Raw genomic sequence first — 115343 nt, 5'->3', positions numbered from 1 at the left:
CAGCCGTGCGACACGATGGTGCCGCCGTGCTTGCGGGCCGCGGCCACCAGGTGCTTGACGATCAGCGGCCGGGACAGCGCGGAGACCAGCGGGTAGCGGTCCATGTAGAGCGCGTTCGCGCGGATGGCCGGCAGGCAGTACTCGGCGGCGAACTCGTCGCGCGCGTCGACCACCTCGGACTCGACCGCGCCGCAGTCCAGGGCGCGCTGCCGGATGGCGTCGAGGTCCTCGCCGCCCTGCCCGACGTCGACCGCGACCGCGATCACCTCGGCGCCGGTCTGCTCGGCCAGGTACGGAATGGCGACGGAGGTGTCGAGACCTCCGGAGTAGGCAAGAACGACCCGCTCGGTCATGGTGTGGTGCTCCCTTCAACGTTCTCTTCGCGGCGGGCCCAGCCGGCGAGCTTGTCGCCGAGCGCGGCCCCGCCGACGGCCTCGCGGGCCACGACGAGGATGGTGTCGTCGCCGGCGATCGTGCCGACGACCTCGGGCAGGCCCGCTCGGTCCAACGCGCTGGCCAGGTAGTGGGCTGCGCCCGGCGGCGTGCGCAGCACGGCGATGTTGCCGCTGGAGTCGACCCCGTTGAGCAGCTCGCGCAGCAGCCGGACCAGCCGGGCCGGCGCCGCCTCGGCGTCGCGCAGCGGCCGGTGGCCGTCCTCGGGGATCAGGTAGACGGCCCGACCGTCGCCCCCGCGCACGGTCACCGCGCCCAGCTCCTTGAGGTCGCGGGACAGCGTGGCCTGGGTGACCTGGATGCCGTCGCCGGCGAGCAGGTCGGCCAGCTCGGTCTGCGAGTGGATCGCCTTGTCGCGGATCAGCTCGACGATGCGGGCGTGGCGGGCGGCGCGGGTCAGCGGGGCGCTCATGGGTTCTCCCTGGTCGCGGCGGCGCCCGGCGCCGCCGCGTCCGGGGCGGCGGGTGCGGCCCCGAGGAGGAACGTCAGCAGCGCCTTCTGGGCGTGCAGCCGATTCTCCGCCTGGTCGAACACGACGCTCTGCGGCCCGTCGAGCACCTCGTCGGTGATCTCCTCGCCCCGGTGCGCGGGCAGGCAGTGCAGCACGACGGCGTGGGGCGCGGCGTGGCCGAGCAGCGCGGCGTTGACCTGGTACGGCAGGAACGGGGTGACCCGGTCCTGCCCGTCCGCCTCCTGGCCCATCGAGGTCCAGGTGTCGGTGGCGACCACGTCGGCCCCGGCCACCGCCGCGACGGGGTCGGTCAACGCCTGCACCGAGCCGCCGGTACCGGCGGCGATCTTCTCGGCCTGGGCGAGCACCTCCGGGTCGGGGCCGAAGTTGGCCGGCCCGGCGACCCGCACGTGCATGCCGGCGGTCGCCCCGGCGAGCAGGTACGAATGGGACAGGTTGTTGGCGGCGTCGCCGACGTAGGCCAGCGTCCGGCCGGCCGTGCCGCCGCAGTGCTCACGGATCGTGAGCAGATCGGCCAGGAGCTGGCAGGGGTGGAACCCGTCGGTGAGCGCGTTGACCACCGGCACGGTCGCGGCGTCGGCGACCTCGGCGATCCGGTCGTCGCCGTGCGTACGCAGCACGATCGCCGCGACGTAGCGGGAGAGCACCCGCCCGGCGTCGCCGAGGGTCTCGCCCCGCCCGAAGTGGGTGACCTGGGTGTCCACCACCAGGGGGTGCCCGCCGAGTTCGGCGATGCCGACGTCGAACGAGAACCGGGTGCGCAGGCTCTGCTTGTCGAACAGCACCGCCACGGACCGGGGGCCGGCCAGCGGCCGGTGGCCGAAGCGGTCGGCCTTCATCCGCGCCGCGAGGTCGAGTACGGCCGACTGCTCGGCGGGGGTCAGGTCGTCGTCCCGCAGGAAGTGCCGGATCATGCGTTCGTCTCCGTCGTGGTCACGGTGGTCGCGGCGGCCGGGCTCTCACCGGCGGCGGCCGGGGTGGTGCCGGCGGCGGCCGGGAGGGCGGCGTCGAGGGCGGCCGGGAGAGCGGCCAGGAAGGCGTCCACCTGGGCGGCGGTGAGGATCAGCGGCGGGGCCAGCCGGACCACGCCCGGCTGCACCGGGTTGACCAGGAAGCCGGTCTCCCGCAGCGCCTCGGCGAGCACCTTCGCCACGGGCGCGGCGAGCGCCACGCCCAGCAGCAGGCCCGCCCCGCGTACGTCGTCGACCAGCGGGTGGCCGAGCGCCTCGATGCCCCGGCGCAGCCGCTCGCCGACCCGCTTGACGTGGTCGAGCAGCCCCTCGTGGGCGATGGTGCTCACCACCGCCAGCGCGGCGGCGCAGCTGATCGGGTTGCCGCCGAAGGTGGTGCCGTGCATGCCGGGGCCGAACAGCTCGGCGGCCCGCCCGAAGGCCAGCACGGCACCGAGCGGCAGCCCGCCGCCCAGCCCCTTGGCCAGGGTCACCACGTCGGGCTCGACCCCCTCGGCCTGGTGGGCGAACCAGTGCCCGGTGCGGCCGATGCCGGTCTGCACCTCGTCGAGCACCAGCAGCGCGCCGTGCCGGGCGGTGATCCGCCGCGCGGCGGCCAGGTAGCCCGCCGGCGGGACCACGACGCCGTTCTCACCCTGGATCGGCTCCAGGATCACCATGGCGGTGGCGTCGGTGACGGCCGCCTCCAGCGCGGCGACGTCGCCGTAGTCGACGTGGGTGACCTCGCCGGGCAGCGGGCGGAACGGGTCGGCCTTGGCCGGCTGACCGGTCAGCGCGAGCGCGCCCATGGTCCGCCCGTGGAAGCCGCCCCGGGTGGCGACCACGTGGGTGCGGCCGATGAGCCGGGACAGCTTGAACGCCGCCTCGTTGGCCTCCGCGCCGGAGTTGGCGAAGAGGACCCGGCCGGGCCGGCCGGCCAGGGCCAGCAGCAGCTCGGCCAGCGCCACGGGGGGCTCGGCGACGAAGAGGTTGGAGACATGCCCGAGGGTGGCGATCTGCTTCGACACGGCGGCCACCACGGCCGGGTGGGCGTGGCCGAGGGCGTTGACCGCGATTCCGCCGAGCAGGTCGACGTACTCCCGGCCGGTCTCGTCGACCACGACGGCGCCGGAGCCGGAGACGAGGGCCAGCGGCGGCGTGCCGTAGTTGTCCATCAAGGACTGCGACCAGCGTTCGACGAGCGTGCTCATGACGGAATCACCATGGTTCCGAACCCTTCCGAGGTGAAGACCTCCAACAGCGTGGAGTGGGCGACTCGGCCGTCGACGACGTGCGCGGCGGGCACCCCCTGCCGCACGGCCCGCAGGCAGGCCTCCATCTTGGGCACCATGCCGCTGGACAGCGACGGCAGCAGCTTCGCCAGGTCGTCGGCGGTGATCTCGCTGACCAGGCTGTCGGTGTCCGGCCAGTCGGCGTAGAGGCCGGGCACGTCGGTGAGGACGACCAGCTTGCGGGCGTCGAGGGCGACGGCGAGCGCGGCGGCGGCGGTGTCGGCGTTCAGGTTGTGCAGCACGCCGTCGGCGTCCGGCGCGACCGTGGAGATCACCGGGATCCGCCCGGCCGCGATCAGGTCGGTGACCGCCGAGACGTCGACCGACTCGACGTCGCCGACCTGCCCGACGTCGACCGGCTCCCCGTCCACGTACGCGGGCCGCCGCACGGCGGTGAACAGGCCCGCGTCCTCGCCGGAGAGGCCGACCGCGAACGGGCCGTGCGCGTTGATCAGCCCGACCAACTCACGGCCCACCTGACCGACGAGCACCATCCGGACCACGTCCATCGCCTCCGGGGTGGTGACCCGCAGGCCGCCCCGGAACTCGCTGGCGATGCCGAGCCGGCCGAGCATGGCGGAGATCTGCGGTCCGCCGCCGTGCACCACGACCGGCTTCAGACCGGCGTACCGCAGGAAGACCATGTCGGCGGCGAAGGCCCGCTGCAGTTCGGGGTCGACCATGGCGTTGCCGCCGTACTTGATCACGACGGTCGCGCCGGAGAAGCGGGCCAGCCAGGGCAGGGCCTCGATCAGCGTGGCGGCCTTGGCCTGGGCGCGGGTGAGGTCGGTGGTGAGGCTCATGTGGAGTAGGCCGAGTTCTCGTGAACGTACGCGTGGGAGAGGTCGTTGGTCCAGATCGTGGCCTCGGCGTCGCCGGCGTGCAGGTCGATCCGGATGGTGACGTCCCGCCCGGTCAGGTCGACCTTCGACCGGTCCTCGGCGGCGGCGCCGGAGCGGCACACCCAGACGCCGTTGACCGCGACGTCGACGGCGTCGGGCTCGAAGGCGGCGGCGGTGGTGCCGACGGCGGCGAGGATCCGGCCCCAGTTCGGGTCGTTGCCGAACAGCGCGGTCTTGACCAGGTTGTTGCGGGCCACCGCCCGCCCCACCTCGACCGCGTCGTCCTCGCTCGCCGCGCCGACCACGTCGACGGCGATCTGCTTGGTGGCGCCCTCGGCGTCGGCGACGAGCTGCTGGGCCAGGTCGTGGGCGGCGGCGGTGACCGCGGCGGTCAGCTCGGCCGGCGTCGGCGTGATGCCGCTCGCGCCGCTGGCCAGCAGCAGCACCGTGTCGTTGGTCGACATGCAGCCGTCGGAGTCGATCCGGTCGAAGGTGACCCGGCACGCCTCACGCAGCGCGGCGTCGAGGGCATCCGGCCCGGCCACCGCGTCGGTGGTCAGCACGCAGAGCATGGTGGCCATCGCCGGCGCGAGCATCCCGGCGCCCTTGGCCATGCCGCCGACGGTCCAGCCGCTGCCCCGCGCGACCGTGGTCTTGGGGCGGGTGTCCGTGGTCATGATGGCCTCGGCGGCCGCCGCGCCGCCGTCGCGGGACAGGCCGCGGATCGCGGCGCGTACGCCGGGGAGCAGCTTCTGCATCGGCAGCCGCTCGCCGATCAGGCCGGTCGAGCAGACCGCCACGTCGCCGGCCCCGAGCATCAGCCGGGGGCTGGCCGAGGTGAGCGCGGCGGCGGCGTGCTCGGCGGTGGCGTGGGTGTCCTGGAAGCCGGCCGGGCCGGTGCACGCGTTGGCCCCGCCCGAGTTGAGCACCACGGCGCGGACGACGCCGCCACGGACCACCTGCTGGGTCCAGAGCACCGGCGCGGCCTTGACCCGGTTGGCGGTGAACACGGCGGCGACCCCGGCGTCCGGGCCGTCGTTGACGACCAGCGCGACGTCGCTCGCACCGCTGGCCTTGAGCCCGGCGGCCACCCCGGCCGCCCGGAACCCCCGGGGGGTCGTGACACTCACAGCACTGCTCCTTCGGTCGGGACGGCTCCCCGCGCGGTCACGGCGCGACGCCCCAGACGGACAGGCCCGTCGTCTCCGGCAGGCCGAACATGAGGTTGGCGTTCTGCACGGCCTGGCCGGCGGCGCCCTTGCCGAGGTTGTCCAGCGCGCTGAGCACGATGAGCCGGCGGGTGTCGACGTCGACGGTGGCCTGCAGGTGGCAGGAGTTGGAGCCGAGGGTGGCGGCGGTGTGCGGCCAGGCCCCCTCGGGCAGCACGTGCACGAAGGGCGCGTCCGCGTACGCCTCGGCGAGCACCGCCCGCGGGTCCACGCCCCGGGCCGGCACGGCGGTCACGGTGGCCAGGATGCCCCGGGGCATCGGCGCGAGCACCGGGGTGAACGACAGGCCGGTCGCCCCGGTGGCCTGCTTGATCTCCGGGACGTGCTGGTGGGTGCCGACACGGTAGGGCGACAGGTCCCCCATCACCTCGCTGCCGAGCAGGTGCGGCTTGGCCGCCTTGCCGGCGCCGGAGGTGCCGGAGGCCGCGACGACCACCACGTCGGCCGGGTCGGCGGCGCCGGCGGCGATCAGCGGGGCGAGCGCGAGGGTGATCGTGGCGGCGTAGCAGCCGGTGTTGGCCACCCGGGTGGCGCCGGCGATCAGCTCCCGCTGGCCGGGCAGCTCGGGCAGGCCGTAGGTCCACTGCCCCGCGTGGGGGCCGCCGTAGTAGGTGGCCCAGGCGTACGGGTCGGCCAGGCGGTGGTCGGCGCCGAGGTCGACGACGCGGACCTCGGGCGGGAGCTGCGCCGCCAGGGCGGCCGACTGGCCGTGCGGCAGCGCCAGGAAGACCAGGTCCGCGTCGGCCAGCGCCGCCGCGTCCGTCTCGCCGAGGACCATGTCCAGCCCGGCGAGCTGCGGGTGTACGACGTCGAGCCGGTGCCCGGCCTGGCTGTGCGCGGTGGCGGCGACCAGGTCGAACTCCGGATGCCCGGCGACCAGACGGATCAGCTCGCCCCCGGCGTAGCCGCTCGCCCCGGCAACCGCGACTCGGATTCCCATACCCACCTCCGCATGACTATGCAGCGAAGGCTAGCAGCGATGATCGGCTGCTGCAAGTTCATGCAGCGGTATGCATAGAATCAGATAGTCAGAGGCGGCCCTCCTCGACGGCCCGGGTCACCCACGGAATGACCTCGTCGAGCATCTCGTCCAGCGAGGTGGTCGCCGTGAAGCCCAGGACCTCCCGAGACTTGGTCACATCCGGCACCCGCTTCTGCACGTCGTACCGGAAGGGCTCGTCGGAGACGTACCGGAACGGCACGTCCGGGCCCTTGATCTTGCGCCAGATCAGCTCGGCCAGTTCCAGCACCGTGGTGGACTCGGCCGTGGAGAGGTTGAAGTCCTCGTTGTGCGCCGCCGGGTGCTCGATCGCCGTGGCGATGCCCCGGGCCAGGTCGCCGCCGTACGTGTAGTGGCGGACCTGGTTGCCCGCACCGAGGATGTGCAGCGGATCCTGCCCCTTGACGATCTTCTGCACCACGTCGGGCACGACGTGCGACATGGCCAGCTTGACGTTGCCGGAGAGCACCTCGGCCTGACCCAGCGCGCGGCCCTCGCCCACGCCGACACAGTTGAACGGCCGCACGATCGTGTACGGCACCTGGTACTGCTCCCAGGCCGCGCGGGCGTAGTACTCCACCGCCAGCTTCTGGAACCCGTACGACGACAGCGGCGGCGGGATGCGGCGCTCGTCGCCCTCCCGGCTGGGCCAGTGCCCGGTCGACTCGAAGACCATCGACGAGGAGAGGTAGGTGACCTTCGCCAGCCGGCCGTCCCGGCGGGCGCGGATCGCCGCGTCGCAGGTGGCCGCCATGATCCGCTCGTTCGTGGCGAGCAGGTCGTAGGCGTACGCGTGGAAGTAGGAGATGCCGCCGATCATCGCCGCCCCGGCGACCAGGTGGTCGCAGCCGTCGAGCAGCTCGGTGAGCAGGTCCACGTCCCGGGCGTCGCCCTCGACGAACCGGAACCGGGGATGTTCGTCGTAGCTGTGGGTGACCGGGCCGTACTTGGAGAAGTTGTCGACACCGACCACCTCGTGACCCCGGTCCAGCAGCTCCGAGACGAGGTAGCCGCCGATGAAACCGGCCGAACCAGTTACCAGGACCTTCGCCACGTGCGCTCCTATGCGGTCTTCTCGAACTCGGTGCTGTCCTGCGGGTCGCGCCGGGCGGGCACGGCCCCGGTCGGGGCGGCGCGCAGGGCCAGCTTCTCCCGGCTCAGCCGTCGACCGTAGGCGAAGAAGTACCAGCGCAGATAGCCGGGCAGGAAGCGACCCAGGTCGAAGTGGGACTCCCCCAGCGGACGGTCCAACCAGATGGTGGGGATCTCGGCCACCGGCAACCGCAGCCGGGTCGCCTTCGCGGTCAGCTCCAGCCCGATCTCGAACCCGGTCCGCGACTCGATCCCGACCTCCCGGATGAACGCGGTGTCGTACGCCTTGAAACTGTTGGTGGCGTCGCGGGTGCCGACCCGGGCGAAGGTGTAGAGGCTGCGCCCCGCCCAGCGCGACATCATCCGCTTCAGCCGGGGCCCGCCGACCTGCTGGCCGCCGGGCATGTAGCGCGACGCGGCGGCGACCACCACACCCCGGTCGACCAGCCGGGCCAACTCGTCGATCTGGCGGGGGTCGTCACAGCCGTCGGCCATGGTGACCACCACGACCGGGGCGCGCGCCGCGTCGATGCCGAACCGGATCGCGTTGGCCGGACCGCGGCCGTAGGTGTTGAGGACCGCCCGCACCCGCGGGTCCGTGCGGGCGACCTCCTCGACGTACGGCACGGTGGTGTCCTCGGGCGTGTCGTGCACGACGAGCACCTCGGCGGGGAGCAGCAACTCCCGCAGCATCCGCTCCAGGCAGCGCAGGATCGCCTCGCCCTCGTCGTAGACCGGGACGATCACCGACACCCGGGGCTTCACACCCGCACCCCCTGCCCGGTCAGGCCCCACATGTCGATCACCGGCTTGTCGGTCTCCAGGCGGGCGTACTGCTCGTGCGGGGCGGCGATGACCAGCAGGTCGGCCCGGCGCAGCACGTCGGCCAGGTCGACGAACCGCTCGTCGGCCACGTGGGGATCCGTGCAGAGCGTCTCGCGGGTCTTCAGCGTCAGGATCTTGCGCAGCTTGTACGCCAGGCTCTCCCGGGGGTCGTCACTGCCGCCCTTGAAGGCCATGCCGAGGATGCCCACGGTCAGCTCCGACAGGTCGAAGCGTTCCTCCAGGCGAGACACCAGGTAGAGCGGCAACCCTTCGTTGATCAGCATCGCGGAGTGACCGAGCACGAAGTTGTTCCGGTTGAAGGCGGCCAACTGCATGGTGTCCTTGAACAGGCACGGCCCGGCGGCGAACCCGGGCATGGGCAGATCCGCCGCACGGGGATAGTCGTACGCCACGGCGTGCCGGATCCGGGCGAAGTCGAGCCCGAAGTCGTTGGCCATCATCCAGAACTGGTTGGCGGTGGCGAACTTGATGTAGCGCCACGTGTTGGTGAACAGCTTCGCCAGCTCGGCCTCCTCCGGTTCGAGCGGCACGATCTGCTCGGTGAGGTGCCGGAACAGCTTCTCGGCGCGCGCCAGCGCCCCCGGCGTACGGGCGGCGACGATCTGCGGCAGCGCGAACAGCTCCGTCATCGCCCGCCCCTCGGCGATCCGCTCCGGGCAGAAGGCCACGTCGGCGCGGATGCCCTTGCCGGCGAGCAGCTTCTCGGTCAGCGCGGTGACCCCGGGGTAGACGGTGCTGCGCAGCACGACGAGCTGCCCGTCGCGCAGGTGGTCGGCACAACGCTCCAGGGCCCGGGGCACCGCGCCCAGATCCGGGTTGAGATGCTCGTCGACGGGGGTGCCGACCACCACGACCAGGTGCTCGGAGGCGCCGACGCTCACCGGATCGGTGGTGGCGCGCAGCCGGCCGGCCGCGACCGCCTCCGCGAGCGCCTCGGCGGCGCCGGGTTCGGCGAAGGGCAGGGTGGCCGCGTTGACCGTGGCGACCGCGTCGGCGTTGATGTCGTACAGCACCACGGACAGGCCGCGCGCGGCGAAGGCGATGCCCAACGGCAGCCCCACCCGGCCGCAGCCGCCCACGATGCACACGTCGACGGTGGCGACCGGCGAATCCTCGGCCATGACTGGACTCCCGTGGGGGTGGCGGGGGTGTGACTCCGGCAACATCCGGAATCCAAGCAGGCTAACCGCTCGGATGTGACCCGCGGGTAGCCAAAGATGCCGAGGGTGCTGACCTTTCAGCCGATGCGCCATGCTCCGTGCCCACGGGGCCAATCGGAGCGATGAACGCCGATGGCCCTGCCCGGCGTACCGGACAGGGCCATCGGCGTCGAGAAGTCAGGCGCCGCGCAGGGTGGCGCCGAAGCGTTCCGCCGCCCGGGCGACCGCCGCGTCCCGCGCGGCCACCGCCTCCTCCACGGTCAGCGTCCGGTCCGGGGCTCGGAAGGTGAGCTTGTATGCCAGCGACCTGCGGCCCGCCCCGAGCTGCTCGGAGGCGTACACGTCGAACAGGCGCACCCCCTCCAGCAACTCGCCGGCGCCCTCGACCAGGGCGCGCTGCACCTGCGCCGCCGGGATCGACTCGTCGACCACCAGCGCCACGTCGATCAGCGCCGGCGGGAAGCCCGAGACGACCGGCCCGGACGCCACCGGGGCCGCCGGCAGCGCGTCCAGGTCCAGTTCCAGGGCGCTGGTCCGCCGGGGCAGCTCCAAGGCCGCCACGACCGCCGGGTGCAGCTCGCCGGCGTGCCCGACCACCCTGCCGTCGACCAGCAGCTCCGCGCAGCGGCCGGGGTGCCACGGCGCGTACTCGGCGGCCCGGACCTCGATCCGGTCCCCGGGGATGTCGGCGGCGGCGAGCACGTCCCGGCCGGCCTCCACGGCGTCCGCCCAGCCGGCCGCCCGGCCCTGGCCCCACCAGCCGGCCGGCTCGATGTCGCCGGTCAGCACGACGGCGACGTGCCGGGGCTGGTCGGGCACCACGGCGTCGGCGGCGGCGAACTCCTCGTCGCTGGGTCGCCGGTCCACGCCCATCGCCGGCGGGCGGCCGGCACCGGGACGCGGGTGGAAGACCGTGCCGATCTCGTACACGGCGAGGTCGCGCTGGCCCCGGCCGAGGTTGCGCTTCACGATGCCGAGCAGCGGCCCGAGCAGCGTGGTGCGCAACAGCGGCTCCTCCTCCGACAGCGGGTTGGCCAGCCGCACCGCCTGCCGGCGCGGGTCGTCCTCGGGCAGGCCGAGCTGGTCGGCCAGCTCCGGGGCGACGAACGGGTGGGCGAGCACCTCCACGTACCCGCGCTCGGCGAGCGACCGGGCCACGGCCCGGCGGCGGCGCTGCTGCCAGGTCAGGCCGCGGCCGGGCGGCGCCGTCGGCAGCACCGACGGCACCCGGTCGTACCCGTCGAGGCGGACCACCTCCTCGACCAGGTCCGCCGGATCGGTGAGGTCGGGCCGCCAGGTCGGCGGGGTGACGGTGAGCGCCGCCCCGTCGCCGGCGGCGACACCGACCTCGCCCGGGTCCTCGCCGAGCCGGTCGGCGCCCTGGGCGACCGTGCAGCCGACCTGCTCCAGCAGGGCGACCACCCGCGCCGGCGGGTAGGTCACGCCGATCCGCCGGGTCGGCAGGTCGACCGGCAGGACCACCGGGGTACGCGGCCGGACGTGGTCGACGTCGAGGATCTCGTCCCCGGCCGTGCCGCCGGCGTGCTCGGTGAGCAGCCGGACCGCCCGCGCGATGGCGACCAGCGGCAGGGCCGGGTCGACGCCCCGCTCCCACCGCTTCGCCGCCTCGCTGAACAGTCTGTGCCGGCGGGCGGTGCGCCCCACCATCACCGGGTCCCAGTGGGCGGCCTCGAAGAGCACGTTGGTGGTCCCCGCGACGACCTCGCTGGTCTCGCCGCCCATCACGGCGGCGAGCGAGATCGGGCCGGTGTCGTCGCAGATCACCATGTCCTCGGGCGCGAGCGCGCGGGTCACCCCGTCCAGCGTGGTCAGCTTCTCCCCCGCCTCGGCGCGGCGGACCACCAGCGGCCCGGCGATCCGGTCGGCGTCGAAGGCGTGCATCGGCTGGCCCAGCTCCAGCATCACGTAGTTGGTGATGTCGACCGGCAGCGAGATGCTGCGGATGCCGGCGACGGTGAGGCGCCGCTGCATCCAGCCGGGGGTTGCCGCCGTCGGGTCGACGCCGCGCACGAGGCGGGCGGCGAACCGGTCGCAGCCGACCGTGTCCCGCACCTCGACCGGGTAGGCCGGGGCCTCCGTGCCGCCGGGCGCGGGCGCCAGGCCCGGGTCGCGGAACGGCACGCCGAGGGCGTGCGACAGCTCGCGGGCGAGGCCGCGCAGGCTCATCGCGTACCCCCGGTCGGGGGTGATCTCCAGCTCGACCACGACGTCGTCGAGCCCGACGACCGGCCGCGCGTCGTCGCCCGGCTTGGCCGGGGTGTCCTCGGGCAGCACGATGATGCCCGAGTGGTCGTCGCCGAGGCCCAGCTCCTTGGCGGAGCAGATCATGCCGTTGGAGTTGCGCCCGTAGGTCTTGCGCGCGCCGATGGCGAAGCCGCCGGGCAGGACTCCGCCGGGCAGGATCACCACGACCCGGTCGCCCGGGGCGAAGTTGCGCGCCCCGCAGACGATCTCCTGCGGCTCGCCGGTGCCGTTGGCGTCGCCGACGTCGACCCGGCAGAACCGGATCGGCTTCTTGAAGCCGGTCAGCTCCTCGATCTCCCGGACCTCACCGACCACCAGCTGACCGGTGACGGTCTCCCGCAGGTCCACGACGGACTCGACCTCGATGCCGAGGCCGACCAGGGCCTGCTCCAGGTCGCGGGCGGGCAGGTCGGCGGGGAGGTCGACGTACTCCCGCAGCCAACTGACAGAAACTCGCATGACTCAGACCACCGTCTCCGTAACTCGTACCCGCATCGCCTACGCCCCGGCCCCGAACGCGCGGGTGAACCGCACGTCGCCCTCGGCCATGTCCCGCATGTCGCTGACCCCGTGCCGGAACATCACGGTCCGGTCGATGCCCATGCCGAACGCGAATCCCGAGTAGACCTCGGGGTCGATGCCGCAGGCGCGCAGCACCCGCGGGTTGACCATGCCGCAGCCGCCCCACTCGACCCAGCGCGGGCCGTCGCGGTGCTCCGGGAACCAGACGTCGAACTCCGCCGACGGCTCGGTGAACGGGAAGTAGTGCGGCCGGAAGCGGGTCTTCGCGCCCTCCCCGAACATCGCCCGGGCGAAGTGGTCCAGGGTGCCGCGCAGGTGCGCCATGGTGATGCCCTTGTCCACCACCAGGCCCTCCACCTGGTGGAAGACCGGCGCGTGGGTGGCGTCCAGCTCGTCGGTGCGGTAGACCCGCCCGGGCACGATCACGTAGATCGGCGGCTTACGGGTCAGCATGGTGCGCGCCTGCACCGGCGAGGTGTGGGTACGCAGGACGAGGCCGGAGCCCGTCGGGTCGCCGGCCGTCCCGGCGGAGCCGTCGGTGGGTGCGATGTGGAAGGTGTCCATCAGGCCGCGGGCCGGGTGGTCGGCCGGGATGTTGAGCGCGTCGAAGTTGGTCCACTCCAGCTCGACCTCGGGCCCCTCGGCCACCTCGTAGCCCATCCCGACGAACAGGTCGCTGATCTGCTCCATCAGGGTGCTGATCGGGTGCCGGGCGCCCCGGGGCCGCCGGTCGTGGGGCAGCGTCACGTCGACGCGCTCCTCCACCAGCACCCGTTCCGCCTGCTCCCGCTCCAGGACCTCCTGGCGGGCGGCGTAGGCGGCCTCGACGGCGCGGCGGGCCTCGTTGACCCGCTTGCCCGCGTCGGACTTCGCGGCCGGCGGCAGCGCGCCGATCTCCCGGCGGGCGAGCGAGACCGGGGACCGGTCGCCGAGGTGCGCCGGGCGCAGCGCGGTCAGCGCGTCCGGGTCACCGGCCTCGGCGAACGCCTTCTCGGCGGCGGCGACGGCCTCGGCCAGGGCGGCCGGGTCGAGCAGGGCGACCTGCTTCGGGTCGTACGGATCGTTGCGGTAGCTCATGGCGTACGGGCACTCCCTCACGGCGGCGCCAGCCCTCACGGGGCGGCGAAGCGAGTCTACGGACGCGCGGCTGTGCCGCAGCCCGCCGGTGGGAGTTGCGCGGAAAGCAGGTCAGGCCCGCCGCCCGCCGACACCGGCGGGCTGGCTAAACGAACGCCGTGGCGCGTTCATGGGCGGATGCTCTCCTCTGCTGGATGCCGCGCGGGACCGGTGCCCGGTCACCGCTGCGCTCTCGCTGAAGCGTACAGGCACACGGCGGCGGCCGCAGCCAGGTTGAGGCTCTCGGCGCGCCCGTGCAGCGGCACCCGGACGCGGGCGTCGGCGACGGCGGTCAGCTCCTCCGGCAGGCCGTGCGCCTCCGAGCCGAACAGCCAGGCGGTGGGGGCGGCGAGCCGGCCGGCGTCGGCCAGGTCGTCGAGGTCGTCCTCGCCGTACCCGGTGGTGGCGAGCACGGTGAGGCCGGCGGCGCGCAGCGCGGCGACCACGTCCAGCGGGTCGGGCGCGCGCACCACGTCGACGTGGAAGAGGCTGCCGGCCGAGGCCCGGACGCACTTGCCGTTGTACGGGTCGACGGCGTCGCCGGCGAAGACGACCGCGCCGGCCCCGGCGGCGTCGGCGGTGCGCAGCACGGTGCCGGCGTTGCCCGGGTCGCGGATCTCGGCGAGCACCGCGACGAGTCGGGGCCCGCCGGCCAGGGCCCGCTCCAGGGGCACGTCGAGGTGCCGGCAGACGGCGACCAGGCCCTGCGGGGCGACGGTCTCGGCGAGGGCGGCCAGGGCCTCGTCGGTCACCTCGGAGACCGGCACGTCGGCGCGGGCGGCGTCGGCGGCGAGGTCGGCGTGCCGGTCCAGGGCGGCGGGCGTACCGAAGAGTTCGGTGACCACCCCGGGGCGGGCGAGGGCCTCGCGGACCGCCTGCGGCCCCTCGGCCAGGAACCGGCCGGCGGCCTCGCGGTCCCGGCGGCGCTGCAACCGGCGGGCGGCGACCACCCGGGGCGTACGCGGGGTGAAGGGGCCGGAGACGGCGTCGAGGCGTCTCCCGCGCGGTGGTGACTGCATGGGAGACGCCTCGATCTGCTGGTGCGGGTGGATCAGGCGGCCTGGGCCGCCGCGCCGCCGGTGCCCTCGGCCGTGACCGCGGCCCGGGCCAGCTCGACGATCGCCGCGAACGCGGCGGCGTCGTTGACGGCCAGGTCGGCCAGGATCTTGCGGTCGACCTCGATGCCGGCCAGGCGCAGGCCCTGGATCAGGCGGTTGTAGGTCATCCCGTTGGCGCGGGCGCCCGCGTTGATCCGCTGGATCCACAGCTGCCGGAAGTCGCCCTTGCGGTCGCGACGGTCCCGGTAGGCGTACTGCATCGAGTGCAGCACCTGCTCCTTGGCCTTGCGGTAGAGGCGGGAGCGCTGACCGCGGTAGCCGCTCGCGGTCTCCAGCAGGGTACGGCGCTTCTTCTGGGCGTTCACAGCCCGCTTGACGCGTGCCATCTCAACTCCTTCTTACGTCAGGTGGCGCGCGTCAGCGGCCGAGCAGCTTCTTGATGCGCTTGACATCGGCCTTGGCCAGCACGACGGTGCCGGTCAGGCGACGGGTCTGGGTGGAGGGCTTCTTCTCCAGGTTGTGCCGGAGGCCGGCCTGCTGGGCAACGATCTTGCCCTTGCCGGTCACCTTGACCCGCTTGCCCATCCCCGTGTGGCTCTTCATCTTCGGCATGTGGAACGTCTCTCCCCTGTTACTCGCCGGTCGTCCCGGCGGGCCCGGCCGCCTCGGCCGTCGGCGCCTCGGCGGCGCCGGATTCCCGCTCGCCCCGCGGCAGCGCACCGCCGCGGGCCGCCGTGGCGGCGGCCTTCGTGGCGCGGTGCGGCGCGAGCACCATGATCATGTTTCGGCCGTCCTGCTTCGGCGCGGCCTCGACGTACCCCAGCTCCGAGATCTCCGACTCGAGCCGGCGCAGGAGCCGGTAACCCAGCTCCGGGCGGCTCTGCTCGCGACCGCGGAACATGATCGTCACCTTGACCTTGTCGCCGGCCTTGAGGAACCGCACCACGTGACCCTTCTTGGTCTCGTAGTCGTGCGGGTCGATCTTCGGCCGGAGCTTCATCTCCTTGATGACGGTCTGCTGCTGGTTACGCCGCGCTTCGCGCGCCTTCAGTGCGCTCTCGTACTTGAACTTGCCGAAGTCCATGAGCTTGCACACCGGAGGGCGCGCCATCGGCGCAACCTCGACCAGGTCCAGGTCTACGTCCGCGGCCAGCTGAAGGGCGCGCTCCAGCGGGACGATGCCCACCTGCTCACCCTCGGGGCCGACCAGTCGGACCTCACGTGCCCGGATCTGCTCGTTCACGCGTGGTTCGACGCTGATGGGGCCTCCTCGAGTCAAAGTCTCCTGCGTGGCCGACCCCGCGGCTCCCGGGTGGGAGCCGACCCGGAAAGCAGAAGGCCCCGGCGCATGCCAGGGCCCGCTCGACCGGTCGGCACGATCACATGGTCGCGCATCCGGCGCCGGGATGTGCCCGGAACCGGTGACCGGACCCGGCCACCGTGGCGGCGACTCGGGTGGGAGCAGGCGCTCCTCTTTCATGGCTGTCCGGTCGCGGGCGACCTGATCGCACGCGGAGACAGCCTGGTCGACTCGATAACACTACACCGTCGCCGGACCGCCCCCCAAACCGGGCACCCCGGGCGGCCGGCTCGGCCCGGCGGTCCCGCCCGTGCCGGCTCAGCGGCCGGTGGCGCCCTCGGCGAGGCGGGCCTGGTGCGCCCGGTGCAGCCGGCGCAGCGCGCGGACCCCCTCGACGGCCAGCTCCTTGTCGGCGGCCTGCAACGCGACCATCGGCAGCAGGTCGTCGTCGTGCAGCTCCAGGCTCGCCCAGGGCGCGCCCCGGTCGAAGCGGACCCCGCGGACGACCTCCCACGGCAGCTCGTACGAGCCGACGACGTTACGGACGCGCACGCCCCGCCCGTCCGCCTCCACCCGGGGCCGGGTGAAGAGCAGGAAGCCGAGGGCGCCGAACACGCCGAGGCCGACCATCGCGATCTGGTCGCCCCGCTGGAAGCTGCCGTAGCCGCTGCCGGTCTCGCCGGTCAGCGAGGTGGCCACCAGGCTGAACACCACGAGGAGCACGGCCGCCGAGGTCCAGCAGACCACCCGGATGCGCCGCGGGCGGAGGCGGATCGTCTCGGTCTCACTCACCCCACCAGTCTGCCACCCGCTCCGGGCCGCTCGTCCGCCGCCACACGGGCGGACGGCACGGCGGCGGGGGCGACCCGCCTCCTGGTGCCCCAACCCGCCACCAGCGCGGCCAGCAGGGTCAGCAGCGCGCCGGCGAGCACCGGCAGCCGGACGCCCGGCCCGCCCGGCACCAGCGCGTCCAGCAGCAGTGCGCCGCCCAGTTGCCCGGCGACCAGCGCCAGGCCGGTACGCAGCACCCCGATCGCGGGCACCCCGACCACCAGGCTCGCCACGATGACCACGCCGAGCAGGCCGCCGGTGTAGAGGTACCAGGCGTCCGGCCAGGTCGGGGCCGGGCCGCCCAGGGCGCCGGCCAGCGCCGCGACGAGCAGCACCACCGGCGTGGCGGTGGCGAAGTTGACCGCGACCCCGGCGGCGGCCGAGCCGGCGGCGGAGACCCGCGCGTTCAACGCCGACTGGAGCGCGACGGCCACCCCGCCGGCCACGGCCAGCAGCACCAGCCCGAGGGCGAGGTCGCCGACGGGCTGGCCGAGCTGGGCCAGCGCCACGGCGGCCACGCCGAGCAGCGCGCCGGCCACCCGCGCCGGGGTGAGCGCCAGCCGCCCGACCGGCGCCAGCCCCGCCCGGTCCGCGGCCAGCCCGCCGAGGCTGCCGCCGGCCACCTGGGCGATGGTGAAGACCGCCACCCCGAGCACCGGGACGACGTACGCGGCGAGCAGCACGATGGCCGCCCCGCCGAGCCCGCCCAGGTACGCCCACCAGGGCAGCCGGGCCCGGCGCAGCGCGACCAGGCCGGTCCGCGCCGAGGGCAGGGCCAGCACTCCGACCGCGATCAGCAGCGTCCCGCCGAGGTTGTTGACCACCGCGCCCAGGGTGGCGTTGCCGGCCCGCTCGCCCAGCTCGGCGTTGACCACGCCCTGCGCCGCCGAGGCGACCCCGGCGAGGGTGACCACCACCACGGCCACCCACGGCGGCAGGACGCGCGGCACCGGCCGGGCCGGGCTGCCCGGCGCCGCGGGCGGGCCGCTCACAGCCGGCAGGCGTGGATGTCGGTGACGAGGATCGCGCGGGCCCCGAGTTCGTAGAGCTCGTCCATGATCCGGTGCACGTCGTCGCGGAGCACCATCGCCTGCACGGCCACCCAGCCCTCGCGGTGCAGCGGGGAGACGGTCGGCGACTCGATGCCGGGGGTCAGCGAGCTGGCCCGGTCCAGCAGGCCGGCCGGCACGTCGTACGCGAGCATCACGTAGCGGCGGGCCACCAGGACGCCGTGCAGGCGGCGCAGCAACTGCTCCGACTGCGGGTGCGCCGGAGCGCCGACGCGGCGGACGAGCACCGCCGAGGAGCGCAGCAGCGGCTCGCCGAAGACCACCAGGCCGGCCTGGCGCAGCGTGGTGCCGGTCTCCACCACGTCGGCGACCACGTCGGCGACGCCGAGCCGGATGGCGTTCTCCACGGCCCCGTCCAGGCGGATCACGTCGGCCTTCACGCCCAGCTCGGCGAGGTGCCGCTCGACCAGCCCCGGGTACGCGGTGGCGATGCGGTGCCCGCCGAGTTCCCGTACGTCGTCGACGTCCTCGGGCCGGGCGGCGAAGCGGAAGGTGGCCCGGCCGAAGTCGAGGTCCACCACCTCCTCGGCCGGCGCGCCGGAGTCGATCAGCAGGTCGCGGCCGGTGATCCCGACGTCGAGGTCGCCGGAGCCCACGTAGGTGGCGATGTCCTTGGGCCGTAGGTAGAAGAACTCGATGTCGTTGGGCTCGTCCCGGCAGACGAGGTCCTTGGGGTCGGTGCGCTGGCGGTAGCCCGCCTCGCGCAGCATCTGGGCGGCCTTCTCGGCCAGGGCGCCCTTGTTGGGTACGGCGACACGCAGCATGACGGAGTGCTCCTTCGATCGGGTCTGATCAACGACGGGGCGCACTCACAGATGTCGGTAGACGTCCTTCAGGTCGAGACCGCTGGCGAGCATCAACACCTGGACCTGGTAGAGCAGCTGGGAGATCTCCTCGGCGGTCCGCTCCGGCCCCTCGTGCTCGGCGGCCATCCACGACTCGGCCGCCTCCTCGACGACCTTCTTGCCGATGAAGTGCACGCCCTTCTCGAGCGCGGCGACCGTGCCCGAGCCAGGGGTGCCGGCGGCGGCCTTGGCCTGCAGCTCGGCGAACAACTCCTCGAACGTCTTCACGCCGCGATTCTTCCAGCCACCTGCCGAGGTCGCGTGCTCCGGGTCAAGCGTCCCGCTGATCGGACCCTTGAATCCAACGCACGTCATCGCCCTTTCGCGTCGGAGCGGTCACCGGCAGGAGCGCCCTCGGCGTGGGTGGGCTGGCCCTGCCACCACGCGCCCGGCAAGCCCCGGTCAGACCGCGTCGAAATAACTCTTTCGAAAGGTTCGCTTCGACGTTAGCCTTCGATGCATGACCGAACAGCACGCCCGCGAGATCACCGACGTCGAGACCCTGCGCGCCTTCGCCCATCCGTTGCGGCTGCGCATCCTGGAGGCGGTGGGCCTGCACGGGCCGCTGACCGCCACCCAGGTCGCCGAACATGTCGGGGAGAGCCCGGCGAACTGCTCGTGGCACCTGCGCCAGCTGGCCCGCTACGGCTTCGTCGCCGAGGCCGGCGGCGGCAGCGGGCGACAGCGGCCGTGGCGAATCGTCACCGACGGGCACCGCTGGGGCAACGGCGACGAGAGTCCCGAGGTGGCCAGGGCCGGCGACGCGGCCGCCCGCGTGCTGCTCGACCTGGAATACCAGGCGCTGTGGGACTGGATGAACGTCCGCCGGCAGGAGCCGCCCGCCTGGCGGGACGCCGGCTTCTTCAACCAGTCGATCGGCTGGTGCACCCCGGACGAGCTGAGCGGGCTGCAGGACGAAATCCGCCGGCTCTTCGCCCGCTACCTGGACCGGATCAACGACCCGGCTGCCCGGCCGGCCGGCTCCCGGCCGGTGCGGTTGATGGCCTGGGGCGTGCCCGCGGTGGCCGGTCAGGTCGGCCGGGCGGACGCCGACGAGGACGGCACGTCGTGAGGCAACTGTTGCGCCGGCCGGACTTCCGGCTGCTCTTCGTCGCGCTGACGGTCGCCATGCTGGCCGAGTCGGTCCTCATCCTGGCCCTGGCGATCTGGGTCAAGGACCTGACCGGATCGGACGGCCTGGCCGGCGCCACCTTCGTCGCGATGACCGCGCCGATGGTGCTCGCGCCACTGGTCGGCTGGGTGGTGGACCGGATCCCCCGCCGGTCGATGTTCGTCGTCGTCAACGTGCTCACCGCGGTCCTGCTGGCTCCGCTGCTCATCGTGCGGAGCGAGGGCCAACTCTGGATCGTGTACGCGGTCGGAGCGGGCTACGGGCTCTCCTACATCGCGCTCGGCGCGACGGTGACCGCGCTCGTGCAGGAGATCGTGCCGGCCGACCACCTGCCGGACGCCAACGGAGCGTTGCAGATCGTCAAGCAGGGTTTGCGGCTGGCAGGTCCACTGCTCGGCGCCGGCCTGTACGTCGTCCTCGGCGGGCCGGCGCTGACCGCCGCCTGCGCGCTCGGCTTCCTGGTCGCCGCAGTCGCCGGTCTGCTGCTGCGCCGCACGACGCGCCCGCTGGCGCCCCCCGGCAGACCGTCCGGCAGCGGCGGGCTCGGTGCCGGAATCCGGCACCTCGCGGGCGAGGCCGCGCTGCGGCGCGCCCTGGTCGCCGCGGTCGTCGCCACGGTCGCGCTCGGTCTCGGCGAGACACTGTGGTTCGCGTACGTCGACAAGGGGCTGGGACGGGAGACGGCGTTCCTGGGCGTGCTCGTCTCGCTGCAGGGCATCGGCGGTCTGCTGGGCGGGGCCGTCGCCGCGACGCTGGTCCGCCGCCTGGGGGAACTCACCACCGTGGCGCTCGGCGCGGCGGCCTTCGCCGCCGGCAGCCTGCTCCTGGTCCGGCCGGCCCTGGGGCTGGCGGTCGGCGCGAGCCTGCTGATCGGTGCGGGGCTTCCGGTCACCATGGTGGGCACCACCACGCTGGTGCAGCGACGCACCCCGGCCCACCTGGTCGGCCGGGTCTCGGCGGCGCTGGACGCGCTCGTCAGCGGCCCCCAGTCGGTGGCCATCGGCGCGGGCGCGGTGCTGGTCGGGCTCGTCGACTATCGGCTGCTGTTCGGGGTGATCGGCGCGCTGCTGGCAGCCGTCGCCGGGTACCTCGCCGTCGGCAGACGGCTCACCCCGACGTCCCCGCCCCCGGCCGCCCTGCTCCTGGCGCAGCCACCGCTGCACGCGTCCGTGACAGGTGGCCCCGTCCCGACGCGATCCGGGGCCGGCCCGGCCGCGGCGGACGCCGCCGGGCTGCCGGCACCGCCGCGATCGTGACCGGCGGAACCGGTCAGCCGCCGAAGCCGACCCGGTGGCCGCTGGCGGCGAGGCCGCGGATGGCGAGGGCGGCGTCGAGCGCGGCGACGGTGGCCGCCCAGCCCTTGTCCTCCGCCGAGCCGGGCAGCCCGGCCCGGTCCCGGGCCTGCTCGATCGTGTCCACGGTCAGGACGCCGTGCGCCACCGGCTTGCCCTCGTCCAGCGCGACCCGGGTCAGCCCGTCGGTCACCGAGCGGCAGACGTAGTCGAAGTGGGCGGTGGCGCCCCGGACCACCACGCCGAGCGCGACCACCACGTCGCAGCGGCGCGCGAGCGCCTGGGCCACCACGGGCAGCTCGACCGAGCCGGCCACCCGGGCGGTGACCGCGCGGGCCCCGCACGCCTGGGCGGCGGCGACCGCCCGGTCGAGCATGTGGTCGGTCAGCTCGCCGTGCCACCGCGCGGCCACCACGCCGACGGTCATCCCGGCGGCGTCCACCGCCGTCACGCCCGGCTCCCCGAAACCCGCCATGTCTACGCTCCGATCTCGTCGCCGGGGACCGGCCGGCCCATCGGGGCCTCGGTGACCTCGTCCAGCTCGTCCAGCAGGTGCCCCATCCGGTCCCGCTTGGTGCGCAGGTAGCGCACGTTCTCCGGGTGCGGCCGCACCGGCAGCCCCTCGCGGCCGGTGACGGTCAGCCCGTAGCCCTCCAGGCCGGCCCGCTTGGCCGGGTTGTTGGTGAGCAGCCGCATCGAGCGCACCCCGATGTCGTAGAGGACCTGCGCGCCGGTGCCGTAGTCCCGGGCGTCGGCCGGCAGGCCCAGGTCGAGGTTGGCGTCCACGGTGTCCCGGCCCTGGTCCTGGAGCTGGTACGCCTGGAGCTTGTGCAGCAGGCCGATGCCGCGCCCCTCGTGGCCGCGCACGTAGAGCACCACGCCGCGCCCCTCCTCGGCGACCCGGTCCAGGGCCGCGTCGAGCTGGGGGCCGCAGTCGCAGCGCACCGAGCCGAAGACGTCGCCGGTGAGGCACTCGGAGTGCACCCGCACCAGCACGTCCCGCCCGTCGCCGATCTCGCCCATGACCAGGGCGACGTGCTCGGCCGAGTCGTGCTCGCTGCGGTAGCCCAGCGCCCGGAACACCCCGTGCCGGGTCGGCATGCGGGCCTCGGCGACCAGCTCGACCTGCTTCTCGGTGCGCCGCCGGTACGCGACCAGGTCGGCGATGGTGACCAGGGTCAGCGCGTGCTCCGCGCAGAACTTCTCCAGGTCCGGCACCCGCATCATGGTGCCGTCGTCGTTGACCAGCTCGCAGAGCACGCCGGCGGGGCGCAGCCCGGCCAGCCGGGTCAGGTCGACGGCGGCCTCCGTGTGCCCGGGCCGGCGCAGCACGCCGCCCTCCCGGGCGCGCAGCGGCACCACGTGCCCCGGGCGGGCCAGGTCGGTCGGGCCGGTGCCGGGGTCGGCGAGCAGCCGGATGGTGTGTGACCGGTCGGCGGCGGAGATGCCGGTGCTGACCCCCTCCCGGGCGTCCACGGTCACCGTGTAGGCGGTGCCCCGCCGGTCCTGGTTGGTGTGGTGCATCGGCGGAAGGTCCAGCCGGTCGCACTCGCTCTCGGTCAGCGGCACGCAGATGTAGCCGGACGTCCACCGCACCATGAACGCGACCAGCTCCGGCGTCGCCAGCTCGGCGGCGAAAATCAGGTCGCCCTCGTTCTCCCGGTCGGCGTCGTCGACCACGACGACGGGCCGGCCGGCGGCGATGTCCGCCACCGCCTGCTCGATGCTCCCAAAGGTGGTCATGCCGACGCTCCGCTTCGCTCCGCGCCGTCATGACGCACCGCACTGAGCCTGATGATTCGCTCGCTTCGCTCGCTCATGCCGGCACTCCGCTCCGCTCCGTGCCGTCATGAGGCACCACCGCACTGAGCCTGATGATTCGCTCGCTTCGCTCGCTCATGCCACGGCCTCCGAGTAGGTCGGCGGGATCGGGGCGGGCGCCGGGCGGGCGACCCGCGAGGTGCGCCACCAGGCGAAGACGCCCCAGGCGCAGAAAACGCCGTAGACGAGGTACATGGCCGCCGAGGGGTAGAAGCCGCCGCGCAGCAGCAGCGGCACGCCGACGGCGTCGACGGCGATCCAGATCAGCCAGAAGTCCACCCAGCCGCGGGCCATGCCGTAGGTGGCCAGCAGGCTGCCGGTGAGGATCCAGGCGTCCGGCAGCGGCCCCCAGGAACCCAGCGCGGCGAGCACCGGGTAGAACGCGGCGGTGCCGAGGACGGCGGCGGCCAGCAGGCCCAGCCGCTCCCGGCCGGTGGCCCAGCGGGGCGCCACGGCGGCACGGTCGCCGTCGCCGCCGTGGCGGCGGTTGCGCGACCAGCGCCACCAGCCGTAGAGGCTGACCGCGAAGAAGAACACCTGCCGGCCGGCCTGCCCGTACAGGTCGTGCGCCTGCGGGGTGGCGAAGACGCCGCCCAGGAAGACGGTGAACAGCAGCGCGTTGCCGATCATGCCGACGGGCCAGGCCCAGACCAGCCGGCGCAGGCCGAGCAGGGCCGAGGCCAGCCCGAAGCCGTTGCCGACGACCTCCCGGACCAGCACCGGCGAGCCGGCGACGGCCACCTGCGCGTCGAGCAGCCACCCGAGCGGGCCCATCAGGCCACCCCGCCCGACGCGGCGGCGCCCGGCAGGCCGGCGACCGGGGCGTCCGTGCCCGGGAACCCGCCGGGCGGGCCGGCCTCGGGGCGGCCGGGCTCGGCCAACCGGGCGCCGAGCAGCCGCTCGACGTACTTGGCGAGGACGTCCACCTCGAGGTTGACCGGGTCGCCGACGCGCCGGGCACCGAGGGTGGTCAGCTTCAGCGTGGTCGGGATCAGCCCGACGGCGAACCAGTCCGCGCCGACGTCGGCCACGGTCAGCGAGACGCCGTCGACGGTGATGGAGCCCTTCTCCACCACGTACCGGGCCAGGGCGGCGGGCAGGCGGAACCGGACGGTCTCCCACTGCGCGGCCGGCTCCCGGGCGAGCACCTCGCCGACGCCGTCGACGTGGCCCTGCACCAGGTGCCCGCCGAGGCGGCTGCCGAGCGCGGCGGCCCGCTCCAGGTTGACCGGGTCGCCGGCCCGCAGCGCACCCAGCGCGGAGCGGCGCAGCGTCTCCCCCATCACGTCCGCCGTGAAGACCCCGTCGGCGACGTCCACCACCGTCAGGCAGACGCCGTTGACCGCGATCGAGTCGCCGTGCCGGGCGTCGGAGGTGACCAGTGGGCCGCGGATCGCGACCAGCGCCGAGTCACCCGCCGTCCCGGTGACCCGGACGACCTCACCCAACTCCTCGACGATGCCGGTGAACATGTCAGCCCTCCCTCTTCCGGGGCAGCGCGGTGATCCGCAGGTCCGGTCCGATCTGCGTAACGTCGACGTACTCCAGGTCGATGGCCTCGGCGATGGTGGTCACACCGGCGTCGACCAGGGCGCTCGGGCCGGCGCCGAGCAGCCGGGGCGCGACGTAGCCGACGATCTTGTCGACCAGGCCGGCGGCGAGGAAGGCGCCGGCCAGCGTCGGGCCGCCCTCCAGCAGCGCCGCGCGCACCCCGCGTCCGTGCAGCGCGGCGAGCAGCGCCGCCAGGTCGACCCGGCCGTCGGGCCCGACGCCGACCTCCGTGGCGGTGGCGACCCACGTGCGGGCCGCGCCGTCGCGGACCCGGGCGTCGGCCGGCGTACGCCCCGCCGAGTCCACCACCACCCGCAGCGGCTGGCGGATGCTGAGGGTGCCGTCGCGCAGGTTGCGGGCGGTGAGCCGGGGATCGTCGGTGAGCACCGTGCCCACCCCGGCGATCACCGCGTCGACGGTGCCGCGCAACGCGTGCACGTCCATCCGGGCCGCCTCGGAGGTGATCCACATGCTGGTGCCGTCGGCGGCCGCCGACCGGCCGTCCAGCGTGGCGGCGAACTTCCAGATCACGTACGGCCAGCCCCGGCGCATCGAGGTGAGCCAGGCGATGTTGCCGGCCTCGGCCTCGTGGCCGCGTACCCCCAGGTCCACCTGGACCCCGGCGGCGCGCAGCGTGGCGGCCCCGCCGGAGGCGACCGGGTTGGGGTCGGGCACGGCGATGACCACCCGGGCGACGCCGGCCTGGACCAGCGCGGTGCTGCAGGGGCCGGTGCGGCCGGTGTGGTCGCAGGGTTCGAGGGTGACCACGGCGGTGCCGCCGCGAGCCCGCTCCCCCGCCTGGGCGAGCGCGACGATCTCGGCGTGCGGCCCGCCGGCGTAGGCGTGGAACCCCTCGCCGACGACCTGGCCGTCGGCGTCGAGCAGCACGCAGCCGACCACGGGGTTGGGGCTGGTCGTGCCGAGACCGCGCGCGGCGAGTTCGACCGCGCGACGCATCGCCTCGTCGACTGAGACGCCCCCCATGCCCTGCCCTCTCACTCGCCGGTCGGCGCGCGGGCGGTCACGGGAGGCAACGGCACGGGCCGCGGGCGTGCGGCGGCGGAGGTCCGGGTACGGCGGAGCCGACCCGGGGGGCGCGCACGACACGCTGAGGTCAGCGGCCGGGCAGGGCCCGTCCGTCCCGCGCGCTGTCTCCCATCCGGACTGTCTGGGCACGGTCTCCCGCCCCCAACCGTCGGCCCCGGATTCTCACCAGGTCCACCGGGCGGCACGAGGCCGACCGGGTCGCGGGCTTACCACGGTCACGCCGTGGATCACCGCCGGTTCGGAATTACACCGAGTCCCGCCAGCGCGTGGTGGGTACACCGGCAGTCTTACACGCCGGACGGGGGGTGGCGCCACCGAGGCGAGCTACTTCACAGCGGGAATGCGGGGTCACGTCACCCCGCGCCGCCGGTCCACCGCCACGTACGAGCCGGGTTGGCTCTTGGCCACCGTCTTCATCTCGGAGGCGACCGCGATCGCCTCCAGGGGGTTGGTGAAGCGCTTGTTGGCGTCGGAGATGGAGACGCCGATGGAGAGGGTGACCAGGGCGGCGCGCCGGATGTTGCCCCGCCGGTCCTTCAGCTCCACGTAGCCGCGGGCGGCGTCGGCGGGGTCGTAGAGCGAGTCGGCGGCCTTCTCGAAGTCGGCGGAGACCCGCGAGGTGAGCGGGCGCACCTGCTCCGGCGTGCAGACGATGACGAAGTCGTCGCCGCCGACGTGGCCGAGGAAGGCCGGCGGCAGCCCGACCGAGACGACCGCCCGGTGCAGGCTGCGGGCCAGGGCCGAGATGAAGTCGTCGCCGCGCACGAAGCCGTACCGGTCGTTGACGCTCTTGAACCGGTCGATGTCGATGTAGCCGACGGCGTAGTCGACGCCGCTGCGGACCCGGTCGGAGATCTCCCGGCGGATCCGGCTGTTGCCGGGCAGCCCGGTCAGCGGGGAGACCTCCCGGAACTCCTTGTTGCGCCGCAGGGTCGAGCTGACCCGGGCCACCAGTTCCGCCGTGTCGAAGGGCTTGACCAGGTAGTCGTCGGCGCCGGCGCTGAGCCCGTGCACCTTGTCCACGGTCATGCCCTTGGCCGTCAGCATGATCACCGGCAGGGCCGAGGTCATCGGGTCGGCCCGCAGCCGCCGGGTCAGCTCCAGCCCGTCGATGCGCGGCATCATCAGGTCGACCACGGCCAGGTCGGGGCGCTGGCGCTCGATCACCTCGAGCGCCTCCTGCCCGTCGCCGGCGTGGATCACGTCGAAGCCGTGCAGCCGCAGGTTGAACTCGACGAAGCGCGCGATGTCCTCGTCGTCGTCCACGACGAGGATGACGTCCCGGCGGTCGCCGGCGGGTTCCACGTCAGGCCCCGGCGGCGGCGCGTTCCGCGAGTGCCCGCAACTTCCGGACGGCCTCGGCGGGGTCGTCCGCGCCGTAGACGGCGGTGCCGGCGACGAAGGCGTCCGCCCCGGCCTCGGCCGCCTGTGCGATGGTGTCGGCCGCGATCCCACCGTCGACCTCGATACGCAGTTCGAGGTGGCCGCTGTCGACGTGCCGGCGGGCGGCGCGCACCTTGTCGAGCAGTTGCGGGATGAAGCGCTGCCCGCCGAACCCGGCCTTGATCGTCATGATCAGCAGCGTGTCGAAGCTCGGCAGCAGCTCCAGGTACGGCTCGATCGGCGTGTCCCGGTCGATCGCCAGCCCGGCCTTGGCGCCGGCCGAGCGGAGGTCCTTGGCCAGCGCCACCGGGTCGTCGCACGCCTCGGCGTGGAACGTGACGTTGTACGCCCCGGCGTCGGCGTAGCCGGGGGCCCACCGGCGCGGGTCCTCGATCATCAGGTGCACGTCGAAGGGAAGCTCGGTGGCGGCCCGCAGGCTCTGCACCACGGGCAGCCCGATGGTCAGGTTGGGCACGAAGTGGTTGTCCATGACATCCACGTGCAACCAGTCCGCGGCGTTCTCGACGGCGCGGACCTCTTCGGCGAGGCGGGCGAAATCGGCGGCGAGGATGCTGGGCGCGACGATCGGCGGCGGTACGGTCACGGGGCCAGTGTACGAACGCGGTGACCGGGCGCCCGCAGCGCGCCACCCACCGGGACACCCGGTGACCCGGCGGTGACCAGTGGTGCGGAATCGGCCGTCCCGGCATGGCGGAACCGGACGACGGGTCGGTCGTGGCCGGCCGAAGGACGGGAACGTGGCACGACTCCACGAGGGACGTTGACGTGCGCCGCCCGGTGTTTCCTGTGGAGCGACGACCGGAAGCCGGCCCGCTCCCCGCGGGGGCGCCGACATTCGGGGACTCCCCGCGATCCGGGCGCGGTGCCGTATGCTCCCGCACCGTGACGTGTCCGGCCGTCTCGCGCCGACCGGACCACGATCGGCGGGAGGTCGGTGCGATGCGACGGTGGTGGACGGCGGCCGCGGCCGGCGCGGTGGCGGCCCTGGCGCTCGCGGGCTGCGGCGCCCCGGCGGGCACCGACCGGAACCTGACCGACGACTGGCCGGCGCCCGCCGCGCCGCAGACGTTCGTCCCCGCCACCGGTGTCTGCCACGGCAACATCCAGGACGTCGGCTACCTCACCGCCTACAACCCGGTCGACTGCACCGTGTCGCACCGCGCGGAGACCGTGCACGTCGGCACGTTCACCGGGTCGGCGGCCGAGCGCACCACGCCCCCGCCCGCCGGCTCGGCCGGCATGCGCGCCGCCCGGGCCGAGTGCGACACGAAGGTCAAGGAGGTGCTCGGCGCGGACTGGCGCTCCGGCCGGCTCGGGCTGAGCGTGGTGCTGCCGTCGCCGCGGGCGTGGGGCGGCGGCGCCCGCTGGTTCCGCTGCGACCTGAGCGAGCAGGCCAGCCTCGACGAGCCGAGCGCCAAGTTCCGGACGGGAAGCCTGAAGGGGGCCCTGGCCGGCGCCGCCCCGCTCGCCCACCGCTGCTTCAACCCCAAGCTCAGCGACGATGAGGTGCAGGAGATGGTGGCGGTGGCCTGCACCAGCAAGCACCGCGCCGAGTTCGTCGGCGTCTGGCAGGCCCCGGACACCGGCTACGACGCCTTCATCCGGGACAGCCAGAAGGTGCACCGGGCGTGCCGGGCGCTGATCGCGACGTACGTCAAGGTGCCGAACAACGGCGACCTGCAGTACCGGGCGGGCTCGATCTTCTACCACCCCTTCGAGCGGGAGTGGCGCAACGGCAACCGGGGCGTCCAGTGCTTCCTCTGGGTCAGCGACCGCAACCTGACCCGCTCGATGAAGGGCGCCGGCACGAAGGGCCTGCCGGTCACCTGAGCGCCGGCCGCCCGGCCTGACCCACCGTCAGGCTCGGGCCGGGGGACCCGGCGCCCACCGGGATGGCCGATGGGCGCCGGTCGGGCGATCAGGTGCGGCGCAGCACCGCGAGGAACATCGCGTCGGTGCCGTGCCGGTGCGGCCAGAGCTGCACCGTCGGCCCGTCACCGAGACCGGGCATCCCCGCCGGCAGCAGCGGCCGGGCGTCGACGAAGTCGACCGGCACCCCGGATCGACGGGACGCCTCGGTCACCGTCACGTGCGTCTCCACGGTGTGCGGGGAACACGTCACGTAGGCGACCAGGCCGCCCGGGCGGACGGCCCGCAGCGCCGCGGCGAGCAGCTCCCGCTGCAACCGGGTCAACGGCGGCAGGTCCGACGGCTCGCGCCGCCAGCGGGACTCCGGCCGGCGGCGCAGCGACCCCAGCCCGGTGCAGGGGGCGTCGACCAGCACCCGGTCGAAGTGCGCCTCCGGCAGCTTCGGGTCGGCGCCGACCGTGCGGCCGTCCGTGTTCAGCACCTCCACCGGCAGGCCCCGGGTGGCCTGGGCCACCAGCCGGGCCCGGTGCTCGGCGACCTCGACGGCGGTCAGCCGTGCGTCCCGCTGCGCGGCGAGGGCGCCGAGCAGGCCGGACTTTCCGCCCGGGCCGGCGCACAGGTCGAGCCAGTGCCCGTCCGGGCCGTCCAGCGGAGCCACCGCCAGGGCGTTGGCCACCAACTGGGAGCCCTCGTCCTGCACGTGGGCCCGCCCGTCGGCAAGCGCCGGCAGGTCGCCGGGCGCCCCGCCCGAGAGATAGACGGCGTACGGGGAGAACGCCCCCGGGGCCCCGCCGACCTCGTCGGCCAGCGCGACCGGGTCGGCCAGCCCGGGCCGGGCGCACAGGTGCACCGGCGGGCGCTCGTTGTCCTCGATCAGCAGCCGGGCGGTCTCGCCGAGGTCGCCGCCGAGCGCCTCGGCGAAGGCCCGCACGATCCACTGCGGATGGCTGTACGCCAGCGCGAGGTGCCCGATCGGGTCGGTCTCCATCGGCGGGCCGAGCTTGGCCACCCAGGCGTCGGCGTCCCGGCCGGCGACCTCGCGCAGCACCGCGTTGGCGAAGCCCGTCGCGCCGGGGCCGACCGCGCGGACCAGGTCGACGGTCGAGGAGACCGCGGCGTGCGCCGGCACCCGGGTGTGCAGGAGCTGGTACGCCCCGAGCCGCAGCGCGTCGCGTACCGGCGGGTCGATGCGCTGCACGTCCCGCCCGGCCGCGTCGGTGAGGATCGCGTCGAGGGTGCCGAGGTGGCGCAGCGTGCCGTAGGTCAGCTCGGTGGCGAAGGCCGCGTCCCGGCCGGTCAGCCCGGTGTCGCGCAGCAGCGACGGGAGCACCAGGTTGGCGTACGCGTCGTCCCGGTGCACCGCCGCGACGGCCTCGTACGCGACCTGCCGCGGCAGGTCCACCGTCGGGCGGGCCGGTCGGCGACCGCCGTCGCGCCGGTCGCCCCACCGGCCGCCCCCCGCCGGCCGGTCGCCGCGCCGACCGCCCGCCGGGCGCTCGCCGCGCCCGGGGCCGCCGCGCCGCTCACCCTGTCGCTCTGCGGGGAAGCGGTCGCCGGAGGGCCGCTCGGGGCCCGTCACGCGAGCGCCTCCCCCGCGGCCACCCGGGCGCCGCGCGCCCAGTCGGTCGCCGCCATCGCCCGCTTGCCCGCGGCCCGCACCTCGCCGAGGCGCACCGGGACGGTGGCCGTGCCGGCCAGCACCCGGGACTTCTCCACCAGCAGCTCGCCGGGCTTCAGTTCGGGGCCGTCGGCCACCGGAGCGACCGGACCGAGCTTGACCCGCTCGCCCCGGAACGTCGTCCACGGCCCCGGCGCCGGCGTGCAGGCCCGGATCCGCCGGTCCACCGCGAACGCCGGGTCGGACCAGCGCACCCGGGCGTCCTCCACGGTCAGCTTCGGCGCCAGCGACACCCCGTCGGCGGGCTGCGCCTCGGCGCGGGCGGTGCCGTCGGCGATCGCGTCGAGGACGGCCACCAACAGGCCCGCGCCGGAGTGGGCGAGCCGATCCAGCAGGTCGCCCGAGGTGTCGGCCGGACGGATCTCGTCGGTGAGCGTGCCGTAGACGGGACCGGTGTCGAGGCCCTCCTCCAACTGGAAGACGCTGGCCCCGGTCAGCTCGTCGCCGTGCAGCACGGCGTGCTGGACGGGCGCGGCCCCGCGCCACGCGGGCAGCAGGGAGAAGTGCAGGTTGATCCACCCGTGCCGGGGGATCTCCAGGGCGGCCGGCGGCACCAGCGCGCCGTAGGCCACCACGGGGACGCAGTCGGGGGCCAGCTCGCGCAGCCGGTCCAGGAACTCCGGCTCGCGCGGGCGGGCCGGGGTGAGCACCTCGATCCCGTGCTCGTCGGCCCACGCCCCGACGGGGGACCGGGACAGCCCGCGCCCCCGCCCGGCGGGCGCGTCGGGACGGGTGACCACGGCGACCAGCTCGTGGCGGGAGGCCGCCACGGCGGCCAGGGCGGGTACGGCGACGGCCGGAGTGCCGGCGAAGATCACGCGCACGGGCGGCTCACCGACCCAGGCCGAAGGGGCTGCTGGAGGCGTGCGGGTTGAGCTTCACCGTCGGCGGGGCGGCCGGGTCGTACCACTCCGCCTGGCGGATCGCCTTCATCGCCTCCTTGCGGCCGGCCGGGTCCAGCCGGTCCACGAAGAGCACCCCGTCGAGGTGGTCCGTCTCGTGCTGCACGCAGCGCGCCATCAGGCCGGTGCCGACGATCTGCAGCGGGTCGCCGTAGCCGTTGAAGCCCTTGGCGATCACGTTCTGCCGGCGCTTGGTGTCGAAGTAGAGGCCCGGGATGGACAGGCAGCCCTCCGGGCCGTCCTGTTCCTCCTCGTCGGGGAACTCCAGCACCGGGTTGACCAGGTGGCCCAGCACGTCGTCGACGTCGAAGGTGAACACCCGCAGACCCACGCCGAGCTGCGGCGCGGCCAGGCCGGCGCCGTTCTGCTCGCGCATCGTGTCGGTCAGGTCCGCGATGAGCTTGCGCAGCTCGACGTCGAAGTCGACCACCGGATCGGCCGGCGTGCGCAACACCGGATCCCCGAACAGACGGATGGGCTGGACGGTCACTCGGCGTGGCTCCTTCGGCTGGACGACGTGGTGCCGTACCAGTCTACGGAGTGCCGGGAGTCGTCCCGGCCGGCGTACCGCGATGCGCCGCCGCCGGTGCCGTGTCGATGGTCCCCCGCGGGCACGGGGCCGGCCCGCGGCGCGCGGATCAGTGGGCGGTTCCGCCGGTGCCGGACGGCCCGCCGGCCGCGCGGATCAGGCGCCGGCGCCCGGCTCCCCGGCCAGCACCGTGCCCCCGCCGAGCAGGGCGTGCTCGGGCAGCGGCAGCTCGATCTTGTGGGCGGCCTCCCAGTCGTGGATCAGGGCGGGCCGGGTCTGGGCGGCGAAGTAGTCCACCGCGCTCATTCCGCCGACCACCGGCTCGTCGACCTCCGCGACGAGGTGGGCCGGCACCAGGCGGAAGCCGTTCTGCAGGGCGGCGCTGAGCCGGCGGTGCCCGTCGACGACGAAGAAGTGCTCCCCCGTGTAGCCGATCCGCAGCGGCTCCAGCGCCTCGTCGCCGGCCGCGGCCACGTCGCCGACGAACTCGGAGTCCCACAGGTCGCGCAGGGTGGCGATGTCCTCGGTCGGGTAGATCCGGGCCGGGTCGAGCAGCAGCAGCGGCGGGGCGTCGCGCAGCACGTCCGCGCACAGCCGGCCCTCGTACGCGTCGATGATGTGCTCGATGACCTCGTCCGCCGAGGCGCGGGTGGTGTCGCAGATCAGGTCGTAGTTGCGCAGCCGGGCCTTGTCCACCCCGTAGCGGACGATGAACCGGCCCCGCTCGCTCTCGCTGCGCTCCCGCAGCTTCGCCTTGGCCTCCTCCAGCGACGTGTAGCTCTCGGCCGGCCCGGAGGGACGGGCGAGCACCCGGCGGGCCGCCTCGCCCTGCTCGGTGATCATGTGCACCTTGAGCGCGTCGGTGAAGAAGTGCCAGGCCAGCCGGGAGTCCATGACCAGCCGCTCGCCCGAGGCGGCGATGTCCCGCTGGAGCTGGTCGACGTAGCCGTCGACGGCCTGGTCCAGCTCGGCGTGCAGGTTGAGCTGCAGCGCGGTCATCTGCCGCTCCTGCGCCATCTGCCGGTAGAGGTCACCGACGCTGACCCGGCGCAGGCCGAGCCGCTTGGCGATCTCCACCGAGACGGTGCTCTTGCCGCTGCCGAGGTCACCATTGAAGACGATCGACTGACGAACGGTCACGACTGGTCCACCCCTGCTCACCGGCTGATTGACATCATCGACATCGCGCCGAACCGACGCGCTTCCGCCATCGTCGCGCGATCCTGCGACAACTCCAGCTCGGCGCGTCTGGCGCCGCGCCGCGACCTGGAGCCGTCGTACGCCCGGGCATGACGGGCGATGCTATCACCCGCTCGCGGGCCGCCCGCCGTACACGGCGTGCGACGGCGGGGCAGGTCGGGCGCCGGGGACCTCGGGACCGTGCGGCGGATCACGGGCGGCGCGGGTGCCGCCCCGGTCAGAAGAGGCTGAGCGGGTCCACCTGGAGGCGGACCGGGTCGAGCGCCTTGCGCGCCGTGCGTACCCCGGCCGCCGAGTGCAGCGCACCGGCCAGCGCGGCCGCCCGGGCCCGGGGCACCCGGACCAGCATCCGCTCCCGCTCCCCGTCGGCCGGCACCGGTCCGAGCACCTCGGCCTCGGCCGGGAGCCGGGCCTCGGCCAGCAGGTCGGCCACCGCCGCCGGCGGGCCGGTCACGCTGGCCATCCGCACCGCCGGCGGGAAGCCCAGCTCCCGCCGCTCGGCCAGCTCCCGGGCGGCGAACCAGGCGGCGTCCCAGCGCAGCAGCGCCTGCACCGGGGCGAGGGCGCCGTCGGCGACCACCACCACCCGACCGCCGCCGGCGGCGGGGCGGGCCAGGGCGGCGGCGGCCAGCCAGCGACGCAGCGCCTCCTCCCCCGCCCGCAGGTCGGCCCGGGTGAGCAGGGCCCAGGAGTCCAGGAGCAGCACCGCGCCGAAGCCGCCCTCGGCGACCGGCTCGGCGCCGGGGGTGGCGATGACCAGGCCGGCGCCGCCGGGCACGGTGGCGAGCACCTCGTCGCGGCCGGAGGTGCGCACCGGCACGCCGGGGAAGGCCCGCCCCAGCTCCTCGGCGGTGCGTCGGGCGCCGGTGACGGAGGCGCGCAGCCGCCGCCCGCCGCATTCCGGGCAGGCGTACGCGGCGGCGACCCGCCCGCACCAGCGGCAGGCCGGGCTGCCCTCGGCCGAGGGCAGCGCGAGCGGCCCGGCGCAGTGCGGGCACCGGGCCGGGGTCCGGCACTCGGCGCAGGCCACCGAGGGCAGGTAGCCGCGGCGGGGCACCTGGACCAGCACCGGCAGGTCGGCCCGGATCGCCTCGCGGGCGGTGGTCCAGGCCAGGCTGGGCAGCCGGGCGGTGGCCGCCCCGGGGTCCCGGGCCAGTTGCGGGTCGTCGCCGGTGGGCGCGATCGCCGGCATCCGGGCCCGCAGGGTGGCCCGGTCGGCCACCACCTCGCGGGCCCACCCGGTCTCCACCAGCAGCTGCGCCTCGGCGGTGCGGGCGAACCCGCCGACCAGGGCGGCGGCGTCGCCGAGCTGGGCGCGGGTGAGCAGCACCTCCCGGGCGTGCGGGTACGGGGCCCGGGGCTCGGCGTGCAGGTCGTCGCCGTCGTCCCAGATGGCCACCAGGCCGAGGCGGGCGACCGGGGCGAACATCGCGGCCCGGGTGCCGATCACCACGGGCACGTCGCCGCGCCGGGCGGCGAGGAACGCCCGGTAGCGCCGGGCGGGGCCGAGGGCGGCGGAGAGGCAGACGTGCCGCCCCGGGCCGAGGGCGGCGTGCAGGGCGGTGTCGAGGCGATCCAGGTCGCGGTTGTCGGCGACCACCACCACCGCGCCCTGGCCGCCAGCGACGGTCGCGGCGACGGCCTCGGCGTACCGGGCGGGCCAGTCCTCCCCCGGCAGCGCCGACCAGACCGCCCGGGGTGCCCGCCCGTCGGCCAGCGCCCGGAGCAGGGCCGGCCCGGCCGGGTAGTCCCGCCAGGCGTCCGGACCGGGCCACACCACCGACCCGGCGCCCGCCGGGCCGTCCACCGGCCCGACGACCTCGGACCCGACGACCTCGGACCCGACGACCTCGGACCCGACGACCTCGGGCCCGGCGGGACCTTCGTCCGGCGCGCCGGGTGCTCCCCCGGACACCGTGACGCCGTCCCCCGGCGCCGCGGCGTCCCCGGCCGGCACGGCCGCGTCCCCGGCCGACGCGGTCTCGGCGCGGGCGCGGACGTCCTTCTCCACCCGGGCGTGCCGGGGCGGTACGGCGAGGCGGAGCACGTCGGCGAGGTTGCCGGCGTAGCGGTCGGCGACCGCCCGGGCCAGCCGGGCGACCTCCGGGGCGAGCACCGGCTCGGGCGAGACGACCTTCTCCAGGTACGCCAGCCGGCCGGTGTGCCCCGAGTCGTCGGCCCGCTCCAGCAGCCAGCCGTCGACGAGCTGCCCCGCGAAGCGGACCTTCACCCGCGTGCCGGGGACGGCGTCGGCGTCCAGCTCGGCGGGGACGAGGTAGTCGAACGGGCGGTCCAGGTGGGCCAGGGGCATGTCGACGCAGACGCGAGCGACCGGCGACCCCGCAGCGGGTCGCCGGTCGCTGCGCCTGGTGCCGGTCAGGCTCCCGCGGCCGACTTGAGGTCGGCGGCCCGGTCGGTGCTCTCCCAGGTCAGGTCCGGCAGCTCACGGCCGAAGTGGCCGTACGCGGCGGTCTGCTGGTAGATCGGGCGGAGCAGGTTGAGGTCGCGGATGATGGCGGCCGGCCGCAGGTCGAAGACCTCGGTGACGGCCTGCTCGATCGAGGCGACCGGCACGGTCTCGGTGCCGAACGTCTCGACGAAGAGGCTGACCGGGTGGGCCTTGCCGATCGCGTAGGCGACCTGCACCTCGCACCGCTCGGCCAGGCCGGCGGCGACCACGTTCTTGGCCACCCAGCGGGTCGCGTACGCCGCCGAGCGGTCGACCTTCGACGGATCCTTGCCGGAGAACGCGCCGCCGCCGTGCCGGGCGTAGCCGCCGTAGGTGTCAACGATGATCTTGCGCCCGGTCAGGCCGGCGTCGCCCATCGGCCCGCCGATCTCGAACCGGCCGGTCGGGTTGACCAGCAGCCGGTAGCCCTCGGTGTCCAGGCCGAGGCTCTCCAGCTCCGGCGCGATGACGTGCTCGCGCACGTCGGGGGTCAGCAGCGAGTCCAGCGAGATGTCCGCGGCGTGCTGGCTGGAGACGACCACCGTGTTGAGCCGGACGGGGCGCAGCCCCTCGTACTCGATGGTGACCTGGGTCTTGCCGTCCGGCCGCAGGTAGGGGATGGTGCCGTCCTTGCGCACCTGCGACAGCCGGCGGGCCAGCCGGTGCGCCAGCGCGATCGGCAGGGGCATCAGCTCGGGCGTCTCCGAGCAGGCGAACCCGAACATCATGCCCTGGTCGCCGGCGCCCTGGGCGTCCAGCGCGCTCTCCGAGGCCCCGGTACGCAGCTCGAAGGCGTTGTCGACACCCTGGGCGATGTCCTCCGACTGCGCGCCGATGGAGACGCTGACGCCGCAGGAGGCGCCGTCGAAGCCCTTCTTCGACGAGTCGTAGCCGATGTCGAGGATGGTCCGACGGACAATGGTCGGGATGTCGGCGTACGCCTTGGTGGTCACCTCGCCGGCGATGTGCACCTGGCCGGTGGTGATCATGGTCTCGACCGCGACCCGGCTGCGCGGGTCCTCGGCGAGCAGGGCGTCGAGAATGCCGTCGCTGATCTGGTCGGCGATCTTGTCCGGGTGGCCTTCCGTGACCGATTCGGAAGTGAAGAGGCGGCGTGTCACGGCACTCCTAGCTTGTGGATAAGTCGTTCCGCGGAAGTCTAGTCATCCGCCCGCGCGCCGGGGGCCTTCGGTCATGCTCGGTTCCAGCCGTCAGGAACGGTCGGGCAACCGGGCCGCCACGAGGTCCCAGACGGCGTCGGCGAGGTCTTCCTTGGACTGTTCGGGCAGCCGACTGACCGACCCGTCCGCGCCGATGACGGTCGCCGCGTTGGTGTCGGCGCCGAAGACCTTGTCGGTGCCGACCTCGTTGATGACGATGAGGTCCGCCCGCTTGCGGGCGAGCTTGGCCCGGCCGTTGGCCTCGGCGTCGCCGGTCTCCGCGGCGAACACCACCAGCATCTGCTCCGGGCGACGGCGCTGGCCCAGCTCGGCGGCGATGTCCGGGTTGGTGACGAGTGCGATGGTGGGCGCGTCGCCGTCGTCCGACTTCTTGATTTTGCCAGGCGCGTAGGTCGCCGGGCGGAAATCGGCGGGAGCCGCCGCCATCACCACCACGTCGGCCTCGGCGGCCGCCGCGAGCGTGGCCTCCCGCAGCTCGGCGGTGGTGCCGACCCGGACCAGGTCGACGCCCGCCGGGTCGGGCAGCGAGACGTTGGCCGAGACCAGCGTGACCCGGGCGCCGCGGGCGACGGCGCAGCGGGCGAAGGCGTAGCCCTGCTTGCCGGAGGAGCGGTTGCCCAGGAAGCGGACCGGGTCGAGGGGCTCGCGGGTGCCGCCGGCGGTCACCACCACGTGCCGCCCGGCCAGGTCGGCGGGAGCGGCGACGCCCCGGGCCAGGGCCCGGCGGGCGACGGCGAAGATCTCCGCCGGGTCGGGCAGCCGGCCCTTGCCGGTGTCGGCCCCGGTGAGCCGGCCGACGGCGGGCTCGACCACCCGGACGCCCCGGGAGCGCAGCGTCGCGACGTTGGCGACGGTGGCGGGGTGCTCCCACATCTCGGTGTGCATGGCCGGGGCCAACACGACCGGGCAGCGTGCGGTGAGCAGCGTGTTGGTCAGCAGGTCGTCGGCGAGGCCGTGGGCGGCCTTGGCGAGCAGGTCGGCGGTGGCCGGCGCGACCACGACGAGGTCGGCCTGCTGGCCGAGCCGGACGTGCGGCACCTCGTGCACGTCGGACCAGACGTCGTCGGCGACCGGCTGGCCGGAGAGCGCCGCCCAGGTCGGCGCCCCGACGAAGCGGAGCGCCGACGCGGTCGGCACGACCCGGACCCGGTGGCCCGACTCGGTGAAGAGCCGCAGCAGCTCGCACGCCTTGTAGGCGGCGATGCCGCCGCCGACCCCGAGGACGATCCGGGGGGACATGGGCGCGGGGCGGGTTACGGCTGGTCGGTCGGCTCGGCGGTGAGCAGGCCGGCGTTGATCTCGCGCATGGCGATGGAGAGCGGCTTCTCCTGCGGGGTGGTCTCGACCAGCGGGCCGACGTACTCCAGCAGGCCCTCACCGAGCTGGCTGTAGTAGGCGTTGACCTGGCGCGCGCGCTTGGCGGCGAAGATGACCAGCGCGTACTTCGACGTCGTCTTCTCGAGGAGCTCGTCGATCGGCGGGTTGGTGATGCCTTCGGGGTTTGCGATGGATCCCACGAATTAACCTCTGCGTCTATCGCACCGCGGCAGCGGTGCTGGCGGTCAACCGCGCAGATGCGGTCGCGCCGGAGCCAGGAAAGAAGAACCGGACAAGCCTACCAGCTCCTCGACGACCCGATCGGTGAGGTCGTGCGCGACGGTGTGGTCGAACGCCGCCAGGGTGTCCGCCGGGGGGACGATGCCGGGCGGGTGCAGCAGCACCAGCCGGGCGTCGGGCAGCGCCGCCCGGACCAGCAGCGCGCCGGCGAGGTCGAGGCCGAGCAGCACCGGCTGCCCGGCGGCCAGCCGGGTCCGCACCGGTCCGCCCGGCGTGCCGCGCCGGTGCGGCCCGGCCCGGCTCCACTCCAGCAGCTCCCCCGCCGCGACCATGCGGTCGAACTGCGCGGGGAGCAGGAAGAGGCGGTCCACCCCGTCCAGCTCGCCCTCCCGACGGGGGCGCGTGGTGGCCGGCACGGGGATCCACACGGACGGAGAACGCGCCCGGACGCACTCGACGACACTCTCCGTGCCCGAACCCGAAGGTCCGGCCAGGACAGTGAGCCGAGTCGCCGGGCGCGCCTCGTCATCCGTGCTCACGGCTTGTTTCTACACGCTGCCAGCCTCAGTTGGCGGCGAACTCCCCAAGCAGTGCCTTGCGCTGCTGCTCGCCGAGGCCACGCAGGCGACGGCTGTCGGCGATCTTGAGCTTCTCCATGATCTGGGTGGCCCGGATCTTGCCGATGCCCGGCATCGCCTGCAGCACGGCGGAGACCTTGAGCTTGCCGACGACGTCGTCGGACTCGGCGCGCTCGAGGACGGCTCCGAGGGTGGTCTTGCCCTGCTTGAGCTGCTCCTTCAGCTCAGCACGGGCCTTGCGGATCTCCGCGGCCTTCTCCAGCGCGGCAGCGCGCTGTTCGGGGGTCAGTGACGGGAGCGGCACCAGTTCTCCTCAGGTCCCTATCGCGGCGGGCGGGACGCCACGCCGCATCTGTGAAACGTGGTGTCGCTGTGAACCAAGGGGTCCGTGGTTCCCAGCGCCGGGAAAACTAGCGGCCAACGACGGTTTCGGCAACGTGGACGCGCGATGATCACCACAAAGTGACCGAGCCGTCAGTCAGTCAGCCGCCGGTCAGGGCGGCCCGGCAGTCGGCCAGGGCCCGCTCCGCGGCGGCCCGCAGCGCGGCCGCGTCCGGGCCCGCGTTCAGCACCTCGCGGGAGTACGAGGGCAGTACGGCGGGCAGGCTGGAGCCGAAGACGACGCGCAGATCCGCCGCGGTGGCGCCCTGCGCCCCGAGGCCCGGGGCGAGCAGCGGGCCGTTGACCCGGGACAGGTCGTGGCCGGTGTCGCCGATGGTCGCGCCGACCACCAGGCCGAAGCTGCCGAGCGGTTCGGCACCCGCGTTGAGCTGGGAAATCTCGTCGATGACGGTCTGCGCCACGGTCCGTCCGTCGGCGGTGTGGGCGCGCTGCACGGCGGCGCCCTCGGGGTTGCTGGTGAGCGCCAGCACGAAGACCCCGCCGCCGTGCTCGGCGGCCAGCTCGAACATCGGGGCGAGCGAGCCGACGCCGAGGTACGGACTGGCCGTCACCGCGTCGACATGGACCGGACTGGATGGATCAAGGTACGCCGAGGCGTACGCGGCGACGGTCGAGCCGATGTCACCGCGCTTGACGTCCAGCAGAACGAGCGAGCCGGCTTCGCGTAACTGTCGGATAGTTGACTCTAGAATCGCCACTCCGCGCGAGCCGAACCGCTCAAAAAAGGCCGACTGGGGCTTGACCACCGCGACCCGGTCACCGAGGGCTTCCGCGACCGTCCGGGCGAACCGGTCAAGCCCCCGGACGTCGTCGTCGAGCCCCCAGCGGGCCAGCAGCCCCGGGTGCGGGTCGATGCCGACGCAGAGCGGCCCACGCTCGGTGACGGCCCGGTGCAGGCGGGCGCCGAAGCTCTCCATCCGGTTCTCTCCCTCTCCTCGCCCGGGCGTTCCGCCGCCCGGGGCACGCTCGTCGGCGGGCGGCGCGCGCCCGCGTACTCCCGCCGGACCGTGACCGGCGGCTCAGCCCGCCCGCACGGCGGCGGCGACCCCGGCGGCGATCCGGGCCAGGTCGGCGTCGTCCGTGACGTACGGCGGCATGGTGTAGACCAGGTCGCGGAACGGCCGCAGCCAGACGCCCTCGGCGACCGCGGCGGCGGTGGCGGCGGGCAGGTCCACCTCGTGGTCGAGCTGCACCACGCCGATCGCGCCGAGCACCCGCACGTCGCGCACCCCCGGCGCGCCCCGCAGCGGCTCCAGGCCGGCCCGCAGGCCCGCCTGCACCCTCGACACCTGCCCGGCCCAGTCCCCGGCCCGCAGCAGGCCCAGGGAGGCGTTGGCGACCGCGCAGGCCAGCGGGTTGCCCATGAACGTCGGGCCGTGCGCCAGCACGCCGTCGGCGGAGATGCCCCGGGCGACCTCCGCCGTGCAGAGCGCGGCGGCCAGCGTCAGGTAGCCGCCGGTGAGCGCCTTGCCCACGCACATCACGTCGGGCACCACCCCGGCGTGCTCGGCGGCGAACATGGCACCCGTCCGGCCGAATCCGGTGGCGATCTCGTCGAAGACCAGCAGCACCCCGTGGGCCCGGGTGACCTCGCGCAGCACCCGCAGGTAGTGCGGGTGGTGGAAGCGCATCCCCCCGGCGCCCTGGACGACCGGCTCCACGATGACCGCCGCCAGCTCGTGGGCGTGCCGCTCGACCGCCTCGACCAGGGCCGCCTCGTAGGCGGCGTCGGGCGGGGTGTCGAAGCCGCCGGGCGGGACGGGGGCGAAGACCTGCCGGGGCAGCACGTCGCCCCAGAGGTGGTGCATGCCGCCCTCGGGGTCGCAGACGCTCATCGGGTGGAACGTGTCGCCGTGGTAGCCGCCCCGCCAGGTGCCCAGCCGGCGGCGTTCCGGCCGGCCGGTGGCACGCTGGTACTGCAGGCACATCTTGACGGCGACCTCGACGCTGACCGAGCCGGAGTCGGCCAGGAAGACGTGCTCCAGCCCGTCCGGGGCCAGCTCCACCAGGGTGCCCGCCAGGCGGACCGCCGGCTCGTGGGTAAGCCCGCCGAACATCACGTGGCTCATCCGGCCGAGCTGGTCGGTGACCGCCGCGTCGAGCACCGGGTGCCGGTAGCCGTGGATCGCCGCCCACCACGACGACATCCCGTCGACCAGCTCCCGGCCGTCGGCCAGCCGCAGCCGTACGCCCTGCGCGCCCTCCACCACGTAGGGCGGGTTGGCCGGCGGCAGGGCCGCGTACGGGTGCCAGACGTGCCGACGGTCGGCGGCCAGGATCTCCTCGGGTGTCACGCGCGCTCCTTCGTCATCGCCCCCGCGATCTTGCACTTGTGGCCTCCTTCTTGTCCGGCATGAGGCATTGGCCGGGGCGGACAGTGCAAGATCGCGGGAACGGCGGTCACCGGGCCGGGGGCGGGGCGGCGGCCGCGGCGCGGGCGACGGCCCGGGGCAGGGCCGGGCCCCGGTAGATGAAGCCCGTGTAGAGCTGGACCAGGGCGGCGCCCGCGTCGAACATCCGGGCGGCGTCGTCGGGGTCGAGGATGCCGCCGACGCCCACGACCGGCAGCCGCCCGCCGGTCTCCCGGTGCACGAACGAGACCACCTCGCGGGCCCGGTCGGCCAGCGGCCGGCCGGACAGGCCGCCCGCCTGGGCGCCGCGCTCCCGGTCGGCCGGGGCGAGACCGTCGCGCGCCAGCGTGGTGTTGGTGGCGATCACCCCCGCCGCACCCCGGGCCAGGCAGACCTCCAGCAGTTCGGCGATCGCCGGCTCGGTGAGGTCGGGGGCGATCTTCACCAGCACCGGCTTCTCCCCCACCAGCGCGTCGAGCAGGGCGTCCAGGTGCGAGCGGTCCTGCAGGGCGCGCAGCCCCGGCGTGTTCGGCGAGGAGACGTTGACCGCGAAGTAGTCGCCGTGCCCACGCAGCGCCCGGTAGGAGGCGAGGTAGTCCGCCACCGCCTCGTCCAACGGGGTCACCTTGGACTTGCCGAGCGAGATGCCCAGCGGCACCCCGAGCGGGCGCGGCAGCGCCGCCAGCCGGGCCGCGAGGGCCTCGGCGCCGGCGTTGTTGAAGCCCATCCGGTTGACCACGGCCTCGCTGTCGGGCAGCCGGAACAGCCGGGGCCGGGGGTTGCCCGGCTGCGGGCGCGCGGTGACCGTGCCGACCTCGACGAAGCCGAAACCCAGCGCCGGCCAGGCCGGCAGCGCCGCGCCGTCCTTGTCCATCCCGGCGGCGAGCCCCACCGGGTTGGGGAACTCGACGCCGAACACCGTGCGCGGCGCCCGGACGGCGTACCGGGCGCGCAGGGCGGCCAGCGCCGCCGGCCGGCGGGACAGTCCCGCCAGCCGGTGCAGCGTCCACTCGTGCGCGGCCTCCGCGTCGCCCGCCCCGATCCGGAACAGGCCGGGGCGGACCACCCTCTCGAAGATCACCGCGCGCTCCCCCAGGTCCGCCGCGGGCCGGCCGTCCGATCGGCGGTACGCGTGCCCGCCGCCGTCCGCACGACCGGCCCGGGACCGGCGGTCACTCGGCGGCCCGCAGGGCGGCGTGCAGCTCCTGGAGGGGGCGGACCTGCATGTCGCCGCGGATGCGCGCCTCGATGCCCATCACCGCCGCCGCCGCGCCCGGCACCGTGGTGATGCACGGGATGTCCGCCGTGACGGCGGCGCTGCGGATCTCGTAGCCGTCCGAGCGGGCGCTCGCGCCCGAGCCCTGCGGGGTGTTGATGACCAGGGCGACGTCGCCGCCGAGAATCAGCGACACCGCGTCCTCGCCCGCGCCGGACTCGTAGTGCTTGCGGATCTGCTCGCAGGCGATGCCGTGCCGGCGCAGCACCTCGGCGGTGCCGGTGGTGGCGACGATCTCGAACCCGAGGTCGGCCAGGCGCTTCACCGGGAAGATCATGCCGCGCTTGTCCCGGTTGGCGACCGAGACGAAGATCTTCCCGGCGGTCGGCAGCGAGCCGTACGCGGCCGACTGCGACTTGGCGAAGGCGACCCCGAAGGCCGTGTCGATGCCCATCACCTCGCCGGTCGACTTCATCTCCGGCCCGAGCAGCGAGTCCATGCCCTTGCCCGTCGGGGTGCGGAACCGCTTGAACGGCAGCACCGCCTCCTTGACCGCGATCGGGGCGCCGGCCGGCAGCGAGCCGCCGTCCCCGGTGGCCGGGAGCAGCCCCTCGGCGCGCAGCTCGGCGATGGTGGCGCCGAGCGCGATCCGGGCCGCCGCCTTCGCCAGCGGCACCGCCGTGGCCTTGGAGACGAACGGGACCGTCCGGGACGCGCGGGGGTTCGCCTCCAGCACGTAGAGCACGTCGTCCTTCAGCGCGTACTGCACGTTGAGCAGGCCCCGCACGCCGATGCCCCGGGCGATCGCCTCGGTGTAGCGGCGGACCTGCGCCACGTGCGAGCCGGCCAGGGTGATCGGCGGCAGCGAGCAGGACGAGTCGCCGGAGTGGATGCCGGCCTCCTCGATGTGCTCCATGACGCCGCCGAGGTAGACCTCGCCGTCGGCGTCGCAGAGCGCGTCCACGTCGATCTCGATGGCGTCGTCGAGGAACCGGTCCACCAGCACCGGGTGGTCCGGGGAGATGTCGGTGGCCCGCCCGATGTAGTCGCGCAGCGTCGCGTCGTCGTAGACGATCTCCATGCCGCGCCCGCCCAGCACGTACGACGGCCGGACCAGCACCGGGTAGCCGATCTCGTCGGCGATCGCCTTCGCCTCGTCGTACGAGGTGGCGGTGCCGTGTGCCGGGGCGCGCAGCCCGGCCCGGGCCAGCACCGCCCCGAACGCGCCCCGCTCCTCGGCCAGGTGGATCGACTCCGGGGAGGTGCCGACGACGGGCACGCCCGCGTCCTTGAGCCGCTGCGCCAGGCCCAGCGGGGTCTGCCCGCCGAGCTGCACGATCACCCCGACCACGCCCGGCCCGCCGGCCGCCCTGCCGGAGGAGTCCTCCGCGTGCCAGACCTCCAGCACGTCCTCGAAGGTGAGCGGCTCGAAGTAGAGCCGGTCGGCCGTGTCGTAGTCGGTGGAGACCGTCTCCGGGTTGCAGTTGACCATCACGGTCTCGAAACCGGCGCCTGCGGCGCCGGAAGCGGACGCAGCGGCTGTGCCGATCGGCGCGCTTCGCAGCGCCTGCACCGCGTGCACGCAGGAGTAGTCGAACTCGATGCCCTGCCCGATCCGGTTCGGCCCGGAGCCGAGAATCAGCACCTTCGGCCGGTCCGACCCGACGACCTCCGTCTCGGAGTCGTAGGAGGAGTAGTGGTAGGGCGTGGTCGCCTCGAACTCGGCGGCGCAGGTGTCCACGGTCTTGTAGACCGGGCGGACGTCCAGGCGGTGCCGCAGCGTGCGTACGCCGTCCTCGGCGGCCAGCTCCGGACGCAGCGCGGCCAGCTGCCGGTCGGACAGGCCGGCCCGCTTGGCCCGGCGCAGCAGGTCGCCGTCGAGCACCGGGGCGTCCACGATCTCCGCGCGCAGCTCGACCAGGGCGGCGATCTGGTCCAGGAACCACGGGTCGATCCCGCCGGACGCGGCGGTCACCTCGGCGATCGAGGCGCCCAGCCGCAGCGCCCGCTCCACGGTGTAGAGCCGGCCGTCGTGCGGCATCCGCAGCGCGGCGAGGGTGTTCTCCTTCGTCGCGCCGGCCGGGTCGGGCAGCGTCCAGAAGCCGCCCGCCTTGGTCTCCAGCGAGCGCATCGCCTTGTTCAGCGCCTCGCTGAAGTTGCGGCCCAGGCTCATCGCCTCGCCGACGGACTTCATCGTGGTGGTCAGCTCCGGGTCCGCGCCGGGGAACTTCTCGAACGCGAACCGGGGGATCTTCACCACCACGTAGTCCAGCGTCGGCTCGAACGCCGCCGGGGTCTTCAGCGTGATGTCGTTGGGGATCTCGTCCAGGGTGTAGCCGATGGCCAGCTTCGCGGCGATCTTCGCGATCGGGAAGCCGGTGGCCTTGGAGGCCAGCGCCGACGACCGGGACACCCGGGGGTTCATCTCGATCACGACGATCCGGCCGTCGGCCGGGTTCACCGCGAACTGGATGTTGCAGCCGCCGGTGTCCACGCCGACCTCGCGCAGCACCGCGATGCCCAGGTCGCGCAGCCGCTGGTACTCCCGGTCGGTCAGCGTCATGGCCGGGGCCACGGTGACGCTGTCGCCGGTGTGCACCCCCATCGGGTCCACGTTCTCGATCGAGCAGACGACCACCACGTTGTCGTGCCGGTCGCGCATGAGTTCGAGCTCGTACTCCTTCCAGCCGAGCACGCTCTCCTCGATCAGCACCTCGTGCACCGGGCTGGCGGCCAGCCCGTCGCCGGCGATGCGGGCCAGCTCCTCCGGGGTGTGCGCCATGCCGGAGCCGAGGCCGCCCATCGTGAACGACGGCCGGATCACCACCGGCAGGCCCAGCTCGGCGACGGTGGCCTCGACCTCCTCCATCGAGTGGCAGACCCGGGACCGGGGCACCAGGCCGGACGGGTCGTCCAGGCCCAGCCGTACGCCGGCCTTGGCGACGATGTCCTTGAACAGCTGCCGGTCCTCGCCCCGGTTGATCGCCTCGATGTTGGCACCGATCAGCTCGACGCCGTACTTCTCCAGCACGCCCGCCTCGTGCAGGGCGACCGCGGTGTTCAGCGCGGTCTGCCCGCCCAGGGTGGGCAGGATCGCGTCCGGGCGCTCCTTGGCGATGACCAGCTCGACGAACTCCGGGGTGATCGGCTCGACGTAGGTGGCGTCGGCGAACTCCGGGTCCGTCATGATCGTCGCCGGGTTCGAGTTGACCAGGCTGACCCGGATCCCCTCGCTGCGCAGCACCCGGCAGGCCTGGGTGCCGGAGTAGTCGAACTCGCAGGCCTGCCCGATCACGATCGGCCCGGAGCCGATCACCAGGATGTGCTTGAGATCGGTCCGCTTAGGCATGTGTACGCCCCTCGTTCTGGGTCCGGCCCTCGATCAGCTCGGCGAAGCGGTCGAAGAGGTAGTCCGCGTCGTGCGGACCGGCTGCCGCTTCCGGGTGGTACTGGACGGTGAAGGCGGGCACGTCCTTGGCCCGCAGCCCCTCGACCACGTTGTCATTGAGGCAGACGTGACTGACCTGGACGCCACCGAACTCGGTCTCGATCACCTGATCGGGTACGACCGCGCCCTGCCGCGCGCCCGGGACCTCGACCGCGAAGCCGTGGTTGTGGCTGGTCACCTCGACCTTGCCGGTGACCCGGTCGAGCACCGGCTGGTTGATGCCGCGGTGGCCGTAGCCCAGCTTGTACGTGCCGAAGCCGAGCGCCCGGCCGAGGATCTGGCTGCCGAAGCAGATGCCGAACAGCGGCACCTTCCGGCGCAGCACCTCGCGGGCCAGCGCCACCGGCGCGTCCGCGGTGGCCGGGTCGCCGGGGCCGGGCGAGAAGAAGACCGCGTCCGCGCCGGTGGCGAGCAGGTCGTCGATGGTGGACGTGGCGGGCAGCACGTGGGTGGTGACCCCACGCGCGGCCAACCGGCGCGGCACGTTGCGCTTGATGCCCAGGTCCAGCGCGGCCACCGTGAAGCGGTGCTCGCCCTCGGCCGCCACCACGTACGGCTTCGCGGTGGTCACCTCGGCCGAGAGGTCCGCGCCGACCATCTCCGGGGCCTGCCGCACGCGGGCCAGCAGGGCCCGCGGGTCGGCCTCGACGCTGGAGATGCCGACCCGCATCGCGCCACGCTCGCGCAGGTGCCGGGTCAGCGCCCGGGTGTCGACGCCGCTGATGCCGACCACGCCCTCGGCGGCCAGCCGGTCCTCCAGCCCGCCGGTGGCCCGCCAGTTCGAGCCGATCCGGGCCGGGTCGCGGACCACGTAGCCGGCGACCCAGATCCGGCCGGACTCGTCGTCCTCGCCGTTGACGCCGGTGTTGCCGATGTGCGGGGCGGTCTGCACGACCACCTGCCGGTGGTAGGAGGGGTCGGTCAGGGTCTCCTGGTAGCCGGTCATGCCGGTGTTGAAGACGGCCTCGCCGAAGGTCTCCCCGGCGCTGCCGTACGCCTCGCCGTGGAACGTGCGCCCGTCCTCCAGGACGAGGATCGCGGAACGTCTGCGGTTGCTCATGCTGCGTCTCCTTCGATCCGGACTGCGGGGCTCCGCTCCGCTGCACTCCTCGCTCGGATCACTTGACAGCCTTTCCGTCCAGGACCGTCGGCTCGCCACGCAGGAAGGTCGCCACGATGCGACCTGGCAGCGTCATGCGGGCATACGGGGTGTTGCGACTGCGACTGGCCAGTTCCGCCGGCTCGATGGTGCGGCGGGCGGCCGGGTCGACCAGGGTCAGGTTGGCGGGCACGCCGGGCGCCGGGTCGAGGCCGTGCCCCTCCAGGCCGGCGATCCGGGCCGGGGTGCGCGACATCCGCTCGGCGATCAGGTCCCACTCGGGGCCGAGCACGTCGAGGGCGATGGAGAGCGCCGTCTCCAGGCCGAGCATGCCCGGCCGGGCGTACGCCCACTCGCACTCCTTGTCCTCCACGGCGTGCGGGGCGTGGTCGGTGGCGACGATGTCGATCACGCCCTCGACCAGGGCGGCCCGCAGCGCGGCGATGTCGGTCGCGGTGCGCAGCGGCGGGTTGACCTTGTAGACCGGGTCGTAGGTCTCCGCCCGCTCGTCGGTGAGCAGCAGGTGGTGCGGGGTCACCTCGGCGGTGACCCGGACACCCCGGGCCTTGGCCTGGCGCAGCACCTCGACGCTGCCGGCGGTGGAGACGTGGCAGACGTGCAGCCGGCTGCCGACGTGCTCGGCGAGCAGCACATCCCGCGCGATGATCGCCTCCTCGGCGACCGCCGGCCAGCCGGTCAGGCCGAGCCGGGTCGACACCTCGCCCTCGTGCATCTGCGCGCCCTCGGTGAGCCGGGGCTCCTCGGCGTGCTGGGCGATGATCCCGTCGAACGCCTTCACGTACTCCAGGGCGCGGCGCATCAGCTTCGGGTCCGCGACGCAGTGCCCGTCGTCGGAGAAGATCCGCACCCGGGCCGCCGAGTCGGCCATCGCGCCCAGCTCGGCGAGCTGCTCGCCGGCCAGGCCGACGGTGACCGCGCCGATCGGCTGCACGTCGACCAGCCCGGCCTCCCGGCCGAGCCGCCAGACCTGCTCGACCACGCCGGCGGTGTCGGCGACCGGCGAGGTGTTCGCCATCGCGCAGACGGCGGTGTATCCGCCGAGCGCCGCCGCCCGGGACCCGGACTCGACGGTCTCGGCGTCCTCCCGGCCCGGCTCGCGCAGGTGGGTGTGCAGGTCGACCAGGCCGGGCAGGGCGACCAGCCCGGTGCCGTCGACGACGGTGGCGTCCGGCGCGTCCAGCCCGGCGCCGACGGCCGCGACGACGCCGTCGCGGATCAGCAGGTCGGTCGGCGCGGCGCCGACGACGCTCACGTTCTTGATCAGGTACGAGCTCACCGGTTGTTCCCCCCGAGCAGCAGGTAGAGGACGGCCATCCGGACGGAGACCCCGTTGGTGACCTGTTCGACGATGGTGGAGCGGGGCGAGTCGGCGACCTCGGGCGTGATCTCCATGCCCCGGTTCATCGGGCCGGGGTGCATGACGATCGCGTGCTCGGGCAGCCGCCGCATCCGCGGGCCGTCCAGACCGTAGCGGCGGGCGTACTCGCGGGCGGACGGGAAGTAGGAGTCGTTCATCCGCTCCCGCTGCACCCGCAGCATCATCACCACGTCCGACTGCGGCAGCACCGCGTCGAGGTCGTAGGAGACGTCGGTGCCGGGCGCGAGCGCCTGCGCGACGTCGATCGGGATGAGGGTGGGCGGACCGACCAGGGTCACCTTGGCGCCGAGGGTGGACAGCAGCAGCACGTTGGAGCGGGCCACCCGGCTGTGCAGCACGTCCCCGACCACCGCGACCGACAGGCCGGCCAGCCGGCCCAGCCGGGAGCGCATCGTGTACGCGTCGAGCAGCGCCTGGGTGGGGTGCTCGTGGGTGCCGTCGCCGGCGTTGACCACCGAGCCGTCGACCCAGTCGGCGAGCCGGTGCGGTGCGCCGGAGGCGGGGTGCCGGACGACCACCGCGTCGGCGCCCATCGCCTGGAGGGTCAGCGCGGTGTCCTTGAGGCTCTCGCCCTTCGCCACGCTGGAGCCCTTGGCCGAGAAGTTGATCACGTCGGCGCTGAGCCGCTTCGCCGCCGCCTCGAACGAGATCCGGGTCCGGGTCGAGTCCTCGTAGAAGAGGTTCACCACGGTGCGCCCCCGCAGCGCGGGCAGCTTCTTGACCTCCCGGCCGGCGACGGTGGCCATCTCGGCGGCGGTGTCCAGGATCTGGGTGGCCGTGGCGGCGTCGAGGTCGGCGCCGGAGAGCAGGTGCCTGATCATGCGGGCGTCCCCCCGTACAGCTTGACCTCGTCGGTGCCGTCGGTCTCCGCGAGGGTGACCTTCACGCTCTCCGTCAGGGAGGTCGGGATGTTCTTGCCCACGTAGTCGGCGCGGATCGGCAGCTCGCGGTGCCCCCGGTCGACCAGGACGGCGAGTTGGACGGACGCCGGTCGCCCCACGTCGTTGAGCGCGTCGAGGGCGGCCCGCACCGTCCGGCCGGAGAAGAGCACGTCGTCGACGAGGATGACCCGCTTGCCGTCGATGCCGCCGGGCGGCACCTGGGTCGGCCCGACCGCGCGGGTGGCGTGCCGGCGCAGGTCGTCGCGGTAGAGCGTGATGTCGAGCACGCCGACCGGGACGGTCACGTCCTCGAAGGTGCTGATCCGGGCGGCGAGCCGCTTCGCGAGCGGGGCGCCCCGGGTGGGGATGCCGAGCAGGACGGTGTTCGCGGCGCCCTGGGTCTTCTCCAGGATCTGGTGGGCGATGCGGTCGACCACGCGCTGGACGTCGGCGCTGGCGAGGATCACCTTCACCGAGGGTTGTCGCGGCGGCGACGACTGGGCAGCCGATGGGTAGGCCACGGCGGACCTCCTTCCCCGCCTCACGGGACGGGTCGTTAAAGGACGTCGGATTCCGGCGCCGGACCGCGAGCGGCCCGTACCGGGGCTTCACGCCACGTTACCAGTGGTCACCGCGCCAACCGCCGCCGGCCACTGACCCCCCAATCAGCCGACGAAACGGGACAACTCTCCCGACGGTCCCCAACGGTACGGTCACGACCACTTGACCACGTGTCGCAATCCCCGTACCGTCACGCTCCGTAGCGATCGCTGGGGAAACCCGAGCAGCACTGGGAGTGTCCGAATGCCCTCTGAATACGCCAAGTCTCTGGGCGCCCGCCTGCGCTCCATCCGCCAGCAGCAGGGCCTGTCCCTGCAGGGCGTGGAGGAGAAGTCGAACGGGCGGTGGAAGGCGGTGGTGGTCGGCTCGTACGAGCGCGGCGACCGCGCCGTCACGGTGTCGCGCCTGGCCGAGCTGGCCGACTTCTACCGCGTTCCCGTCTCGGAGCTGCTGCCCGACGGCAGCGGGGTGCGCCACGAGCCCACCAGCAAGATCGTCCTGGACCTGGAGCGGCTGTACGACGAGGCGTCCGAGGAGCTGGCCTACGTCGCCCGCTACGCCCGCGCCATCCAGCAGCAGCGCGGTGACTACAACGGCCGGGTGCTCTCGATCCGCGCCGACGACCTGCGCGCGCTCGCGATCGTCTACGACGCCTCGCCGTCCGGCCTGATCGAGCGGCTCACCGAGCACGGTGTGCTGGTCGCCGACCCGCGGGCGTTCTTCGCCTCCTGAGCCCGACCGCGAGAAGGGCCCGTGCCGTCCGGCACGGGCCCTTTCCGTCGTACGTGTCACCCGGCGGCCGGCGGCGGGGACGCCGCGGATGCCGGGAATGCTGCGGGCCGGCTCAGCGGGTGGCGTACTCGGCGATGCGGCCGAGGATCCCGTTGAGGAAGCGCGGGGAGTCGTCGGTCGACATCTGCCGGGCCAGCTCGACGGCCTCGCTGATCGCCACCGCGTCGTCGATCTCGTCAACGTAGAGCAGCTCGTAGACCGCGATGCGGGCCAGGTTGCGGTCGACCACGGGCATCCGGTCGAGCGTCCAGCCCTCGGCGTAGCTGGCGATCACCTCGTCGATCCGGTCGAGGTGCGCGGCCACCCCCTCGACCAGGCTCACCGCGTATCCCAGGTGCTCCGGCCGGGGCTTCTCGATCCGCTCGATGTAGCCGGCGAGCACCTCGACCGGCGGGCGGTCCCGCAGGTCGGCTTCGAAGAGCACGTCCAGCGCCCGCTTGCGCGCCTTGCGGCGCGCAGGCATCTGCTGCTTGGGACCCTCGGCCATCAGGCGCGGCCGAGGTAACGGCCGTCGCGGGTGTCGACCTTGATCTTCTCGCCGGTGGTGATGAAGAGCGGGACCTGCACGGTCGCGCCCGTCTCGACGGTGGCCGGCTTGTTGCCGCCGGTCGACCGGTCGCCCTGCAGACCCGGCTCGGTGTAGGTGACCTCCAGCACGACGCTGGTCGGCAGCTCGATGTAGAGCGGGACGCCCTCGTGGGTGGCGACGGTCGCCTCGGCCTCGGGCAGCAGGTAGTTCGCCGCCTCGCCGACCGTGCCGCCGGGGACGGTGATCTGGTCGAACGTCTCCAGGTCCATGAAGACGTAGTCCTCGCCGTCGGCGTAGAGGTACTGCATCGTGCGCTTGTCCACGGTCGCGGTCTCGACCTTGGTGCCCGCGTTGAAGGTCTTGTCGACCACCTTGCCGGACAGCACGTTCTTCAGCGTGGTACGCACGAACGCACCACCCTTACCGGGCTTGACGTGCTGGAACTCGACGACGGCCCAGAGCTCTCCGTCGAGGTTGAGTACCAGGCCGTTCTTCAGGTCGTTGGTGGTGGCCATTTCCTGCCTTGATCATCAATTGGCGGACAGACCTGGCAAGTCTACTAGTTGCGCCGCGCGCCGCTGCCCGCCGTCCACCGCCGCCCGCCCCCGCCGTATGTCCGTCGCCCGCCCGTTGTCGTCCGCCGTTGTCGTCCGTCCGTCGCGTCCGCCTGCCGGCGCCCGCCCCGAGCCGCCGGCCGCCTCCCCCACCCGCTCCGTCACTCTCCGCACATGGAGATCGCCCGCCGCGCCCACACCTTGCGCGCCCTTTGCTCTGCACCCACGGACGCACCACTCACCCTGTGTGACATTTGTCGCGCAGCGGCCCTCCGCAGCCGACCGAAGACTCCCAGCTCAGACCGCCGGTGCGTATTCGGGTGCAGAGCAAAGCGTCCGTGAGGCGTTCCACACACGCGAAGAAACTGGCGACGGAGAGTGACTGGCGTCGAGCGTCACTCAGCGCGACGACTGACCGGAATCCCGCCCAGGCGGCCGGTTGGCCAGGTGGTGCAGGGCCAGGCGGTAGCCGTCGACGCCGAGCCCGCAGATCACCCCGGTCGCGACCGCGGAGACCACGGAGTGGTGCCGGAACTCCTCCCGGGCGTGGATGTTGGAGATGTGCACCTCGACCAGCGGCCCCCGCAGCATGGCGCAGGCGTCGCGGACGGCGTACGAGTAGTGCGACCAGGCCGCCGGGTTGAGCACCACCGCCGCCCCCTCGTCGGCGGCGGCGTGCAGCCAGCCCAGCAGCTCGTGCTCGGCGTCGGTCTGCCGGACAACCACGTCCAGGCCGAGTTCGCGCCCGGTCGCCTCGCAGAGCGCCACGAGATCCGCGTAGCTCGTGGCGCCGTAGACGTCCGGCTGGCGGGTGCCGAGCCGGCCGAGGTTGGGGCCGTTGAGCACGTAGACCCTCATGCCGCGACCTCGCGGTAGGCCGCCTCGAGCAGGTCGTCCGCCGGGCCCTCGAGGATGGCGGGGCGGGCCAGCCCGTCCAGCACCACGAAGCGCAGCTGGCTGCCCCGGGCCTTCTTGTCCACCCGCATCGTGGCCAGCAGCCGGGGCCAGGCGTCGGCCCGGTAGCTGGTGGGCAGGCCCAACGCCGCCATCGCCGAGCGGTGCCGCTCGGCCGTGGCGGCGTCCAGCCGGCCGGCGAGCCGCGCCAGCTCACCGGCGTAGACCATGCCGACGGCCACCGCGTGCCCGTGCCGCCAGCGGTAGCCCTCCTCCTTCTCGATGGCGTGGGCGAGGGTGTGGCCGTAGTTGAGCACCTCGCGCACGCCCGACTCGCGCAGGTCGCCGGAGACCACGTCGGCCTTGACCCGGATCGCCCGTTCGATCAGCTCCCGGGTCACCGGGCCGGTCGGGTCGGTGGCCGCCGCCGGGTCCCGTTCCACCAGGTCGAGGATCACCGGGTCGGCGATGAACCCGCACTTGACCACCTCGGCGAGGCCGGCGGCGAGGTCGGCCGGGGGCAGGCTGTCGAGGGTGGCCAGGTCGGCGAGGACCCCGACCGGCGGGTGGAACGCGCCCACCAGGTTCTTCCCGGCCGAGGTGTTGATCCCGGTCTTGCCGCCCACCGCGGCGTCGACCATGCCCAGCAGCGAGGTCGCCACCGGCACCCAGCGCACGCCGCGCAGCCAGGACGCCGCCACGAAGCCGGCCAGGTCGGTGACGGCGCCGCCGCCCACCCCGACCACCGCGTCGGTGCGGGTGAACCCGGCCTCGCCCAGCTTGTCCCAGCAGGCCGCGGCGACGTGGATGTGCTTGCCCGCCTCGGCGTCCGGCACCTCGATCGGCAGCGGCGCGACGCCGGCCGCGCGCAGCCGGTCGCCGATCGCGTCGGCCAGCTCCTTGAGCGGGGGCGCGTGCAGCACCGCCACCCGGGTCGCGCCCGGCAGCAGGCCGGGCAGCGCGTCGAGCAGGTCGCGTCCCACCAGCACGTCGTACGGGCGCTCGCCGCCGACCGGGATCCGGGTCATTTCGTCCATCGCCGGCAGCCTAGTCCAGCCGTCCGGTCCCGGGCCGGGACTGTCCACGTGGTGGCCACCCGGCCCGCCGTGACCGTCGGCGCCGGGCGACCGTCCCGCCGGCGGCCGGGTCAGCCCGGCGTCCGTCCGGCCCAACCGGCGAGCCGGCGGGCGTGCTCGGTCACCGCGGTACGCAGGGCGTCCGGGCTCAACACGGTGAACGGCCAGCCCAACCCGGAGAGCAGCTGGGCCATCCCGTCGAGGTTCTCCGCGCGGGCGCGCAACAGCACCCCGTCGGCGCTTTCCGTCAGCTCGGCCACGCTCGGCGGGACCCGGCGTCGGGCGGTCGCCAGGTCGGTCTCCAGCAGCACCTCGACGTCGTGGGCGTAGGGCACGCCGGCCAGCGAGCGGGCCACCTGGGCCACCGGGTCGAAGCCGTCGGGCACGACGAAGGTCTCGGCCCCCGTCTCCACCTCGCCGATGCGGTCCAGGCGGAACGTGCGCACCTCCCCGCGCAGGTGGTCGTGCCCCGTCACGTACCACCGGCCGGCGTGGAAGACCAGCCCGTACGGGTCGAGCTGCCGTCGGGAGGGCACGCCGGACCAGGAGCGGTAGTCCAGCCGCACCCGGCGCCGGTGCCGCGCGGCCGCGCCGAGGGCCAGCAACGTCCCGGTCGCCGGACGGGCCTGCGCCACGGAGGGCCGCAGCGTGAAGCCGAGGTGCTCCTGCACGGCGGCGAGCCGGTCGCCCAGCGCGGACGGGAGCACCCGGCGGATCTTGGCCAGCGCGGTGGCGGTCGCCGGTTCCTCGGTGCCCAGCCCGAGCCGCTCGGCCGCGACCAGCCCGAGCAGCACGGCCACCGCCTCGTCGTCGGTGAGCATCAGCGGCGGCAGCTTGTAGCCGGGGCGCAGCCGGTAGCCGCCGTGGCGGCCCCGCTCGGCGGCCACCGGGATGCCCAGGTCGGCCAGCGTCGCGGCGTAGCGCCGCACGGTGCGCTCGTCCACCGCCAGCCGGCGGGCCAGCTCGGCCCCGGTGAGCCGGTGGTGGCTCTGGAGCAGCTCGAGCATGCCGAGCACCCGGGCGGCGGGATGTGACACGGACCACTCCTGTAAATAGGGCGGAAAGCGTCCGGATTCGATCGTACGGTACTCCGGAGCAACGACAGAGGGAGAGCGCAGATGGCGACGTTCGTGCTGGTTCCGGGCTTCTGGCTGGGTGGTTGGGCGTGGCGGGAGGTGACCGCGGCGCTGCGCGAGCAGGGCCACGAGGTGTACCCGGTGACGCTGACGGGGGTGGCCGAGCGCGCCCACCTGGCCGGCCCCGAGGTGGGCCTGGAGACGCACACCACCGACATCGTCCGGCTGATCGAGGTGGAGGACCTGCACGACGTGGTGCTGGTGGGGCACTCCGGCGGCGGGCTGCCGGTGACCCAGGCGGCGGACCGCGTCCCGGACCGGATCGCCCGGGTGGTCTACGTGGAGAGCGGGCCGATGCCGGACGGCATGTCGCAGTTCGACACCAACCCGCCGGAGGAGCAGGAGCGGCTGCGCGCCCGGATCGGCGACGGCCACCTGCTGCCCCCGCCCGCCTGGGACCCGGCCGAGGACCCGGAGAACCTGGCCGGCCTGGACGCCGCCGCGCTCGCGCTGCTGCGCCGGCGTGCCACCGCCCATCCGCTGCGCGCCGCCACCGACCCGGTGCGCCGCACCGGCGGGCGCGCGGTGCCGACCGCGCTGGTCGCCAGCACCTTCCCGCTGGAGGTGGTGGAGGGCATGATCGCGCAGGGGCACCCGTTCTTCGCGGGGCTGGCCGGCGGCCAGCTGCACGCGCTGCCCACCGGCCACTGGCCGATGCTCAGCGAGCCGAAGGGCCTGGCCGACGTGCTCGACCGGATCGCCGGGAGCTGACGACAGCCTGAGCGGCCACACCGTGAGCCCGTGCGGCGGCAGTTTCCGCATGCCGGATCCGGTCGCGGCGCACGCCGCACGTGCGCCGCGACCGGGTGGCCGCTCAGTGCTTCAGCAGCGCCGCGACCTCGGCGGCGATCTCCTCCGGGGTCCGCCCGTCGGTGACCACGGTCGCGGTGGCCACCTCGGCGTAGAGCGGGCGGCGCTGGTCCAGCAGGTGCTTCAGCGTCGCCCGCGGGTTGATCGCCAGCAGCGGGCGGCCCGCCCCCAGCCCGACCCGCCTGACGGCGTCGGGCAGCTCCACGGACAGGTGCACCACGGGGTGCCCGACCAGGGCGGCGCGGTTCTCCTCGGCGAGGACCGCGCCGCCGCCGAGGGCCAGCACCCCCTCGCAGGAGGCCAGCGCCGCCGCCACCGCCGCCCGTTCGAGGGCACGGAAGTGGGCCTCGCCCTCGTCGATGAAGATCTCCGGGATCGGCTTGCCGGCGAGCCGCTCGATGTCCACGTCGGTGTCGCGGAACTCGACCCCGAGCAGCTCCGCGAGCGCCTGCCCGACGGTGCTCTTACCGGAGCCCGGCGCCCCGACCAGCACGCAGACCGGCGCCATCAGCGGCACCGCCCCGCCGGCCCGCCCGCGTTCACCGGATCACCATCGCGTCGAGGTAGCCGGCCAGGTTGCGGCGGATCTCGGCGACGGAGTCGCCGCCGAACTTCTCGGTGGCCGCCTCGGCCAGCACCAGCGCCACCATCGCCTCGGCGACGACCGCGGCGGCGGGCACCGCGCAGACGTCCGAGCGCTGGTTGATGGCGGTGGCCGGCTCGCCGGTGGTGACGTCGACCGTCGCCAGGGCCCGGTTCAGCGACGAGATCGGCTTCATCGCGGCCTTCACCCGCAGCGGCTCGCCGGTGGTGATGCCGCCCTCCAGCCCGCCGGCCCGGTCGGTGACCCGACGTACGCCGGTGGCGGTGGGCACGATCTCGTCGTGCGCCTCGGAGCCGCGGGAGCGCGCCTGCTGCCAGCCGTCCCCGATCTCGACGCCCTTGATCGCCTGGATGGACATCAGCGCGGTGGCGAGCCGGGCGTCGAGCTTGCGGTCCCACTGCACGTGGCTGCCCAGGCCCGGCGGCACCCCGTACGCCAGCACCTCGACCACGCCGCCCAGGGTGTCGGCGGCCTTCTTCGCGGCGTCGACCTCGGCGACCATCCGGGCGCTGGCCTCGGGGTCGAGGCAGCGCAGCGGGTCGGCGTCGATGCGGGCGGCGTCCTCGGGCGTCGGGCGCAGCCCGGGCTTGGCGGCGACCGGGCCCAGCTCGACCACGTGGGAGACGATCTCGATGCCGAGCGCCTGCCGGACCAGCGCCTTGGCGACGGTGCCGACGGCGACCCGGGCGGCCGTCTCCCGGGCGCTGGCCCGCTCCAGGATCGGCCGGGCGTCGGTGTGGCCGTACTTCTGCATGCCGGCCAGGTCGGCGTGGCCCGGCCGGGGGCGGGTGAGCGGCGCGTTGCGGGCCTGGCTGGCCAGTTCCGCCGGGTCGACCGGGTCGGCGGCCATCACGGTGCGCCACTTGGGCCACTCGGAGTTGCCGACCCGGATCGCGACCGGGCTGCCGAGGGTCACCCCGTGCCGGAGCCCGCCGATGATCTCGACCTCGTCCTGCTCGAACGACATCCGGGCGCCGCGGCCGTAGCCGAGCCGGCGCCGGGCCAGCTCGCCGGCGATGTCTTCGGTGGTCACCTCGACGCCGGCGGGCACGCCCTCCAGCAACGCGACGAGGGCGGGACCGTGCGATTCCCCTGCAGTCAACCAGCGCAACACAGCGGTCAGTCTGTCACGCCCGGTGGCCGCCGGCGTGCGGTGCCCGCCGCGTCCCGCCCTGCGGACGCCGCCGTCCGCCGAGCGGCCGGCGCGCCGGACCCGGCGTCCCGGTTCCGGCGCCGCCCGGCTCTCGCCAGCCGCCGCGCCGGCTCAGATGCCCCGGCCGCGCCGGTGCAGGGTGCGCAGCACCGCGTCGGCGCGGACCACCCGCCCGGCCACCGCGAGGGCGAGGTACGCCCGCGGCTCGCGCGGGTTGCGCCGGATGGTGTGCCGGGCCCACCGCATCGCGCCCCGCCGGTCGCCGGAGGCGGCCCGGGCGAAGGCGATCTGCCCGGTGACCCGCGCCTCGCCGGCCGGCTGGGTGCCGAACTCGGGGTAGCGCTCCAGCAGCCACTGCAACGCCTCGGAGATGGTGTCCCAGCGCTGCGCGAAGTAGGACCGCTTGTGCCAGCGCACCAGCACGTACGGCGTGCGGAGGTTGACCAGCGGCGCGCTGCGGGCGGCCCGGAGCAGGAACTCGTAGTCCTCCGCGTAGCTGCCCGGGATCTCCTCGTCGACCAGCCCGAACCCGTCCCGCAGCGCGGCGGCGCGGATCAGGAAGGTGGACGGGTGCAGCTCGGTCATCCGGTCGCGGAGCAGGTCGGCCAGGGTGACCGAATCCTTCGGCAGCGCCCGGTCGACGGTGTGCCCGTCGTAGCTGACCCGGATGCCGCAGCTGACGAACTCCGCGTGGGGGGCCGCGGCGAGGGCCGCGACCTGGGCCCGCAGCTTGCCGGGCAGCCACTCGTCGTCGTCGTCGCAGAACGCGACCAGTTCCCCGGTGGCCGCCAGGATGCCCGAGTTGCGGGCGCCGGCCAGGCCGGGGGTGCGCTCGTTGCGGATCACCCGCACCACGCGGTCCGGGCGGGACAGCTCGGCCAGCGAGCCGTCCGGCTCGGACCGGTCGTACACGACGACCACCTCGACCGGGCCGGGGTGGTCCTGGTCGAGGACGGCCCGCACCGCGGCCCGGAGCAGCTCCGGCCGGTCCCGGGTCGGCACCACCACGCTGACGCTCGGGTGTCCGGTCATCGCCGCTCCCCGTTCCGCTCCGGCCGCGCCCACGGCCGCCACCTCGCCCGCCGCCGTCGCCCGGTCGACGCGGCCACCAGTTCCTCCACGATCCGCCCCACCTGCTCCACCGCGGCACGGCGCGCCTCGGACGCGGCGGGGTCGGCCGCGACGGCGTACCGGGACGGGTCCGCCAGCCCCGCGGTGAGCGCCGCGAACAGCGCCTCCCGGGTCTCGGCCAGCGCCACCATGCCGGCCGCGCCCAGGCGGCGGGCGAAGAGCTGCTGGTGGTCGTCGACGTGCTCGCCCCGCGTCGGGTCCCGTGGCACCACGATCGGCAGGTGACCGTGCCGGCGGGCCTCCAGGATGGTGGCCGGCCCGCCGTGGCAGACCACCAGGTCGGCCTCGGCCATGGCGGTCTGGAGCTCGTCGTGGCCGAGGAACGGCACCGCCCCGGGGACGTCGGGCACCCGCGTGTGTCCGTGCTGGACGGTCAGGCCGACCTCCTCGGCGACGCCGGGATGCCACTCCTCCAGCCAGCCGGCCAGCCGGTCGAACGGGTGCTTGTCGGTGCCCACGGCGACCAGCAGCCGGGCGCGGGCGACCTCGTCGGGGTCGCGGGGTCGGGGCACCCGGCCCGCCGGCGACGGCCGGGGACGGCCGGGGGCGACCCGGTGCGCGGGGGCGGTTCCGGTGCTCTCGGTGGTCACAGCAGGGTCCCCACGACGATGGCCTCCGGGTACTGGCGGCGCTGCTCGTCCCACTGCACGAGCATCGCGGACAGGAAGGGGCGGCAGAGCCGGGCGGTCAGGGTCGGGGTGTCGATCCGGTCGTACACCTCGATGTAGACGGTCGGGATGCGGCGCAGCCGGGCCAGCACCACGAACGGCACGGCGACCCCGGCGCCCGTGGTCACCACGGCGGCGACCCGGCGCGACCGCAGCACCCGCCAGGCCAGGACGGCGTTGCGCAGCAGGTTCGGCACGTTGCGGGTGGTCGGGTGGTGCGCCGGGACCAGGTCCTCGCCGGCGAGCAGCGAGACCGCCTCGGGCGTGTCGAAGGTGACCCAGCAGCGGCGCCAGTGCGCGTACCACGGCCGCAGGGCGAGCAGTTGGGCCAGGTGTCCGCCGCTGGAGCCCACCAGGAGCAGGACTCCTGGCTCGCCGGCGTCCTCGATTGTCGTTTCCACGCGACTCCCCACAACGTTCGCTTGGAGTTTCGGTCGGCGCCACGCGCCAGCAGATCACAGCTCTTCCGCCGGTGAAATAGGACGACCGGGCGACAATCGATCTCCACGGCCGGCGGATCGGGTGCGCCGCGCCGACCGTCAGCCATCGACTGTCGTCACGACCTGGAGTTTCACCGTCACCGTCCGCATCGGACGGTTGTCCCCGACCCGCGTCGGATTGGGCGGATCAGCCGCTATGTCGTTTCTCGACGACGTCCAGCAGGGCGGGATGCAGCGCGGCGTTCCAGCCCGCGCCGGCGTCGGCGAGCCGCCACGTGCGCAGCCACATCTCCAGCAGGTAGCCGTCGGCCACGAGCCGGCGCGCCGCCGGCCCGAGCCCCAGCCCGCCGCCGTGGTGGTCGAGCTGCGCGTCGACGGCCCGCGCCGCCGTCGCCGCCGGCTCGCCCCGCAGCACCAGGGCGCGCTGGAACGCGTCGTGGGCCAGGTCGAAGCCCAGCGGCACGTCCGGCCCGCTGTGCTCCCAGTCCCAGGCGACCAGCCGGCCGGCGTGCACGCCCAGGTTCCAGGGCACCCAGTCGCCGTGCCAGTGCCCGAACTCGACGGCCGTGTCCCCGTGCCGGCGGGCCAGCGCGGCCACGGCGGCGACCGCCCGGGCCCCGGCGGGCGTGCCGGCGGCGGCCCGCCGCGCCTCGGCGGCGAGCCGGGCCAGGAAGGCCGACCCGGCCAGCGGACGCGGCGGCGCCGGCGGGCGGCCCCGGCGGGCCACCGCGAGCAGCGCCGCCAGCCGCGGCGGGTCGCCGGCCGGCACCCCCCGCACCCGCGGCGGCAGCGGCTCGACCAGCGCGATGACCTGCCCGGCCGCGGTCACCTCGGCCAGCAGCCGGGGCGCCGCCGGGTGGTCGGGCGTGCCGGCCACCGCGGGCAGCTCACGCAGGGCCGCCGCCTCGGCCGTAACCAACGCCCGGGTGGCGTCGTTCCAGCCGATCTTCGCGTAGCCGAGGGGCCCGCCGGCCGCGTCGAACAGTTGCAGGGTGGGCTTGTGGTTCGGGTCCGGCGGGCGGACCCCACAGGCCGCGTACACCGACCGGCCGCCGAGCGCGCCGGCCAGCCGCCGCGCCAGCAGCACCTCGTCGGCGGCGAGCCCGTCGGGCAGCGACACGGTGAGCCGCGGGAACAGGGTCAGGTCGACCGCGCCGACCCGGGCGAGCCCACCGAGCGCGGCCCGCACCGCCCGCACCTTCGGCGGACGCAACGCGTTGTACGCGAGCAGCGAGGCGGCCGTGGCCCGGGGCGCACCGAGCGGCAGCAGGAACCGGGCCCGGGCGACCGACGGGACGACCGCGTACCGGGCGACGGCGCGGTGCCCGGGCGGCGGGGGGTCGCCCACGGTCAGGGTGAGCCGCTCGTCGCCGAACACCGCCCGGGTGACCCAGCCCAGCCCGTCCGTCCGGGACCGGGGATCGGCCGGCGCGGCGACCCGCGCCGTCACGCGGCCCGGTCCGGCCAGTCGAGGTCCAGCCCCAGCCGCTGCCGCAACGCGTCGTTGTACGGGCGGTAGTACTCGGTCAGCTCGGCGCGCACCACCGGCTCCAGCGGGGCCGAGCGGCGGTCGTTGTAGACCTTGAAGTCGGGCAGGTCGTGCGGGGGCAGGCCGAGGAAGTCCAGCGTCCGGCGGTAGGTGGACCGGGCGTCGCGGTAGAGGTCCTCGCTGGGCAGGAAGAGGATCTGCTCCCGGTCGAACCGCTCCAGCCACGGCTCCAGGTGCTCCAGGTACCGGCCCCGGGCGCGGTAGGTGTACCAGTCGTACGGCTCGCTGAAGTACTCCGGCTCCGCGATCAGCCGCTCCCGCTCCCCCGCCGTGCGCTCCTCCTCGGCGGCGAGCGCGGCGGCGAAGTCGAGCGGCTCGATGCCGTGCGTCCGCCGCTCCTTCCAGTGCGAGTACGCCCGCTCCACCGGGTCCCGCAGCAGCACGATCAGCCGCACCGACGGCATCAGCGCGGCGACCCGCCGCGCGGCGAGGGGGTGGAACATGTACAGCGGCGCGGCCTCGCCGACCCGGACCGGCCCGCCGTGTCGCCGCTCCAGCGCCTCCCGCTGCCGCTGGGTCGGGAAGTGCGACCGGTACCAGGCCTCGCCGCGCCGCCAGTGCTCCTCGAAGTAGTGCGCGGACTTCGTGTTCCAGGCCGGGAAGAGCCGGGGCACCAGCGGGTGCTGGATGAGGTAGTTCCACAGCGACGTCGTGCCGCCCCGCTTGGTGCCGATGATGAGGAAGTCCGGCAGCGGCCGCCGGTCGCTGGTGCGCACCCCGTAGTCGACGAGGGACTCCTTCACCCGGTTCGTCACCTGGGTCGGGACGAGCTGCTTCACCCGGTCACGGATGGACGGCACGACGGCCTCACCTGCCCTTCGACTCCTGCGGGGCGGGCCGGTCGGCGGCCGGGGCCGCCTCCCGCCGCCCACGGATCTGCACCATGGTCACCCGGATGCCGCGTCGCACCCGGGGCAACGTCAACAAGCCGACGCAGCCGGCGGCGAGCACGCCCACCGCCACCGCCAGCCCGCCGATCCCCCGCCCGCCGGCCAGCACCCCGACCGTCGCCGCGAACCCGACCCCGGCGACGGTGGCCGCCCCGGCCCGCAGCATCTTCGCGTCGACCAGCGGCTGGCCGACCACGACCCGGGCGCAGCACGCCGCGGTGAGGTTCTCGGTGGCGATGCCGAGCGCCCAGGCCAGGGCCGCGCCGGTCGCGCCGTGCGCCGGGATCAACCACAGGCCGAGGGAGACGGTGACCAGCAGCCCGGCCAGCGTGGCGGCCAGGTGCAGGCCGCTGCGGCCACCCATGAGCAGCAGGCTCTGCACGTTGCCGACCCCGGTGTTGACCAGCATCGCGAGGGCGAGCACGGTCATCGCGGGGGCGCCGGCGGTGAACTCCGGCCCGAAGAGCTGGAGGAACGCCAGGCCGAAGACGGCGAGCAGCAGGTAGACCGGCCAGGACAGCAGCAGCCCCCAGGTGGTCAACTGCCGGTGCACGGCGGCCGCAGCGCCCCGCTCCCCCCGGCCGAGCAGCCGGGACAACTGCGGCGCCACCGCCACCCGCAGCCCCTGCATGGCCAGTTGGCCGGCGAGGATGTAGCGGCCGACCGCGCCGAACACGCCGGCCTCGGCCTGCCCGGCGAGCAGCGAGGTGAGCAGCACGCCGACCCACACCGCGCCCGTGTCGATCGCCGCCGACGCGGCCCGCGGCAACGCGAACCGCCAGAACGTCGACCAGTCCCCTCGCTGCGGGCGCAGCGCCGCCCCCCGCCCGAGCCCGAGCGGACCGGCGACCAGCGCCAGCGTGACCAGGGTGGCGGCCGCCGCCGGCACCAGCCAGCCGCCCAGGCCGGCCAGCAGCCCACCGGAGGCCAGGACCGCCACGCCGACCAGCACCGGCCGCGCTACCGGCAGCAGGACGGACTGCACCGCCACGTACGCCCGGATCGGCCGTGCGCAGCGGAGGACGGCCAACAGCAGCGTCATCGCCACCACCACCGGAACCGCGGCGAAGCTGACCGTGAGCAGGGCCCTGCCGTCCGCCTCCGGCCCGTCGAGCAACCGGGGCGCGAGCGCGCCCGCGGCCAGCGTCCCGGCGGCGGCGACGCCGAGCGCGACGGTCAGCGGCGGAAGCAGGGCCACCGCAAGGATCCGAGCGGCGTTGCCGCCGGTCCCGAACCGCCGCCGGGGCAGCGCCCAGACGAGCCCTGTCTCCGCTCCGAGCACGCACACGGCGGCGGCGACGGTCACGACACCGATCGCCGCGAAGAACGCACCGGATCCCTCGGTGCCATAACCCCGGGTGATGACGACCGCCAGCAGGAACCCGAAGAGACCGTTGATCGCCGCACCGACGAGACCCGTGACCCCGCTGCGGGCGCCCCGTCGGACCTCCGCCGCGTTGTCGACCGGGGGCCCGTCGACGTCCCGGGCCGGTACGCCCCCCTCGGCAGTCGGTGGTGCATCCTCGCCGTGCGGGCGGACCGTGGCGGTCATGCCGGTACCGCTTCCGGTCTGCGGGGGGTGCGGGGCGGGTGGGCCGGGCGGGCACCCACCTCCCGCTCGGTGAGCGCCATCGCGAAGGCGCCCGCGAAGAAGGCGATCGTGATGGTGGGATCGGTCATGCCGTAGAACGGGAGCTGAGCCAGGCACACCACCGGGACCACCGCGAGCCACTGCCCGGGCGCCGAGCGGGCACGGGCGCAGATCATCGCGACGATCACGAACCAGGCCAGGAAGCAGAGCAGCGCCGGCACGCCGTGGCTGAACAGCACGGTCCAGAACTGTCCCTGGGTGCCGACCGGCACCTCGGCCGAGACCGTGTCCACGCTGGCCGGCGCACCGTACCCGAGCCAGGGCGAATCCTCGATGCGGCGCAACACCTCGGCGTAGAGGGAGAGCCGGTCGCTGTTCGTGTCGCTGGCCGCGACCCGGTTGCCGATCAGCTCGGCGACGGGGATGAACACCGTGGCGAGTCCGCCGATGACCAGGACCCCGACGACGGAGGCGCCCACCCGGAGGTTGCCGCGTAACGCGGCCCGGACGCCGAGCACCGCCAGGCCCACGCCGATGCTCGCGAACATCACCCGGTTCAGGGTCAGGAAGGCCGGCGCCAGGGAGAGCGGCAGCGACGCGAGCAGTACCCAGCGGAGGATCCCGCGACGACGCAGCATGGTGTACGCGACGACGCAGGGCAGCGTCATCGCGTACGCGCCGCCGTAGTTGTTGGTGTACGGAAACGGCGCCGCCGGCCGGTAGATCGGGTTGAGCGCCCGTTCGCTGTACTCGGTGGCGGTGACGTGCACCAGGTCCTGGATGTACGGGTGACCGGCCAGGCCACCGGGGAGCAGCATCTCCGTCGGGGTGGTCAGCGCGAACCGCGGCGCCACCACCCCCAGCCAGCCCAGCGCCACCAGACCGAGCCAGAACATGCAGAGCGGGACGAGCGCGGCCGCCTGGTCCCCCCGTTCCCGCGCGTAGACGTAGACGTACACGCCGACCACGAGCGCGGTGACGTAGAATCCCAGCCGCAGGCCGAACGGCAGCAGCGAGACCCGCGACGGTAGTTGTGTGGCGCTGAGCAGCACCAGAGCGAGGAACAGCAGCCAGATGCCGGTGGCGGGCGGCAGCGGCACCCGCCCCCGGACGACGAGCAACGCGAACAGCACCACACCGAGCACCGGCCACACCAGGTAGAACGCGCCGGTCAACCACCACAGCGGCACCAGGCCGAACATCGTCAGCAGCGGCCAGAGGGGCAGCCGTGTTGGCGGTGGAGGCGGCGGGGGCGGTGGGGCGATCTCCGACGGTTCACCCCCGTCCGGCTCGCTGCTGGCCGGGGCACGGGTGACGGGCACCGTCAACCCCGCCCGCTGCGGGTCAACACGAAACCCAACGGGGTGACGCCGGCGGCGCGCAACCGCTCCACCAGCCGGCGCAGGTCGCCCTGCCGGGTCCCGTCCTGCTCGACGACCACCACCGCGGTGCCCTGGCGAGCCGCCGCGACACCCCGCTCGTCGGCCTCGGCGGGCGGAGCGTTGAACAGCACCGTGCCCGTGGCGGCACGCTGCCGCCAGGTGCCGAAGCGGATGCCGCCGGCTCCCACGGGCACCTCGTCGGCGAACTTCTTGACCTTGCTCGTCCCACTGGCCGGCACGCCGGACGCGACCCGGGGCAGGGTCATGGTGGCGTCCGGGTCCACCGGGGGGCGGGGGGTGCCGGTCGGGTACGGGGACGGCCGGCGGACCGCGATCTGCTCGGTGATGTCGTCGATGCTGGCCGTTCCGCCCGGGCGGGGCTTGGGGACGGTCGGGCCGGCCCCGTTGGCCGCGGCCGGCAGCCGCCCGAGGGCGGCCACCACCTCGGCGCGCAGACGCTCCAGCCGGCCGCTGTCGTCGGCGACGTAGACGTCCCGGCCGGCCGCCGCGAGCGCGACCGCCAGGCCAGCGGCGATGGGGCTCTGGTCCTCCCGGGTGGACAGCAACGCCACCCGGGCCGGCTCGCGAACCCGCTCGCCGATCGCCAGCGCCACGTACCGGATGTCGGCGTCCATGGCCTGCCCACGCCCCCGGAACCGCCGACCCCGCACCGTGCCGAGCAGGGGTAGACCGGTGACGTCCCGGCCGTCGTCGACGGACCGGACCCGCCGGTCCACGGACTCCCAGGCGTACGCCAGGACCACCCCGAGCAGCGCGCCCCCCAGGAGCCCGACCAGCACGTAGAGCAGTGCGTTCCCGTCGGAGGAGACCAGGACACGCTCGGCGCTCTGGGTGATCCAGCCCGGATTGACGTCGACCGCCGCGATCTCGGTCCGGGCGGAGTTCAACTGTGTGAGCTGGTTGTTGATCCCGGCTAGCTCGGCGACCGCGGCCTCCACCGCACCGTCCCGCGCATTGGTGATCCGTCGCTGCAACGCCGTTCGCTGCTCGGCAACCTCGGCGATGCTCTCGTCGTACCGCCGGAGCATCTCGGCGCGCTGCTTCTCGTACATCGCCCGGCGCACGTCGAGATAGCTCTGCGCGGCGAGGTTGACCTTGCGCACCGCCTCCTCGGCAGACCGCGCGGTGTAGGAGAAGCGGAGGATCTGCCCGCCGGTCGGCACCTCCACCTCGAGGGCGTCCCGCACGTCGCGCTGATCCTCGCCGCCCGATTCCGCGAGCCGTTGCACCACGTCGGTTCCGGTGGCGATGCCGCTCTCGACGTTCATGTTCACGGCGCGGTCGGCGGCGGCGCCGCTCGGAGTGAACGCGTCGGTGACGACCGGGCGCACCGCCACGACCGCGCTCGCGGTGACCGCACTCGGGACGATGAAGACGTACCCGAGGGCAGCGACCAGGCCGACCGCGGCGACCGCCCCCACCAGCCGGATCCGGTGCAGGGGGACGCGGAGCAGGTCGGTCAGGGTCACTGTCCGGGCCGAGGTGCCCCCACCGCCGGACGTGTCGACGGACCAGGAACCGGGAGGTGCGTCAGCCATCAAATTTCACCGTCTGTATATGAACTGCCCGGACGGAACGACGCGCGCGGCGGGAGCCGCAGGTCGGTTCCTTGCGACGCGTCGGGCCGGCGACGTGGATCCGCCGCCGGCCCGACGTGAACAACCTACCGATTGTCACTGACGAATGAGTGAACCGTCACTGCACGGAGAAGAAGACCCGCGGGGTGGACCAGGTCAGGCCGACGCTCGGCGGCGCGATCACCGTGCTCGCCGCGCCGTCGACGGCCGGCGTCGCGGTCGGGTCGAACGGGACGCTCCGCAGCGTGCCGTCGCTGCCCCCGTACACGATCCGGCCGCCGACCCAGGCCATGCCCCGCACCGACGACCAGGTCACGCCGGTCGTGGGGAGAACGAACTCGGTGGCGCCGAGGTAGTTGCCGTCGATTTCCCAGTACCGGTAGTACAGGGCGTTGGCGCCGGTCCGGGTGTAGTAGAGCCGCCCGTTCAGGAAGAACGCCCCGGTCATGTTCGCCGCCGCGAACCAGTCGTTGTAACCCGACGACTCCCAGGGCACGCCGATGCTGACGCCGTTGAACATGGAGACGTCGATCCGGCTGCCGGTGGGGGTGCCGGCCACCGTGTGCGCCCAGTAGATGCGGTCGCTCACCCGCCAGGTCGCCCCGGCGTTGGTGTAGTTCGGGTGGCTGACCGTGGTGGGGCTGCCGAGGCTCGTGCCGTTGAACGGCACCTTGGCCAGCTGGCCCTCGCCGGTGCCCAGGTAGAGGTTGCCGGTCGTCGCCGTGGGCGGGTTCTTCGGGACGACGGTGCGGCCGCCGGCGAGGGGGAACATTCCCAGGCGTCCGTGGTACTCGCCGCCCATGCCGTCCGAGTTGTGCCCGAAGTAGAGCCCGTCACTGCCCCGCCACAGCACCGGCACCTGGGAGCCCCAGTTGCTCGTGCCCGGAGGCATGGACGCGCTGCCGCGACGACCGGGGTTCCACATCACCGGCATGCCGGTCGCCGGGGTGACGGCGGCGATGCCCAGCCGGTCGATCGCCCCGTCGCCCGGGGCGTCGTGGGCGTTCGGGTTGTTCAGCCAGCGGAAGTGCCCAGCCGTGTAGATGACGTTGTCGGCGACCTCGACCGAGTTGATCGTGTCGTTGCCGGTGTAGTTGACCCAGGTGCCGAGCTGCCCGCTGCCCCGCGCCGCGGTCTCGAACCGGATCAGCACGTCGCAGTACGCCTCCGGCCAGCCCGCGCCGCCATTCGTGCCGACGACGAACCAGCTGCCGTCGGCACTGAAGCTCACGTCCTGCACGTAGTGGACGAAGGTGGCCGGCGCCGCGCACGGCGGGGCGAACTTGTCGGTGCTCCAGTCCAGCAGCGTCGGCGTCCCGGTCAGGTCGATCAGCGCCATCTGGTCGCGCCGTTCTCCGTTGACCAGGGTGAAGTTCCCACCGGCCACCATGGTCGTCCCGTCCGGGGTGACGTCGATCGTCCAGCCGTACGAGCCGGTGCCGTGCCGCCCGACCGTGGCGTTGACGTTGAAGGTCGGGTCGACCGCGCCGGTGGTGGCGTTCAGCCGCGCGAGCCCGGAGTGCGCCGTGCCGTTGACCCAGTTGAAGGCGCCGGCGAGGTACAGGTGGTTGCCGAGCAGCACCATGTCACGGACCATGCCACCGTCGGAGCGGCCCACCCAGCTACCGATGATCGCCCCGGTGGTGGGGTGCAGCGCCACGAGGTTCATCCGGGACACGCCGTTGACGTTCTTGAAGTAGCCGCCGACGATCAGCATGCCGTTCGGACCCGCGATCAGCGAGTTGACCGCGCCGTCGAGATCCGGCAGGAACGTCGTCGAGATGGTTCCGGTGGCCCGGTCGTACGCGAACAGGTAGCTCTGCGTGATCCACGGCGCGCTGGCGCTCTGCCGGATCTGGGTGAAGCTGCCCCCGACATACACCGTCGAACCGACCTCCGCGAAGGCGCGGACCTCGCCGTCCCGGGCGTGCGGGGTGTGGTCGGCGGGGTTGGCCGACACGAGGGTCTGCGTCTCGGGTGCCGGGACCAGGCCGGCGGACGACGCCGACGGGGCAGCCAACACGGCGGCGACAGTCACCAGACTGAGCACGGCCGCGCGGATGCGGAATCCGGCGAGTCGCCGAGATAGCGAGACTACGGGCACGCTGCGCCTCCAAGGTGGATGAGAACCCGCGTAGCGTGCCTCGCCGACCGTGGTGGGCGATATCCGCTGATCGGGCGGTCACTGACGTTACGCGACGAGCGCGAGCACGCCGGGTCGGATATCCGACTCCACAGTGGTCACGCCGCCGCCGGCACGTCGTCAGCTACCAGGCAACGGTTGGCGCAGATAGGCGTCGCGGCCGGCCCGGGTGAACCCGGCCAGCGCGGACGCGTCGTGGTTCATCGTCATGTCACAGGTGCTCGTCCGGGTGGTCATGCCGGCGGAGTTGAAGTAGACCGCCGCCTTTATCTTCGGGTGCGCCTTGAGCGCGGCGGGGAACGCCTCGAACCAGCGCCGCTTGGCGTCCGGGTCCGCCGGGTTCACGTTGGTCCCGAACTCCGCGAGCATCCGCGGCTTGCCCGCGCCGATGCCGTTCCGGTCCAGCCAGCGGTAGAAGCTGCCGATGGTGGTCGCCGGGCTCTTCCAGACCGTGCTGCGGTTGCAGACGTGGAAGTTGTACGGGTCCCAGGCGATCCAGTCCACGTAGCGGTCCCCCGGGTACAGGCCGGGGTACCGGCTGTGGTGGCCCGACCAACCCATCATCGTCCACACCCAGACCGCGTTGTCTGCGCCGGCCGCGGCGAACCGGTCGTGGACATGCCGCCACGCGCGGACGAAGTCGGCGTCGCTGCCCTTGGCCGGCTCGTCCTCCGGCTCGTGGTCGAAGCCCATGAACACGGGTGAGCCGACGGCCCGGATCCGGCCGGCGACCGCGTCGATCGTCGCATCGTGCCGGCCACTGTGCACGTCCTCCCAGGTGAGCACGGTGCCAGAGGAAAAGATCCGGGACTCCCAGGCGAAGAACATCAGCCGGCCCTCACGCATCTGCTGCTGCTCGTACGCGTCGGGAAACGCCCCGTTGCTGCCGCTGTTCGAGAAGTCGTGGTAGCGGTGAACGATGTCGAACCTGCGCCCGACCTGAGCCTCGATGTCGATGACGGCCCGCCCGTGGTCCCAGGTGGACGGATTGGTCGGCGAGTACATCCCCCACCAGGCGCCGCAGGACGGCACCAGCTTCGACGAGACCTGCCCGCAGCCGGCGGGACGTGGCGGCGTCGGGGTCGACGAAGGACGGCTCGGGCCGGCCCTCCGCGACGGTCCAGTCGCGGGCGCCGTGGTCGGGACCGTCGTGCGGCTGGGCGGGGGCGCGGCGCCGGGTTCGGCGCCGCTGCCCCCGTCCTGCCGGCCGGTCGGCGCCGTCGTGTCCGCGGTCGCCAGGGCCGAGACGTCGTCGGCGACCGACCGCGGCACCATGGTGGCGGCCAGCCCACCCATGACCGCCGTGGCGACGACGGAGAGCAGCAGCGCCCTGCCACGCCAGCCTTCGCGTGGTGTGCGGCGATGCGCTCCGTGCCTGCTCAATCCACGTCCCAGGGTCAGCCACCCGCCTCCGACGCGCCGTTGGTTCAGCGGGTGGCCACGACGCCGGCCGGCACCTCGGTCGTGGCACGGGCGGGCGGACGCACCCGGCCGTCGGCCACGAGCACCGCCAGCGTCATCACGCCGAGCAGCAGGGTGCCGAAGATCCATCCGCCGATCACGTCGGTGAACCAGTGCCGCTCGGCGTAGATGCGGGTGTATCCCTCCACGGAGGCCAGCGCCGCGAGCACGGTCACGATGGCGATCCGGCCCCGCCGAGGGATGTTCCACGTCAGCACCGCCAGCACAGCGACGGTGCCGAAGGTCAGCAGCACGCGGGCACATCCGCCGGACGGGTAGGTGCCGAGATCGGTGGGCGGGTGTCCCCGGTCCACGGTCAACGCCAGGATCTGCTGGGTGTACTGCTCGACGACGAACTGCAACGGCATCGCGACCAACGGGATCCACCAGCGGCGGCGTCGCCAGGCGATGGCGAAGGCGATCGCCGCGACCACGGTGACCCACTTGAGCGGGTAGCGGTCTCCCATGCCGGTGACGAACCCGTTGATGTCGGCCCACAGGTCGACGCGACGGGCATGCACGTAGTCGAAGACCGGATGATCGACGGACGGCTCCAGGCGGGACAGCGCCTCGCCGAGCGGCCAGCAGATGGTCACGACCGCCGCGCATCCGGCGAGCAGGACCGCTAGGGCGGCCGCGGGCCGGCCGAGCGCCTCGGTGAGCCCGACGATCGCGGCGCGCATCCGATCCGCCACCCGGCTCTCCCGCGCGGCCGGCACCCACCGGGCGGCCACCACGGGGATCAGGACGGCCGGCACCAGCACCGACAACGCTCCCAACGCGTAGATCAGGACCACGACCGGTCACCGCCGCCCGGTCGACCGGCGACCGCCCCACCCACGGCATGCGACCGCATGCTGCCCACCAACGTCATCGGTCCTCCTGTTTCCGGGCCGTCGGGCGAGTCCGGTCCAGAGCTCCGTGCCCTACCGCAGCATCGTGAGCAGCGTCAGCCGCATCGGCATGAGTGCATGCCGATGCGGCTGTACGTTAGTGGAATCCCGCGACGCCGTGGTAGCCGCTATCCGACACCGGCGTACAGGTGGCGACGTTCAGCGGCAGTGCGCGGCCAGCGCGGCGGCCATCGCGGCGCGGGGCGCGGCGACGCCCGTGAAGTGCTCGAACTGGCCCACCGCCTGGGCCAGGAGCAGGTCGAGCCCGGAGACGATCCGGCAGCCGGCGGCCTCGGCGGACGCGGCCAGCGGCGTGGGCCACGGGTCGTAGAGGGCGTCGAAGAGCACCGTCTCCGGCCGCCAGGCGACGGTCTCCGCGAGCGGGTCGGCGACGCCCTTCGGCACGGTGGAGACCACCACGTCGGCGCGGCACCGGTCGGCGGCGTCGGCCCAGGGCGCGCCGGTCAGCTCCACGCCGACCGCGCGCGCCACCGGGCGCAACTCCTCGACCGCCTCCGGGCGGCGGGCCACCACGGTCACCGCGCGGGCGCCGAGCCGGCCCGCCGCGGCCACCGCCGCGCGGGCGGTGCCGCCCGCGCCCAGCACCGTCACCGTCGCGCCGGGGCGCACCCCGGCATCGGTGAGCACCTCGACCATGCCGACGACGTCTGTGTTGTCGGCGTACCAGGAGCCGCCCGGGCGGCGTACCAGCGTGTTGGCGGCGCCGACGGCGGCGGCGACCGGCGACACCTCGTCGGCCACCGCGAGCGCCGCCTCCTTGCCCGGCATCGTCACCGACAGCCCGGCCCACTCCGGGCCCAGGCCGGCGACCACGTCCGGCAACTCCGCCGCCGCGCACTCGATCCGGGTGTACGACCACCCCGTCAGCCCCGCCGCCGCGTAGCCGGCGTTGTGGATCACCGGGGAGAGGGAGTGCGCGATGGGCTTGCCGAGCACCCCCGCCCGCCGTGCGTCCGCCATCAGATGACCCCGGCCTCCTTGGCCTTGGCCTCGTTCTTCAACTGCTCCTCGTAGGTCTCGGCGAACTCGGAGTGCCCCTCCTTGTCGATCGCCACGAAGAAGAGCCACTTGCCGTCGGGCGGGTCCATCGCGCCTTCCATGGCCAGCTTGCCGGGGTTGTTGATCGGCGTCGGTACCAGGCCCTCCAACTTGCGGTTGTACGGGTTCTTCGGGTTGTCCAGGTCGGCGGCGGTCATCTGGGCGGAGGTCTTGGTCTGCTGGCCGGTCAACTGCAGGTAGTAGTTGACCGTGACGTCCATCTCCAGGCAGTTGCACGGGAACTCGCCGTACACCCGGTTGTAGGCCACCCGGGCGACCTTGCCCAGGTCGTCCTTGTGGCCGGCCTCGGCCTGCGCCAGGGACGCGACGATCAGCGCCTCGTACGGGGCGATCTTGCGTTCCTTCTGCACCCGGTCGGCGAACTGCATCTGCTCAGTCACGGTGAGGAAGTTCTCGACCATCAGCTTGAGGATGGTCTCCGCGGTCGCCTTCGGCGGGATCTCGTAGGTGTCCGGGTAGAGGAAGCCCTCGATCGACGGCTTGACCTTCTTGCCGTCGGTGCGGTTGAACCACCAGTCCGGCACGCCGAGCGCGAGCGGGTCCTTCGCCGCCGCCTCGAAGTCCTTCACCGGGATCTTGGTCTCCTTGGAGAGCAAGAGGTAGACGTCCTTCGCCGTCCGACCCTCCGGGATGGTGACCCCGTTGACGATCTTGTTCTTGAGGTCGAGCATCGCGGCGACCGCGCTCTCGCCGCTCATCTGCTTGCGCAGCTTGTAGGTGCCCGGCTGGATGTTCTTGCTGCGCGAGTTCGCCTCGGCGGCCTCGATGAACGCCTTGGCGCTCTTCACCACGTCGGCGGCGACCAGCGCGTCGGCCATGTCGGCGATCAGCGCGCCCTGCTTGATTTCGACGGTCACCTCGCCGGTGCCCGTGCCGTCGTAGTCGGGCGTGACGAAGTAGCTCTGGATCCGGTCGAAGCCGTAGAAGGCGCCGCCCCCGATCGAGCCCAGCAGAACCAGGGCGAGCAGGAGGGCCAGGACGGTCTTGCCCCGCCCGCCGCCGCCGGAGCGCCCGTCGCGCTTACGCATGGCGCTGCGCCGGTGCTTGCCCTTCTCCCCCCGGTCCTGCTCGTCGAACCCGAGGTCCAGATCGTCCATCATCGCGTCCGCCTCCGCTGCGCGTCCAGCCAGCTCTGCAGAATCTCCACCGCGGCAGCCTGGTCGACCACCGCCCGTTGCCGTTTCCCCCGGACACCACGCTCGGCAAGCCTACGAGACGCCACGACCGTGGACATCCTCTCGTCGGTGAGCGCTACCGGAACGGGCGCTATTACATCGGCCAGTCGGTCAGCGTACGCCTTCGCGTGGACGGCCGCCGGACCGTGCTTACCGGCGAGATTGACCGGAAGGCCGACGACGACCTCGACCGCCTCATGCTCGGCCACCAGCGCGGCGAGTTCGGCGATGTCGCTCGGCACCGCGTCCGGGCCCGCCGTGAGGTCGCGGGCGAGGGTGACCAGCGGGGTGGCCAGCACCCCGTGCGGGTCGGAGCGCGACACCCCCACCCGGACCTGCCCGACGTCCACCCCGAGCCGAACGCCGTGGGACAACTCGATCACGGTTGGTGACTCCCCCCGAAACGGCGAACCAGGGCGGACCATGCCGGTCCGCCCTGGTCGCTGCGGTCTCGCATCACGCCTCGGCGATCGCCTTCTCGACCGTGAGCAGCAGGTTCGGCGCTTCCGTCGCCGGCAGGCCGCCACCCTGGGCCAGGTCGGGGCTGCCGCCCCCGCGCCCGGAGAAGGCCGCCTTGACCAGATCGGAGGCGGACAGGCCCCGGCTGCGGGCGGCCGCGTTCACCGCGACCACCAGGGACGCCTTGCCGTTCGCCCGGGCCGCCACCGCGACGACCGCCGGCCGCGCCGGGTCGATCTTGCCCCGGATCTCCTGGGCGAGCGTCCGCACGTCGTTGCCGGCCGCGCCCTCCGGCGCCTCGGTGCCCACGTACGCGACCCCGCGCACGTCCTTCGCCTGCGCGGCCAGCGCCGCCGCGCCGCCGAGCACGAGCTGGGCGCGCAGCTTCTCCAGCTCCTTCTCGGCGTCGCGTAGCTGCGTCACGGTCTGCTCGACCCGGTCGGCGACCTGGTCGTTGGGCACCCGGTACAGCTCGGCGAGGCGGGACACGAGGAGGTGCTCGCGGGCCAGGAAGTGGAAGGCGTCCATGCCGACCAGCGCCTCGACCCGGCGCACCCCGGAGCCGATCGACGACTCGGAGAGGATCTTGACCAGGCCGAGCTGGCCGGAGCGGGCGACGTGGGTGCCGCCGCACAGCTCCCGGGCGTAGTCGCCGACCTCGACGACCCGCACCTCCTCGCCGTACTTCTCGCCGAACAGCGCCATCGCACCGATCCGCCGCGCCTCCTCGAGGGAGGTGATGAAGGCGTGCACCTCCAGGTCGGCGAGGAGCACCTCGTTGACCTGCTGCTCGACGTCGCGCAGCACGCTCGGCGCCACCCCGGTGGGGGTGTTGAAGTCGAAGCGCAGCCGCCCGGGGGCGTTCAGCGAACCGGCCTGGGTCGCGGACTCGCCCAGGAAGTTGCGCATGGTCTGGTGCACCAGGTGGGTCGCGGTGTGCGACCGGGAGATGGCCCGCCGGCGGGTGGTGTCGATCTCCGCGTAGCCGGTCTCCCCCGCCCGCACCTCGCCCCGGACCACCCGGGCGCGGTGCACGATCAGGCCGGGCACCGGCTGCTGCACGTCGAGCACCTCGACCTGGCCGCCGCCCACCGTGATCATGCCCAGGTCGGGCTGCTGCCCGCCGCCCTCGGCGTAGAACGGGGTGGCATCGAGCACCAGCTCGACCGTGTCGCCCTCGACCGCCGCCTGGCGGGGGCCGTCGACGCCGAGCACCGCCCGCACCGTCGACTCCCGGGCCACCTCGCTGTAGCCGGTGAAGGTCACCGGACCGCCCGAGTCGAGCACCGACCGGTACGCCGACAGGTCGGTGTGCCCGGTCTTGCGCGCCTGGGCGTCGGCCTTGGCCCGGGCCCGCTGGTCGGCCATCAGCCGACGGAAGCCCTCGGCGTCGACCTGGAGGCCCTGCTCGGCCGCGATCTCCAGGGTCAGGTCGATCGGGAAGCCGTACGTGTCGTGCAGCTGGAACGCCTTCTCACCGGAGAGCGCCTGCTTGCCGGCGGTCCGGGTCTCGGCGATCGCCGTGTCCAGGATCGTCGTGCCGGCACGCAGGGTGGACAGGAACGCGTCCTCCTCCGCGTACGCGTAGTCGGCGATCCGGTCGAAGTCGGTGGCCAGCTCCGGATACGACGGGGACATGCAGTCCCGGGCCACCGGCAGCAGCTCGGGCAGCGCCCGCTCCTGCCAGCCGAGCAGCCGCACGGCCCGGATCGCCCGCCGCATGATGCGCCGCAGCACGTAGCCGCGCCCCTCGTTGCTCGGGGTGACCCCGTCGCCGATCAGCATCAGCGCGGTGCGCACATGGTCGGCGATCACCCGCAGCCGGACGTCGTCCGGGTGCGACTCGCTGGCGACATGGCCGGAGTGGGCGCCGTAGCGCTTGCCGGTCAGCTCGGCGGCCTTGGCGAGGATCGGCCGGACCTCGTCGATCTCGTAGAGGTTGTCGACGCCCTGGAGGATGGACGCCATCCGCTCCAGGCCCATGCCCGTGTCGATGTTCTTCGCCGGCAGGTCGCCGAGGATCGGGTAGTCCTCCTTGCCGGTGCCCGGGCCCCGCTCGTACTGCATGAAGACAAGGTTCCAGAACTCCATGTAGCGGTCCTCGTCGACCGCCGGGCCGCCCTCGCGGCCGTACTCCGGGCCGCGGTCGTAGAACAGCTCCGAGCACGGGCCGCACGGGCCGGGGATGCCCATCGACCAGAAGTTGTCCGCCTTGCCCCGGCGCACGATCCGCTCGGCGGGCACGCCCACCGAGCGCCAGATGTCGTACGCCTCGTCGTCGTCCAGGTAGACCGTCGGCCAGATCCGCTCCGGGTCGAGGCCGAACCCGCCCTGCTCCTGCGACTTGGTGACCAGGTCCCAGGCGAGCGGGATCGCCCCGTCCTTGAAGTAGTCACCGAAGGAGAAGTTGCCGTTCATCTGGAAGAACGTGCCGTGCCGGCTGGTCTTGCCGACCTCGTCGATGTCCGGCGTGCGGATGCACTTCTGCACGCTGACGGCCCGCCGGTACGGCGGCGTCTGCTGCCCCAGGAAGTAGGGGACGAACTGCACCATGCCGGCGTTGACGAACAGCAGGTTCGGGTCGCTGATGGCGGGCAGCGGAGCGGACGGCACCACGGCATGGCCGTTCGCCTCGAAGTGGGCGAGGTACCGCCGCTTGATCTCCGCCGTCTTCATCGCTGGTGTTCCTCCGGAAAGATTTCTCGATCGCCGACGCGCGGGTCCTCCCGCAACTCGGCGAACTGGTCGTCGAACGCCTCGCCCTGGGCGAACGCCTCGTGGATCTCCTGCTCGCGCTCGGCCATCCCGATCCGGACGTCCTCCACGAAGCTACGCAGCGACTCCGCCAGCCCGCCAGCGGATTCGGTCAACGTGCTGGCGATGCCGGCCGGGGTGTACGCCTGCGCGGTGCGGGTCGCCTTGCGGACCACGACCACGCCGACGGCCAACCCGATGCCGAGCCAGAACAAGCGCCTCATTCCCCAGCCCTCCCTGGTCGTGCCGTCAGCGGTCGCCGCGCTTGGCGGCCCGCCGCTGCTGCTTGATGGTGTCGCGTACCTCGCGCTCGGTCTCGGCGTGCCGGCGGGCGGCGGCGGCCTTGCGCACGCCGTAGCCGAAGGCGGCCACCTTGACCAACGGGTTGGCGGCGGCGGCGGAGACGACGGTGGCCAGGTTCGCGACGTTCGCGGTGACGTTCTGCGCGTGGCTGGTCATGGTGTCGACCTTGGCGAGCTGCAGGTTCACCCCGTCCAGGGAGGTCTGCACCTGCTCCAGGGCCGTGTTCACGTTCTTCACCGTGGTGTTGACGTCGCCCAGCAGCGGCGAGGTCCGGTCGTTGAGGTCGTTGATCATCCGGGTGGTGGCGTCCACGGTGTGCCGCAGCCGCAGGATGGGCAGCGTCAGGATCAACACCAGCATCGCGAACGCGATCGCTGCGATCAGCGCCGCGACCTCTCCAAAGTCCACGCCTGTCCTCCTCAAGCAGGGTCCCGGGGACCGGACGTCCCCGGAACGCGCGACCGTTGTGCCCACACCGCCGCCCGGCGACCCGCAGGGGCCAGCGGGGGCTGGCGGATCCGCCAGCCCCAGACCCTACCGTCCGTGATGGAAACCGGCTCAGGACGGTGAGGGTGTCGGTTCGCCGAGCGGATCCTCGCTGACCGTCGGGAAGGGATCCTCTCCCGTGAGCGACGGGTCGATGCTCGGCTGCGGCCGGGTCCGCTCGTCGTCGATCGCGTTGCGGACCTTCACCGACACCAACGATCCGGCGCACTGCTGCGCAGCGGTCGACGGGGCGGGCGACGGCTCCAGGGCCGGTTCCCCGTCCACCGATGGTGGCGCGCAGGTCGGCTCGCGCACCCAGAGGTCGAGGGTCAGCTCGTCCCGGCGCCAGCAGGTGTAGCTCCCCTTCGGCTGCTGCTCGGGGCAGCGGGTCACCTGCCACGGCCGCCAGCCGTCCTCGGTCAGCGCCCGCTCGTAGACCTGCGCGGTCTCCTCCGGGGCCCGTTCCGAGGTGATGGTGCGTTCGCGCAGCCGGCAGTCGAGCAGGCACCACCGGCTGCCGCTGACGTCGTCGACCGTCTTCGCCGCCGCCCAACCCGGCACGTCCAGCTCGTCGAGGGTGTCGAAGACCGGGTCGCGGCTGAGCGTACGGATGCCGAAGAAGAGCGGGATCGCGCCGAGGAGCACCACGCTGACCAGGGCCAGGACGCCCATCCGCAGCCGCCGCCGCTCACGCATCTGCCGCCGCAGCTCGGAGCGCGCGCCGCGCAGCCCGCCGGGGGCGGGGGCGTCGTCGGGCGACTCCGGTTCCGCGGCCTGCCGCAGCGCCGGCCCGTCCGCCGGACCCGGCCGGACGGCGGAAGGATCAGCGGGCGGTACGGCCACGGCGGCCCGGGCCACCGGCGACCCGCCGGCGGATCCCGGCGGCGGCACCGGCGGGACGCCCGACGGCTCCGGTCGCCCGGGGTCGCGGTGCGGCGGCAGGGCGCGCCCGGCGGCGCGGTCCTCCGGTGCGGGCCGGGGCGCCGGGGCGGCGGCGCGGGCCACGCCGGTCGGCCCGGTCGGTCCGGGGCGGGAACCCGCGCCGGAGGTCGGCTCGGGCCGGTCCCGCCCCTCGGCGGGCGGCCGGGCGGGACCGGACGGAGTGCCGGGCCGGGCTGGGCCGGGCGGGGCCACGTCGGGCCCCGGCGCATCCGCGCCCGGGCGGCTCGGGCCGGTTGGAGTGTGGCCCGGCCGAGGCGGACCGGCCGGCCCGCCAGGCCCGGCGGCGCCCGGTCCGGCGGTGCCGGGCGGAGTCGTGGCGGGCGGCGTTCCGCCGGCGTGGGCGGCCCCGGCCGGCATCCCGCCCGCGTGGGCGGCCCCGGGCGGCATCCCGCCGGCGTTGGGGGCCCCGGGCTGCGGCACGGCGGCCCGGCCCGGCACGGCGTCGGGTCGCGCGGCGCCCCGGGCCGGTCCGCCCTGGGTCACGTCGGGACGGGCCCGACCACCCGGGCGCGCCTCGCCCGCGAGCGGACCGGTCGGTGCCGGTCGTGCGGCGCCCCGCGCCGGCGGCGGACCGGAGGGTGCGCCGTCGGCCGGCCGGGGCGGTTCGGCACCGGGCCGAGCCCGGCCCGTCGCCTGTCCGGTGTCGTCGCCCGGGACCGGGGGCTGCGCGCCGGGCCGGGCCCGGCCCGCGGGGGCGCGACCGGTCCCGGCACCGCGCTGCTCCGAATCGGGTGCCGCCGGGCCGCCCGGGACGGGTGGCGCCGCCGGTCGCTCGACGGTCGGCAGGGCGGGGTCGGTGTGGTGGGCGCGGCCGGCCTGCCGGAGCCAGTCGGCCGGGCGCTCCGGCCGGTCGCCACGGGGCTCCCCGGGGGCGGACCGCCGCCTGCCCGGTTCCCCCTCGTCGGGTGCCCTGCGGCGCCCCGGCACGGTGTTGTCCGCCTCGTCCGGGCTCGCCCGGCGCCCCCGGGCACGCCCGGCCGTGGCGTCCGCGCGACCGGTGGGCGTGGCTGCGGGACCATCGTCCGCACGACCGGTGGGCGGCACCGCGGGACCGCCGTCCGCACGACCGGTGGGCGTGGCTGTGAGACCGCCGTCCGCACGACCGGTGGACGGCACCGCGGGACCGCCGTCCGCACGGCGGACGGGCGCGGAGGCGGGAGCCCCGTGCGCGGGCACCGACGCGACGCCGGGCGGCGCGGGGGGCGCGCCGGGCACCGGCGGGGCGTTGCCGGAGCGGGGCACCACCGGCTCGTCCGGCTCGGGGGCGCGGCGTCGACCGGCCGTGCCGGGACGGCGGCGGTCGGTCGCGTCCACGCCCGGCGCGGCGCCGGGGCCGGCAGTCGGCGGGGCGGCCAGCGGCGCGTGCCCGGCCGCCTCGGTCGGCGCGGGACCGCCGGCGTCGGCCGGGCCGCGCCGTAGCCGACCGGCACGGGGGTCACGCTGGTCGGCCGGAGCCTCACGCAGCTCACCGGTCGGCGGGCCGAGGGGCGGCTGAGTGGCACCGGGTGGCGGGACGGCGACCCGGGCGGCGCCGACGGGACCTCCCGGGCGACCGGAGGCGCCCGGCGCCGGCGCGGCACCCGGCGCGGGAACCCGGCCGGAACGCCTACCCGGTGCCGGCGGCTCCACCGGCGCGACGGCAGGCGGAGCGCCCGCGCCCTCCGGCGGCCCCGCGGGCCCGGATCGCGGGGCCCCGGTCGGCCCCGGGTGCGGACGGACCGGCGGACCGGCCGGCGGGCGCGCCGACGGGCCGGCGGGCGCATCGGCCGGCGGGCCGAGGGGCGCACCAGCCGGCGGGCCGACGGCCGGACGCGGGCCGGGAGGCACGTCGGCCGGCGCGCCTACGGCCGGGCGCGGGCCGCCCGGCGCACCGCCCTGACGGCCCGTGGCCGGGCCGCCCTGCGGGCCGGTCGGGGGGCCCGAGACGGGTCGGGGGCGTCGGTCCGGCCCGTCCGGCCCGGGCTGCGGCGGGCCGGCCGCCGGGGCGCGGCGCGCGGAATCCGGAGCGGGGGCGGGACCGGAGGCGGGGGCCGCCGGGCCTACCAGCCGGGGCTCCGGCGTGCCGGGCCAGGGACCGTCCGCCGGCCGGGGGCGCGGGGACTCCGCACCGGCGCGACGCACCGGAGGCGCGGCGGCCGGGCCGCGGTGGGGCGGCCCGGAGGGGTCGGGAGACGTCGGGGCGCCCGGGGACGGGGTCGGCTCCGCCCCGCCCGGCCCCAGCTCGGTGCGCTGCTGCTTGGCCGAGCGCAGGTCGTCGATCCAGCCGAACTCCTCGCCGCTGACGGGCTCCTCGGGCTCGGCCTCGGCCTTGCCCCGCCCCCAGCGGCGACCCTTGGCGCGGGAGTCGCGCCGCTCGTCCGGGCCGCCCTCCGGTCGCTCCGAACCACGCGATCTCACTGCTGACCCTCTCCGGCGGCGTCACTGCCGCCCTCTCGCGCCGCGCCGGCGCCGCCCGTGTCCGCCGGGCGGCGACCGTTGCCCGCCGATCCGCTCGCCACCCCCGCCGGCACCTCCGGGGGCGTGACCGCGGCCGGCAGCCCCCGCACGATGCGGCGCAGCAGCGGCAGCCGGGTGGCCACGGCCCGCTCCGCGCCGTGCTGGCTAGGCCGGTAGTAGTCGGCACCGACGAGGTCGTCGGGGGCGTACTGCTGGGTGACCACGCCGCGCTGGTCGTCGTGCGGGTAACGGTAGCCGGTGCCGTGGCCCAGCCCCTTGGCGCCGGCGTAGTGCGCGTCGCGCAGCCCGCGGGGCACCGGCCCGCCGCGGCCGGCCCGCACGTCGGCGATCGCCGCGCCGATCGCGGCGGTGGCCGAGTTCGACTTCGGGGCGGTGGCCAGGTGGATCACCGCCTGGGCGAGGTTGAGCTGCGCCTCGGGCAGCCCGACGTACTCCACGGCGTGGGCGGTGGCGGTGGCGACGGTCAGCGCGGTCGGGTCGGCCATGCCGACGTCCTCACTGGCGAAGATGACCAGGCGGCGGGCGATGAACCGGGCGTCCTCGCCGGCGACCAGCATCCGGGCCAGCCAGTGCAGCGCCGCGTCGACGTCCGAGCCACGCATGCTCTTGATGAAGGCGCTGGTCACGTCGTAGTGGGCGTCGCCGGCGCGGTCGTAGCGCACCGCCGCCACGTCGACCGCCTGCTCGGCGGTGGCCAGGTCGATCCGCCCGGTGCCGAGCGCCGTGGCGGAGGCCGCGGCGGCCTCCAGCGCCGTGAGCGCCTTGCGCACGTCGCCGGCCGCGAGGCGGACGAGGTGGTCCTCGGCCTCGGTCTCCAGGGTCAGCGCGCCGCCGAGCCCGCGCTCGTCGGCGACCGCCCGGCGCAGCAGGCCGCGCACCGCCGTGTCGTCAAGCGGCTGGAGGGTGAGCAGAACGCACCGCGACAGCAGGGGTGAGATCACCGAGAAGTACGGGTTCTCGGTGGTCGCCGCGAGCAGGGTGACGGTGCGGTCCTCGACGGCGGCGAGCAGCGAATCCTGCTGGGTCTTGCTGAACCGGTGCACCTCGTCGATGAAGAGCACGGTCTGCGGGCCGCCGGAGCGGCGCTGCCGGCGGGCGGTCTCGATGACCGCGCGCACGTCCTTCACCCCGGCGGTGAGCGCCGACATGGCGACGAAGCGGCGGTCGGTGGCCCGGGCCACCAGGTGCGCGATGGTCGTCTTGCCGCTGCCCGGCGGCCCCCACAGGATGACCGACATCGGCGCGCTGGCGGAGACCAGCTGGCGCAGCGGGGCGCCCGGCGCGAGCAGGTGGTCCTGCCCGACGAGCTCGTCGATGCTGCGCGGGCGCATCCGGACCGGCAGGGGCGAATCCTCCCCCACCGCCGTGAAGCCGTCCACACCGACGGAACCCGGGGGCGCGGGGGGCGCTCCGGCGGGCTCACCGAGGGAGAAGAGAGCGTCGGACTCCATCACGAGAACAGTACCGGTCCCGCCTGACGACGCCGGAAGCGCGCCGTCGGGCGGGACCGCCGATGATCCTTTACGGTCAGCCCCGGCCCGGTCGCCGGCCCCGGTACCAGCGGCCGCCGCCCCCGCCGTGCGGGCCGCGGCCGACCCCGGCGAGGTAGAGGGAGAGCAGCAGCAGGCCCAGCATCAGCAGGGTGGACGGGTTCAGCAGGTCCGGCGCACCGAGGTTGGTGTCGAAGAGGTCGAGCAGTAGGGCGAAGCCGAAAACGATCGCCGCGAGAATGGCGAGCATGTCGTTCCTCCGGTGGGGGTTCCCAGTAGGTCGGCGCGGGATGTACCCAATCGGTCCGATCGCCAATCTCCACCGTGGACCGGCCCGGCTCCGGGTGCCGTCCGGGGTCCGCCGGCGGGAGCCGGGCGCGGGTTCTAGGCTGGCGACATGATCATCGCCGACCAGGTCCTGGAGGGGCGCGCCGCCATCCTGGCGGCCGCCGACCACCACCCGTACGCCCGGCACTCGCTCTGGCTCGGCGAGCGGCCGCGCGGCTGGCGGCGCGACGACGCGGTGGGTTGGCTGCTCCCGGCGGAGCACGGCCCGGCCGGCGGCGCGATCGGCGCGCCCGGGCCGGCGGTCGACGTCTTCGCCGACCTCGTCGCGCGGGGCGTGCTCCGGCCCGGCCAGTGGCTGCACCTGCCGCGGCTCGACGCGGCGGCGCTGGCCGGCCGGCTGGCGGTGGCCCGGCACGACGAGTGGGACTTCCTCTGGACCACCGCCGCGCCGCCGCGCCAACCCGGGGAGGAGCGGGTGGTCCGCCTCACCGAGGCCGACCACCCGGCGCTGACGGCGCTGGTCGACGAGGCGTTCCCGACCACCACCTCTCGCCCGGGCGACCCCCGGGTCGTCGACTGGTACGGCATCCGCGACGGCGACCGGATCGTCGCCTGCGGGGCGGACCGCAGCCGGGGCGACATCGGCTTCCTCGCCGGCCTGACCGTCGCCCCCGACCGGCGCGGCCGGGGGCTGGGCGCGGCGCTGACCGCCGGGATGACCCGGACGCTGTTCGCCCGCCACGACACCGTGGCACTCGGCGTCTACACCGTCAACGTCGGCGCGATCCGGCTCTACCGGCGGCTCGGCTTCACCGAAACCCTGGCCCGCAGCTCGGTGCACCTGGCCTGAGCGCGCCGGCGGGCCCCTCCCCCGGGGGCCCGCCGACACCCGACGCTCAGCCGCCCTGCGCCGGGGCGGACGCGGCGTCCACCTCCGACCGCCCACTCACCGGCTCGACGGACCCGGCCCCCGCCGCGGGTCCGGCACCCGGAGCCGGGAGCGGGCCGGAGGCGGCGACGGCCTCCGGAGCCGGGAGCGGGCCGGAGTCGGGAGCGGCCTCCGATGCGGACACGAGGCCGGGGCCGTCCGGGGTGCGGCGGCCGGCGCGCCAGGCGGGCAGGTAGAGCGGGGCGGCGACGGCCAGCACCACGGCGCCGACGAGCATGGCGGTGCTGATGCTGGTCGCCTCGGCCAGCGTCATGAGCACCACCCCGCCGAGCGCCCCCGCCGGCTGGGCCATCATCGAGTTCAGCGAGAGCACGCTGGTCCGGTACGGGCCGTCGACCTGCCGGTGCAGCAGCCCCATGTGCAGGGGGTTCGACGCGCCGTGCACGGTGTAGCAGGCGAGATAGGCCACCAGCACCCCGACCGGGCCGGCGAACAGCCCCATGCCGACCACGGTGAGGCCCTGCAGGATCCGCAGCAGCGCGGCCCCGGGCGCTGCCCCGGGCCAGCGCAGCAGCAGCGGGGTGAGCGCGGCGCCGGCCGCCGAGGCGAGCCAGGCGGCCGAGCTGGCCGGCCCCAGCAGCGCGGCGGCCCGGTCGGCGTCGCCGACCACCTCGGTGAGGCGCAGGGGCAGCAGGGACTCAAAGGTGATCATGCCGAAGCCCCAGAACAGCTCGACGGCGACCAGGGCGAGCAGCACCCGGGAGCGGCGCAGCAGCCCGACCGCCCGCCCGACCATTCGCGGCGCCTCGACGACCGACGCCCGCAGCGCCCCGGCGCCCTTCGCGGGGCGGGCCTCCACCAGCAGCGCCAGCAGGGCGACCAGGGCCGCCGCCTGGAGCACGAACGCGACCAGCACCGGCACGGTGAGCGCGCTGACCGGCCCGATCGGGCCGAGCGCGACCAGACCGCCCCCGATCAGTGCCCCGGCGCTGATCGAGACGCCGATGACGGTGCCGGCATAGCCGAGGCCCGGCTCGTAGTCGGCCTTCGGGTCGGCGGCCAGGGTGGCGTCGACGTACCAGGACTCCAGCGGGCCGCTGTCCAGCGCCCGGAACACGCCCTGCAACGCCCAGATCAGGAAGAACAGCGCGAACGAGTCGGCGACGGCGAACAGCGCGAGCGAGACGAGGTTGACCAGCCAGGCCACGACCAGGACCGGGCGGCGCCCGATGGCGTCGGCGAAGCCACCGGTGGGCAGCTCCAGCACGAGGACGACCAGGCCCTGGGCAGTGGCGACGAGGCCGATCTGGGACAGCGACAGGCCGCGCTCCTGCATCAGCAGGATCATCACGGGAACCATCAGGCCCATGGGCAGCCAGCGCAGCCCGTGCAGCACCAGGAAGCGCCGCCGGACCTGGCGTACGGACAGGGCGCTCACCGCTTTCCCTCCGCCCTGGGGAACGCGGCCAGGAAGACGTGCACGGAGCGGGCGTCACCCTCGTCGGGGACCGTCTCCTCGTGGTAGCGCACCAGCACCTGCCACAGCTCGTCGCTGAGCGCCTGCAGGCGGTCCGGCCCGATCGTCAGCACCATGTCGCTCATCCCGGCGGCGTCCCGCCATTGCGGGGACTGGCGCGGCGCGTCGGCCATCCATCGCTCGGCCATCTCGGCCATCAGCCGCACCTGGTCGCCCTGAATCCACTGCACCGCCGCCCGGGCGTCAGGATCGTCGTCGTAGTCGGTCGGTTCGAAGTTGCTGATGTCGTCCACAGCGCGCCACCACCGCTGGCGGCCGGTGCCCCGGTCGGGGTCCTCGGCGACCAGCCCCACCTCTGCGAGCTGGCGCAGGTGGTAGCTGGTCGCCCCGGTGTTGGTGTCCAACTTGTCGGCCAGCGTGGTGGCGGTCGCCGGGCCGTCCACGCGCAGCGTACCGAGCAGCCGCATCCGCAGCGGATGAGCGAGCACGCGGACCTGCCGGTGGTCGAGTCGGACGGTGCTCAGCGCGTCCGGGGATCCGTTCTCCATGAGCTGCACGGTACTTGTGCACACTTTCTATGCACAAGAGTTATGCATAGAAAGTGTGCGTCAGGCCGGAGGCGTGTGGACGCGGGGGCGTCAGGGAGCGAGCAGCTCGCGGATGCCGCGCAGCCGGGTCGGCAGCAGAGCCGTGGCCCGGGACGAGTCCAGGCGCACCTCGGCGGGGCGGACAAGGCCCGAGGAGGCGCTGGTGGCGGTCTTCAGCCCGGCTGGGTCGAGGCCGAACCGCGCGGCCACCAGCAGTCCCATCTCGGCCCGGCTGACCGCGTCCGGGCCGGCCACGTTGAGCGGGCCCGCGTACCGGCTGTCGACGAGGTCGAGCACGGCGGCGGCCAGGTCGGTGACGTCGACCGGGCAGCGGATCTCGTCGGTGAACAGGGCGGCCCGCCCGGCGAGGGCGTCGAGGCAGAGCCGGATCTGCTTGCTCCGCTCGTCCCCCACGATCAGCGAGGTGCGCACCAGCGCGGCGCCCGGGTCGATCGCCCGCACGGCGGTCTCGGCCGCCGCCTTCGCCGCCCCGTACGGGAAGACCGGGCTGGGCGGCTCGTCGTCGGCGTACGGCTCCGGACGGCCGGCGTGCAGCGCGTCGCTGGACAGGTGCACCAGCCGCGCCCCCGTCTCGGCGGCCGCGTACGCGACGTGCGCCGCCCCGTCGGCGGTCACCGTCCACTCGGCGTACCGGTAGGGGGTGCTGACCACGGCGTCGGGACGCACCCGGGCGACCAGGTCGCGCACGGCGGCCCGGTCCGTCACGTCCAGGCGGTGCGCCTCGACGCCGGGCACGTCGACGCCGCCCGAGTGGTACGTCCCGACCACCCGCTCCCCCGCCGCGACCGCCTGCCGGCAGACCTCACCGCCGAGGTACCCACTGGCACCCACCACGAGCAGCGTCACGCCGCACCCCCTTCAGCCGGTGATCAGGAGGTCCGCGTCGGGGCCGACGACGCGAACCTCCTGATCGACGAGAACCGCGGTCAGGTCGGGTCGGCGACCGGGGCGGCCGGGCCGGCCGTGCCGGTGTGCGGCGCCGCGGCGGCCTTCGGCTTGGCGTCGATGCCCGCCTCGGTGCGCTGCTGCGCGGTGATCGGCGTCGGCGCGCCGGTCAGCGGGTCGAAGCCACCCCGGGTCTTCGGGAAGGCGATGACCTCACGGATCGAGTCCGCGCCGGCGAGCAGCATGCAGACCCGGTCCCAGCCGAAGGCGATGCCGCCGTGGGGCGGGGCGCCGTACTTGAACGCCTCCAGCAGGAAGCCGAACTTGTCCTGCGCCTCCTCGGGGGTGATGCCGAGCAGGTCGAAGACGCGCTGCTGCACGTCGCCCCGGTGGATACGGATCGAGCCGCCGCCGATCTCGTTGCCGTTGCAGACGATGTCGTACGCGTAGGCCAGCGCCCGGTCCGGCGCCTCCTCGAACCGGTCGACCCACTCCGCGTTCGGCGAGGTGAACGGGTGGTGCACGGCCGTCCAGCCGCCCTCGTCCGTGCGCTCGAACATCGGCGCGTCGACCACCCAGCAGAACGCCCAGGCGCTCTCGTCGACCAGCCCGGCCCGCTTGGCGATCTCGATCCGGGCCGCGCCGAGCAGCTCCTGCGCCTCGCGGGTGTTGGCGCTGGCGGCGAAGAACACCGCGTCGCCCGGCTTGGCGCCGACCGCGTCGGCCAGCCCGCCCAGGTGCTCGGCGGAGAGGTTCTTCGCCACCGGCCCACGCGCCTCGCCGGTCTCCGCGTCGAGCACCACGTACGCCAGGCCGCGCGCGCCGCGCGCCTTGGCCCAGTCCTGCCAGCCGTCCAGCTCCTTGCGGCTCTGGCTCGCCCCGCCCGGCATGACGACCGCGCCCACGTAGCCGCCGGCGTCGATCGCCCCGGCGAAGACCCGGAACTCGGTGCCGCGCAGGTAGTCGGTCAGCTCGGTCAGCTCGACGCCGTAGCGCAGGTCCGGCTTGTCGGAGCCGTACCGGGCCATCGCGTCGTGCCAGGTGATGCGCGGGATCGGCCGGGAGATCTCGTGGCCGGCCAGGTCCTTCCAGAGCGCCGAGACGATCGCCTCGCCGAGGTCGATCACGTCGTCCTCGGTGACGAACGACATCTCGATGTCGAGCTGGGTGAACTCCGGCTGCCGGTCGGCGCGGAAGTCCTCGTCCCGGTAGCAGCGGGCGATCTGGTAGTACCGCTCCATGCCGCCGACCATCAGCAGCTGCTTGAACAGCTGCGGCGACTGCGGCAGCGCGTACCAGCTGCCCGGCTGCAGGCGCACCGGCACCAGGAAGTCGCGGGCACCCTCCGGGGTGGACCGGGTCAGCGTCGGGGTCTCGATCTCCAGGAAGTCCCGCTCGTGCAGCACCGCGCGGGCGAGCTGGTTGGCCCGCGAGCGCAGCCGCATCGCCTTCGCCGGGCCGCTGCGGCGCAGGTCGAGGTAGCGGTAGCGCAGCCGGATGTCGTCGCCGGCCTCGACCTGGTCGTCCACCGGCAGCGGCAGCGGCGCCGCCTCGGAGAGCACCTCCAGCTCGGCGGCGGTCACCTCGATCTCGCCGGTCGGCAGCTCCGGGTTCTCGTTGCCCTCGGGGCGGCGGGTCACCTCGCCGGTGACCCGGACGCAGAACTCGTTGCGCAGCGCGTGCGCGTCCTCCTCGCGGAACACCACCTGGACCACGCCGGAGCCGTCGCGCAGGTCCACGAAGATCACGCCGCCGTGGTCGCGCCGGCGGGCGACCCAGCCGGCGAGCGTCACCGTGGTGCCGGCGTCCGTCGCGCGCAGGCTGCCGGCGTCATGGGTACGGATCACGACTCGCGTCTCCTCATCTGCGGTACACCGTTACCCCTGGCATTCTGTCAGCCTCCCCCGGAGCCCCGTTGCGGGGTGAGGAAGGCGGGGACGGCCACCGCCGACGCGGCCGCGCTCCTGCCCTACAGCGGGATGTCCCAGGCGCGGACGGACACCACCACCGTGCCGTCGTCGTTGACGTCGGTGACGTGCAGCAGCGCCATCTTCCAGGTGTCGCCGCGTTCCTGCGCGTCGGGCAGCGAGGTCCTGACACAGATCGCCACGCCCTTGCGCGCGGGCACGTTGATGTCCGGGCCGATGGCCCCCGTCAGGATCCGGTCGTTGCAGTCGGCGGCGCCGAGCGACGCGCTGTCGACCTGGGTGCCGTCCGTACTCCTGGTGAGGTTGAAGTACGACGAGTTGCCCCCGCAGCGGGCGGTGAACCGGATCTCCTCGCCGTCGCTGACCCGCACCTCGGGCTTGTCGAGGTCGATGTCCACCGAACTGTCGCAGGCGGCCCGCAGGGTGAGGCGCTGGTCGACGTACTTGTCGGTGTAGCGGGTCTGCTGGTTGAGCGAGGGTTGGGGGGTCCCGGGCGTCTGCCCGGGCGTCTGCTCGGCCCCGCTGGGTTCCGGGGCCGGCGTGGTCGGCGCGTCCGTCGGCTCGCCCGGGCCCGGCGTCGGGGCGAGGGGCCGCCCCGCGCCGGCCGCCCGGGCGATGTCCCGGGCGTCGTTGGCCTGGTCGAGCGCCCGTAGCGACAGCGCCGTGGCCAGCAGCCCCAGGACGAGGGCCAGCCCGGCCGCGCCGACCGCGACCAGGGGCCATCGGCTGCCGCCGCCCGACCTCGGCGCTCCCGGGACGCCCGGGCCGGAGGACGGCGGCACCGGGGTGCCCTGCTGGTCCGAGGTCATGTCGTGGCTCCTCACGTCGGACGGCCATCGGCCGGGCACGGGGCGCATTTATCGCAGAAAGTTGTCAAGATCGCTGTCGGTAACCTGTCACCCGACGGGATCGTCTCGTCCCGTGCGAGCCGGGATAATGAACCACCCCCGTCGATCTTGTGCAGGTGAGACCTCCATGACCGAGCCGGTGACCGGCACGGACTCCGCCCGCCGCCGACGGGGGTTGACCCCCGGCGAGAAGACCGGGGCCGCAATCGGTCTGGCCAGCCTGCTCGTCGCCGTGCTCGCCTGGCAGTGGCCCCGGCAGAGCCAGGAACCGGCGGCCATCCCACCCACCCCGGTCCGGGCCACGACCAGCGCCGCCGCCGCGCCACCCGTCGCCACCACCGCCGCGGCCCCCACCGGCGCCGCCGGCCGGACGTACCTCGACACGCTGACGCCCGAGACCGGCGGGCCGTACCTGCAACCGTTGCCGCGCGCGCTGACCGGTCGCGCCGACCTGCCGCATCCGGTCGCGCTCTCCTGCCCGACCAACGACGGCGAGGACCTGAGCCGGTCGGTCAGCTACCCGCTCAAGCGTCGCTACCTGGACTTCTCTGCCAGTTTCCGGGCCTGGTACCCGCCGGGCGGGGACCCGGAGTCGGCCGTGCGGATCAGCGCCGTGGTGACCGTCCGGGAGCCCGACGACACCCTGACCCGGCAGCCCCGGCCGGGCCGGACGACGACGATGTCCCGACCGCCGGAGCCGCTGTCCTTCTCCGTGGAGGGGGCCGACCTGCTGACGCTGACCGTGGAGTGCGACTTCGGCGGGGGCGTCGCCGTCCTCGCCGACGCCGGCCTCACCCGCTGACGCGCGGCGGGCGACTGGTCCCGCGACCGGTCAGTCCCGCGGGTCGGCGGGAAGCAGGTGGTTCACCGCGATCTCCCCGACCGTCAGCGCCCGCGCGCGGTCCTCCGCCCCTCGGTCGGTGCCGGTGAGCCGGCCGCCGTGCTGGCGCAGGTGCTCTTCCCAGGACGGCACCTGGTAGACCTCGACGAAGCCGTGCTCCCGCTCCCCGGTGCGGAACAGCCCCCAGCGCATCGCCCCGGTACGCCGCCGCGACCGCCCCACCAGCCGCATCGCCTCGACGAACTCCGCCTGCCGCTCCGGCGGCACGGTGTAGGAGACGGTCACCAGCACCGGCCCGGTACGCGGATCGGCGGGCAGCGTCAGGTGCGGCTCCGGCCACCACACCGCCGGCTCGCGGTCTAGTCCCCGGGTCTCGCGCAGCGGCCAGAGCGGCACGGTCGCCGCGCCGGCCGCCATCGTCCCGGCGGCCACGGCGAGCGCGACCACGAGGCCGGTCACCTCGCCGAGCGCGCCCCAGGCGACCGCCCCGAGCGCCTGCCCGCCAGCGAAGACCATCTGGTAGACCGACAGTCCGCGGGCGCGTACCCAGCCGGGCAGGAAGAGCTGCATCGCGGCGTTGACGCTGGACAGCACGGTCATCCAGGCCATCCCGGCCGGCACCAGGGCCAGGGTGACCGGCACCGGCCCCGGCGCCAGCGCGAGCACCACCAGGACGGCGGCGTAGACCAACCCGGCCAGCAGCAGCAACCGGCTGGTGGTGAGCGCCTGCCGGATCCGGGGCAGCACGACGGCACCGGCCACCGCGCCGACGCCGAGGGCGGCCAGCAGCACGCCGTACCCGCCCGCGCCGAGGTGCAGGCGGCGGCTGGCGACCAGGGGCAGCAGCGCCCACAGGGCACTGCCGGGCACCACGAACAGCGCCGCCCGCAGCAGGATCCGGCGGACCACCGGCGAGTGCCGCACGTACCGGCCGCCGGCCCGCAGCGCCGCCGTGAACCGCTCCGGCATGTCGTCACCCTCGGGCCGTGCCGGCCGCCAGCGCAGCAGGGCCAACGCGAAGACGGCGAACGACACGGCGTTCACGGCGAAGACGGTGGCGACCCCGGCCCGGGCCACCAGCACGCCGGCCACCGCCGGCCCGACCGAGCGCGCCAGGTTCACGCTGATCGACCCGAGCGCCGAGGCCGAGACGAGCTGCGACCGGGGCACCAGTTCGGGGATGACCGCCTGCCAGGCCGGCAGGGTCAGCGCCTGGCCGACACCGAGCGCGAAGGTCAGGGTGAGCAGCAGCGCCGGGGGCATCCGGTCGGCGGCGGTGAGGCCCGTCAGCAGGAGGCCGACGGCCGCCAGGAAGCACTGCACCCCGATCAGCAGGCGGCGGCGGTCGAGAGTGTCGGCCAGCGCGCCGGCGGGCAGGGCGAGCAGTAGCACGGGCAGCATGCTGGCGGTCTGCACGAGCGACACCAGCGTCGCGGCGTTGGCCTCGTCGACCAGCAACCACTGGGCGCCGACGGTCTGCATCCAGGTGCCCACGTTGCTGGCCAGCACCGCCAGCCAGAGGCTGCGGAACGCGGCGAGTCGCAGCGGGGCCCAGGCGGAGGAGGCCACGTCGGCGGGCGAGGTCGCGGGGGCGTTCACCGACCGGAACGTACCCCGGCCGGCCCGGTCCGGTCCGGCGAACCAGGCCGGGGCACCCGGGCGGGCCGCCGGATCACCCGGCGGCCCGCTGGCGTGCGATCGTCAGTAGACGCTGACGCCGTAGCGGCTCAGCGCCTCGGTGACCGGCTGGAAGTAGGTGGTGCCGCCCCAGCTGCAGTTGCCGCTGCCGCCGGAGGTCAGGCCCAGGGCGGTGGAGCCGCTGAACAGCGAGCCGCCGCTGTCGCCCGGCTCGGCGCAGACGTTGGTGCGGATCAGGCCGGAGACCGAGCCCTCGGCGTAGTTCACCGTGGCGTTGAGGGCGGTCACCGAGCCGCCACGCAGGCCGGTGGTGCTGCCGGAGCGCTGCACGGACTGGCCGACGTACGCGTTGCCGGCGCCGGTGATGTCGCGGTAGCTGCCGTTGTAGAGGTAGACGTTGCCGGGCTGGGCGGCCGTGCTGCTGTAGCGCACGATGCCGTAGTCGTTGCCCGGGAAGCTGGTGCCGGCGCGGGCGCCCAGGTAGGCGGTCTGCGACGAGTTCGAGTACCAGCTCGACGAGATGTTGGTGCAGTGCCCGGCGGTCAGGAAGTAGTAGGTGCTGCCGCTGCGGACGTTGAAGCCCAGCGAGCAGCGACCGCCGCCGCCGGCGTAGATGGCCTGGCCGCCGGAGATGCGGGTGCTGAGCACGCCGGCCTCGGCCTCGATCCGGATCGCGCCGTCCATCCGCGCGGCGGCGGCCTTGACGCGCTCCAGCTTGGCGCCGGTCACGGTGCTGTCGACGGAGACGACGACCTGGTTGGTGGCCGGGTCGGTCCACCAGGCGGTGCCGGGGATCTTCGCGGAGCGGTCCAGCTCGGCGGCGGCCCGGGCCAGCTCGGCGGCGCCGCGCTTGACGATCTTCGGGGTCGCGCCGGCGGCGGCGACCTGACGGGCGGCGAGCGCGTCGGTCACGGTGACGATCATCTTGCCGCTGGCGTCGGCGTACGTGCCGGCGGACCGGTCGCCGAGGCGCTCGGCCAGGCCGGCGGCGGCGTCCGGAGAGGCGGACGCGGGCGCGGCCTGGGCGGGCGCGCCGATCAGCGAGCCGGCGACCAGGGCTCCGGCCGCGGCGAGGGTGGCGGCACGACGGAGCGAGGACCTCGTGGGTCGCATGCAACAACCTCCAGGGAGGGGACGACTGGCCCCCCGTCGGGGCGAGGGGCCGGGACCATGCCGGTCGATCTGGGGAAATCGGCCGAACTCACTGAAGTATTCACATACTTAAGATCGTACGCAAGACCCAGCTTTGTCCTTTTCGCCCCGGCTGCGACTGTCATCGGTTCGAAACATTGTAGACACTGACGTGTGTCTATACGCTCTGTTCACCGCTTCACCACTCTCGGCACTCGCGACCCCCGGAGGCCACCGTGAATCCCATCCGACGGTTGCTCGTCCCCCTCGCCGCAGTCACCGCCCTCGTCCTGTCGGCCGCCGGCCCGGCCGCCGCCGACCCCGGCCCGCCCCCGACCTCGATGGCCAGCCTCGGCGACTCGATCACCCGCGGCTTCAACGCGTGCGGCTGGTACGTCGACTGCACCTCGCGGTCGTTCAGCACCGGCGACAGCTCGACCGTGAACAGCCACTACCTGCGCATCCTCGCTGCCGGCGGCGCCATCGCCGGCCGCAACCACAACGACGCGCGCAGCGGCGCGAAGTCCGCCGACATGTACGGCCAGGCCGGCACCGCCGTCAGCCAGGGCGTCGGCTACGTCACCATGCTGATCGGCGCCAACGACGCCTGCACCAGCACGGAGGCGGGGATGACGCCCGTGGCCACCTACCGGGCCAACATCGACGCCGCGCTCAACCGCCTCAGGTCCGGGCTGCCCAACGCCCGGGTGCAGGTGATCAGCGTGCCGGACATCCACCGGCTCTGGTTCGTCGGCAAGGACAGCGGCAGCGCCCGCAGCGCCTGGTCCCTGTTCGGCATCTGCCAGTCGATGCTCGCCAACCCGACCTCCACCGCCCAGGCGGACGTCGACCGGCGCAACCGGGTACGCCAGCGGGTGGTCGACTACAACACCCAACTGGCCCAGGCCTGCGCGGCGTACGGCCCGAACTGCGACTTCGACGACAACGCCGTGTTCGGCTACCCGTTCACCCTCAGCCAGCTCTCCAGCTGGGACTACTTCCACCCGAACACCAGCGGGCAGCAGGTCCTGGCGAGCGTCTCGTACGCCGCCGGATTCGGCTGGTAACGCGCCGGACCTGACGCGCGGGCGGCGACCCCACCGTCCGCGCGTCGCCGCGCGCTCACCCGACGCGGCGGCGCGCCCCGGGGCCCGGGCGCGGCACCACGTCGCGGGGCCGGGCCACCTCGTGGCCGCGCTCGCAGCGCAGCTCGACGCGCACCTCGCCGCCGCAGTCGCGGTGCGCGACGGTCAACGGCGAGCCGTCCGGGTCGGCCAGGTAGCGGTCGCCCCAGCCGAGGACGGCGACCAGCACCGGCCAGAGGTCCAGCCCCATGTCGGTCAGCCGGTACTCGTGGCGCACCCGGCTGCCCGGCTCCCGGTAGGGCTCGCGCCGCAGCACGCCTCGCTCCACCAGCATCGCCAGCCGATTGGTGAGCACCTGCCGGGGGATGCCGGTGCGGACGCGCATGTCGTCGAAGCGGCGGACGCCGTTGAAGACCTCGCGCAGCACGACCAGCGTCCACCGCTCGCCGAGGACCTCCATCGCCCGCGCGATCGTGCAGTTCTCGATCGACCAGTCCAGTGCCGCGGGCCTCATGCGCTCCAGGCTAGGTCTCATTGACAGACTCAGCAACGCGCTGCCAGGCTGAGTCCATGACACAGACGCAGGACCCGGCGCGCAGCCGCACCTTCTCGTGGTCCGACCCAGGCATCAACGCCGCGCACCTCGGCCGGCGCGGCGGCCTGGAGCTGCTCCGCGCGATGATCGCCGGGGAACTCGCGGCGCCGCCGATCATGCACCTGGTCGACATGTCCCGGATGGAGGCCGACGAGGGCCGGGTGGCCGTCGAGCTGGTCCCCCAGGAGTTCCACTACAACCCGCTCGGCACCGTGCACGGCGGGGTCATCTCCACCCTGCTGGACACGGCGGCGGCCTGCGCGGTGCACACCACGCTGCCGGCCGGGGTCGGCTACACCTCACTGGACCTGAACGTGAAGTTCCTCCGCCCGGTCACCGTCGCGAGCGGCATCCTGCGCTGCGAGGGCACCGTCCTGCAGCGCGGCCGCCGCACGGCGCTGGCCGAGGCGAGGCTGCTGGACGCCGAGTCCCGCCTCGTCGCCCACGCCACCTCCACCTGCCTCCTCTTCCCCCTCGACCAGCCCGCCTGACCCACCCCGCCCCGCCGATCTTGCGCTTTCGGCCCTCGATGGGGCCCAATCGCGTCTTTCGCCCGGACACAAAGTGCAAGATCGGCGGGAGCAGGCGCGCGGGGGCGCGGGAGAGACGCTCCGGGCGTGGTCGTCGTCGAGAGAGCCAGCGACGGCCACGCCCGGAGCCCCGACGGCCGGGGCGGTCAGCAGCTCAGCGGGCGGCGAGGCGGGCCGCGCGGGCCGCGCGCTTCTCCTCGAAGCGGGACGCGGCGCGCTCCAGGTCGTCGAGGTGGGCGGCGATCTGGTCGCGGGCGGCCTCGCCGTCGGCGTCCAGGCCGGTCACGTTGAAGACGTCCCACTGGCGCAGCACCGGGACGACCACCTCGTCGCGGTGCTGCCGCAGGTCGTAGATGCCGGCGAGGGCGATCGTCACGGACTTGCGGGCGAAGCCCTCGATGCCGTTGCCCGGCATCTGGAAGTCGGCCAGGACGTCGGCGACCGCCCGCATCGCCTGGCCGGGCGCCAGCTCGAAGGCCGCGCCGAGGAGGTTGCGGTAGAAGACCATGTGCAGGTTCTCGTCGGCCGCCACCCGCGCGAGCAGCGCCTCGCAGGTCGGGTCGCCGGTGGCCTTGCCGGTGTTGCGGTGCGAGATCCGCGTCGCCAACTCCTGGAACGAGACGTACGCCAGCGAGTGCAGCATCTCCTCGTCGTGGGCGTTGCTGTACCCGGTGGACATGTGCACCATCCGGGCCCGCTCCAGGGCCACCGGGTCGACCGCCCGGGTGACGGTCAGGTAGTCGCGGATGGCGGTGCCGTGCCGGGCCTCCTCGGCGGTCCACCGGTGCACCCAGGTGCCCCAGGCGCCGTCCCGGCCGAACAGGGTGGCGATCTGGTGGTGGTACGAGGGCAGGTTGTCCTCGGTCAGCAGGTTGACGATCAGCGCGGTGCGGGCCACGTCGGGGATGGTGGAGTCGGTCTCCGCCCACGCCTCGCCGCCGAGCGGCCCGTCGAAGGTGCGCCCCTCGCTCCACGGGACGTACTCGTGCGGGAACCATTCCTTCGCCATGGACAGGTGCCGGTCGAGGTTCTTCTCGACGACGTGCTCCAGTTCGAGGAGCAGGGCGGTCTGGCTGAGCACGGTCACGACGATCTCCCTACGGTGGCGTAACTTACGCCACCGTAGGTCCGATCGGCCGTACGCGCCAGTAACGTCTCAGCTGACCAGCGGCTTGAGGTCCGCCCGGGGCGGCGTCCACTCCCCCGCCGCCGCGGCGACCTGCTCGCCGGAGCGGATGTCCTTCACCTCGTCGACGGCCCCGTCCACCCCCGGGAACCAGACGTACGGGATGCCCCGCCGCTCGGCGTAGCGGATCTGCTTGCCGAACTTCGCCGCGCTCGGCGACACCTCGGTCGGCACGCCCCGCCGACGCAGCGCCTCGGCCACCCGGTTGCTCACCGGCCGCTGCTCCTCGCTGGTCACCGTGACCAGGACGCAGGTCGGCACGTCCCGCGACACCGACAGCGCGCCGGCGCCGAAGAGCAGCCCGAGCAGCCGGGTCACCCCGATCGAGATGCCCACCCCGGGGAAGCGGACGTTTCCGGAGGTGGCGAGGTTGTCGTACCGGCCGCCGGAGCAGACCGAGCCGAACCGCTCGTAGCCGACCATCTGCGTCTCGTAGACGGTGCCGGTGTAGTAGTCCAGGCCGCGGGCGATGCGCAGGTCGGCCACGCACAGCCCCGGGGAGTGCTCGGCCGCGGTCTCCACCACCCGGACCAGCTCCTCGATCCCCTCGTCGAGCAGCGGGTCGGTGACGCCGAGGGCACGGACGGCGTCGGCGAAGGAGGCGTCCGGGGCGGAGATCTCGGCCAGCGCCAGGACGGCCTTGGCCTGCGCCTCGCTCGCCCCGGCGGTCTCGGCCAGCAACTCGGCCACCTTCACCGGGCCGATCTTGTCGAGCTTGTCCACCGCGCGCAGCGCCGCCTCCGGGTCGGTCAGGCCGACCCCCCGGTAGAAGCCCTCGCAGATCTTGCGGTTGTTGACCTGGATCCGCACCGGCGGAATCGGCAGCGAGCGCAGCGCGTCGCCGACCACCAGCGGCATCTCCGCCTCGAAGTGCGGGGCCAGGGTGTCCCGGTCGACGATGTCGATGTCGGCCTGGAGGAACTCGCGGTAGCGCCCCTCCTGCGGCCGCTCACCGCGCCACACCTTCTGGATCTGGTAGCGGCGGAACGGGAACTGCAGCTTGCCGGCGTTCTCCAGCACGTAGCGGGCGAACGGCACGGTCAGGTCGAAGTGCAGGCCGAGCGCGTCGTCCCCGGCCGGGCCGTCGGCGTCGGCCTGCAACCGCCGGATCAGGTAGACCTCCTTCGAGGTCTCCCCCTTGCGCAGCAGCTGGTCCAGCGGCTCCACCGCGCGGGTCTCCAGCGGCGCGAAGCCGTACAGCTCGAAGGTGGCGCGGATCCGGTCGAGCACGAACTGCTCGATCATCCGCTGGGCGGGCGTCCACTCCGGGAAGCCGGAGATGGGCGTGGGCTTGCTCATGATGCTCCGTTCGCAGACCCGCGCGGTCCGCGCGGGCGAAGGCTGGTGCGGCCGTCGGCGGCCGCGGGGGCGAAGGCTCGGTGCGGCCGTCGTTGGCCGCGCGGGCGAAGGCTCGGGGCGGCCGGCTACAGGCCGCGGGCGGGGGCGGCCGCTCGCGCGCCGTCGCCACCCGCCACCTCGATGAGGTACGGGTTGGTCGCGCGCTCGCGGCCGATGGTGGTCGCGGGGCCGTGGCCGGGCAGCACGACGGTGTCGTCCGCCAGCGGGAGGATCTTGTCCCGCAGGCTGCTGATCATCGTCGGCATGCTGCCGCCCGGCAGGTCGGTGCGGCCGATGGAGCCGGCGAACAGGACGTCGCCGGAGAGGCAGAGCTGCTCCGCCTCCCAGGGCGAGCCCGCGGCCGGCAGCCGGAAGAGCACCGACCCGCCGGTATGGCCCGGGGCGTGGTCGACGGTGATCTCCAGCCCGGCGAGGGCGAGCGTGGCGCCGTCGGTCAGCTCCGCGACGTCCTCCGGCTCCGTGTACGGCAGCCGCCCGCCGAAGAGCGAGGTGAGGTCCGCCGACAGCCCCTTGGCCGGGTCGGCGAGCATCTCCCGGTCGCCCGGGTGCACGTACGCGGTGATCCCGCGGGCGCCGCAGACCGGCGCGACCGAGAACGTGTGGTCGAGGTGGCCGTGGGTGAGCAGCACCGCGGCCGGGTGCAGCCGGTGCTCGGCCAGCAGCGCGTCGAGCCGGTCGAGCACCCCGATGCCGGGGTCGACCACCACGCACTGCTCCCCCGGCGCGGCGGCGACCACGTAGCAGTTGGTGCCGAAGGCGTCCGCGGGAAAGCCGGCCACGAGCACGTCCGCTCCCCTTCCGTCGAGCTGTCGGGTCCTGCCAGCAGCCTAACCGGCGACGCGACCGGGTTCGGCGCATCCGCCCCGGAGGCCCCGTTCGCCACAGTGACGCGTCCCGATAGAGGCAGCCCTGGACCTCGTACACCACTTTCCCAGCCGGTAGCCGTACACTCTGGCGGGCGTGTGGCGTGGCGCACCTGCCGCCGGACGGGCGCAGGACGCCCGACCACCGGTGACGACCAGGGTAGAGGAAGGGGAGCACGGGTGGCTTCCAGCAGGGACCGGCAGCGCAAACTGGCGCGCGCCAAGCTCGACCGGCAGCTCGCCCGCCGGGCCGCCGCCGCCAAGCGTCGCCGGCAGATCCAGGCCGGCGTCGGCGTCACCGTCGTCCTCGCGCTGATCGTGGTCGGCTCGGCCTGGGGGCTGGGCGCCTTCGACGACGACCCGAAGGAGAACACGGCCGCCGAGGACGTCTGTCTCTGGACCCCGCAGGACGCCACGGCGAACACCAACCTCAAGGACGTCGGCACCCCGGCGACCCAGGGGCTGCCCACCTCCGGCGTACGCCCGATGACGGTCACCACCAACCAGGGCGCCCCGGTCACCGTCGAGCTGGACCTCGCCGCCGCCCCGTGCGCCGCGGCGAGCATCGCCCACCTGGCCAGCCGGTCGTTCTACGACAACACCAAGTGCCACGAGATCACCGCCGAGGGCGCGGTGCGCTGCGGCGACCCGAGCGGCACCGGGCTGGGCGGCCCGACGTACTCGTTCTACGACGAGAACGTCCCCACCCCCGCGCCGTCGCCGTCGGCGAGCCCCGCGCCCGGCCAGCCCGCGACGTACCCGAAGGGCACGGTCGCGATGATCGCCAACCCGCCGGGCGCCAACGCGAGCCAGTTCCTGATCTTCTTCAAGGACTTCACCACGGCCGACCCGAAGTACCCGGTCATCGGCCGGGTCACCGGCGGGATCGACGTGGTGGAGAAGATCGGTGCCAAGCCGACCGTGGACAATGGGACGGGGGCCAAGGTCAAGCCCAAGGACGACGACGTGGTCGTCCAGAGCCTGACCGTCGGTGAGCCCGTGGCGCAGGTGACGTCGGCCCCGTCGGCGACGCCGTCCGCGTCCGGCGCCCCGGCGGCCAGCCCCAGCGCCGGCTGACCCGGCCGCCCCACCAACCTCAGCGGCACCGACCGCGCCCGAGACAGCCCAGGAGGATCCAGGCGTGACGTCCACCAGAGAGCGGCAGCGCGCGGCGGCCCGCGCCCGGCTCGAGAAGGAGATGGCCGAGCGCGCGGCCAGAGCCCGCAAGCGCCGGCAGACCCAGGCGATCGTGGGAGCCGCGTCGGTCCTGGTGCTCGTCATCGCCGGCACCGTGTGGCTCGCCACCACGCTGGGCGGCGACGACGACAAGACCGACACCGCCGGGCCGGCGGCCGACCACGTGCAGTGCGCGTGGACCGAGATGCCCGCCGACCAGCGGACCCCGCAGATCAAGGACGTCGGGCTGCCGCCCACGCAGCAGTCGAACACTGGCACCCAGACGATGACGATCGACACCAACCTCGGCCCGATCACCGCCAAGGTCGACCGGGCGGCGGTGCCCTGCACCGCGGGTAGCTTCACCCACCTGGCGGAGAAGAACTTCTTCGACAACAGCAAGTGCCACCGGCTGGTGACCGAGGGCATCCAGGTGCTCCAGTGCGGCGACCCGAGCGCGACCGGCAAGGGCTGGCGGGAGACCGACGGCACCGGCGGCCCGAGCTACCGGCTCGCCGAGGAGAACCTGCCCACCGACAAGCGCCCGCCGTACCCGGAGGGCGTGATCGCGATGGCCAACTCCGGCCAGCCGGGCAGCACGGGCAGCCAGTTCTTCATCGTCTACGGCGACTCGCCGCTGGACCCGAACTACACCGTCCTGGGCACCATCACCGGCGGCATGGACATCGTCAAGCAGGTCGCGGCGGCGGGCGACGACAAGGCGTTCGCGCAGCAGGCCGGCGGTGGTCACCCGAAGAAGGAGATCACCATCAAGAAGCTCACCATGAGCTGACCAGCCACCCGACGTACGACGAAGCGCCCGCCGGCATCGCCGGCGGGCGCTTCGCTTTCCGGTCAGGCGCCGGAGGTGACGCGGTAGGCGTCGAAGACGCCGTCGACCTTGCGGACCGCGGCCAGCAGGTGGCCCAGGTGCTTCGGGTCGGCCATCTCGAAGCTGAACCGGCTCACCGCCACCCGGTCGCGGGTGGTGGTGACCGTCGCGGAGAGGATGTTGACCCGCTCGTCGGAGAGCACCCGGGTGACGTCGGCGAGCAGCTTGTGCCGGTCCAGCGCCTCGACCTGGATGGCGACCAGGAACGTCGACGCGGACGTGAGCTTCCAGCTCACCTCGACCACGCGCTCGTTCTGCGCCCGCAGGTCCTCGGCGTTGGCGCAGTCGTCCCGGTGCACGCTCACCCCGCCGGAGCGGGTCACGAAGCCGAAGACCGAGTCCGGCGGGACGGGGGTGCAGCAGCGCGCGAGCTTGATCCACACGTCGCTGACCCCGCGGACGACGACGCCCGGGTCCGCGCTGCTCTGCCGGCTGCGCGGCGGCCGGGTGGCGACGGCGGTCTCGGCGATGTCCTCCGCCGCGCCCTCCTCGCCGCCGTACGCGGCCATCAGCTTCTGCACCACCGACTGGGCGGAGACCTGGCTGTCGCCGACGGCGGCGTAGAGCGAGGCGACGTCGGCCAGGTGCAGGTCCCGCGCGATCGCCATCAGCGCGTCGGAGGTGAGCATCCGCTGCAGGGGCATGCCCTGCTTGCGCATCGCCTTGACGATCGCGTCCTTGCCGGCCTCGATCGCCTCCTCGCGGCGCTCCTTGTTGAAGTACTGGCGGATCTTGGTGCGGGCGCGGGGGCTCTTGACGAAGCCCAGCCAGTCCTGCGTCGGGCCGGCCGTGTCGGACTTCGACGTGAAGATCTCGATCACGTCGCCGTTGGACAGCGTCGATTCCAGCGGCACCAGCTTGCCGTTGACCCGCGCCCCGATGCACTTGTGCCCGACCTCGGTGTGCACCGCGTACGCGAAGTCCACCGGCGTCGACCCGGTCGGCAGCGGGATGACGTCACCCTTCGGGGTGAAGACGTACACCTCCTGGCTGGACAGGTCGAAGCGCAGCGCGTCGAGGAACTCGCTCGGGTCGGCCGCCTCCCGCTGCCAGTCCAGCAGCTGGCGCAGCCAGGTCATCTCGTCGATGTGCGCCGGCGGGCCGACGATCTGGGTGCCCTTGTGCTCCTTGTACTTCCAGTGCGCGGCGATGCCGAACTCGGCGGTGCGGTGCATCGCGTACGTGCGGATCTGCATCTCGACCGGCTTGCCGGTGGGCCCGATGACCGTCGTGTGCAACGACTGGTACATGTTGAACTTGGGCATCGCGATGTAGTCCTTGAACCGGCCCGGGACCGGCTGCCAGTTGGCGTGGATCACGCCCAGCGCCGCGTAGCAGTCCCGCACCGTGTCGACCAGGATCCGCACCCCGACCAGGTCGTAGATGTCGTTGAAGTCGCGACCCCGCACGATCATCTTCTGGTAGATCGAGTAGAGGTGCTTCGGCCGCCCGGTGGTCTCCGCCTTGATCTTCGCGGCCTTGAGGTCGGTCTGCACCTTCTGGGTGACCTGGCGCAGCAGCGCCTCCCGCTGCGGCTGGTGCTCCCCGATCAGCCGGTTGATCTCCTCGTAGCGCTTCGGGAACAGCGTCCCGAAGGCGAGGTCCTCCAGCTCCCACTTGATGGTGTTCATACCCAGCCGGTGGGCCAGCGGGGCGAGGATCTCCAGGGTCTCCTTCGCCTTCTGCTCCTGCTTCGGGCGAGGCAGGAAGGTGAGGGTACGCATGTTGTGCAGCCGGTCGGCCAGCTTGATCACCAGCACCCGCGGGTCCTTGGCCATCGCGACGACCATCTTGCGGATCGTCTCGGCCTTGGCCGCGTCACCCAGCTTGACCTTGTCGAGCTTGGTGACCCCGTCGACGAGCAGCGCGACCTCGCCGCCGAAGTCGGCGCGCATCTGGTCGAGGGTGTATTCCGTGTCCTCGATGGTGTCGTGCAGCAGCGCGGCCACCAGGGTGGTGGTGTCCATCCCGAGGTTGGCCAGGATGGTGGCCACCGCGAGCGGGTGCGTGATGTAGGGGTCGCCGGACTTGCGGTACTGCCCGGAGTGCCAGCGGGCCGCGGTGTCGAACGCGCGCTGGAGCAGCCGGGCGTCGGCCTTGGGGTGGGCGTCCCGGTGGGTCGAGATCAGCGGTTCGAGCACCTCGCTGACCTGCGAGGACTGCCACGGCGCGTTGAACCGCGCCAGCCTGGCCCGGACGCGGCGGCCGGTGGGCGCGCTGGACAGCGCGAAGCCGGCGCTGGGCAACGGATCGCCGGCGGCGTCGGCGGGGAACGGGAGCACGACCCCTTCGGTCGCCGCGCCCGCGCCACCGGTCGGGCCGGCCGTCACGCCGGACCGCGCGGTGTCGGCCGGACCGGTCACGCCGGAGCCGTTGCCGGAGCCCGCGCCACGCGCCGCCGCGTCACCGTTCCGTGCGGTCACCGAGCCGTCCGCGTCGCCTGTCGGGTGCACCGTGCCCTCCACCGGAGGGGCGACATCGTGGGACACCGGCCTCCTCACCGCTCGCCGGGAATACACCGACCGTGCGCCGGTCGGCCTGGTCTCGCGCCGTCCGGACGTCCCGCCCGGTCAGCAAAGGGCAATGCTACCCGCACGCACGGTGCCCCGCCGCTCCGCCGGACGGACCGCGCCGGGTCCACCCGACGGGCGGGGCGCTCAAACGGTCAGCAGGGCATGCACCGGGCGCGGGGAGAGCCGCTCCCGCGCGCCGAGGAAGCCGAGTTCCAGCAGCACGGTGAAGCCGGCCACGGTGCCCCCGGCCCGCTCCACCAGGTCCAGCGTCGCCTCGGCCGTGCCGCCGGTGGCGAGCACGTCGTCGACCACCAGCACCCGGTGCCCGGCGGTGAACGCGTCCTGGTGCACCTCCAGGGTGGCCTGGCCGTACTCCAGGTCGTAGGAGGCCGAGTACGCCGGGCGGGGCAGCTTCCCGGCCTTGCGCACCGGCACCACGCCGACCCCGGTCGCGTACGCGACGGCCGCCGCGACCACGAACCCGCGCGCCTCCATGCCGACGACGGCGTCGAACGAGTCCCGCCCGTGGTACGCGACGATCGCGTCGACCACCTGGCGGAACGCCTCACCGTCGGCGAACAGCGGCATCAGGTCCTTGAACATGACACCGGGCTTGGGGAAGTCGGGCACGTCGAGCACCCGGCTGGCCACCAGCTTCGCGGCCTCCGGGCCGCTGTCTCCCCGTACCACGGTGCTGTGGGTCTCCGTCACGGCAGTCCGCTCCCCTTCCACGACGACGGCGTCCTCCCTGCTGCTCGCACAGCATGAAGGACGCCGTCGGTCCGATTCCTACCGGGTGTCGCCGGCCCAGGTCAGCGCCGCTTGCCGCCGCCCGGCCGGTTGCCGCCGCCACCGGCCGGCCGGCCGCCGCGGGCGCCGGTCGACCGCTTCCCGGCCGGCCGCGCGCCCACCTTCGGCGCGGCCCCGGCCAGCGCCGCCGACTCCGGGTCGACCGGCTCGTCCGCGGCCTCCGCGGAGCGGGACGCCTTCGGGGTGACGTCGCCGCGGGCGACGGCGCCCCGGCGGGCCTCCACCCGCTTGTTGTGCGCCTGGATCCGCGGCTCGTAGTTCTTGAGCAGCACCAGCAGCGGCGTGGCCAGCAGGATCGAGGTCAGGAACGCCACCGCCATACCGACGAAGAGCACCAGGCCGAGGTCCTTCAGGGTGCCCGCGCCGAGCAGGCCGGCACCGATGAAGAGCAGACCACCGACCGGCAGCAGCGCCACCACCGAGGTGTTCAGCGACCGCATGAGGCTCTGGTTGATCGCCAGGTTGGCCGCCTCGCCGTACGTCTGGTTGTTGTTCGCGGTGATGCCGCGCGTGTTCTCCTGCACCTTGTCGAAGACCACCACCACGTCGTAGAGCGCGAAGCCCAGGATCGTGAGGAAGCCGATGACCGTCGACGGGGTGACCTCGAAGCCGACCAGCGAGTAGACGCCGGCGGTGAGGACCAGGTTCATGATCAGCGAGGAGACGGCGGCGACCGCCATCCGCCACTCGAACCGCAGGATCAGGTAGACCATCACCAGCGCGATGAAGATGACCAGACCGAGCAACGCCCGGGAGGTGACCTGGCTGCCCCACGCCTCGCTGACCTGGTTGCCGCTGATGGCGGCGGCGTCGATGCCGAACTCCTCGGCCAGCTCGACCCTGACCGCGTTGGCCTGCTCGGTGTCGAGCTGCGTGGTGCGCACCTCGTAGAAGTCGCCGCCGGTGCCGCCGACCTTCTGCGTGGTGACCACCCTGGCGCCGTCACCGGCCGTGGCGAGGGCCGTGCCGACCCTCTCCTCGGTCTGCTCCAGCGTGCCGACGCTGGCGGGGATCTGGAACGAGTTGCCGCCGGCGAACTCGATGCCGAGGTGGAACCCGCGCAGCCCGAAGCTGAGGAGCGCCAGCAGGACCAGCGTGCCGGCGACGGCGAACCAGAGCTTGCGCCGGCCGATGATGTCGAGGCCGGCCTCACCGCGGTAGAGGCGGCTCGCGAGACCACTCTTAGCCATCTCAGGCCTCCTTGACGCGCGGGTTGCGGGGCTTGGCCTGCTCGGCCGTCCGGGCCGGGAGTGCCCGCCCGAGACCGCTGACCCGCGGGGACAGGAACGCCCGGGTGCGGGCGAACATCGTCATGATCGGGTGCCGGAAGAGGAAGACCACGACCAGGTCCAGCACGGTGGCCAGGCCGAGGGCGAAGGCGAAGCCCTTCACCGCGCCGACCGAGACCACGTAGAGCACCACCGCCGACATCAGCGTGATCGCGTTGGCCGAGATGATGGTCCGGCGGGCCCGGATCCAGGCGCGCGGCACCGCGCTGCGCGGGCTGCGCCCCTCCCGGATCTCGTCCTTGAGCCGCTCGAAGTAGATGACGAACGAGTCCGCCGCCACACCGAGCGACACGATCATGCCGGCGATGCCGGCGAGGGTGAGGGTGAAGCCGATCTGCCGGCCGAGCACCACCAGCGCGCCGAAGACCAGCAGCGCCGAGAGGACCAGGCTCAGGAAGATCACCGAGCCCAGCAGGCGGTAGTAGAAGAACGAGTAGATGATGACCAGCGCCATGCCGATGCCCGCCGCGAGGAGACCGGCCCGCAGGTGGCTGGCGCCCAGCGTGGCGGTGACGTTCTGCGACTCCTGCTCCTCGAAGGTCACCGGCAGCGCGCCGTAGCGGAGCTGACCGGCGAGGGTGCTGGCGTCCTTCTGGGTGAAGTTGCCGGTGATCTGCGATTCGCCGGTCAGCACGCCCTGGATCTCGGGCGAGGAGACGATCTCGTTGTCCAGCACGACGGCGACGCGGCACTTGCCGTCCTGGCCGAGCGCGGTGGCGTCGCAGGCCTGGCCCTCGTTGTTGAACGCCTCGCGGGTCAGGCCGGTCCACTTGTCCTGGCCGGCGCCGGAGAAGTCGAGGCTGACCACCCACTGGCTGGTCTGGTCGAGCACCGCGTTGGCGTCGTCGACGTCGGTGCCGAGCACCTTCGCCTGGTCGAGCAGGTACTTCGCGGCGCCGTCCTCACAGGCGACCACCTGCTGGTCCGGGGCGGAGATCGACGCCGGCGGCCGCTTGTCGAGCTGGGCGCAGCTGATCTGCGGCACGTTGAACTGCATCTGCGCCGGCAGCACCGCGACCTCGCGCGGGTCGAGGGCGGCGAACGGCTTGAGCTTCTCCGCCAGCGACGGGTCAGCGGTCAGGTCGGCCGGTGCCGAGAGGCCGTTCGCGGCGGCCCAGGCCGCGGCGCCGACCTTCTGCTCGACGGCCTTGCGCTGCTCCTCGACGCTCTGCGGCACCGGCTCGCCGCTGGCGCTGGGCGAGGGTGCCGCGGCGCTCGGCGAGGCCGGAGCCGACGCCGACGGGCTGGCGCTCGGTGCCGGCGCCATGCCGCCCTGGCCGCCGCTCGCCGACGGGGTCACCTTCGGCCCGGCGGTGCCGGACGGGGAGGCGCTGGCCGAGGGCGTCGCGCTGCCCGACGGGGCCGGGGTCGCGCTGCCGGACGGCGCCGGGGTGGCGGTCGGCGCCGGGGCGGCGGCCGCGCCGCTGCCGTCGGCGGCCTTGAGCACCTTGCGGAAGCGCAGCTCGGCGGCGCTGCCGACCTCGGTGATGTCGCGGTTCTCACCGGGCAGGGAGATCACGATGTTGCGGTTGCCCTCGGTGACCACCTCCGCCTCGGCAACGCCGAAGGCGTTGACCCGGCTCTCGATGATCTGGCGGGCCTCCTCGAGGTTCTCCGCCGTCGGGGCCCGGCCGTCGACGGTGTTGGTCGCCTCCAGCGTCAGCCGGGTGCCACCGACGAGGTCCAGGCCGAGCTTGGGCTCCAGCCGGTCCTTCCAGCCGCCGCTGGCGCCGCCCGCGAAGAACACCAAAAGATAGAGGACGACGAAGATGAGCCCGAGCACGGCCAGTTGCCGTCCGGGGCGCATCTGTCCCTGAGGTGGTGCCACGGCTGTCCTGTCTCCCTGTACGGTCGCGCCGCTGGTGCGGCGGGGTGTCGGCCGGCGCGGCCGGCGGTCCTGACGGGCCGGCGTCGGGGTCGGCACGCGGGCCCCGACGTCGCGGCGCGGGAGCGCCGAGCGGAGCGTGGACGTGCCGGCTCCCGCCGTCGGGCCCAACTATCCAGTTTTCACGTCGTCTCCGCTGCCCCTTCGGGCACGGCGGTCACCGCGAGCCGGCGACCGCCGTCCCGGGCGGGAGCGACGCCTCACTCCTTGACGACGTCCGCATCCTCGGCGGCCGGCTCGGCGGGACGCTCCGCCTGGCTGACCACCCGGGCGATCGCCGGGCGGGCGTACCGGGTCTGCACACCGGGCGCGACCTCGAGCAGGACGGTGTCGTCGTCCACCCCGGTGACCGTGCCGTAGAGGCCGCCGATCGTGACCACCTCGTCGCCCGGGGCGAGGGCGGACTGCATGGCCTCCGCCTCGCGGCGGCGCTTCTGCTGGGGGCGGATCATCATGAAGTACATGACGCCGAAGAGCAGAGCGATCATGAGGATCGGCGTCAGGCTGCCGGCACCCCCGCCGCCCTCTGCTGCGTAAAGCACGGTGAAAGACCTTCCCATTGGCCGCCGACCTGGCACTGGCGTGCCGGAGCGGAGGCGGATTCTCACGTCCTGTACAGACCGGCGCGAGTCTAATCCCTGCACCTGGGAACGCCGAATGCGGCACAGATCACGTTCGCATCACGGCTGATCGGCGTCCACCGAGAACAGATCGGGCGCACGAGGGGCATCCGCGCCAAATGTACCATTAGGTGGCGTACGCCCCAGGTGCTGCCAGGCGGCCTCGGTGGCGACCCGGCCCCGCGGCGTACGGGCCAGCAGGCCGGCGCGGACCAGGAACGGCTCGCACACCTCCTCGACCGTGTCCGGCTGCTCCCCCACCGCCACGGCCAGGGTGGACAGGCCCACGGGGCCACCCCGGAACGAGTCGACCAGCGCGGTCAGCACCGCCCGGTCCAGCCGGTCCAGGCCGAGCGCGTCGACGTCGTACACCGTCAGGGCCGCCCGGGCGGTCTCCACGGTGACCACGCCGTCGGCGCGGACCTCGGCGAAGTCGCGCACCCGGCGCAGCAGCCGGTTCGCGATCCGCGGGGTGCCCCGGGATCGGCCGGCGATCTCGGCGGCGCCGTCGTCGGTGATCGGCACGCCGAGGATCCGGGCCGAGCGGCGCAGCAGCACCTCCAGGTCCGCCGGGGAGTAGAAGTCCAGGTGTGCGACGAAGCCGAAGCGGTCCCGCATCGGCCCGGTCAGCAGCCCCGAGCGGGTGGTCGCGCCGACCAGGGTGAACGGCTCGACGTCCAGCGGGATGGCGGTCGCGCCGGGGCCCTTGCCGACCACCACGTCGACCCGGAAGTCCTCCATCGCGCTGTAGAGCAGCTCCTCGGCCGGCTTGGCGATCCGGTGGATCTCGTCGATGAAGAGCACGTCGCCCTCGGCGAGGCTGGTCAGGATCGCCGCCAGGTCACCCGAACGCTCGATCGCCGGGCCGCTGGTCACCCGGATGCCCGAACCCAGCTCGGCGGCGACGATGTTGGCCAACGTCGTCTTGCCGAGGCCGGGCGGGCCCGAGAGGAGGATGTGGTCGGGCGGGGAGCCCCGCCGCATCGCGCCCTGGAGCAGCAGGTCGAGCTGGTCGCGCACGCGGTGCTGGGCGATGAACTCCTCCAGCCGCTTCGGCCGGACGCTGGCCTCCGCGTCCCGTTCCGCGTCGTTGACGTACGCGGAGACCAGGTTGCCGTCTGGACCGGTCACCGGGTGCGGCCCAGCAGTCGGATGGCCTGCTTGAGCAGCACCGGCACGGGCGGCACGTCACCGTCGACGGTCTCCGCCACCGCGGCGACCGCCTGGTCGGCCTGCCCCGCCGTCCAGCCCAGCCCGACCAGCGCCTGCCGAACCTGCTCGGGCCACGCCCCGCCGGTCACCCCGGCCGCCCCGTCGGCGCCGACCGGGACCGGGCCGACCCGGTCGCGCAGCTCCAGGACCAGCCGCTCGGCGCCCTTCTTGCCGATGCCGGGCACCCGGGTCAGCGCGGCGGTGTCGGCGTTGGCGATCGCCTTGCGCACCGCGTCGGGGGTGTGCACGGCCAGCACGGCCTGGGCCAGCCGGGGGCCGACCCCGCTGGCGGTCTGCAGCAGCTCGAAGAGCTGCTTGGCGTCGTCGTCGGCGAAGCCGTAGAGGGTGAGCGAATCCTCCCGGACGACCAGGCTGGTGGCCAGCCGGGCGGGCTGGCCGATCCGCAGCTCGGCGAGGGTGCCGGGGGCGCACTGCACCGCCAGGCCCACCCCGCCGACCTCCACGACCGCGTGGTCCGGACCGGTCGCGGTCACCACCCCGCGCACGCTGGCGATCATCTGGCTCCTCCTCGTCGTACCCGGTCGGCCGCGGCGGCCAGCTTGGAGCGCGTCCCGCCGCGCCACACGTGACAGATGGCCAGGGCGAGGGCGTCGGCGGCGTCCGCCGGCTTCGGCGGCTCGGGCAGCCGCAGCAGCCGGGTGACCATGGCCGTCATCTGGGCCTTGTCGGCCTGACCGGAACCGGTCACGGCCGCCTTCACCTCGCTGGGCGTGTAGGTCTGCACGGGCAGCCCGGCGCGGGCGCCGGCGAGCACGGCGATCCCGCTGGCCTGGGCGGTGCCCATCACCGTGCGGACGTTGTGCTGGCTGAACACCCGCTCGACGGCGACGCTGTCCGGCCGGTGCTCGGCGACCAGGTCGGTGAGCGAGCGGTCCAGGTGCAGCAGCCGCAGCGGCAGCTCGTCGCCCGGGTCGGTGTAGACGACGTAGTAGGCGACCAACGTGCAGGGCCGCCCCGGCACGCCCTCGACCACGCCGACCCCGCACCGGGTCAGCCCCGGGTCGACGCCGAGCACGCGCACGCCGCCTCCTCCCCCAGCCGTCAGCAGTACGTGTGTTCGACACCCTACCGATCGGGGTGACACCCCGACGCCGGGGACACGCCGGGCGCGTCGACACGCCGTGCGCCGGGCGCGCCCGGCCACACACTCCAGCCGCCGAGTATGTGTCGCCGCCCCATGTGCGCCCGGACACACAGCTCGTAACTTCATGCGCCATGACGGCAGAACCCGTGGCGGTGCCCCACGTCGTACACGTCGACCTCGCTGGTCGTACCGCCCTGGTGACCGGGGGCGGCAGCGGCATCGGCCGCGCCTGCGCCCTGCGGCTCGCCGCCGCCGGCGCCAAGGTCCTGGTGGTGGACCGCAACATCGAGGCGGCCAAGGCGGTGGCGGCGGAGGCCGGCGGCCGGGCCGAGGGCATCGACCTGGCGGAGGCCGAGGCGGTGGACCGGCTCGACGCGGACGTGGACATCGTGGTCAACAACGCCGGCCTCCAGCACGTGGCGCCCGTGCAGGAGTTCTCCCCGGAGCGCTTCGCCTACCTGCACCGGGTCATGGTGGAGGCGCCGTTCCTGATCATCCGCCGGGCGCTGCCGCACATGTACGCCAAGGGCTGGGGGCGAATCGTCAACATCTCCTCGGTGCACGGGCTGCGCGCCTCGCCGTACAAGTCGGCGTACGTCTCGGCCAAGCACGCGCTGGAGGGGCTGTCGAAAGTGGTGGCGTTGGAGGGCGCCGCGCACGGCGTGACCGCCAACTGCATCAACCCGGCGTACGTGCGGACCGCGCTGGTGGAGAGCCAGATCGCCGACCAGGCGGCCAGCCACGGCATCCCGGAGACGGAAGTCGTCGAGAAGATCATGCTGGCCCGGGCGGCGATCAAGCGGCTGATCGAGCCGGAGGAGGTGTCGGAGCTGGTGGCGTACCTCTGCTCCCCGCCGGCCGCGTTCATCACGGGCGCGTCCATCGCGCTCGACGGGGGCTGGACGGCGAACTAGTGGCGAGCCGCACAATGTCGGTCATGTCGTCACCGGTGGAGTTCCTGGAGCTGCTCGCCCGCGAGGCCGCCGCGGTGGAGTTCGAGGGGCCGCTCGTCGCCGCGCGCGCCGCCGGGCTGCCGCCCGACCGGCTCGCCGAGCTGGAGCAGGCCAAGACGGTGGCGCTGCGGGTCCGCGCGCTGCTGGAACGCCGCCGCCGCCGGGAGGTCGAGCTGTCCGGCCTGTACGACACGGTCAGCGACCTGGCCGGGCTGCGCGACCTCGACGACGTGCTGCGCGCGATCGTGCACCGGGCGCGCAACCTGCTCGGCGCGGACGTCGCCTACATGACGCTCAACGACGACGAGCGCGGCGACACCTACATGCGCGTCACCGACGGCTCGGTCTCCGCCCGCTTCCAGCGGCTGCGGCTGCCGATGGGCGCCGGCCTCGGCGGCCTGGTGGCCCAGTCCGGCGCCCCGTACGTCACCGCGAACTACCCGGAGGACGACCGCTTCCACCACACCGGCGAGATCGACGCCGGGGTGGGCGAGGAGGGCCTGGTGGCCATCCTGGGCGTGCCGCTGCGGCTCGGCTCGACCTCGATCGGCGTGCTCTACGCGGCCAACCGCTCGGCCCGGCCGTTCGTCCGGGAGGAGGTGGCGCTGCTGGTGTCCCTCGCCGCGCACGCGGCGGTGGCGATCGACACCGCGCGGCTGCTCGCGGAGACCCGGGCGGCGTTGGAGGAGCTGTCGGCGGCGAACACCACCATCCGGGCGCACAGCAGCTCGGTGGAGCGGGCCGCGGCGGCGCACGACCGGATGACCGCGCTGGTGCTGCGCGGCGGCGGCGTGGAGGACGTGGCCGCGGCGGTCACCGACGTGCTCGGCGGGGCGCTGCTGGCGCTGGACGCGGAGGGCCGGCTGCTGGCCCGGGTCGGTGAGATCGACGAGCCGGACCGGGCGGACATGGTGGAGGCGGTGGCCGCGTCGCGTACGGAGGGCCGCAGCGTGCGCCGGGGCCCGCTCTGGTACGCCGCAGTGGTGGCCGGCGCGGAGAACATGGGCGCGCTGGTGCTGCGCCCCGACGACGAGCTGGTCGACGCCGACCAGCGGATCCTGGAGCGGGCGTCGCTGGTGACCGCGCTGCTGCTGCTGTTCCGGCGCACCGTCGCCGAGGCGGAGGGGCGGGTCCGGGGCGAGTTGCTCGACGACCTGATCGCCCGGCCGCTGCGGGACACCGACGCGCTGCGCAGCCGGGCCCGCCGGCTCGGGGTGGACCTGGACGCGCCGCACGTGCTGGTGGCGGTCGGCGACGACGCGATCGCCGCGACGGGCTCGGCCCGGCAGCGGGTGCTGTCGTGGGCCACCACGTACGCCTCGACGCGGGGTGGGCTGGCGGCGGCCCGCGACGGCCGGGTGGTGCTGATGCTGCCGGGCCGGGACGCGGGCGGCAGCGCCCGGGCGGTGGCCCGGGACCTGTCCCGGGTGACCGGCCGGCCGGTCACCGCCGGAGCGAGCGGCCCGTCGACGGGGCCGGCGTCGCTGGCCACCACGTTCGCCGAGGCGGACCGCTGCCTGACGGCGCTGGGCGCGCTGGGCCGGTCGGGGCAGGGCGCGAGCACCGCCGAGCTGGGATTCGTCGGGCTGCTGCTGGGCGCGGTCGGCGACGGCGGCGACAAGGACGTGGAGCGGTTCCTGACGGCCACCGTGGGGCCGGTGGTCGACTACGACGCCCGGCGGGGCACCGCGCTGGTGAAGACGCTGGAGGCGTACTTCGGGGTGGGCGGCAGCCTGGCCCGGGCCGCCGAGCTGCTGCACGTGCACGTCAACACGGTGACCCAGCGGCTGGAGCGGGTCGGGCAGCTGCTCGGGGCGGACTGGCAGAAGCCGGAGCGGGCGCTGGAGGTCCAGCTCGCCCTGCGCCTGCACCGCCTGCGTACGCCGGCCGGCTGACGGTCCGGCCGCCCGTGCCCGGCGTGCCGGACCAGGCGGCGGCCGGGGTCAGCGGGCGCGGATGCCGTCCAGCACGCCGTCGACGATCTTCTCCGGCAGGGACGCCTCATCAAGGTCGGGATGCCAGCGCAGCACCCGCTGGATCAGCATCGGGCCGGTCAGCATCGCCATGGTGACCTCGACGTCGATGTCGGCGCGCAGCTCGCCCGTGCGGATCCCCCGGCGCAGCACCTCCCGCATCAGCGCCCGGCGCGGCTCGATGATGCTCTGGTAGAGCTGGTACTCGTCCGGGCTGCGGTTCACCCGCGGCACCAGGCAGGGCATGATCCGCGCCGCCCGCGGGTCGATGTTGTGCCCGACCGCGCCGACCAGCACCACCAGGTCGTCGCGGACCGACCGGCCGGGCGGCGCCGGCGGTTGGCCCTTGAGCCGGCGCAGCGCGTCGGTCAGCAACGCGTCCTTGCCGGGCCAGCGGCGGTAGATGGTGGCCTTGCCCACGCCGGCCCGGGCGGCGATCGACTCGATCGAGAGGGCCTCGATCGTGCTGCCCTCGGCGAGCAGGTCGAGGGTGGCCTCGAGGATCGCCTCGTCCGCGCGGACGCTCCGCGGTCGCCCAGGCGACCGCGGAGCGTCGGCGGCGGAAGTCATGTCGGACATTGTCCCCGAACCTAGGCGGTCCCGGCCAACTCGGGTTCACCCGCCGGCGCCGGCGCCACCGCCGGGGCCGCGGCGCGGCCGGGCATCCAGCGCAGCACCACGAGGATGCCGACGGCGGCGACCGCCGCGGCCAGGCCCGCCGCCCAGTGCATAGCGGCCACGAAGGCGTCGTTGGCCACCGCGATCAGCTGCGGCGCCGCCGGCCCGAGCTGACCCGCCGCGGCGTACGCGCCGGAGATCGACTCGCCGGCCGCGTCGCGCGCCCCGGCGGGCAGGTCCCGCAGCGCGGAGTCGACGTCGGCGCGGTAGACCGCGGAGAGCACCGACCCGAGCACCGCCACGCCGAGCGCGCCGGCCACCTGCCGGACCGTGTTGCTGACCGCCGAGCCGACCCCGGCCTTCTCCCGGGGCAGCGCCGACATGATCGACTCCGTGGCCGGGGGCATGATGTTGGCCATCCCGGCGCCCTGGAGGAAGAAGAAGACCAGCACCACCCAGATCGGGGTGCTCTCGCCGACGAAGGCGAACGCGCCGAGCGCCACCACGGTCAGCGCCAGCCCGACCACGGCGACCGCCTTGCCGCCGTACCGGCGGACCATCGCCGCGCTGCGCGGGGCGAAGACGAGCTGGGCCACCGCGAAGGGCAGGAAGAGCAGGCCGGTCTCCAGCGGGCTGTAGCCGCGCACCAGTTGCAGGTAGAACGAGCTGAAGAACATCACGCCCATCGCGGCGAAGAAGATCAGCCCGACGATCGCCACCGGGGCGGCGAAGCGGGGCACCCGGAACAGCCGCACGTCCAGCGACGGGTGGTCGCTGCGCCGCTCGTACGCGACGAACCAGGCCAGCACCGCCAGGCCGCCGAGGACCGCGGCCCAGACCACCGGGCGGCCGAAGCCGTGCTCGCCGCCGTCGATGATGCCGTACGTCAGGGCGACCAGACCGACCACCGACAGCAGCACGCCCACGACGTCGACGCGCCCCGGGTTCGGGTCCCGCGACTCGGGCACCAGGATCGCCACCAGCACCACGCCGAGCACGACCACCGGCACGTTGATCAGGAAGACGGAGCCCCACCAGTAGTGCTCCAGCAGCGCGCCGCCGAGGATCGGGCCGATCGCCACCGCCAGGCCGACCGCGCCCGCCCAGACGCCGATCGCCCGGCCCCGCTCCCGGGGGTCGAAGACGTTGGAGATGATCGAGAGCGTGACCGGCATGATGGCCGCGCCGCCCACCCCCATCAGCGCGCGGGCCGCGACGAGCTGCGCCGGGCTCTGCGCGTACGCCGACAGCAGCGACGCCAGCCCGAAGAGCACCAGGCCGATCAGCAGGAAACGCTTGCGCCCGGCACGGTCGCCGAGCACGCCGAAGGTGAACAGCAGGCCGGCGAAGACGAGCGTGTAGGAGTTGATCGACCACTCCAGCTCGCCCTGGCTGGCGCCGAGGCCGTGCACCGGGTCGGCGAGCGTACGCAGCGCGACGTTGAGGATGGTGTTGTCCAGGACGACGACGAGCAGGCTGATCACGAGCACGCCGAGGATCGCCCACCTCCTCGGGTGTCCGGTGTTCTCGTGCGGTTGCATCTCTGGGTCTCCCCCCGGGTCCCGTTTTCGATACGGGTCAGACTCGTATTGAGGTCAGCGTAGGGGTTGGGGTTTCGATACGGAACCGGTTCGTATCTTATGTGTCGGCGGTCACGTGCGGCTGTGCCCTTGTCGGGTGGGCCCGGGGCGGCGGAGTGGGTTGCTGTGCGTCGGGTTGCTGTGCGTCGTGGTGGGGGTGTGGCCCCCCCGGGCCCCCCCCCGGGGGGGCGGGGGGGGCCCCGCCCCCGGCCCCCCCGGGCCCCCCCCCCCGCCCC

Annotated in this window: 106 protein-coding genes (1 of these 106 running past the window's edge); 13 read left to right on the top strand and 93 right to left on the bottom strand. The window is 74.1% G+C overall.

Translation table 11 applies throughout. The features are described from left to right. The 20 genes from ACFY23_RS23820 to ACFY23_RS23725 all read right to left on the bottom strand — a co-directional run. A protein-coding gene (locus ACFY23_RS23820) for an argininosuccinate synthase (protein ID WP_350681736.1) crosses the window boundary here: on the bottom strand, positions 1 to 353 show its beginning. 850 nt of this gene lie to the left of the window's left edge; 353 of the gene's 1203 nt are visible here — the first part of the coding sequence; it begins with the start codon at positions 351 to 353; its stop codon lies beyond the left edge, outside the window. Further along, positions 350 to 865 carry an arginine repressor gene (locus ACFY23_RS23815; RefSeq protein ID WP_350681738.1) on the bottom strand — a complete coding sequence of 172 codons (516 nt, stop codon included), beginning with the start codon at positions 863 to 865 and terminating at the stop codon, positions 350 to 352. Before ACFY23_RS23815 ends, ACFY23_RS23820 begins: the two co-directional genes overlap by 4 nt. Beyond that, the gene (argF, locus tag ACFY23_RS23810; protein WP_350681740.1) at positions 862 to 1839 is read right to left on the bottom strand and encodes an ornithine carbamoyltransferase; all 978 of its coding nucleotides are present in this window, start codon (positions 1837 to 1839) and stop codon (positions 862 to 864) included. The genes ACFY23_RS23815 and argF overlap by 4 nt, the downstream gene beginning before the upstream one ends. After that, positions 1836 to 3086 carry an acetylornithine transaminase gene (locus tag ACFY23_RS23805; protein ID WP_350819311.1) on the bottom strand — a complete coding sequence of 417 codons (1251 nt, stop codon included), beginning with the start codon at positions 3084 to 3086 and terminating at the stop codon, positions 1836 to 1838. Before ACFY23_RS23805 ends, argF begins: the two co-directional genes overlap by 4 nt. After that, a complete protein-coding gene (argB, locus tag ACFY23_RS23800) occupies positions 3083 to 3970 on the bottom strand; it encodes an acetylglutamate kinase (protein ID WP_350819309.1) in 888 nt (295 codons plus the stop codon). Before argB ends, ACFY23_RS23805 begins: the two co-directional genes overlap by 4 nt. Continuing rightward, positions 3967 to 5139 carry a bifunctional glutamate N-acetyltransferase/amino-acid acetyltransferase ArgJ gene (gene argJ, locus ACFY23_RS23795; RefSeq protein WP_350819308.1) on the bottom strand — a complete coding sequence of 391 codons (1173 nt, stop codon included), beginning with the start codon at positions 5137 to 5139 and terminating at the stop codon, positions 3967 to 3969. The genes argB and argJ overlap by 4 nt, the downstream gene beginning before the upstream one ends. A 37-nt stretch (positions 5140 to 5176) precedes the next feature. After that, positions 5177 to 6178, bottom strand: coding sequence for an N-acetyl-gamma-glutamyl-phosphate reductase (gene argC / locus ACFY23_RS23790; protein WP_350681748.1), 1002 nt, complete (start codon positions 6176 to 6178; stop codon positions 5177 to 5179). Between the two features lie 88 nt (positions 6179 to 6266). After that, complete coding sequence (locus ACFY23_RS23785; RefSeq protein ID WP_350681750.1) at positions 6267 to 7292, bottom strand: NAD(P)-dependent oxidoreductase; 1026 nt, start codon at positions 7290 to 7292, stop codon at positions 6267 to 6269. Between the two features lie 8 nt (positions 7293 to 7300). Next, entirely contained in the window at positions 7301 to 8095 is a 795-nt protein-coding gene (locus tag ACFY23_RS23780) for a glycosyltransferase family 2 protein (protein WP_350681752.1), read from the bottom strand. After that, positions 8092 to 9297 (bottom strand): nucleotide sugar dehydrogenase, encoded by a 1206-nt coding sequence (locus ACFY23_RS23775; RefSeq protein WP_350681754.1) that lies wholly within the window; start codon positions 9295 to 9297, stop codon positions 8092 to 8094. The genes ACFY23_RS23780 and ACFY23_RS23775 overlap by 4 nt, the downstream gene beginning before the upstream one ends. Positions 9298 to 9513: 216 nt before the next feature. After that, the gene (gene pheT, locus ACFY23_RS23770; protein WP_350681756.1) at positions 9514 to 12060 is read right to left on the bottom strand and encodes a phenylalanine--tRNA ligase subunit beta; all 2547 of its coding nucleotides are present in this window, start codon (positions 12058 to 12060) and stop codon (positions 9514 to 9516) included. 39 nt (positions 12061 to 12099) lie between these two features. After that, positions 12100 to 13200: a phenylalanine--tRNA ligase subunit alpha gene (gene pheS / locus ACFY23_RS23765; RefSeq protein ID WP_350681758.1), complete on the bottom strand. Its 1101-nt coding sequence runs from the start codon at positions 13198 to 13200 to the stop codon at positions 12100 to 12102. A gap of 218 nt (positions 13201 to 13418) precedes the next feature. Next, entirely contained in the window at positions 13419 to 14258 is an 840-nt protein-coding gene (locus ACFY23_RS23760; protein WP_350681760.1) for an RNA methyltransferase, read from the bottom strand. Positions 14259 to 14290: 32 nt separating this feature from the next. Then, complete coding sequence (rplT, locus tag ACFY23_RS23755) at positions 14291 to 14683, bottom strand: 50S ribosomal protein L20 (protein WP_184184750.1); 393 nt, start codon at positions 14681 to 14683, stop codon at positions 14291 to 14293. A gap of 31 nt (positions 14684 to 14714) precedes the next feature. Further along, positions 14715 to 14909 (bottom strand): 50S ribosomal protein L35, encoded by a 195-nt coding sequence (gene rpmI / locus ACFY23_RS23750; protein ID WP_007458415.1) that lies wholly within the window; start codon positions 14907 to 14909, stop codon positions 14715 to 14717. Between the two features lie 19 nt (positions 14910 to 14928). Then, positions 14929 to 15540: a translation initiation factor IF-3 gene (gene infC, locus ACFY23_RS23745; RefSeq protein WP_350681763.1), complete on the bottom strand. Its 612-nt coding sequence runs from the start codon at positions 15538 to 15540 to the stop codon at positions 14929 to 14931. A gap of 375 nt (positions 15541 to 15915) precedes the next feature. Continuing rightward, positions 15916 to 16389: a PH domain-containing protein gene (locus ACFY23_RS23740; RefSeq protein ID WP_350681765.1), complete on the bottom strand. Its 474-nt coding sequence runs from the start codon at positions 16387 to 16389 to the stop codon at positions 15916 to 15918. Beyond that, positions 16386 to 17420, bottom strand: a complete 1035-nt coding sequence (locus ACFY23_RS23735) for a DMT family transporter (protein ID WP_350681767.1) — start codon at positions 17418 to 17420, stop codon at positions 16386 to 16388. The genes ACFY23_RS23740 and ACFY23_RS23735 overlap by 4 nt, the downstream gene beginning before the upstream one ends. Next, complete coding sequence (gene hisG / locus ACFY23_RS23730) at positions 17417 to 18262, bottom strand: ATP phosphoribosyltransferase (protein WP_350681769.1); 846 nt, start codon at positions 18260 to 18262, stop codon at positions 17417 to 17419. The genes ACFY23_RS23735 and hisG overlap by 4 nt, the downstream gene beginning before the upstream one ends. Before the next feature lie 45 nt (positions 18263 to 18307). Continuing rightward, complete coding sequence (locus tag ACFY23_RS23725; protein WP_088947482.1) at positions 18308 to 18571, bottom strand: phosphoribosyl-ATP diphosphatase; 264 nt, start codon at positions 18569 to 18571, stop codon at positions 18308 to 18310. A gap of 232 nt (positions 18572 to 18803) precedes the next feature. Here ACFY23_RS23725 and ACFY23_RS23720 point away from each other — a divergent pair, with 232 nt between their 5' ends. Together ACFY23_RS23720 and ACFY23_RS23715 are read left to right on the top strand one after the other, a co-directional pair. Then, positions 18804 to 19415, top strand: a complete 612-nt coding sequence (locus tag ACFY23_RS23720; RefSeq protein WP_350681771.1) for a helix-turn-helix domain-containing protein — start codon at positions 18804 to 18806, stop codon at positions 19413 to 19415. Then, positions 19412 to 20731 (top strand): MFS transporter, encoded by a 1320-nt coding sequence (locus ACFY23_RS23715; protein WP_350681773.1) that lies wholly within the window; start codon positions 19412 to 19414, stop codon positions 20729 to 20731. The genes ACFY23_RS23720 and ACFY23_RS23715 overlap by 4 nt, the downstream gene beginning before the upstream one ends. Positions 20732 to 20744: 13 nt before the next feature. Here the strand turns inward: ACFY23_RS23715 and ribH are convergent, their stop codons facing one another. From ribH to rpe, 7 genes are all read right to left on the bottom strand, one after another. Further along, complete coding sequence (gene ribH, locus ACFY23_RS23710; RefSeq protein ID WP_350681775.1) at positions 20745 to 21242, bottom strand: 6,7-dimethyl-8-ribityllumazine synthase; 498 nt, start codon at positions 21240 to 21242, stop codon at positions 20745 to 20747. Between the two features lie 2 nt (positions 21243 to 21244). Next, positions 21245 to 22510, bottom strand: a complete 1266-nt coding sequence (locus ACFY23_RS23705) for a bifunctional 3,4-dihydroxy-2-butanone-4-phosphate synthase/GTP cyclohydrolase II (protein WP_350681777.1) — start codon at positions 22508 to 22510, stop codon at positions 21245 to 21247. Positions 22511 to 22663: 153 nt separating this feature from the next. Continuing rightward, complete coding sequence (gene pnuC / locus ACFY23_RS23700) at positions 22664 to 23362, bottom strand: nicotinamide riboside transporter PnuC (protein ID WP_350681779.1); 699 nt, start codon at positions 23360 to 23362, stop codon at positions 22664 to 22666. Then, positions 23362 to 24060, bottom strand: a complete 699-nt coding sequence (locus tag ACFY23_RS23695; protein WP_350681781.1) for a riboflavin synthase — start codon at positions 24058 to 24060, stop codon at positions 23362 to 23364. Before ACFY23_RS23695 ends, pnuC begins: the two co-directional genes overlap by 1 nt. A gap of 1 nt (position 24061) precedes the next feature. Further along, entirely contained in the window at positions 24062 to 25123 is a 1062-nt protein-coding gene (ribD, locus tag ACFY23_RS23690) for a bifunctional diaminohydroxyphosphoribosylaminopyrimidine deaminase/5-amino-6-(5-phosphoribosylamino)uracil reductase RibD (protein WP_350681783.1), read from the bottom strand. Between the two features lie 411 nt (positions 25124 to 25534). Next, positions 25535 to 26491, bottom strand: a complete 957-nt coding sequence (locus ACFY23_RS23685; protein ID WP_350681785.1) for a response regulator — start codon at positions 26489 to 26491, stop codon at positions 25535 to 25537. A 1-nt stretch (position 26492) separates the two neighbouring features. After that, positions 26493 to 27173: a ribulose-phosphate 3-epimerase gene (gene rpe / locus ACFY23_RS23680; RefSeq protein ID WP_350681787.1), complete on the bottom strand. Its 681-nt coding sequence runs from the start codon at positions 27171 to 27173 to the stop codon at positions 26493 to 26495. Between the two features lie 356 nt (positions 27174 to 27529). Here rpe and ACFY23_RS23675 point away from each other — a divergent pair, with 356 nt between their 5' ends. Further along, a complete protein-coding gene (locus ACFY23_RS23675; RefSeq protein ID WP_350681789.1) occupies positions 27530 to 28420 on the top strand; it encodes a septum formation family protein in 891 nt (296 codons plus the stop codon). Between the two features lie 88 nt (positions 28421 to 28508). Here the strand turns inward: ACFY23_RS23675 and ACFY23_RS23670 are convergent, their stop codons facing one another. From ACFY23_RS23670 to pyrR, 18 genes are all read right to left on the bottom strand, one after another. Continuing rightward, a complete protein-coding gene (locus tag ACFY23_RS23670) occupies positions 28509 to 30038 on the bottom strand; it encodes a transcription antitermination factor NusB (protein ID WP_350681791.1) in 1530 nt (509 codons plus the stop codon). After that, positions 30035 to 30961, bottom strand: coding sequence for a methionyl-tRNA formyltransferase (fmt, locus tag ACFY23_RS23665; protein ID WP_350681793.1), 927 nt, complete (start codon positions 30959 to 30961; stop codon positions 30035 to 30037). Before fmt ends, ACFY23_RS23670 begins: the two co-directional genes overlap by 4 nt. A gap of 7 nt (positions 30962 to 30968) precedes the next feature. Further along, positions 30969 to 31529, bottom strand: a complete 561-nt coding sequence (gene def / locus ACFY23_RS23660; RefSeq protein ID WP_350681795.1) for a peptide deformylase — start codon at positions 31527 to 31529, stop codon at positions 30969 to 30971. A 195-nt stretch (positions 31530 to 31724) separates the two neighbouring features. Then, positions 31725 to 32708 (bottom strand): AAA family ATPase, encoded by a 984-nt coding sequence (locus ACFY23_RS23655; protein WP_350681797.1) that lies wholly within the window; start codon positions 32706 to 32708, stop codon positions 31725 to 31727. A gap of 277 nt (positions 32709 to 32985) precedes the next feature. Further along, positions 32986 to 35079, bottom strand: a complete 2094-nt coding sequence (locus tag ACFY23_RS23650; RefSeq protein ID WP_350819306.1) for a primosomal protein N' — start codon at positions 35077 to 35079, stop codon at positions 32986 to 32988. A 65-nt stretch (positions 35080 to 35144) separates the two neighbouring features. After that, complete coding sequence (gene metK, locus ACFY23_RS23645; protein WP_350686712.1) at positions 35145 to 36338, bottom strand: methionine adenosyltransferase; 1194 nt, start codon at positions 36336 to 36338, stop codon at positions 35145 to 35147. Between the two features lie 90 nt (positions 36339 to 36428). After that, complete coding sequence (gene coaBC / locus ACFY23_RS23640; protein WP_350686713.1) at positions 36429 to 37637, bottom strand: bifunctional phosphopantothenoylcysteine decarboxylase/phosphopantothenate--cysteine ligase CoaBC; 1209 nt, start codon at positions 37635 to 37637, stop codon at positions 36429 to 36431. A gap of 14 nt (positions 37638 to 37651) precedes the next feature. Next, positions 37652 to 37915, bottom strand: a complete 264-nt coding sequence (rpoZ, locus tag ACFY23_RS23635; protein ID WP_007075826.1) for a DNA-directed RNA polymerase subunit omega — start codon at positions 37913 to 37915, stop codon at positions 37652 to 37654. Positions 37916 to 37960: 45 nt separating this feature from the next. After that, entirely contained in the window at positions 37961 to 38494 is a 534-nt protein-coding gene (locus ACFY23_RS23630; RefSeq protein WP_350686715.1) for a guanylate kinase, read from the bottom strand. Between the two features lie 25 nt (positions 38495 to 38519). Continuing rightward, on the bottom strand, positions 38520 to 38837 hold the full coding sequence (gene mihF / locus ACFY23_RS23625) for an integration host factor, actinobacterial type (protein WP_007458370.1): 318 nt from the start codon (positions 38835 to 38837) through the stop codon (positions 38520 to 38522). Between the two features lie 178 nt (positions 38838 to 39015). After that, a complete protein-coding gene (gene pyrF, locus ACFY23_RS23620; RefSeq protein WP_350686717.1) occupies positions 39016 to 39852 on the bottom strand; it encodes an orotidine-5'-phosphate decarboxylase in 837 nt (278 codons plus the stop codon). Positions 39853 to 39954: 102 nt separating this feature from the next. Then, positions 39955 to 41229 carry an adenosylmethionine--8-amino-7-oxononanoate transaminase gene (locus ACFY23_RS23615; RefSeq protein WP_350819305.1) on the bottom strand — a complete coding sequence of 425 codons (1275 nt, stop codon included), beginning with the start codon at positions 41227 to 41229 and terminating at the stop codon, positions 39955 to 39957. Positions 41230 to 41335: 106 nt separating this feature from the next. Then, entirely contained in the window at positions 41336 to 42367 is a 1032-nt protein-coding gene (locus ACFY23_RS23610; RefSeq protein WP_350684448.1) for a quinone-dependent dihydroorotate dehydrogenase, read from the bottom strand. A 91-nt stretch (positions 42368 to 42458) separates the two neighbouring features. Beyond that, positions 42459 to 45851 (bottom strand): carbamoyl-phosphate synthase large subunit, encoded by a 3393-nt coding sequence (gene carB, locus ACFY23_RS23605; protein ID WP_350819303.1) that lies wholly within the window; start codon positions 45849 to 45851, stop codon positions 42459 to 42461. Beyond that, positions 45844 to 47010: a glutamine-hydrolyzing carbamoyl-phosphate synthase small subunit gene (gene carA, locus ACFY23_RS23600; protein WP_350684446.1), complete on the bottom strand. Its 1167-nt coding sequence runs from the start codon at positions 47008 to 47010 to the stop codon at positions 45844 to 45846. Before carA ends, carB begins: the two co-directional genes overlap by 8 nt. A 58-nt stretch (positions 47011 to 47068) precedes the next feature. Further along, positions 47069 to 48346 carry a dihydroorotase gene (locus ACFY23_RS23595; RefSeq protein WP_350684445.1) on the bottom strand — a complete coding sequence of 426 codons (1278 nt, stop codon included), beginning with the start codon at positions 48344 to 48346 and terminating at the stop codon, positions 47069 to 47071. Continuing rightward, complete coding sequence (locus ACFY23_RS23590; protein WP_350684444.1) at positions 48343 to 49269, bottom strand: aspartate carbamoyltransferase catalytic subunit; 927 nt, start codon at positions 49267 to 49269, stop codon at positions 48343 to 48345. Before ACFY23_RS23590 ends, ACFY23_RS23595 begins: the two co-directional genes overlap by 4 nt. After that, complete coding sequence (gene pyrR / locus ACFY23_RS23585; protein ID WP_350684443.1) at positions 49266 to 49850, bottom strand: bifunctional pyr operon transcriptional regulator/uracil phosphoribosyltransferase PyrR; 585 nt, start codon at positions 49848 to 49850, stop codon at positions 49266 to 49268. The genes ACFY23_RS23590 and pyrR overlap by 4 nt, the downstream gene beginning before the upstream one ends. A 283-nt stretch (positions 49851 to 50133) precedes the next feature. On the opposite strand from pyrR, the gene ACFY23_RS23580 reads away from it, so the two are divergent. Further along, on the top strand, positions 50134 to 50622 hold the full coding sequence (locus ACFY23_RS23580; protein WP_091436620.1) for a transcriptional regulator: 489 nt from the start codon (positions 50134 to 50136) through the stop codon (positions 50620 to 50622). 112 nt (positions 50623 to 50734) lie between these two features. On the opposite strand, the gene nusB is transcribed toward ACFY23_RS23580, so the two are convergent. The 5 genes from nusB to ACFY23_RS23555 all read right to left on the bottom strand — a co-directional run bounded on the left by nusB (position 50735) and on the right by ACFY23_RS23555 (position 54772). After that, a complete protein-coding gene (nusB, locus tag ACFY23_RS23575) occupies positions 50735 to 51145 on the bottom strand; it encodes a transcription antitermination factor NusB (RefSeq protein ID WP_176737511.1) in 411 nt (136 codons plus the stop codon). 23 nt (positions 51146 to 51168) lie between these two features. Further along, positions 51169 to 51726 (bottom strand): elongation factor P, encoded by a 558-nt coding sequence (gene efp / locus ACFY23_RS23570; RefSeq protein ID WP_091095583.1) that lies wholly within the window; start codon positions 51724 to 51726, stop codon positions 51169 to 51171. Positions 51727 to 52164: 438 nt separating this feature from the next. Further along, positions 52165 to 52623: a type II 3-dehydroquinate dehydratase gene (aroQ, locus tag ACFY23_RS23565; protein WP_350684442.1), complete on the bottom strand. Its 459-nt coding sequence runs from the start codon at positions 52621 to 52623 to the stop codon at positions 52165 to 52167. Then, complete coding sequence (gene aroB, locus ACFY23_RS23560; RefSeq protein WP_350684441.1) at positions 52620 to 53696, bottom strand: 3-dehydroquinate synthase; 1077 nt, start codon at positions 53694 to 53696, stop codon at positions 52620 to 52622. The genes aroQ and aroB overlap by 4 nt, the downstream gene beginning before the upstream one ends. Positions 53697 to 53806: 110 nt before the next feature. Further along, positions 53807 to 54772, bottom strand: a complete 966-nt coding sequence (locus ACFY23_RS23555; protein WP_350684440.1) for a YafY family protein — start codon at positions 54770 to 54772, stop codon at positions 53807 to 53809. 81 nt (positions 54773 to 54853) lie between these two features. On the opposite strand from ACFY23_RS23555, the gene ACFY23_RS23550 reads away from it, so the two are divergent. After that, on the top strand, positions 54854 to 55582 hold the full coding sequence (locus ACFY23_RS23550; protein ID WP_350684439.1) for an alpha/beta hydrolase: 729 nt from the start codon (positions 54854 to 54856) through the stop codon (positions 55580 to 55582). Between the two features lie 103 nt (positions 55583 to 55685). Here ACFY23_RS23550 and ACFY23_RS23545 read toward each other — a convergent pair whose 3' ends face one another. The 22 genes from ACFY23_RS23545 to ACFY23_RS23440 form a co-directional block, all read right to left on the bottom strand. After that, positions 55686 to 56189 (bottom strand): shikimate kinase, encoded by a 504-nt coding sequence (locus ACFY23_RS23545; RefSeq protein ID WP_350684438.1) that lies wholly within the window; start codon positions 56187 to 56189, stop codon positions 55686 to 55688. A gap of 31 nt (positions 56190 to 56220) precedes the next feature. Beyond that, entirely contained in the window at positions 56221 to 57399 is a 1179-nt protein-coding gene (gene aroC / locus ACFY23_RS23540) for a chorismate synthase (RefSeq protein ID WP_350684437.1), read from the bottom strand. A gap of 150 nt (positions 57400 to 57549) precedes the next feature. Further along, positions 57550 to 58470, bottom strand: a complete 921-nt coding sequence (locus tag ACFY23_RS23535; RefSeq protein WP_350684436.1) for a glycosyltransferase family 2 protein — start codon at positions 58468 to 58470, stop codon at positions 57550 to 57552. Beyond that, complete coding sequence (locus ACFY23_RS23530) at positions 58467 to 59081, bottom strand: glycosyltransferase (RefSeq protein ID WP_350684450.1); 615 nt, start codon at positions 59079 to 59081, stop codon at positions 58467 to 58469. Before ACFY23_RS23530 ends, ACFY23_RS23535 begins: the two co-directional genes overlap by 4 nt. A 74-nt stretch (positions 59082 to 59155) precedes the next feature. Beyond that, positions 59156 to 59638: a UDP-N-acetylglucosamine--LPS N-acetylglucosamine transferase gene (locus ACFY23_RS23525; RefSeq protein ID WP_350684435.1), complete on the bottom strand. Its 483-nt coding sequence runs from the start codon at positions 59636 to 59638 to the stop codon at positions 59156 to 59158. Positions 59639 to 59864: 226 nt separating this feature from the next. After that, positions 59865 to 61127: a hypothetical protein gene (locus tag ACFY23_RS23520; RefSeq protein WP_350819302.1), complete on the bottom strand. Its 1263-nt coding sequence runs from the start codon at positions 61125 to 61127 to the stop codon at positions 59865 to 59867. After that, a complete protein-coding gene (locus ACFY23_RS23515; RefSeq protein WP_350684755.1) occupies positions 61124 to 62026 on the bottom strand; it encodes a sulfotransferase domain-containing protein in 903 nt (300 codons plus the stop codon). Before ACFY23_RS23515 ends, ACFY23_RS23520 begins: the two co-directional genes overlap by 4 nt. Before the next feature lie 7 nt (positions 62027 to 62033). Then, complete coding sequence (locus ACFY23_RS23510) at positions 62034 to 63668, bottom strand: lipopolysaccharide biosynthesis protein (protein ID WP_350684754.1); 1635 nt, start codon at positions 63666 to 63668, stop codon at positions 62034 to 62036. Continuing rightward, positions 63665 to 65029 (bottom strand): O-antigen ligase family protein, encoded by a 1365-nt coding sequence (locus ACFY23_RS23505; protein WP_350684753.1) that lies wholly within the window; start codon positions 65027 to 65029, stop codon positions 63665 to 63667. Before ACFY23_RS23505 ends, ACFY23_RS23510 begins: the two co-directional genes overlap by 4 nt. Positions 65030 to 65031: 2 nt before the next feature. After that, a complete protein-coding gene (locus tag ACFY23_RS23500; protein WP_350684752.1) occupies positions 65032 to 66648 on the bottom strand; it encodes a lipopolysaccharide biosynthesis protein in 1617 nt (538 codons plus the stop codon). Between the two features lie 157 nt (positions 66649 to 66805). Then, complete coding sequence (locus tag ACFY23_RS23495; protein WP_350684757.1) at positions 66806 to 68749, bottom strand: hypothetical protein; 1944 nt, start codon at positions 68747 to 68749, stop codon at positions 66806 to 66808. Positions 68750 to 68950: 201 nt separating this feature from the next. Next, entirely contained in the window at positions 68951 to 70213 is a 1263-nt protein-coding gene (locus ACFY23_RS23490; RefSeq protein WP_350684751.1) for a hypothetical protein, read from the bottom strand. Between the two features lie 44 nt (positions 70214 to 70257). After that, complete coding sequence (locus ACFY23_RS23485; protein ID WP_350684750.1) at positions 70258 to 71088, bottom strand: phosphatase PAP2 family protein; 831 nt, start codon at positions 71086 to 71088, stop codon at positions 70258 to 70260. Positions 71089 to 71343: 255 nt separating this feature from the next. Next, positions 71344 to 72165 carry a shikimate dehydrogenase gene (locus ACFY23_RS23480; protein ID WP_350684749.1) on the bottom strand — a complete coding sequence of 274 codons (822 nt, stop codon included), beginning with the start codon at positions 72163 to 72165 and terminating at the stop codon, positions 71344 to 71346. Continuing rightward, positions 72165 to 73364, bottom strand: coding sequence for an endolytic transglycosylase MltG (gene mltG, locus ACFY23_RS23475; protein ID WP_350684748.1), 1200 nt, complete (start codon positions 73362 to 73364; stop codon positions 72165 to 72167). Before mltG ends, ACFY23_RS23480 begins: the two co-directional genes overlap by 1 nt. Then, positions 73361 to 73822: a Holliday junction resolvase RuvX gene (ruvX, locus tag ACFY23_RS23470; protein ID WP_350684747.1), complete on the bottom strand. Its 462-nt coding sequence runs from the start codon at positions 73820 to 73822 to the stop codon at positions 73361 to 73363. The genes mltG and ruvX overlap by 4 nt, the downstream gene beginning before the upstream one ends. Positions 73823 to 73895: 73 nt before the next feature. After that, positions 73896 to 76574, bottom strand: coding sequence for an alanine--tRNA ligase (gene alaS / locus ACFY23_RS23465; protein WP_350684746.1), 2679 nt, complete (start codon positions 76572 to 76574; stop codon positions 73896 to 73898). Beyond that, the gene (locus ACFY23_RS23460) at positions 76571 to 76876 is read right to left on the bottom strand and encodes a hypothetical protein (RefSeq protein WP_350684745.1); all 306 of its coding nucleotides are present in this window, start codon (positions 76874 to 76876) and stop codon (positions 76571 to 76573) included. Before ACFY23_RS23460 ends, alaS begins: the two co-directional genes overlap by 4 nt. Before the next feature lie 25 nt (positions 76877 to 76901). Beyond that, positions 76902 to 77363: a DUF948 domain-containing protein gene (locus ACFY23_RS23455; protein WP_350684744.1), complete on the bottom strand. Its 462-nt coding sequence runs from the start codon at positions 77361 to 77363 to the stop codon at positions 76902 to 76904. 150 nt (positions 77364 to 77513) lie between these two features. After that, positions 77514 to 78137 (bottom strand): hypothetical protein, encoded by a 624-nt coding sequence (locus ACFY23_RS23450; RefSeq protein WP_350684756.1) that lies wholly within the window; start codon positions 78135 to 78137, stop codon positions 77514 to 77516. A 2639-nt stretch (positions 78138 to 80776) separates the two neighbouring features. After that, complete coding sequence (locus ACFY23_RS23445) at positions 80777 to 82291, bottom strand: replication-associated recombination protein A (protein WP_350819300.1); 1515 nt, start codon at positions 82289 to 82291, stop codon at positions 80777 to 80779. 76 nt (positions 82292 to 82367) lie between these two features. After that, a complete protein-coding gene (locus tag ACFY23_RS23440) occupies positions 82368 to 82580 on the bottom strand; it encodes a hypothetical protein (protein ID WP_350687356.1) in 213 nt (70 codons plus the stop codon). A 147-nt stretch (positions 82581 to 82727) separates the two neighbouring features. On the opposite strand from ACFY23_RS23440, the gene ACFY23_RS23435 reads away from it, so the two are divergent. Further along, entirely contained in the window at positions 82728 to 83468 is a 741-nt protein-coding gene (locus ACFY23_RS23435; RefSeq protein WP_350687355.1) for a GNAT family N-acetyltransferase, read from the top strand. A gap of 46 nt (positions 83469 to 83514) precedes the next feature. On the opposite strand, the gene ACFY23_RS23430 is transcribed toward ACFY23_RS23435, so the two are convergent. From ACFY23_RS23430 to ACFY23_RS23410, 5 genes are all read right to left on the bottom strand, one after another. Then, positions 83515 to 84945: an MFS transporter gene (locus ACFY23_RS23430; protein ID WP_350819299.1), complete on the bottom strand. Its 1431-nt coding sequence runs from the start codon at positions 84943 to 84945 to the stop codon at positions 83515 to 83517. Next, positions 84942 to 85532 (bottom strand): helix-turn-helix domain-containing protein, encoded by a 591-nt coding sequence (locus ACFY23_RS23425; RefSeq protein WP_350686219.1) that lies wholly within the window; start codon positions 85530 to 85532, stop codon positions 84942 to 84944. Before ACFY23_RS23425 ends, ACFY23_RS23430 begins: the two co-directional genes overlap by 4 nt. A 90-nt stretch (positions 85533 to 85622) precedes the next feature. Continuing rightward, positions 85623 to 86438: a sugar nucleotide-binding protein gene (locus tag ACFY23_RS23420; protein ID WP_350686220.1), complete on the bottom strand. Its 816-nt coding sequence runs from the start codon at positions 86436 to 86438 to the stop codon at positions 85623 to 85625. An 80-nt stretch (positions 86439 to 86518) separates the two neighbouring features. Then, positions 86519 to 88324, bottom strand: a complete 1806-nt coding sequence (aspS, locus tag ACFY23_RS23415; RefSeq protein ID WP_350686221.1) for an aspartate--tRNA ligase — start codon at positions 88322 to 88324, stop codon at positions 86519 to 86521. A gap of 122 nt (positions 88325 to 88446) precedes the next feature. Next, positions 88447 to 89214, bottom strand: a complete 768-nt coding sequence (locus tag ACFY23_RS23410; RefSeq protein ID WP_350819298.1) for a hypothetical protein — start codon at positions 89212 to 89214, stop codon at positions 88447 to 88449. Positions 89215 to 89380: 166 nt separating this feature from the next. On the opposite strand from ACFY23_RS23410, the gene ACFY23_RS23405 reads away from it, so the two are divergent. Next, complete coding sequence (locus tag ACFY23_RS23405) at positions 89381 to 90055, top strand: hypothetical protein (protein WP_350686223.1); 675 nt, start codon at positions 89381 to 89383, stop codon at positions 90053 to 90055. A 30-nt stretch (positions 90056 to 90085) separates the two neighbouring features. On the opposite strand, the gene ACFY23_RS23400 is transcribed toward ACFY23_RS23405, so the two are convergent. Both ACFY23_RS23400 and ACFY23_RS23395 read right to left on the bottom strand, forming a co-directional pair. Then, a complete protein-coding gene (locus ACFY23_RS23400) occupies positions 90086 to 91693 on the bottom strand; it encodes an MFS transporter (protein ID WP_350686225.1) in 1608 nt (535 codons plus the stop codon). A gap of 102 nt (positions 91694 to 91795) precedes the next feature. After that, positions 91796 to 92845: a S1 family peptidase gene (locus ACFY23_RS23395; protein ID WP_350686227.1), complete on the bottom strand. Its 1050-nt coding sequence runs from the start codon at positions 92843 to 92845 to the stop codon at positions 91796 to 91798. 254 nt (positions 92846 to 93099) lie between these two features. Here ACFY23_RS23395 and ACFY23_RS23390 point away from each other — a divergent pair, with 254 nt between their 5' ends. Beyond that, positions 93100 to 93930, top strand: coding sequence for a GDSL-type esterase/lipase family protein (locus ACFY23_RS23390; protein ID WP_350686229.1), 831 nt, complete (start codon positions 93100 to 93102; stop codon positions 93928 to 93930). Between the two features lie 55 nt (positions 93931 to 93985). On the opposite strand, the gene ACFY23_RS23385 is transcribed toward ACFY23_RS23390, so the two are convergent. Beyond that, entirely contained in the window at positions 93986 to 94462 is a 477-nt protein-coding gene (locus ACFY23_RS23385) for a helix-turn-helix domain-containing protein (RefSeq protein ID WP_350819297.1), read from the bottom strand. A 56-nt stretch (positions 94463 to 94518) separates the two neighbouring features. Between ACFY23_RS23385 and ACFY23_RS23380 the strand changes: the two genes are divergently transcribed. Further along, positions 94519 to 95034, top strand: a complete 516-nt coding sequence (locus ACFY23_RS23380) for a PaaI family thioesterase (protein ID WP_350687178.1) — start codon at positions 94519 to 94521, stop codon at positions 95032 to 95034. Positions 95035 to 95227: 193 nt separating this feature from the next. Here ACFY23_RS23380 and ACFY23_RS23375 read toward each other — a convergent pair whose 3' ends face one another. The 3 genes from ACFY23_RS23375 to ACFY23_RS23365 form a co-directional block, all read right to left on the bottom strand. Further along, complete coding sequence (locus ACFY23_RS23375; protein ID WP_350687180.1) at positions 95228 to 96160, bottom strand: acyl-ACP desaturase; 933 nt, start codon at positions 96158 to 96160, stop codon at positions 95228 to 95230. 69 nt (positions 96161 to 96229) lie between these two features. Next, positions 96230 to 97558, bottom strand: a complete 1329-nt coding sequence (gene hisS / locus ACFY23_RS23370; RefSeq protein ID WP_350687182.1) for a histidine--tRNA ligase — start codon at positions 97556 to 97558, stop codon at positions 96230 to 96232. 125 nt (positions 97559 to 97683) lie between these two features. Beyond that, positions 97684 to 98403: an MBL fold metallo-hydrolase gene (locus ACFY23_RS23365; protein WP_350819295.1), complete on the bottom strand. Its 720-nt coding sequence runs from the start codon at positions 98401 to 98403 to the stop codon at positions 97684 to 97686. A 258-nt stretch (positions 98404 to 98661) separates the two neighbouring features. Between ACFY23_RS23365 and ACFY23_RS23360 the strand changes: the two genes are divergently transcribed. Further along, a complete protein-coding gene (locus tag ACFY23_RS23360) occupies positions 98662 to 99558 on the top strand; it encodes a peptidylprolyl isomerase (RefSeq protein WP_350686980.1) in 897 nt (298 codons plus the stop codon). 64 nt (positions 99559 to 99622) lie between these two features. Then, a complete protein-coding gene (locus ACFY23_RS23355; protein ID WP_350686982.1) occupies positions 99623 to 100450 on the top strand; it encodes a peptidylprolyl isomerase in 828 nt (275 codons plus the stop codon). A 62-nt stretch (positions 100451 to 100512) separates the two neighbouring features. Here ACFY23_RS23355 and ACFY23_RS23350 read toward each other — a convergent pair whose 3' ends face one another. From ACFY23_RS23350 to ruvC, 8 genes are all read right to left on the bottom strand, one after another. Next, complete coding sequence (locus ACFY23_RS23350; RefSeq protein WP_350819322.1) at positions 100513 to 103014, bottom strand: bifunctional (p)ppGpp synthetase/guanosine-3',5'-bis(diphosphate) 3'-pyrophosphohydrolase; 2502 nt, start codon at positions 103012 to 103014, stop codon at positions 100513 to 100515. Positions 103015 to 103206: 192 nt separating this feature from the next. Next, positions 103207 to 103773: an adenine phosphoribosyltransferase gene (locus tag ACFY23_RS23345; protein WP_350687184.1), complete on the bottom strand. Its 567-nt coding sequence runs from the start codon at positions 103771 to 103773 to the stop codon at positions 103207 to 103209. A gap of 101 nt (positions 103774 to 103874) precedes the next feature. Next, positions 103875 to 105062, bottom strand: coding sequence for a protein translocase subunit SecF (secF, locus tag ACFY23_RS23340; RefSeq protein ID WP_350687186.1), 1188 nt, complete (start codon positions 105060 to 105062; stop codon positions 103875 to 103877). Between the two features lies 1 nt (position 105063). After that, on the bottom strand, positions 105064 to 106989 hold the full coding sequence (gene secD / locus ACFY23_RS23335) for a protein translocase subunit SecD (RefSeq protein WP_350819294.1): 1926 nt from the start codon (positions 106987 to 106989) through the stop codon (positions 105064 to 105066). Positions 106990 to 107246: 257 nt separating this feature from the next. Further along, positions 107247 to 107588, bottom strand: coding sequence for a preprotein translocase subunit YajC (gene yajC, locus ACFY23_RS23330; protein WP_350686940.1), 342 nt, complete (start codon positions 107586 to 107588; stop codon positions 107247 to 107249). Positions 107589 to 107726: 138 nt separating this feature from the next. Further along, complete coding sequence (gene ruvB, locus ACFY23_RS23325) at positions 107727 to 108797, bottom strand: Holliday junction branch migration DNA helicase RuvB (protein WP_350686938.1); 1071 nt, start codon at positions 108795 to 108797, stop codon at positions 107727 to 107729. Next, positions 108794 to 109396: a Holliday junction branch migration protein RuvA gene (gene ruvA / locus ACFY23_RS23320; RefSeq protein WP_350686936.1), complete on the bottom strand. Its 603-nt coding sequence runs from the start codon at positions 109394 to 109396 to the stop codon at positions 108794 to 108796. The genes ruvB and ruvA overlap by 4 nt, the downstream gene beginning before the upstream one ends. Next, positions 109393 to 109920 carry a crossover junction endodeoxyribonuclease RuvC gene (gene ruvC, locus ACFY23_RS23315; protein ID WP_350686934.1) on the bottom strand — a complete coding sequence of 176 codons (528 nt, stop codon included), beginning with the start codon at positions 109918 to 109920 and terminating at the stop codon, positions 109393 to 109395. The genes ruvA and ruvC overlap by 4 nt, the downstream gene beginning before the upstream one ends. Before the next feature lie 194 nt (positions 109921 to 110114). Here ruvC and ACFY23_RS23310 point away from each other — a divergent pair, with 194 nt between their 5' ends. Then, positions 110115 to 110897: a 3-hydroxybutyrate dehydrogenase gene (locus ACFY23_RS23310; protein WP_350686932.1), complete on the top strand. Its 783-nt coding sequence runs from the start codon at positions 110115 to 110117 to the stop codon at positions 110895 to 110897. 14 nt (positions 110898 to 110911) lie between these two features. After that, complete coding sequence (locus tag ACFY23_RS23305; RefSeq protein WP_350819292.1) at positions 110912 to 112831, top strand: helix-turn-helix domain-containing protein; 1920 nt, start codon at positions 110912 to 110914, stop codon at positions 112829 to 112831. A gap of 48 nt (positions 112832 to 112879) precedes the next feature. Here the strand turns inward: ACFY23_RS23305 and ACFY23_RS23300 are convergent, their stop codons facing one another. Continuing rightward, positions 112880 to 113488 (bottom strand): TetR/AcrR family transcriptional regulator, encoded by a 609-nt coding sequence (locus ACFY23_RS23300; protein ID WP_350687556.1) that lies wholly within the window; start codon positions 113486 to 113488, stop codon positions 112880 to 112882. An 11-nt stretch (positions 113489 to 113499) separates the two neighbouring features. Next, positions 113500 to 115068 carry an MFS transporter gene (locus ACFY23_RS23295; RefSeq protein WP_350819291.1) on the bottom strand — a complete coding sequence of 523 codons (1569 nt, stop codon included), beginning with the start codon at positions 115066 to 115068 and terminating at the stop codon, positions 113500 to 113502. Between the last annotated feature and the right edge of the window lie 275 nt (positions 115069 to 115343).

This window comes from Micromonospora sp. NPDC000121 (genome assembly GCF_042899165.1).
GTDB lineage: Bacteria > Actinomycetota > Actinomycetes > Mycobacteriales > Micromonosporaceae > Micromonospora.
Note: the sequence above shows the minus strand (reverse complement) of the source record. Positions and strands in the feature narration are given on the sequence as shown.

Coding starts and splice junctions, on each gene's coding strand:
- ACFY23_RS23425 (WP_350686219.1), bottom strand. CDS start 85,532: ATGGAGAACGGATCCCCGGACGCGCTGAGCACCGTCCGACTCGACCAC.
- ACFY23_RS23760 (WP_350681760.1), bottom strand. CDS start 14,258: ATGCAGTCACCACCGCGCGGGAGACGCCTCGACGCCGTCTCCGGCCCC.
- argB (WP_350819309.1), bottom strand. CDS start 3,970: ATGAGCCTCACCACCGACCTCACCCGCGCCCAGGCCAAGGCCGCCACG.
- ACFY23_RS23580 (WP_091436620.1), top strand. CDS start 50,134: ATGCCCTCTGAATACGCCAAGTCTCTGGGCGCCCGCCTGCGCTCCATC.
- carB (WP_350819303.1), bottom strand. CDS start 45,851: ATGCCTAAGCGGACCGATCTCAAGCACATCCTGGTGATCGGCTCCGGG.
- ACFY23_RS23435 (WP_350687355.1), top strand. CDS start 82,728: ATGATCATCGCCGACCAGGTCCTGGAGGGGCGCGCCGCCATCCTGGCG.
- aroQ (WP_350684442.1), bottom strand. CDS start 52,623: ATGAGGGTCTACGTGCTCAACGGCCCCAACCTCGGCCGGCTCGGCACC.
- ACFY23_RS23720 (WP_350681771.1), top strand. CDS start 18,804: ATGACCGAACAGCACGCCCGCGAGATCACCGACGTCGAGACCCTGCGC.
- ACFY23_RS23385 (WP_350819297.1), bottom strand. CDS start 94,462: ATGAGGCCCGCGGCACTGGACTGGTCGATCGAGAACTGCACGATCGCG.
- ACFY23_RS23500 (WP_350684752.1), bottom strand. CDS start 66,648: ATGGCTGACGCACCTCCCGGTTCCTGGTCCGTCGACACGTCCGGCGGT.
- pheS (WP_350681758.1), bottom strand. CDS start 13,200: ATGAGCTACCGCAACGATCCGTACGACCCGAAGCAGGTCGCCCTGCTC.
- ACFY23_RS23295 (WP_350819291.1), bottom strand. CDS start 115,068: ATGCAACCGCACGAGAACACCGGACACCCGAGGAGGTGGGCGATCCTC.
- ribH (WP_350681775.1), bottom strand. CDS start 21,242: ATGGCGGGTTTCGGGGAGCCGGGCGTGACGGCGGTGGACGCCGCCGGG.
- secF (WP_350687186.1), bottom strand. CDS start 105,062: ATGGCTAAGAGTGGTCTCGCGAGCCGCCTCTACCGCGGTGAGGCCGGC.
- ACFY23_RS23445 (WP_350819300.1), bottom strand. CDS start 82,291: ATGGAGTCCGACGCTCTCTTCTCCCTCGGTGAGCCCGCCGGAGCGCCC.
- ACFY23_RS23410 (WP_350819298.1), bottom strand. CDS start 89,214: ATGACCTCGGACCAGCAGGGCACCCCGGTGCCGCCGTCCTCCGGCCCG.
- ACFY23_RS23805 (WP_350819311.1), bottom strand. CDS start 3,086: ATGAGCACGCTCGTCGAACGCTGGTCGCAGTCCTTGATGGACAACTAC.
- ACFY23_RS23545 (WP_350684438.1), bottom strand. CDS start 56,189: ATGGCGCCGGTCTGCGTGCTGGTCGGGGCGCCGGGCTCCGGTAAGAGC.
- ACFY23_RS23305 (WP_350819292.1), top strand. CDS start 110,912: ATGTCGGTCATGTCGTCACCGGTGGAGTTCCTGGAGCTGCTCGCCCGC.
- ACFY23_RS23775 (WP_350681754.1), bottom strand. CDS start 9,297: ATGGCCGAGGATTCGCCGGTCGCCACCGTCGACGTGTGCATCGTGGGC.
- ACFY23_RS23480 (WP_350684749.1), bottom strand. CDS start 72,165: ATGGCGGACGCACGGCGGGCGGGGGTGCTCGGCAAGCCCATCGCGCAC.
- ACFY23_RS23535 (WP_350684436.1), bottom strand. CDS start 58,470: ATGACCGGACACCCGAGCGTCAGCGTGGTGGTGCCGACCCGGGACCGG.
- pyrF (WP_350686717.1), bottom strand. CDS start 39,852: ATGGAGAGCTTCGGCGCCCGCCTGCACCGGGCCGTCACCGAGCGTGGG.
- aroB (WP_350684441.1), bottom strand. CDS start 53,696: ATGGACGAAATGACCCGGATCCCGGTCGGCGGCGAGCGCCCGTACGAC.
- mltG (WP_350684748.1), bottom strand. CDS start 73,364: ATGATGGACGATCTGGACCTCGGGTTCGACGAGCAGGACCGGGGGGAG.
- hisG (WP_350681769.1), bottom strand. CDS start 18,262: ATGCTGCGTGTCGCCGTACCCAACAAGGGCGCCCTGGCCGAGAAGGCC.
- ACFY23_RS23590 (WP_350684444.1), bottom strand. CDS start 49,269: ATGATCAGGCACCTGCTCTCCGGCGCCGACCTCGACGCCGCCACGGCC.
- ACFY23_RS23460 (WP_350684745.1), bottom strand. CDS start 76,876: ATGAGGCGCTTGTTCTGGCTCGGCATCGGGTTGGCCGTCGGCGTGGTC.
- ACFY23_RS23510 (WP_350684754.1), bottom strand. CDS start 63,668: ATGACCGCCACGGTCCGCCCGCACGGCGAGGATGCACCACCGACTGCC.
- ACFY23_RS23440 (WP_350687356.1), bottom strand. CDS start 82,580: ATGCTCGCCATTCTCGCGGCGATCGTTTTCGGCTTCGCCCTACTGCTC.
- ACFY23_RS23395 (WP_350686227.1), bottom strand. CDS start 92,845: ATGCGACCCACGAGGTCCTCGCTCCGTCGTGCCGCCACCCTCGCCGCG.
- ruvA (WP_350686936.1), bottom strand. CDS start 109,396: ATGATCGCCAGCGTGCGCGGGGTGGTGACCGCGACCGGTCCGGACCAC.
- coaBC (WP_350686713.1), bottom strand. CDS start 37,637: ATGTCCCCCCGGATCGTCCTCGGGGTCGGCGGCGGCATCGCCGCCTAC.
- argC (WP_350681748.1), bottom strand. CDS start 6,178: ATGGGAATCCGAGTCGCGGTTGCCGGGGCGAGCGGCTACGCCGGGGGC.
- ACFY23_RS23310 (WP_350686932.1), top strand. CDS start 110,115: ATGACGGCAGAACCCGTGGCGGTGCCCCACGTCGTACACGTCGACCTC.
- ACFY23_RS23815 (WP_350681738.1), bottom strand. CDS start 865: ATGAGCGCCCCGCTGACCCGCGCCGCCCGCCACGCCCGCATCGTCGAG.
- ACFY23_RS23650 (WP_350819306.1), bottom strand. CDS start 35,079: ATGCCCCTGGCCCACCTGGACCGCCCGTTCGACTACCTCGTCCCCGCC.
- efp (WP_091095583.1), bottom strand. CDS start 51,726: ATGGCCACCACCAACGACCTGAAGAACGGCCTGGTACTCAACCTCGAC.
- pnuC (WP_350681779.1), bottom strand. CDS start 23,362: ATGGGCCCGCTCGGGTGGCTGCTCGACGCGCAGGTGGCCGTCGCCGGC.
- ACFY23_RS23380 (WP_350687178.1), top strand. CDS start 94,519: ATGACACAGACGCAGGACCCGGCGCGCAGCCGCACCTTCTCGTGGTCC.
- ACFY23_RS23450 (WP_350684756.1), bottom strand. CDS start 78,137: ATGCGTGAGCGGCGGCGGCTGCGGATGGGCGTCCTGGCCCTGGTCAGC.
- rplT (WP_184184750.1), bottom strand. CDS start 14,683: ATGGCACGCGTCAAGCGGGCTGTGAACGCCCAGAAGAAGCGCCGTACC.
- ACFY23_RS23705 (WP_350681777.1), bottom strand. CDS start 22,510: ATGACCACCTTTGGGAGCATCGAGCAGGCGGTGGCGGACATCGCCGCC.
- carA (WP_350684446.1), bottom strand. CDS start 47,010: ATGAGCAACCGCAGACGTTCCGCGATCCTCGTCCTGGAGGACGGGCGC.
- argF (WP_350681740.1), bottom strand. CDS start 1,839: ATGATCCGGCACTTCCTGCGGGACGACGACCTGACCCCCGCCGAGCAG.
- ACFY23_RS23695 (WP_350681781.1), bottom strand. CDS start 24,060: ATGTTCACCGGCATCGTCGAGGAGTTGGGTGAGGTCGTCCGGGTCACC.
- ribD (WP_350681783.1), bottom strand. CDS start 25,123: ATGGGGGGCGTCTCAGTCGACGAGGCGATGCGTCGCGCGGTCGAACTC.
- rpmI (WP_007458415.1), bottom strand. CDS start 14,909: ATGCCGAAGATGAAGAGCCACACGGGGATGGGCAAGCGGGTCAAGGTG.
- ACFY23_RS23300 (WP_350687556.1), bottom strand. CDS start 113,488: ATGTCCGACATGACTTCCGCCGCCGACGCTCCGCGGTCGCCTGGGCGA.
- ACFY23_RS23550 (WP_350684439.1), top strand. CDS start 54,854: ATGGCGACGTTCGTGCTGGTTCCGGGCTTCTGGCTGGGTGGTTGGGCG.
- pheT (WP_350681756.1), bottom strand. CDS start 12,060: ATGCGAGTTTCTGTCAGTTGGCTGCGGGAGTACGTCGACCTCCCCGCC.
- ACFY23_RS23675 (WP_350681789.1), top strand. CDS start 27,530: ATGCGACGGTGGTGGACGGCGGCCGCGGCCGGCGCGGTGGCGGCCCTG.
- hisS (WP_350687182.1), bottom strand. CDS start 97,558: ATGAGCAAGCCCACGCCCATCTCCGGCTTCCCGGAGTGGACGCCCGCC.
- ACFY23_RS23405 (WP_350686223.1), top strand. CDS start 89,381: ATGACCGAGCCGGTGACCGGCACGGACTCCGCCCGCCGCCGACGGGGG.
- nusB (WP_176737511.1), bottom strand. CDS start 51,145: ATGCCTGCGCGCCGCAAGGCGCGCAAGCGGGCGCTGGACGTGCTCTTC.
- alaS (WP_350684746.1), bottom strand. CDS start 76,574: ATGAAGACGGCGGAGATCAAGCGGCGGTACCTCGCCCACTTCGAGGCG.